General features: G+C 53.4%; 99 protein-coding genes (1 of these 99 cut by a window edge). 64 read left to right on the forward strand and 35 right to left on the reverse strand.

Features of this window, described 5'->3' with window-relative positions:
* The 7 genes from CUZ56_RS10000 to CUZ56_RS10030 form a co-directional block, all read right to left on the reverse strand.
* Nucleotides 1-126, reverse strand: the beginning of a protein-coding gene (locus CUZ56_RS10000) for a carbohydrate kinase family protein (RefSeq protein ID WP_126980247.1). Its footprint begins 792 nt before the window's first position; 126 of the gene's 918 nt are visible here — the first part of the coding sequence; it begins with the start codon at nt 124-126; the stop codon falls past the left edge of the window.
* Between the two features lie 367 nt (nt 127-493).
* Nucleotides 494-2,230 (reverse strand): zinc-ribbon and DUF3426 domain-containing protein, encoded by a 1,737-nt coding sequence (locus CUZ56_RS10005; protein ID WP_126980248.1) that lies wholly within the window; start codon nt 2,228-2,230, stop codon nt 494-496.
* 30 nt (nt 2,231-2,260) lie between these two features.
* Nucleotides 2,261-3,187 carry a 50S ribosomal protein L11 methyltransferase gene (gene prmA, locus CUZ56_RS10010; RefSeq protein ID WP_126980249.1) on the reverse strand — a complete coding sequence of 309 codons (927 nt, stop codon included), beginning with the start codon at nt 3,185-3,187 and terminating at the stop codon, nt 2,261-2,263.
* Between the two features lie 5 nt (nt 3,188-3,192).
* Complete coding sequence (gene accC, locus CUZ56_RS10015; RefSeq protein WP_126980250.1) at nt 3,193-4,542, reverse strand: acetyl-CoA carboxylase biotin carboxylase subunit; 1,350 nt, start codon at nt 4,540-4,542, stop codon at nt 3,193-3,195.
* Nucleotides 4,543-4,691: 149 nt separating this feature from the next.
* The gene (gene accB / locus CUZ56_RS10020) at nt 4,692-5,156 is read right to left on the reverse strand and encodes an acetyl-CoA carboxylase biotin carboxyl carrier protein (protein ID WP_126980251.1); all 465 of its coding nucleotides are present in this window, start codon (nt 5,154-5,156) and stop codon (nt 4,692-4,694) included.
* An 85-nt stretch (nt 5,157-5,241) separates the two neighbouring features.
* On the reverse strand, nt 5,242-5,706 hold the full coding sequence (aroQ, locus tag CUZ56_RS10025; RefSeq protein ID WP_126980252.1) for a type II 3-dehydroquinate dehydratase: 465 nt from the start codon (nt 5,704-5,706) through the stop codon (nt 5,242-5,244).
* Between the two features lie 167 nt (nt 5,707-5,873).
* Nucleotides 5,874-6,473 (reverse strand): hypothetical protein, encoded by a 600-nt coding sequence (locus CUZ56_RS10030; protein WP_126980253.1) that lies wholly within the window; start codon nt 6,471-6,473, stop codon nt 5,874-5,876.
* Between the two features lie 349 nt (nt 6,474-6,822).
* On the opposite strand from CUZ56_RS10030, the gene rpmF reads away from it, so the two are divergent.
* The 14 genes from rpmF to lepB all read left to right on the forward strand — a co-directional run bounded on the left by rpmF (nt 6,823) and on the right by lepB (nt 21,469).
* On the forward strand, nt 6,823-7,005 hold the full coding sequence (gene rpmF / locus CUZ56_RS10035; RefSeq protein WP_126980254.1) for a 50S ribosomal protein L32: 183 nt from the start codon (nt 6,823-6,825) through the stop codon (nt 7,003-7,005).
* 88 nt (nt 7,006-7,093) lie between these two features.
* Nucleotides 7,094-8,167, forward strand: coding sequence for a phosphate acyltransferase PlsX (plsX, locus tag CUZ56_RS10040; protein WP_126980255.1), 1,074 nt, complete (start codon nt 7,094-7,096; stop codon nt 8,165-8,167).
* Nucleotides 8,164-9,141, forward strand: coding sequence for a beta-ketoacyl-ACP synthase III (locus CUZ56_RS10045; RefSeq protein ID WP_126980256.1), 978 nt, complete (start codon nt 8,164-8,166; stop codon nt 9,139-9,141). Before plsX ends, CUZ56_RS10045 begins: the two co-directional genes overlap by 4 nt.
* 27 nt (nt 9,142-9,168) lie before the next feature.
* Nucleotides 9,169-10,107, forward strand: a complete 939-nt coding sequence (fabD, locus tag CUZ56_RS10050; RefSeq protein ID WP_126980257.1) for an ACP S-malonyltransferase — start codon at nt 9,169-9,171, stop codon at nt 10,105-10,107.
* Complete coding sequence (gene fabG / locus CUZ56_RS10055; protein ID WP_126980258.1) at nt 10,104-10,850, forward strand: 3-oxoacyl-ACP reductase FabG; 747 nt, start codon at nt 10,104-10,106, stop codon at nt 10,848-10,850. Before fabD ends, fabG begins: the two co-directional genes overlap by 4 nt.
* Before the next feature lie 149 nt (nt 10,851-10,999).
* Nucleotides 11,000-11,239, forward strand: coding sequence for an acyl carrier protein (gene acpP / locus CUZ56_RS10060; RefSeq protein WP_126980259.1), 240 nt, complete (start codon nt 11,000-11,002; stop codon nt 11,237-11,239).
* A gap of 6 nt (nt 11,240-11,245) precedes the next feature.
* Nucleotides 11,246-12,505 carry a beta-ketoacyl-ACP synthase II gene (gene fabF, locus CUZ56_RS10065; RefSeq protein WP_126980343.1) on the forward strand — a complete coding sequence of 420 codons (1,260 nt, stop codon included), beginning with the start codon at nt 11,246-11,248 and terminating at the stop codon, nt 12,503-12,505.
* 303 nt (nt 12,506-12,808) lie between these two features.
* On the forward strand, nt 12,809-13,408 hold the full coding sequence (gene rpoE, locus CUZ56_RS10070) for an RNA polymerase sigma factor RpoE (protein ID WP_126980260.1): 600 nt from the start codon (nt 12,809-12,811) through the stop codon (nt 13,406-13,408).
* Between the two features lie 36 nt (nt 13,409-13,444).
* Nucleotides 13,445-14,179: a sigma-E factor negative regulatory protein gene (locus tag CUZ56_RS10075; protein WP_126980261.1), complete on the forward strand. Its 735-nt coding sequence runs from the start codon at nt 13,445-13,447 to the stop codon at nt 14,177-14,179.
* A 35-nt stretch (nt 14,180-14,214) separates the two neighbouring features.
* The gene (locus CUZ56_RS10080; RefSeq protein ID WP_126980262.1) at nt 14,215-15,240 is read left to right on the forward strand and encodes a MucB/RseB C-terminal domain-containing protein; all 1,026 of its coding nucleotides are present in this window, start codon (nt 14,215-14,217) and stop codon (nt 15,238-15,240) included.
* A gap of 66 nt (nt 15,241-15,306) precedes the next feature.
* Nucleotides 15,307-16,818: a DegQ family serine endoprotease gene (locus CUZ56_RS10085; protein ID WP_126980263.1), complete on the forward strand. Its 1,512-nt coding sequence runs from the start codon at nt 15,307-15,309 to the stop codon at nt 16,816-16,818.
* Nucleotides 16,819-17,041: 223 nt separating this feature from the next.
* Nucleotides 17,042-18,376: a Do family serine endopeptidase gene (locus CUZ56_RS10090; protein WP_126980264.1), complete on the forward strand. Its 1,335-nt coding sequence runs from the start codon at nt 17,042-17,044 to the stop codon at nt 18,374-18,376.
* Between the two features lie 271 nt (nt 18,377-18,647).
* Nucleotides 18,648-20,456, forward strand: coding sequence for a translation elongation factor 4 (gene lepA, locus CUZ56_RS10095; protein ID WP_126980344.1), 1,809 nt, complete (start codon nt 18,648-18,650; stop codon nt 20,454-20,456).
* 29 nt (nt 20,457-20,485) lie between these two features.
* A complete protein-coding gene (gene lepB, locus CUZ56_RS10100; protein ID WP_239442369.1) occupies nt 20,486-21,469 on the forward strand; it encodes a signal peptidase I in 984 nt (327 codons plus the stop codon).
* 64 nt (nt 21,470-21,533) lie between these two features.
* Here lepB and CUZ56_RS10105 read toward each other — a convergent pair whose 3' ends face one another.
* Together CUZ56_RS10105 and CUZ56_RS10110 are read right to left on the reverse strand one after the other, a co-directional pair.
* Entirely contained in the window at nt 21,534-22,817 is a 1,284-nt protein-coding gene (locus tag CUZ56_RS10105) for a solute carrier family 23 protein (protein WP_126980265.1), read from the reverse strand.
* A gap of 252 nt (nt 22,818-23,069) precedes the next feature.
* Nucleotides 23,070-24,065: an endonuclease/exonuclease/phosphatase family protein gene (locus CUZ56_RS10110; protein WP_126980266.1), complete on the reverse strand. Its 996-nt coding sequence runs from the start codon at nt 24,063-24,065 to the stop codon at nt 23,070-23,072.
* A 109-nt stretch (nt 24,066-24,174) separates the two neighbouring features.
* Between CUZ56_RS10110 and CUZ56_RS10115 the strand changes: the two genes are divergently transcribed.
* Nucleotides 24,175-25,200: a serine/threonine protein kinase gene (locus CUZ56_RS10115; protein WP_126980267.1), complete on the forward strand. Its 1,026-nt coding sequence runs from the start codon at nt 24,175-24,177 to the stop codon at nt 25,198-25,200.
* Nucleotides 25,201-25,212: 12 nt separating this feature from the next.
* On the opposite strand, the gene CUZ56_RS10120 is transcribed toward CUZ56_RS10115, so the two are convergent.
* Nucleotides 25,213-25,803 (reverse strand): 5-formyltetrahydrofolate cyclo-ligase, encoded by a 591-nt coding sequence (locus tag CUZ56_RS10120; RefSeq protein WP_126980268.1) that lies wholly within the window; start codon nt 25,801-25,803, stop codon nt 25,213-25,215.
* Nucleotides 25,804-25,963: 160 nt separating this feature from the next.
* Here CUZ56_RS10120 and CUZ56_RS16460 point away from each other — a divergent pair, with 160 nt between their 5' ends.
* Together CUZ56_RS16460 and CUZ56_RS10130 are read left to right on the forward strand one after the other, a co-directional pair.
* Nucleotides 25,964-27,943 carry a lytic transglycosylase domain-containing protein gene (locus tag CUZ56_RS16460; RefSeq protein WP_239442372.1) on the forward strand — a complete coding sequence of 660 codons (1,980 nt, stop codon included), beginning with the start codon at nt 25,964-25,966 and terminating at the stop codon, nt 27,941-27,943.
* 50 nt (nt 27,944-27,993) lie between these two features.
* Complete coding sequence (locus CUZ56_RS10130; RefSeq protein ID WP_204250878.1) at nt 27,994-29,283, forward strand: multifunctional CCA tRNA nucleotidyl transferase/2'3'-cyclic phosphodiesterase/2'nucleotidase/phosphatase; 1,290 nt, start codon at nt 27,994-27,996, stop codon at nt 29,281-29,283.
* Between the two features lie 7 nt (nt 29,284-29,290).
* Here the strand turns inward: CUZ56_RS10130 and CUZ56_RS10135 are convergent, their stop codons facing one another.
* Complete coding sequence (locus CUZ56_RS10135; protein ID WP_126980271.1) at nt 29,291-30,400, reverse strand: class I SAM-dependent methyltransferase; 1,110 nt, start codon at nt 30,398-30,400, stop codon at nt 29,291-29,293.
* A gap of 51 nt (nt 30,401-30,451) precedes the next feature.
* Between CUZ56_RS10135 and CUZ56_RS10140 the strand changes: the two genes are divergently transcribed.
* The 4 genes from CUZ56_RS10140 (at nt 30,452) to glmU (ending at nt 34,158) form a co-directional block, all read left to right on the forward strand.
* Nucleotides 30,452-31,222: an SDR family oxidoreductase gene (locus CUZ56_RS10140; protein WP_126980272.1), complete on the forward strand. Its 771-nt coding sequence runs from the start codon at nt 30,452-30,454 to the stop codon at nt 31,220-31,222.
* On the forward strand, nt 31,219-31,599 hold the full coding sequence (locus CUZ56_RS10145) for a dihydroneopterin aldolase (RefSeq protein WP_126980273.1): 381 nt from the start codon (nt 31,219-31,221) through the stop codon (nt 31,597-31,599). The genes CUZ56_RS10140 and CUZ56_RS10145 overlap by 4 nt, the downstream gene beginning before the upstream one ends.
* 53 nt (nt 31,600-31,652) lie before the next feature.
* Nucleotides 31,653-32,651, forward strand: a complete 999-nt coding sequence (gene ttcA, locus CUZ56_RS10150) for a tRNA 2-thiocytidine(32) synthetase TtcA (RefSeq protein ID WP_126980274.1) — start codon at nt 31,653-31,655, stop codon at nt 32,649-32,651.
* A 118-nt stretch (nt 32,652-32,769) separates the two neighbouring features.
* The gene (gene glmU, locus CUZ56_RS10155; RefSeq protein WP_126980275.1) at nt 32,770-34,158 is read left to right on the forward strand and encodes a bifunctional UDP-N-acetylglucosamine diphosphorylase/glucosamine-1-phosphate N-acetyltransferase GlmU; all 1,389 of its coding nucleotides are present in this window, start codon (nt 32,770-32,772) and stop codon (nt 34,156-34,158) included.
* Between the two features lie 19 nt (nt 34,159-34,177).
* On the opposite strand, the gene CUZ56_RS10160 is transcribed toward glmU, so the two are convergent.
* Nucleotides 34,178-36,568 (reverse strand): helix-turn-helix domain-containing protein, encoded by a 2,391-nt coding sequence (locus CUZ56_RS10160; protein WP_126980276.1) that lies wholly within the window; start codon nt 36,566-36,568, stop codon nt 34,178-34,180.
* Nucleotides 36,569-36,811: 243 nt separating this feature from the next.
* Here CUZ56_RS10160 and CUZ56_RS10165 point away from each other — a divergent pair, with 243 nt between their 5' ends.
* Nucleotides 36,812-37,969 carry a M20 aminoacylase family protein gene (locus CUZ56_RS10165; RefSeq protein ID WP_204250880.1) on the forward strand — a complete coding sequence of 386 codons (1,158 nt, stop codon included), beginning with the start codon at nt 36,812-36,814 and terminating at the stop codon, nt 37,967-37,969.
* Between the two features lie 97 nt (nt 37,970-38,066).
* Nucleotides 38,067-39,524 carry an MFS transporter gene (locus tag CUZ56_RS10170; protein ID WP_239442375.1) on the forward strand — a complete coding sequence of 486 codons (1,458 nt, stop codon included), beginning with the start codon at nt 38,067-38,069 and terminating at the stop codon, nt 39,522-39,524.
* A 240-nt stretch (nt 39,525-39,764) separates the two neighbouring features.
* On the opposite strand, the gene CUZ56_RS10175 is transcribed toward CUZ56_RS10170, so the two are convergent.
* Nucleotides 39,765-40,094 carry a hypothetical protein gene (locus CUZ56_RS10175; protein WP_126980278.1) on the reverse strand — a complete coding sequence of 110 codons (330 nt, stop codon included), beginning with the start codon at nt 40,092-40,094 and terminating at the stop codon, nt 39,765-39,767.
* Nucleotides 40,095-40,310: 216 nt separating this feature from the next.
* Nucleotides 40,311-40,778 (reverse strand): hypothetical protein, encoded by a 468-nt coding sequence (locus CUZ56_RS10180; protein WP_126980279.1) that lies wholly within the window; start codon nt 40,776-40,778, stop codon nt 40,311-40,313.
* A gap of 217 nt (nt 40,779-40,995) precedes the next feature.
* On the opposite strand from CUZ56_RS10180, the gene CUZ56_RS10185 reads away from it, so the two are divergent.
* Entirely contained in the window at nt 40,996-41,475 is a 480-nt protein-coding gene (locus tag CUZ56_RS10185; RefSeq protein WP_126980280.1) for a DUF6530 family protein, read from the forward strand.
* A 49-nt stretch (nt 41,476-41,524) separates the two neighbouring features.
* On the opposite strand, the gene CUZ56_RS10190 is transcribed toward CUZ56_RS10185, so the two are convergent.
* On the reverse strand, nt 41,525-42,355 hold the full coding sequence (locus CUZ56_RS10190) for an inositol monophosphatase family protein (protein ID WP_126980281.1): 831 nt from the start codon (nt 42,353-42,355) through the stop codon (nt 41,525-41,527).
* Between the two features lie 389 nt (nt 42,356-42,744).
* Here CUZ56_RS10190 and CUZ56_RS10195 point away from each other — a divergent pair, with 389 nt between their 5' ends.
* The gene (locus CUZ56_RS10195) at nt 42,745-43,491 is read left to right on the forward strand and encodes an RNA methyltransferase (RefSeq protein ID WP_126980282.1); all 747 of its coding nucleotides are present in this window, start codon (nt 42,745-42,747) and stop codon (nt 43,489-43,491) included.
* Between the two features lie 44 nt (nt 43,492-43,535).
* Entirely contained in the window at nt 43,536-44,294 is a 759-nt protein-coding gene (cysE, locus tag CUZ56_RS10200; protein WP_126980283.1) for a serine O-acetyltransferase, read from the forward strand.
* A 100-nt stretch (nt 44,295-44,394) separates the two neighbouring features.
* Here cysE and CUZ56_RS10205 read toward each other — a convergent pair whose 3' ends face one another.
* On the reverse strand, nt 44,395-44,616 hold the full coding sequence (locus CUZ56_RS10205) for a YdcH family protein (RefSeq protein ID WP_126980284.1): 222 nt from the start codon (nt 44,614-44,616) through the stop codon (nt 44,395-44,397).
* Between the two features lie 246 nt (nt 44,617-44,862).
* Here CUZ56_RS10205 and CUZ56_RS10210 point away from each other — a divergent pair, with 246 nt between their 5' ends.
* From CUZ56_RS10210 to frdD, 5 genes are all read left to right on the forward strand, one after another.
* Nucleotides 44,863-45,588, forward strand: coding sequence for a S24 family peptidase (locus CUZ56_RS10210; RefSeq protein ID WP_126980285.1), 726 nt, complete (start codon nt 44,863-44,865; stop codon nt 45,586-45,588).
* 376 nt (nt 45,589-45,964) lie between these two features.
* The gene (gene frdA, locus CUZ56_RS10215) at nt 45,965-47,728 is read left to right on the forward strand and encodes a fumarate reductase (quinol) flavoprotein subunit (RefSeq protein ID WP_126980286.1); all 1,764 of its coding nucleotides are present in this window, start codon (nt 45,965-45,967) and stop codon (nt 47,726-47,728) included.
* Entirely contained in the window at nt 47,725-48,546 is an 822-nt protein-coding gene (locus CUZ56_RS10220) for a succinate dehydrogenase/fumarate reductase iron-sulfur subunit (protein WP_126980287.1), read from the forward strand. The genes frdA and CUZ56_RS10220 overlap by 4 nt, the downstream gene beginning before the upstream one ends.
* A 3-nt stretch (nt 48,547-48,549) precedes the next feature.
* Nucleotides 48,550-48,942 (forward strand): hypothetical protein, encoded by a 393-nt coding sequence (locus tag CUZ56_RS10225; RefSeq protein WP_126980288.1) that lies wholly within the window; start codon nt 48,550-48,552, stop codon nt 48,940-48,942.
* A gap of 25 nt (nt 48,943-48,967) precedes the next feature.
* Nucleotides 48,968-49,354 carry a fumarate reductase subunit FrdD gene (gene frdD / locus CUZ56_RS10230; RefSeq protein ID WP_126980289.1) on the forward strand — a complete coding sequence of 129 codons (387 nt, stop codon included), beginning with the start codon at nt 48,968-48,970 and terminating at the stop codon, nt 49,352-49,354.
* A 76-nt stretch (nt 49,355-49,430) separates the two neighbouring features.
* On the opposite strand, the gene CUZ56_RS10235 is transcribed toward frdD, so the two are convergent.
* The 3 genes from CUZ56_RS10235 to CUZ56_RS10245 form a co-directional block, all read right to left on the reverse strand.
* The gene (locus CUZ56_RS10235) at nt 49,431-50,213 is read right to left on the reverse strand and encodes an ABC transporter permease (RefSeq protein WP_126980290.1); all 783 of its coding nucleotides are present in this window, start codon (nt 50,211-50,213) and stop codon (nt 49,431-49,433) included.
* Between the two features lie 74 nt (nt 50,214-50,287).
* Nucleotides 50,288-51,094 (reverse strand): ABC transporter ATP-binding protein, encoded by an 807-nt coding sequence (locus CUZ56_RS10240; protein WP_126980291.1) that lies wholly within the window; start codon nt 51,092-51,094, stop codon nt 50,288-50,290.
* 99 nt (nt 51,095-51,193) lie between these two features.
* Nucleotides 51,194-52,267 carry an ABC transporter substrate-binding protein gene (locus tag CUZ56_RS10245; RefSeq protein WP_126980292.1) on the reverse strand — a complete coding sequence of 358 codons (1,074 nt, stop codon included), beginning with the start codon at nt 52,265-52,267 and terminating at the stop codon, nt 51,194-51,196.
* Between the two features lie 363 nt (nt 52,268-52,630).
* Here CUZ56_RS10245 and CUZ56_RS10250 point away from each other — a divergent pair, with 363 nt between their 5' ends.
* Nucleotides 52,631-53,068 carry a hypothetical protein gene (locus CUZ56_RS10250; protein WP_126980293.1) on the forward strand — a complete coding sequence of 146 codons (438 nt, stop codon included), beginning with the start codon at nt 52,631-52,633 and terminating at the stop codon, nt 53,066-53,068.
* A gap of 48 nt (nt 53,069-53,116) precedes the next feature.
* Here the strand turns inward: CUZ56_RS10250 and ruvA are convergent, their stop codons facing one another.
* A complete protein-coding gene (ruvA, locus tag CUZ56_RS10255) occupies nt 53,117-53,692 on the reverse strand; it encodes a Holliday junction branch migration protein RuvA (RefSeq protein ID WP_126980347.1) in 576 nt (191 codons plus the stop codon).
* Between the two features lie 112 nt (nt 53,693-53,804).
* Between ruvA and CUZ56_RS10260 the strand changes: the two genes are divergently transcribed.
* The 16 genes from CUZ56_RS10260 (at nt 53,805) to CUZ56_RS10335 (ending at nt 68,707) form a co-directional block, all read left to right on the forward strand.
* The gene (locus CUZ56_RS10260) at nt 53,805-54,839 is read left to right on the forward strand and encodes a PhoH family protein (RefSeq protein WP_126980294.1); all 1,035 of its coding nucleotides are present in this window, start codon (nt 53,805-53,807) and stop codon (nt 54,837-54,839) included.
* Nucleotides 54,832-55,347: an rRNA maturation RNase YbeY gene (gene ybeY, locus CUZ56_RS10265; protein ID WP_126980295.1), complete on the forward strand. Its 516-nt coding sequence runs from the start codon at nt 54,832-54,834 to the stop codon at nt 55,345-55,347. The genes CUZ56_RS10260 and ybeY overlap by 8 nt, the downstream gene beginning before the upstream one ends.
* Nucleotides 55,348-55,426: 79 nt before the next feature.
* A complete protein-coding gene (locus CUZ56_RS10270) occupies nt 55,427-56,362 on the forward strand; it encodes an HlyC/CorC family transporter (RefSeq protein WP_126980296.1) in 936 nt (311 codons plus the stop codon).
* 24 nt (nt 56,363-56,386) lie between these two features.
* Nucleotides 56,387-57,952, forward strand: coding sequence for an apolipoprotein N-acyltransferase (gene lnt, locus CUZ56_RS10275; protein WP_239442378.1), 1,566 nt, complete (start codon nt 56,387-56,389; stop codon nt 57,950-57,952).
* Nucleotides 57,953-57,985: 33 nt separating this feature from the next.
* The gene (gene glyQ / locus CUZ56_RS10280; RefSeq protein ID WP_126980349.1) at nt 57,986-58,918 is read left to right on the forward strand and encodes a glycine--tRNA ligase subunit alpha; all 933 of its coding nucleotides are present in this window, start codon (nt 57,986-57,988) and stop codon (nt 58,916-58,918) included.
* A 17-nt stretch (nt 58,919-58,935) separates the two neighbouring features.
* On the forward strand, nt 58,936-61,059 hold the full coding sequence (glyS, locus tag CUZ56_RS10285) for a glycine--tRNA ligase subunit beta (protein ID WP_126980297.1): 2,124 nt from the start codon (nt 58,936-58,938) through the stop codon (nt 61,057-61,059).
* A 17-nt stretch (nt 61,060-61,076) separates the two neighbouring features.
* Nucleotides 61,077-61,724 (forward strand): D-glycero-beta-D-manno-heptose 1,7-bisphosphate 7-phosphatase, encoded by a 648-nt coding sequence (gmhB, locus tag CUZ56_RS10290; RefSeq protein ID WP_239442381.1) that lies wholly within the window; start codon nt 61,077-61,079, stop codon nt 61,722-61,724.
* A gap of 1 nt (nt 61,725) precedes the next feature.
* The gene (locus tag CUZ56_RS10295) at nt 61,726-62,505 is read left to right on the forward strand and encodes a lysophospholipid acyltransferase family protein (RefSeq protein ID WP_126980298.1); all 780 of its coding nucleotides are present in this window, start codon (nt 61,726-61,728) and stop codon (nt 62,503-62,505) included.
* Nucleotides 62,506-62,513: 8 nt separating this feature from the next.
* Nucleotides 62,514-63,395: a M48 family metallopeptidase gene (locus CUZ56_RS10300; protein ID WP_126980299.1), complete on the forward strand. Its 882-nt coding sequence runs from the start codon at nt 62,514-62,516 to the stop codon at nt 63,393-63,395.
* Nucleotides 63,396-63,609: 214 nt separating this feature from the next.
* Nucleotides 63,610-63,987 (forward strand): DUF4845 domain-containing protein, encoded by a 378-nt coding sequence (locus tag CUZ56_RS10305; protein WP_162615319.1) that lies wholly within the window; start codon nt 63,610-63,612, stop codon nt 63,985-63,987.
* Nucleotides 63,988-64,036: 49 nt separating this feature from the next.
* Nucleotides 64,037-64,753 (forward strand): ribonuclease III, encoded by a 717-nt coding sequence (rnc, locus tag CUZ56_RS10310; RefSeq protein WP_126980301.1) that lies wholly within the window; start codon nt 64,037-64,039, stop codon nt 64,751-64,753.
* A gap of 30 nt (nt 64,754-64,783) precedes the next feature.
* A complete protein-coding gene (era, locus tag CUZ56_RS10315; protein WP_126980302.1) occupies nt 64,784-65,713 on the forward strand; it encodes a GTPase Era in 930 nt (309 codons plus the stop codon).
* A 3-nt stretch (nt 65,714-65,716) separates the two neighbouring features.
* The gene (recO, locus tag CUZ56_RS10320) at nt 65,717-66,517 is read left to right on the forward strand and encodes a DNA repair protein RecO (protein WP_126980303.1); all 801 of its coding nucleotides are present in this window, start codon (nt 65,717-65,719) and stop codon (nt 66,515-66,517) included.
* 246 nt (nt 66,518-66,763) lie between these two features.
* On the forward strand, nt 66,764-67,159 hold the full coding sequence (acpS, locus tag CUZ56_RS10325) for a holo-ACP synthase (RefSeq protein WP_126980304.1): 396 nt from the start codon (nt 66,764-66,766) through the stop codon (nt 67,157-67,159).
* 51 nt (nt 67,160-67,210) lie between these two features.
* Nucleotides 67,211-68,350, forward strand: a complete 1,140-nt coding sequence (gene nagZ / locus CUZ56_RS10330; protein WP_126980305.1) for a beta-N-acetylhexosaminidase — start codon at nt 67,211-67,213, stop codon at nt 68,348-68,350.
* A gap of 75 nt (nt 68,351-68,425) precedes the next feature.
* Nucleotides 68,426-68,707: a hypothetical protein gene (locus tag CUZ56_RS10335; protein WP_126980306.1), complete on the forward strand. Its 282-nt coding sequence runs from the start codon at nt 68,426-68,428 to the stop codon at nt 68,705-68,707.
* A 45-nt stretch (nt 68,708-68,752) separates the two neighbouring features.
* Here CUZ56_RS10335 and CUZ56_RS16275 read toward each other — a convergent pair whose 3' ends face one another.
* Complete coding sequence (locus CUZ56_RS16275; protein ID WP_275427139.1) at nt 68,753-68,884, reverse strand: hypothetical protein; 132 nt, start codon at nt 68,882-68,884, stop codon at nt 68,753-68,755.
* Nucleotides 68,885-68,909: 25 nt separating this feature from the next.
* Complete coding sequence (gene mutS / locus CUZ56_RS10340) at nt 68,910-71,579, reverse strand: DNA mismatch repair protein MutS (protein WP_126980307.1); 2,670 nt, start codon at nt 71,577-71,579, stop codon at nt 68,910-68,912.
* Between the two features lie 195 nt (nt 71,580-71,774).
* On the opposite strand from mutS, the gene CUZ56_RS10345 reads away from it, so the two are divergent.
* A complete protein-coding gene (locus CUZ56_RS10345) occupies nt 71,775-72,149 on the forward strand; it encodes a hypothetical protein (protein ID WP_126980308.1) in 375 nt (124 codons plus the stop codon).
* Nucleotides 72,150-72,184: 35 nt separating this feature from the next.
* On the opposite strand, the gene CUZ56_RS10350 is transcribed toward CUZ56_RS10345, so the two are convergent.
* From CUZ56_RS10350 to purE, 3 genes are read right to left on the reverse strand one after another with little or no spacing between them, the layout of a single operon-like run.
* A complete protein-coding gene (locus CUZ56_RS10350; protein ID WP_126980309.1) occupies nt 72,185-73,213 on the reverse strand; it encodes an L-threonylcarbamoyladenylate synthase in 1,029 nt (342 codons plus the stop codon).
* A 53-nt stretch (nt 73,214-73,266) separates the two neighbouring features.
* Nucleotides 73,267-74,445 (reverse strand): 5-(carboxyamino)imidazole ribonucleotide synthase, encoded by a 1,179-nt coding sequence (locus CUZ56_RS10355; protein WP_126980310.1) that lies wholly within the window; start codon nt 74,443-74,445, stop codon nt 73,267-73,269.
* Nucleotides 74,446-74,466: 21 nt separating this feature from the next.
* Complete coding sequence (purE, locus tag CUZ56_RS10360; RefSeq protein ID WP_126980351.1) at nt 74,467-74,961, reverse strand: 5-(carboxyamino)imidazole ribonucleotide mutase; 495 nt, start codon at nt 74,959-74,961, stop codon at nt 74,467-74,469.
* Nucleotides 74,962-75,145: 184 nt separating this feature from the next.
* Here purE and trxA point away from each other — a divergent pair, with 184 nt between their 5' ends.
* The 5 genes from trxA (at nt 75,146) to CUZ56_RS10385 (ending at nt 80,425) form a co-directional block, all read left to right on the forward strand.
* Complete coding sequence (gene trxA, locus CUZ56_RS10365) at nt 75,146-76,093, forward strand: thioredoxin (RefSeq protein ID WP_126980311.1); 948 nt, start codon at nt 75,146-75,148, stop codon at nt 76,091-76,093.
* Nucleotides 76,094-76,237: 144 nt separating this feature from the next.
* Nucleotides 76,238-77,773, forward strand: a complete 1,536-nt coding sequence (gene cls, locus CUZ56_RS10370) for a cardiolipin synthase (protein WP_126980312.1) — start codon at nt 76,238-76,240, stop codon at nt 77,771-77,773.
* Between the two features lie 134 nt (nt 77,774-77,907).
* The gene (locus tag CUZ56_RS10375) at nt 77,908-78,579 is read left to right on the forward strand and encodes a carbonic anhydrase (RefSeq protein ID WP_126980313.1); all 672 of its coding nucleotides are present in this window, start codon (nt 77,908-77,910) and stop codon (nt 78,577-78,579) included.
* Nucleotides 78,580-78,720: 141 nt separating this feature from the next.
* A complete protein-coding gene (gene hisC, locus CUZ56_RS10380) occupies nt 78,721-79,812 on the forward strand; it encodes a histidinol-phosphate transaminase (protein ID WP_126980314.1) in 1,092 nt (363 codons plus the stop codon).
* A 190-nt stretch (nt 79,813-80,002) separates the two neighbouring features.
* Nucleotides 80,003-80,425, forward strand: coding sequence for a universal stress protein (locus CUZ56_RS10385; protein WP_126980315.1), 423 nt, complete (start codon nt 80,003-80,005; stop codon nt 80,423-80,425).
* A gap of 56 nt (nt 80,426-80,481) precedes the next feature.
* Here the strand turns inward: CUZ56_RS10385 and CUZ56_RS10390 are convergent, their stop codons facing one another.
* The gene (locus CUZ56_RS10390; protein WP_126980316.1) at nt 80,482-81,489 is read right to left on the reverse strand and encodes a fumarylacetoacetate hydrolase family protein; all 1,008 of its coding nucleotides are present in this window, start codon (nt 81,487-81,489) and stop codon (nt 80,482-80,484) included.
* Between the two features lie 125 nt (nt 81,490-81,614).
* Here CUZ56_RS10390 and CUZ56_RS10395 point away from each other — a divergent pair, with 125 nt between their 5' ends.
* The 3 genes from CUZ56_RS10395 to kdsA all read left to right on the forward strand — a co-directional run bounded on the left by CUZ56_RS10395 (nt 81,615) and on the right by kdsA (nt 83,755).
* On the forward strand, nt 81,615-82,400 hold the full coding sequence (locus CUZ56_RS10395) for a DUF3108 domain-containing protein (RefSeq protein ID WP_162615320.1): 786 nt from the start codon (nt 81,615-81,617) through the stop codon (nt 82,398-82,400).
* Nucleotides 82,401-82,502: 102 nt separating this feature from the next.
* The gene (locus CUZ56_RS10400; protein WP_162615321.1) at nt 82,503-82,766 is read left to right on the forward strand and encodes a BTH_I0359 family protein; all 264 of its coding nucleotides are present in this window, start codon (nt 82,503-82,505) and stop codon (nt 82,764-82,766) included.
* A 143-nt stretch (nt 82,767-82,909) separates the two neighbouring features.
* A complete protein-coding gene (gene kdsA, locus CUZ56_RS10405; RefSeq protein ID WP_126980319.1) occupies nt 82,910-83,755 on the forward strand; it encodes a 3-deoxy-8-phosphooctulonate synthase in 846 nt (281 codons plus the stop codon).
* 122 nt (nt 83,756-83,877) lie between these two features.
* Here kdsA and CUZ56_RS10410 read toward each other — a convergent pair whose 3' ends face one another.
* Complete coding sequence (locus CUZ56_RS10410; RefSeq protein WP_126980320.1) at nt 83,878-84,351, reverse strand: outer membrane lipoprotein; 474 nt, start codon at nt 84,349-84,351, stop codon at nt 83,878-83,880.
* Between the two features lie 210 nt (nt 84,352-84,561).
* Here CUZ56_RS10410 and CUZ56_RS10415 point away from each other — a divergent pair, with 210 nt between their 5' ends.
* The gene (locus CUZ56_RS10415; RefSeq protein ID WP_239442383.1) at nt 84,562-85,965 is read left to right on the forward strand and encodes an MFS transporter; all 1,404 of its coding nucleotides are present in this window, start codon (nt 84,562-84,564) and stop codon (nt 85,963-85,965) included.
* 31 nt (nt 85,966-85,996) lie between these two features.
* Here CUZ56_RS10415 and CUZ56_RS10420 read toward each other — a convergent pair whose 3' ends face one another.
* A complete protein-coding gene (locus CUZ56_RS10420; RefSeq protein ID WP_126980321.1) occupies nt 85,997-87,217 on the reverse strand; it encodes an MFS transporter in 1,221 nt (406 codons plus the stop codon).
* A gap of 311 nt (nt 87,218-87,528) precedes the next feature.
* Between CUZ56_RS10420 and CUZ56_RS10425 the strand changes: the two genes are divergently transcribed.
* Nucleotides 87,529-88,170: an MBL fold metallo-hydrolase gene (locus CUZ56_RS10425; protein WP_126980322.1), complete on the forward strand. Its 642-nt coding sequence runs from the start codon at nt 87,529-87,531 to the stop codon at nt 88,168-88,170.
* Nucleotides 88,171-88,197: 27 nt separating this feature from the next.
* Here the strand turns inward: CUZ56_RS10425 and CUZ56_RS10430 are convergent, their stop codons facing one another.
* Complete coding sequence (locus tag CUZ56_RS10430) at nt 88,198-88,533, reverse strand: barstar family protein (protein WP_126980323.1); 336 nt, start codon at nt 88,531-88,533, stop codon at nt 88,198-88,200.
* 102 nt (nt 88,534-88,635) lie between these two features.
* On the reverse strand, nt 88,636-89,478 hold the full coding sequence (locus CUZ56_RS10435; RefSeq protein WP_126980324.1) for a M48 family metalloprotease: 843 nt from the start codon (nt 89,476-89,478) through the stop codon (nt 88,636-88,638).
* A gap of 151 nt (nt 89,479-89,629) precedes the next feature.
* On the opposite strand from CUZ56_RS10435, the gene CUZ56_RS10440 reads away from it, so the two are divergent.
* A complete protein-coding gene (locus tag CUZ56_RS10440; RefSeq protein ID WP_126980325.1) occupies nt 89,630-90,220 on the forward strand; it encodes a YiiX/YebB-like N1pC/P60 family cysteine hydrolase in 591 nt (196 codons plus the stop codon).
* Between the two features lie 139 nt (nt 90,221-90,359).
* Nucleotides 90,360-91,793 carry an AmpG family muropeptide MFS transporter gene (locus tag CUZ56_RS10445; RefSeq protein ID WP_239442386.1) on the forward strand — a complete coding sequence of 478 codons (1,434 nt, stop codon included), beginning with the start codon at nt 90,360-90,362 and terminating at the stop codon, nt 91,791-91,793.
* Nucleotides 91,794-91,799: 6 nt separating this feature from the next.
* Here CUZ56_RS10445 and CUZ56_RS10450 read toward each other — a convergent pair whose 3' ends face one another.
* From CUZ56_RS10450 to CUZ56_RS10460, 3 genes are read right to left on the reverse strand one after another with little or no spacing between them, the layout of a single operon-like run.
* Nucleotides 91,800-92,537 (reverse strand): SPOR domain-containing protein, encoded by a 738-nt coding sequence (locus CUZ56_RS10450; protein ID WP_126980326.1) that lies wholly within the window; start codon nt 92,535-92,537, stop codon nt 91,800-91,802.
* Complete coding sequence (locus CUZ56_RS10455) at nt 92,531-93,322, reverse strand: biotin--[acetyl-CoA-carboxylase] ligase (protein ID WP_126980327.1); 792 nt, start codon at nt 93,320-93,322, stop codon at nt 92,531-92,533. Before CUZ56_RS10455 ends, CUZ56_RS10450 begins: the two co-directional genes overlap by 7 nt.
* Before the next feature lie 17 nt (nt 93,323-93,339).
* Nucleotides 93,340-93,768: an SET domain-containing protein gene (locus CUZ56_RS10460; protein ID WP_239442398.1), complete on the reverse strand. Its 429-nt coding sequence runs from the start codon at nt 93,766-93,768 to the stop codon at nt 93,340-93,342.
* Between the two features lie 327 nt (nt 93,769-94,095).
* Between CUZ56_RS10460 and CUZ56_RS10465 the strand changes: the two genes are divergently transcribed.
* Nucleotides 94,096-96,756 carry a DNA topoisomerase III gene (locus CUZ56_RS10465; RefSeq protein ID WP_126980328.1) on the forward strand — a complete coding sequence of 887 codons (2,661 nt, stop codon included), beginning with the start codon at nt 94,096-94,098 and terminating at the stop codon, nt 96,754-96,756.
* A gap of 141 nt (nt 96,757-96,897) precedes the next feature.
* Here CUZ56_RS10465 and cycA read toward each other — a convergent pair whose 3' ends face one another.
* Together cycA and CUZ56_RS10475 are read right to left on the reverse strand one after the other, a co-directional pair.
* On the reverse strand, nt 96,898-98,316 hold the full coding sequence (gene cycA / locus CUZ56_RS10470) for a D-serine/D-alanine/glycine transporter (RefSeq protein ID WP_126980329.1): 1,419 nt from the start codon (nt 98,314-98,316) through the stop codon (nt 96,898-96,900).
* A gap of 155 nt (nt 98,317-98,471) precedes the next feature.
* Complete coding sequence (locus CUZ56_RS10475) at nt 98,472-98,975, reverse strand: MarR family winged helix-turn-helix transcriptional regulator (protein WP_126980330.1); 504 nt, start codon at nt 98,973-98,975, stop codon at nt 98,472-98,474.
* Nucleotides 98,976-99,166: 191 nt separating this feature from the next.
* Between CUZ56_RS10475 and recA the strand changes: the two genes are divergently transcribed.
* On the forward strand, nt 99,167-100,243 hold the full coding sequence (gene recA, locus CUZ56_RS10480) for a recombinase RecA (RefSeq protein ID WP_126980331.1): 1,077 nt from the start codon (nt 99,167-99,169) through the stop codon (nt 100,241-100,243).
* Between the two features lie 52 nt (nt 100,244-100,295).
* Entirely contained in the window at nt 100,296-100,823 is a 528-nt protein-coding gene (locus tag CUZ56_RS10485; protein WP_126980332.1) for a regulatory protein RecX, read from the forward strand.
* Nucleotides 100,824-101,042 lie beyond the last annotated feature (219 nt).

Consider the following 101,042-nt stretch of genomic DNA (forward strand, 5'->3'; position numbering starts at 1 on the left):
TAGGGTATCCATTTGTAAAGAGGTATTGAAAAGAGTTGGCTGATCAGAAAGAAGGGTGTCGGCAAAGCGCCCCCCATAGTGGGTGATGGTGTCAAATGCCAGTGAGCCGCAAATCAAGGCAGACATATAAGGGCGTGTTAATACAAAATATAGGAAATGCGCAGTTCATTAGGCATAGATGGATGCGCGAAGCAACCAAGATCAATAGTGGTGCTATTGATTGCAGGGTGCGACAAAGTATATACTATGCCTGATGGCTGCCCGAAGGGAAAGACGCTCAGGCAGCGCCCAGCGGTGTTAGCCCTCGTTTGTGTAGATGTACTACACTGTGCTCGGTCTGCCTTGCTGGTCATCTGCCTGAACATGCTTTCGCACTCCTATAGATTGTGTTAACACGCCCTGAGTCCTTCAGTTGACCGGTCTGAATGCATACCCTTGTCACAAAAGTGCCGTGCGGAACCTATTTTTAATAGGCCTGTAAGAGGGGGACGCGTTAGGGATAAAACAAGGCAGTGTTAAAGCCGCGGATATCAAGCGCATTAACCACCAAAGTCTGGTCGATAAAAATCTCTTCCTGAGGCTGTAAAAATGGTTGGGTGATGCCGAGCTCGTCTGGTGAGAGGGTTTTGCGAATAACGGTTTGCCCGATGCTGTCTGTAAGTGTCAGTTCAACCCAGGGTGGTGCTATCGGTTCAGCACTTGCGTTTCTCAGTGTCATGACCAACTGAAAACGGTTATCTCCAATGATCTGAAATCCGGAGTGATCAATCGAAACACCTTGAATGTTGCGTGGGTAACTGACGCTGCAGTGCAGTGGTTCGCAAAGGGATTCCAGTGCCGGGCGCAATGACGGGGCCTGGGCCGCCAGCGTATCCCGAAAAGCCAAGCAGATTTGAAGAACCAATGTGACCAGCAGGCAACAAAAGACCATTGTGGAAAAAATGCGCACAATGGGACGCTGCCAGAAGGTGTTTCTGTGCGCGGTTTTGATGAAAGAGAACTGCGGCTCGGCTTCATCTGCTGCGGATGGCAGGCCGATTTCAGGGAGCGGCTCCTCTTCCGGCAGTTCAGAGTGCAGAATTTCGATATAAGAGTCAGATATCGAGTAGCTCGAGGGCAGCTTGGAGTCGGTATGATCTAAAGTGCTGGAAGTAGAGAGCTCAAAAACCGAGGAGGGGTTAAATATATCCCTGGGTTGAGTGGGCTCGTCGTCATCCGTGGCTGGAGGCGGTGCAGAAAAGTCATCATCGTCACCCAAAGTGATGGACATGATCGGCGACGATGTAGCGGCCTGAGGCGTGGTTGTGTTTTCTGCTGCGACATCTGGCTCGGCCTCTGGTTGAAACGCTGTTTTTAAACCCGAAAAATGGGTTGTTGCCTGTGCGTTTTCCGCTGGGTTTTTTAAAGGGAAAAGCTGTTTTTTGCGTGCTTCCACCGTTTCGAGTGTGGGGGCATCCGAAAAAATGGGGGTAGCCGTAGCGCTTTGGCTGGCACGTTCAATAAAAGAACCGGGTATTTGTTGAGGGACAGAAGCTTCTGTTGCCGGCTGGTCAGTTGCCGGGGATAAGGTATCTGCAGAAGGGGTCTGCTCCTGGGTTAAAGGGTCAGCTGTGCCGGCATGCTGTTCTGCCGATATGGGCGCAGGTGCGGCATTTGACTCAATCTGCGATTTGAACCAGGGCGTCAGATTGTCTGTTTTTTCCGGCTGAGAAGGTGAAAACAGTTTTTTGGGAAATGTGCTCTCAGGTGGAACAGGGTCTGTGGTATGGATCGAAGGTAAAACAGATTCCTGCCAGCCAATGTGAAATTCTGATAGCAGCGAGTCCTGAAAGGATGGGGTTGTAGGTTCCTCTTCCGGGACAGTATTTACCGCAGAGGTCTCAGGCGTTGCCGCAGTATCTGCCGGTAAAGGTTCTATAGCGGGAGATTCTAGTGCCGCATCATCAATCACTTCAATGTGAAAGTCAGAGGGGGGCTCAGAATCGGGCTCCCATGCAGGACTTTCAGCACTGGCCTGTTCTTGAGGGAGGTTGTCATTCTGTGCGGCATCAGGCTGCGTGGTGTCTGGCTGGGGATGCAGCGTTTCCTCAGGCGTTTCGTATTGTGTTTCGTACGCGTCAAAAATATGCGCGCAATGCCCGCACCGGACCCAGCCATCTGAAATTTTCAGTTGATCAGGGACGATGCGAAATGAAGTACCACACTCAGGACAACGAGCAGCCAGAACCATAGTGACGTATTGTTTTGCCAAAAGGGCTTTTTAAAGCGGGCGAGAGCCAGGGATTTTGTGCGCAGTCATCAAAATCCAGCCATCACACGCATTATTGACTTCTAGTGTAACCCATGGCGAATAGGCTTGTTGAAGTTCTTCTGCTTGCCTCTCCAGAATACCGGCCAGGACAAGATGGCCAGACATTGCCACATGGTTGCACAGTAACGGAGCCAGCAGTTTGAGCGGCGTGGCCAGTATATTGGCCAGCACAACGTCATAAAGGCCATGAGCCGTATGAGGCAACCCGGCATGAATCTGCTGCTGTACTTTGTTTGCCTGGGCATTCAGGTTGGTAGATTCGACAGCGGCATTATCTATATCCACCGCATCTATGGTTTGTGCGCCATACAAAGCAGCGGCAATTGCCAAAATACCAGAGCCGCAGCCATAATCCAAAATGCGTTTTCCTTGCACCAGCGGGGCATGGGTGGCAATCCAATGCATGCACATGCGGGTGGTCGGGTGTGTTCCGGTGCCAAACGCCATGCCCGGGTCAAGCTCAATGACATGCTTGGCCTGTGCCGGCGCTTCATGCCAACTGGGCACAACCCAGAATTCTGGCGTGATTTCCACCGGGGTAAACTGTGACTGGGTCAAACGCACCCAGTCCTGGTCGTCTACCGCGGAAATGGTCTGTACCTGAATGTGCTGGCCCCAATCCTGTGCCAGCAAAATGGTAGCCGCTTCAATGCAGGCGCTTTCTTCAGGAAACAGGGCCGTGATGACAGAGCGTTGCCAGCCGGCAGCCTGCGGCTCCGGCTCGCCCGGTTCGCCAAAAAGCGGTTGCTCAGTGTCGCTGCCTGCATCAGCATCCTGCACAGAAACAGAGAGCGCTTCCAGTTCCATCAGCGCGTCGCTGACCAGATCAACATGGTCAATGCGCACCAGTAAAGCAAGTTCGTAAAGCGATTGCATGGGGTTTATCTGGCTCTGGAGGCCAGCCACTCTTCCAGGTAGTGGATGCTGGTGCCTCCCTCATTGAACCTGGCATCTACCATCAGTTCCCGATGCAGGGGGATGTTGGTTGAAATGCCTTCGACCAGTGTTTCCAGCAGGGCTGTGCGCATGCGTGCAATAGCCTGTTCGCGGGTGTCTCCATATGTAATCAGTTTGCCGATCATGGAGTCATAGGTTGGCGGGACAAAATAGTTGGAGTAAATATGAGAGTCCACGCGTACGCCTGGCCCGCCAGGAGAATGCCACATGGTGATACGTCCCGGAGATGGGATAAATTTATACGGGTCTTCGGCGTTGATGCGGCATTCGATCGCATGGCCTTTGACCTGCGCGTCGCGCTGGGCATATTGCAGTTTTTCACCGGCAGCAATCAGAATCTGCTCGCGCACAATATCAATACCGGTCACCATTTCGGTCACGGTATGCTCGACCTGCACCCGGGTGTTCATTTCAATGAAGTAGAACTCTCCGTTTTCGTACAGAAATTCAAATGTGCCAGCCCCCCGGTAGCCGATTTTTTTACAGGCAGTTACGCATTTGGCGCCGATTTTTTCAATCGCCCGCCGTGGAATCCCTGGTGCGGGTGCTTCTTCAATGATTTTTTGGTTGCGGCGCTGCATGGAGCAGTCCCGCTCGCCCAGGAATATGGCGTTTTTGTATTCATCGGCCAGAATTTGAATTTCAATATGGCGTGGTTCCTGCAGGAATTTTTCCATATAGACCCCGGGGTTGCCAAAGGCTACCTGGGCTTCGCTGCGGGTCATTTGCACGGCATTGATCAATGCGGCTTCCGTGTGTACCACGCGCATGCCGCGTCCGCCGCCACCGCCGGTGGCTTTGATGATGACCGGGTAGCCAATTTCACGTGCCAGCCGGACAATTTCTTTGGGGTCCTCAGGCAGCAGGCCATCAGAACCGGGAACGGTTGGCACGCCGGCTTTGATCATGGCCTGTTTGGCAGAAACTTTATCCCCCATGATGCGGATGGCTTCGGGCGTTGGGCCGATAAAAGTGAAGCCGCTTTGTTCCACGCGTTCTGCAAAGTCTGCATTTTCGGCCAGAAAGCCGTAGCCGGGGTGAATGGCCTGGGCATCTGTGACTTCGGCCGCAGAAATCAGGGCGGGCATATTCAAATAGCTTTGGCTGGAAGCTGCGGGCCCGATACAGACCGCTTCGTCTGCTAATTTGATGTATTTGGCGTCTTTATCAATATCAGAATACACCATGACGGCTGTAATACCCAGCTCGCGACAGGCGCGCTGAATTCGTAAGGCAATTTCGCCCCGATTTGCCACAAGAATTTTTTTAAACATAAACTGGCTCCGCAAAATGATGTGCTTGGCCGTTAACAGTGTGTAATGTCACAAATTGAAAAGCAACACGACAGCAGGCATCTGGGAAAGTGCCAGTGAGTCTGTTGCGCTTGTAAGCATGACACGGTCAAAAGCGTTAGAGAATGTAATTATTCAATGACAAACAGAGGCTGGCCATATTCAACGGCCTGACCGTTTTCGACCAGAATCTGCGTGATAACGCCAGATTTGTCTGCATCAATTTCGTTGAGGATTTTCATTGCTTCAATGATGCACAGCGTATCGCCTTCCTGTACGCTTTGTCCAACCTTGATAAAAGGATCTGCACCAGGAGATGGGGCACGGTAATAGGTGCCAACCATGGGGGATTTGATGACATCGCCCGCGATTTCATTACTTGCACTGTCTGTAGCGGCGGTATCGGCAATGGCCGGAGAATTGATCACGGGTGCTGGGGCGGGCATCATGGCGGCCGGTGCTGCAACATAATTGGCTAAAGGAACCGGACTGGCTTTGACAATGCGAACTTTGCCTTCATTCTCTGTAATTTCGAGTTCTGATACGTTGGATTCTGATACCAAGTCGATCAGGGTTTTGAGTTTACGTAAATCCATGATGAATACTCCAAGCGATTTAGGCTGACAGTTCCTTTGAGTAAAGTGTGATTTCTGCCAGCTTTAAAAAATTTTGAGCTGATTATCAGCTTATTACTGACTTATTGCTGCTAATTGAGTGTAAATGGCGAGTTGCATACTCCAATGCTGCTTCATAACCTAATCCGCCCATGCCACATATGACAGCCAAAGCCAGATCGGAAAAATAAGAAAAATGACGGAATTTTTCCCGCCGATGAATGTTGGATAGATGTACTTCGATGAATGGCAGTGCCACCCCGGCAAGCGCATCACGCAAGGCGACGCTGGTATGTGTATAAGCGGCCGGATTGATGATAATGAGTTCTGTTCCGTCTGTACGAGCCTGATGGATGCGCTCAATCAGTGCGCCCTCGTGATTGCTCTGAAACAGTTGCAGCGAAACATGCTTAGATGTGGCTAATTGTTGTAAATTGTTGTTAATTTGCTCTAACGTTGTTGCGCCATACACTTCAGGTTCGCGCAACCCAAGTAAATTGAGGTTGGGGCCATGAATAACCAGGATATGCATGATTTAATCCAAAAGCGTAAAGATAGATAAATAATTACAACAGATAAAGGGCTGTAAAGTGATAGAAAAAGATTTTCCTACAATTTTACAGGAACACCAAGCTGGATGTGCGCGGGGACCGTTTTGAGGGGGAGGGACGGCAAAGCGGGGCGGAAAGCCTTTAAATTTTAATCAACCAATAGCAGTTGGCGAACGGCTTCCAGATTCCCCCGGGGCGCGCGCCCCTTGCTGTCTGGCGTAAGCGCGCCGCGAATATGGTCAAAGTCATAGACTGCCATGTGAATATTGACGCGTTGCTGCCATTCAGGCACGGTTTCCCATGTAGTGAGTGCAGGAATTGTGTGTCCGCCAGGGCCAGATGCATCGCCTGTGAGGTACTTCTTGTTTTGGTTGATCAGAAAGATTTCGGCCATTTTGGAGTCATCGCAAAACAGTTGCAGGTAAATATCCGAGTGGCGCGTCGCAGTGCCATGCCATACGGCCCCGCTCAGGAAAGGAGTAAATTCCTGCATCAATTGCATCCAACGGGCGGCAATTTCGCGCAATGTTCTTAATTCTTGTGGTTGTGTGTCCGCGCAGAAGATGTCGATGTACTCGATAACGGCTTCTTCCAGGAAGTCGTTGCTGGGCAGTGCCGTGCGAGCCGGCAGTCCCAGTTGTTTAATGGCCTGCTGTTTGGCGGGCCCGTATTCGAAGCCGTCTTCAACAATCAGGCGCGCTGCGCATGCAAGTATTTCCTGTTGTACGGGTGTAGGTGCTGATGACATGAGGGGATTGTAGTGAGACAATGCGGGTTAAAAGAGGCTGTCGGGCCGGGGCAACAAGAAAATGCAGACGTGCGGGCAGTTTTCTTATATAATGAAAAGTTTCGCGTTCTGCTGGTTGCAATGACATGTCAATGTATAAAAAGCCTGAACGCAAAAATGAACGCTTAAAACAGTATAAGCATAAGTAAATTGCTGCAAAATAGTAAAGGCTATTTGTCAGCTTCTTATGCCATTCGGTTTTAAAAGATGGGGCGGCGGGTATTGGTGCTGTGGCATCAGTGCCTGACAAGCTTCCTGATTTGTGGTTATTGAATTTGATTTATTTGAGATTAGAGGCTTAGGAGTCATTATGGCTGTCCAGCAAAACAAAAAGTCACCGTCCAAGCGTGGTATGCACCGCTCGCACGATCATTTGTCTGTGCCCCCAACGGCAGTTGAACCTACCACGGGTGAGGTGCATTTGCGCCACCATATCAGCCCGAACGGGTTCTATCGTGGGCGTAAAGTGGTGAAAACCAAAAACGAAGAGTAATCAGGTTGTATATGAGCGCTGAATGTTTTTTGCGTGCTTGGTTCTCAAGCCGCGAATCTGGCATTAGCGCTTTTTAAGTTAAAAATCAATGATTCGCCTTGCTATTGATTGCATGGGTGGTGATGTCGGGCCGGATGTAACGCTTGCGGCTAGCGAAAGCTTTTTACGTGCTCACCCGCAGGCAGAGTTGCTGTTGGTCGGACTGGAAGAGGTTGTCAGCCCTGCTGCAATGCGGATGCCGCGTGCCACAGCAGTTGTCGCCTCTGAAGTGGTTAGCATGGATGATTCGGTAGAGATCGCGCTGCGTAAAAAGCGTGACTCTTCGATGCGTGTGGCGATTACCCAGGTACGCCCCGATCCGCAAACAAAAGTTGCAGCGGCGGATGCATGTGTTTCAGCAGGAAATACCGGGGCATTGATGGCGGTGTCCCGCTATGTGCTGAAAACCCTGCCAGGTATTGATCGCCCGGCAATTGCCACGACGCTGCCGCATTCCCAGGGCGGGTTTACGACCATGCTGGACCTGGGGGCCAATGTCGACTGCCTGCCTGAGCATATTCTGCAGTTTGCTCTAATGGGCTCGGCCCTGGTTGGCGGCCTGTTTGGCAAGGATAATCCAACCGTTGGTTTGCTTAATATTGGTGAAGAGCTGATTAAGGGCAGTGAAACGGTTAAGCATGCCGGAGAGTTGTTGCGCCAGTGTGCTGAACAGGGCGGAATTAACTTTTACGGTAATGTTGAGGGCAATGACATTTTTAAAGGCACTACAGATGTGGTTGTCTGTGATGGTTTTGTCGGCAATGTGGCTTTAAAAACCATTGAAGGCCTGGCGTCGATGCTTGCCGGTGTTGTCAAGCAGGAGTTTACCCGGGGCCTGTATAGCAAAATGGCTGCGCTGGTGGCGCTGCCGGTTTTGAATTCATTTAAAAAACGCGTGGATCCGAGGACATATAACGGTGCTTCTCTGTTAGGTTTGCGGGGGCTGGTGTTCAAAAGCCATGGCTCTGCAGATGCGTATGCTTTCGAGCAGGCAATGCATCGTGCTTACAGCGCTGTGAGCAATGGTCTGCTGGACCGTGTGCGTCAGCGCATTGATGCTGGGGCCCACTTTCTGTCAACTTCAACTGCTTCAGAAGCAGTTGTTCCGATCACAAAGACATGAGCTTGTATACACGGATTGTTGGGACTGGGAGCTGTTTGCCTGCACGTCGGGTAAGTAATGATGAGTTGGCGCAGGAGCTGGCTACCCGCGGGATAGAAACTTCAGACGAATGGATTGTTGAACGTACCGGCATTCGTGCCCGTCGTTTTGCCGAGGCAGGTGTTCTTTCCAGCGACTTGGGGGTGCAGGCAGCACAGGCTGCGCTGGATGCCGCGGGCAAAAAGAAGAGCGATATTGACCTGATCATCGTCGCCACTTCAACACCTGACATGGTGTTCCCGTCTACAGCGACAGTCATTCAGAAAAAACTCGGAATGCAGGGGTGTGCCGCATTTGACATGCAGGCGGTGTGTTCAGGATTTATTTATGCCATGGTGGTGGCTGATGCGATGATTCGCTCAGGGGGCTACCGTTGCGCTTTGCTGATTGGTGCCGAGGTGTTTTCCAGGCTGCTGGATTTCAATGACCGTGCCACCTGTGTGTTGTTTGGTGATGGTGCCGGTGCCGTGGTGCTTGAAGCCAGCGATGAGCCGGGGATTCTGGCTTCGGATTTGCATGCTGACGGCCAATATAAAGATATCTTGTATACTGAGGCCCATGTAGGAAGCGGCGCTCTTCAGGGCGACCCTTTTCTGCATATGAATGGGCAGGCGGTATTTAAACTGGCTGTCCATGTGCTGCATGATACTGCACAAGCGGTGCTGAAAAAGGCAGGCAGGCAGGGGAGCGATGTGGACTGGCTGATTCCCCATCAGGCCAATTTGCGCATCATGCAAAGTACGGCTAAACGGTTGGGTATTGCGCCAGACCGGTTGTTTGTTACGGTGGATGAACATGGCAATACATCAGCCGCATCTATTCCGTTGGCGCTCGATGCCGCGGTTCGTGGTGGTAAAATCCGGCGCGGAGACACGGTCATGCTTGAAGGCGTGGGTGGCGGCTTTACCTGGGGTGCGGTACTGCTTGATTATTAGAATGACAACAGTTGACCATTTAACAAGATGAAACCATTTGCATTTGTTTTCCCTGGGCAGGGCTCCCAGTCTGTCGGTATGTTGGACGCCTGGGGTGATCACCCTGTCGTGCGTGAATCGCTGGCACAGGCCAATGAGGCTTTGGGTGAAGACATTGGTGCCTTGATTCAAAACGGCCCGAAAGAAGCGCTGGCTTTAACCACCAATACGCAGCCCGCCATGCTGGTGGCCGGAGTGATTGCTTATCGGGTCTGGATGGCTGAAACGGGTGCAGCACCGCAGGTGGTTGCCGGGCATTCTCTGGGAGAATACAGCGCATTGGTAGCCGCAGGGGTTTTGCGGTTTGAGGATGCCGTTGCGCTGGTGCGTTTTCGGGCCCAGGCGATGCAGGAGGCCGTGCCGGTCGGTGTCGGCGCCATGGCTGCTGTACTGGGCCTGGCGGCACCGGAAGTGGTCAAGGTTTGTGCGCAGATCGCGCAGGAAAGCCAGGAAGTTGTTGAAGCCGTGAATTTTAACGATGCCAGCCAGACGGTGATTGCCGGCAGCAAGGCTGGCGTTGAAAAAGCCTGTGAGGCGATGAAGGCCACAGGTGCGAAAAGAGCCATGCTGCTGCCTGTTTCTGCGCCTTTCCATTCGAGCCTGATGAAGCCGGCGGCCGAAAAGCTGAAGGCTAAAATGGACACGGTGCAGTTTGCTGCGCCTCAGATTCCCGTTATCAACAATGTGGATGTTGCGGTTGTAAGCGATCCGCAGGCGATTCGCGACGCGCTGTACCGGCAGGCTTTTGGCCCGGTGCGCTGGGTTGAGGATATGATGGCGGTCAAGCAGTGGGGTATTACACAGGTTGTTGAGTGCGGCCCTGGTAAGGTTTTGCTTGGAATGCTCAAACGCATTGACGCGGAATTGGTTGGAAACGCCGTGTTTGATCCGGCAACACTTTCACAGACTCAGGAGGCATTGGCATGAGCAATACAAGTACGCCTATTGTGGCTTTGGTTACCGGGGCAACACGTGGTATTGGCGCTGCTATTGCCGCCACACTGGCTGCAGCAGGGATGCGCGTGTATGCAACAGCCACTTCCAGTGAGGGTGCGAGCAAGATTACCCAGGCGTTGTCGGGGTTTCCTGGCTGCAAGGGCTGTGTGCTGGATGTCACAGACAGTGCGGCTTCTGAGGCATTGGTGGATGAGATTGTCAAAACCGAAGGCGGCTTGCATGTGCTGGTCAACAATGCGGGCATTACCCGCGATACGTTGGCCATGCGCATGAAGGATGCCGACTGGGATGCTGTGTTGGATACCAATCTGAAAGCGGTTTTCCGACTCTCCAGGTCAGCTATTCGGCCGATGATGAAGCAGCGCTATGGGCGCATTATCAGCATTACATCGGTGGTAGGCGCTTCTGGCAATGTCGGTCAGGCCAACTATGCAGCAGCCAAAGCCGGCGTGGCCGGAATGTCCAGGGCGCTGGCACGTGAATTGGGTAGCCGTGGTGTTACCGTGAACTGTGTGGCACCTGGTTTCATTGCAACCGATATGACTGCAAGCCTGCCCGAAGATGTGCAAAATACGCTTTTGTCTCAGATTCCGCTGGGGCGGTTGGGGCAGGCACAGGAAGTTGCCGAAGCTGTGGCATTTTTAGCTTCCAGCAAGGCCGGTTATATTACTGGAGTGGAGTTGCATGTCAATGGTGGCATGTACATGAGTTGATTGTCAGAATTTGTTTTAATAACAAGCCTGATATTTAAGGTTTATTGAAAAGTTGACCGCAAGGCCCGTCCGGTCATGAAGATTTGCAGCATGAAATTGCAAGTCACCGTAAAATTGACGGGTGTATGTTACTTAACCCTGGAGGGGTCATGAGCGATATTGAAGCACGTGTCAAGAAAATTGTTGCTGAACAACTCGGCGTAGAAGAATCTCAAGTTACCAACGAAAAGTCTTTCGTGGCAGACCTGGGAGCTGATTCGCTTGACACCGTTGAACTGGTGATGGCATTGGAAGATGAGTTCGGTATTGAAATTCCGGACGAAGACGCTGAAAAGATCACCACCGTCCAACAAGCCATTGATTACGCGAACTCACACAAGAAAGACTAAATGGACATGTCACGTCGTCCCGATCGCCGACGGGTGGTCGTGACCGGACTTGGCGCTGTGACTCCCATTGGCAATACGGTCAGTACTGCCTGGGATAATCTGGTTGCCGGAGTATCTGGGATCGATAACATCACGCGGTTTGATGCCAGCGATATGGCTTGCCGGTTCGCCGGCGAAGTCAAAGGATTTAATGTTGAAGAATATATCCCGGTCAAAGAGGCCCGGCATATGGATATATTCATTCACTATGGCATGGCCGCATCTATTCAGGCGGTTCAGGATGCCGGCCTTCCCGTAGGGGATGCATTGAGTGAAGAGCAAGCTTCCCGGATTGGTTGCATGATCAGTTCGGGCATTGGCGGTTTGCCCGTGATCGAGTATGCGCACGAAGAGTATCGCACACGCGGTGCTCGGCGTATTTCGCCATTCTTTGTGCCATCTTGCCTGATTAACATGATTTCAGGTCATTTATCCATTCGTTATGGATTCAAAGGACCGAATCTGTCAGTGGTCACTGCCTGCACAACAGGGCTGCACAGCATTGGGCTGGCGGCACGGTTGATCCAGACCGGAGATGCTGACGTCATGGTTGCTGGTGGTGCAGAATCCTGCGTTTCGCCTTTGGGTGTTGGCGGGTTTGCGGCAGCCAGAGCCCTTTCTACCCGCAATGATGACCCTAAAACAGCATCGCGCCCCTGGGATAAGGACCGGGATGGCTTTGTGCTGGGTGAAGGTGCCGGTGTGATGGTGCTTGAAGACTACGAGCATGCTAAAAAACGGGGCGCTCGTATTTATGCGGAAGTCGCCGGATTTGGCATGAGCGGTGATGCTTATCACGTTACAGCTCCCAACATTGATGGTCCTAAAAATTCGATGCTGGCTGCGTTGCGTGATGCCGGCGTCAATGCGGATGAGGTGGATTATCTGAATGCGCACGGCACGTCAACGCCTCTTGGCGATTTGAACGAAAGCAATGCCATTAAAGCCGCATTGGGCGACGCTGCGAAAAAAGTCGTGGTCAGCTCAAGCAAATCCATGACCGGGCATCTGCTGGGTGGTGCCGGAGGGCTGGAATCGGTATTTACCATTCTGGCGCTGCATCATGGCATTGTGCCGCCCACAATCAACATATTTAACCAGGATCCGGAGTGCGATCTGGATTATTGTGCCAATACAGCACGTCAAATGCCGGTTAAAGTGGCTTTGAAAAATAATTTCGGGTTTGGTGGAACAAACGGATCTGTTGTATTCGCCCGCCTGACCTGATTGGCATGAAGATGCTTTTACAATCTGGCTGGGAAAACTTTTCTATATAAGAAGAGCTTCCCGCCAGATTTTTGTATTTATGGCATGAGTCGCCAGAAATCTGGCAGAAATTTACAGACGCTCAGACAGCATATTCTGTATGTTTTCGCTCTGATGACGTCATGAAGCTATGATCTTGCGACAAAATGAATTAAGATGAGAAAAGGCCTTTTATATATTCTGCGTTTTGAGATGGAGTTATTTGCATGACCTCTAGGTATGCAAAAAATACCTGCAGCCTCTGTTTTGAGGAGGTGCTTGGGTATGCATAATGATTCCGATGCTCAGCTAGTCGAGCGGGTCAAACGCGGCGATCAGAAAGCCTTTGAGTTGCTGTTTTTGAAATATCAACGCAAGATAGAGCGACTTGTGGCACATATCGTGCGAGATACGAGCCAGATACCGGATATTGTGCAGGAAACTTTTATCCGTGCATACCGTGCGTTACCCAATTTCCGGGGCGAGGCACAGTTTTATACCTGGTTGTACCGGATAGCGGTCAATACGGCTAAAAAAGCGCTGTTAGACCTTAAACGGCAACCGATATCGAGCGATGCATTCGGTGGGGGTGAAGAAAATGAAACTTATACGCCCGAAGATGGACTAATAGATACGGCAACACCCGATGCAGCTTTGGCTGCCAAACAGATTGGTCAGACAGTCAACAGTGCAGTGGAGGCGCTGCCGGAAGAATTGCGACAGGCTATCACCCTCAGGGAAATTGAAGGGTTAAGTTACGAAGAGATCGCTGAAGTGATGGATTGCCCCATTGGGACGGTACGGTCGAGGATTTTCAGAGCACGTGAAGCCATTGCACAGAAGTTGCGGCCTCAACTGGGAATCCGTGGGGACCGACGGTGGTAAGGTTTGAGAGATAAGAATACGCTTGGAGTGTCAGAGATGAATGCCAAAATCAAACTCAATCAAAATGCCCCTGGTATTCAGGAGCAGTGGTCGCTGCTGGCTGATGGCGTCCTGACCGAGTCAGAGCTTGATACCCTGCTTGCTCAATGGAAAGAAGATGAAAGTTTGGCTGAAGACTGGCACGTTTACCATGTGATCGGAGATGTACTGCGCTCGTCCGATTTGGCGCAGGCATATGTGACGCTTTCATCTGAAACCTATATGGCAGAATTCCGGCAGCGTTTACAGCAAGAGCCTGTGCTGATGGCACCGGCACCGCTGTCTCAAACCAAAACAGTGCAAAAAACGGTATCACGTCTTCATTGGCCGCATTGGACCGGCTGGCTGGCCGCTTCTGGGTTTGTGGTGATGGCTGTGGTGGCTGTTGTTTATACCTCAGTGGATGATGTCGTCGCTCCAGGAGCGCAGACGATAATTGCCCTGCCTGCAAACGGTGCAACAGATGCGAATGTTATTCCTGTTGCAGCCAATGTGGAGGTCGCTTCTGCTGCGACAAATCCAGCCGCAGCTTCTGAATCTGCTGACGTGGGCACCATGGCTGCAGAGCCCGATATTCGCTTGGTTGCAACGCCGCAGGGAGATATGTGGCGTGATCAGCGACTGGAACCTTATATTTCGGCGCACCAGCAATTTGGTAGCAATTCCGTACTGATGCCAAGTAACGGCTATATGCGCAGTTCGGCTGTTACCAATAATGCCGCCCCGAATTAGTGTTGTAACGGTAAGACGGAAAATAGGCCATATCGATGAAGGGTAGACAAAATGCCGCGGCCCTGTGGAGCCTGTGGTTTACAGGGCTTTGCATCAGTTTAGCGTCTGTGTGTGTCCAGGCTGATCAGCAGCAAAGCGACCCGCAGAGCAGCAATGACAATACCATGCACTGGTTGCAGCGGATTGAACAAGCTGCACAGCAGCGCGATTTCAGCGGAACCTATGTTGTCGTTCAGCCCGACCGGTTATATGCTTTGCATACCGTGCATGCCAATGTGGATGGCAAGCAGTATGACCTAGTGACCAAACTGGATGGGCAAGAGCGCCAGATATTCAAGGACGGAAGCGCGCTTTATGCCGTTTTCCCGCAGACCAAGCAAATTATTCTGGAACGCCAGTCGGTGATTCAAATGTTCCCCGGAATCCTGAAAACGCATTATGCGCAACTGGGGCATTTTTATAAGATCAACGAACTGGCTCAAGAGCGGACTATTGGTCGTATGGCCAGCGTGCTGCAGATGATGCCACAGGATGAGTGGCGCTTTGGCTACAAGATCTGGGTTGATCAGGCTACCGGATTGCTGCTGCGCATACAGGTGCTGGATGCACAGGGCAAAGTGCTGGAGCGCGTTGCTTTTACCGATATTTCATTCGAGTTGAGCGAACTTCAGAAGAAGGAACTTTCTTCCTATATCGAGACCCTTAAGGGACAGGCTTACCAACTCCATGAGTTGCACTACACGGATACGACGCCACAGGCAGAGGGCTGGGAACTGCAACAGCAAATTCCCGGGTTTGAGCCTATCAGCTGTGTGTTGCGGCCGTTGCCGGATTCAGACCAGCAACTGATTCAGTGGGTGTTTTCTGATGGACTGGTTTCTGTTTCAATTTTCATAGAGCCTATGGACGAGCATGCGCAGCGCGAAGCACGTGACTACAGCTATGGGGCGACTCACAGCGTGTCATTTCGGCGTGGGCAGTGGTGGGTGACTTTGGTCGGCGAAGTTCCGGCAGGGACTTTGGCACTATTTGAGCAAAGCCTTGAGCATACGCCCGGCTAAAAAGAAGCCCTGCCCGGCATGCGATGTGCCCGGAACATAGGCAAAAAAATTTGTAAAGGTGAAAAAATGCAGCAAATAAAATTGTGGGTTGCAGCTATGGCAACAGCCTCTTTTTTTATAGGGGCAGGTGTGAGCAATGCGCAGACTTCTCCGAGCGAGTCTGCTTTTCCGGTGCCCTCTGCAACGCCATCGTCTCTGCTGGTGCAGGGGTTGCCTGATTTCAGCGCGTTGGTGGAGTCTGCCGGGCCTTCTGTGGTGAATATCCGCACCATGGCACGGCTTAGAGCCGGCAGCCCTGGCCCAGGCAACATGACGCCTGAGATGCAGGAGTTTTTTGAATTTTTCTTCAACAGTCCAATGCCCGGCCCATCTCCCCGTTCTTCCCGTCCAGGGCAGGAGGGAGATGACTATGTTCTGCGGCCCAGCGGAGTAGGCTCAGGGTTTATCATTTCGGCAGATGGCTACATCATGACCAACGCACACGTGGTGAGCGGGGCCGATGAAATTATTGTGACGCTGTCTAATCGGCGCGAATACCGTGCAACAGTCGTTGGTGCAGATAAGCGTACTGATGTTGCCGTGGTCAAAATTGATGGTGTGAATCAGTTACCGGTTGTGCGTGTTGGTAACCCGGACATGCTGAAAGTCGGTGAGTGGGTGGTTGCGATCGGTTCACCATTCGGGCTGGAAAATACGGTGACAGCAGGTATCGTCAGCGCCAAGCAACGGGATACGGGGGAGTACGTCAATTTTATTCAAACAGACGTGGCCATTAACCCGGGTAATTCTGGCGGGCCGTTGATCAATCTGCGCGGAGAAGTGGTTGGCATCAACAGCCAGATTTACAGCCGCTCTGGTGGATTCATGGGTATTTCATTCTCGATCCCGATTGATGAGGCCATGTATGTGGCACAGCAATTGCGCGGGCATGGTTATGTAGAGCGCGGTCGGATCGGCGTGCAGATCACGCCGACCAGCAGTGAGGTTACGCAGGCAATCGGACTGGGCGAAGACGCGTACGGCGCGCTCGTGAATATTGTTTCTGAAGCAAGCCCGGCAGAAAAGGCTGGTATTCAGGCGGGCGACATTATCACGGAAGTTAATGGTCAGCGGGTTGAGCGCTTTAGCGATTTGCCCCGGATGATTGGTAATTTGAAGCCTGGGGAACAAGCTCAGTTGAAAGTGTTCCGCAGGGGTGAATGGAAAACCATGACGGTAATTGTGGAGGCAATCCCTGCAGAAACAGCGACGAGCCGTACACAGCAGACACCTGCCCGTCCGGCGCCTGCTGCGACCAGTGTGAATAAGCTGGGTATCAGTGTGACTGATTTGTCTGATGTGCATAAACGTGAACTGCAACTGAAATCCGGTGTGGTGGTTCGTTCAGTGAACCCGGCAGCAGCACGCGCCGGCTTGCGTGAAGGTGATGTCATTTTGGCTATTGGAAAAACAGATATCCGTGATGTGAAGCATTTCAATGACATGGTTGAAAAGCTGGATGCCAGCCAGAATGCAGTGCTGCTGGTGCGCCGTGGCAATGGTGTGCAGTATGTACTGATTCGTCCTTCCGGCAGATAACTTCTGAACAGATGGATTTGCGCTGCCCGGTACTTGGCAGACGCGGCAAGGTAAAAACGCACCCCAAAGGGTGCGTTTTTTGTGGGTGGAAGGGCGTTAAAGGCCAAAATAATGCAGTCAGTGTGCAATGTTCAACAAATGGTGTTGTCATAAGAATTGACAAAGCAGCTTGGCTTCCTCTATTCTCATGACATTCATGCAATCATTATGGGCAAATACAAGCATGGGATGGCAAAAACACTTTTTTAGGCTGGCGGCACTACTGATTTTTGCAATGCTGGTGGGCGGGGTGTCTCAGGCGCAATCATTTCGTGTGCTGCCGGACTTCACGTCTTTGGTGGAGCAGGTCGGACCGTCGGTTGTGAATATTCAGACGTATACCCGCTCACGGAGCGGCAATACGCTGAAATCCGATGGCGTGGGGTCGGGGTTCATTATTTCTGCAGATGGCTACATCATGACCAATGCACATGTGGTCAGGGGCTCTGATGAGGTGATGGTTACCTTGCATGACCTGCACGAATACCGGGCCAAGGTGATTGGCTCTGACAAACGCAGCGATGTGGCAGTGGTCAAAATAGAAGCGCGTGACGATTTGCAGGCCGTGCGCATTGGTGACCCTTCTGATCTGAAAGTGGGGGAGTGGGTGCTGGCAATCGGCTCGCCGTTTGGTTTTGAAAATACGGTAACAGCCGGAATTGTCAGTGCCAAGCAGCGCGATACGGGTGAATACATCAATTTCATTCAAAGTGATGTGGCCATTAACCCAGGCAATTCCGGTGGGCCGCTGATTAACATGCGTGGAGAAGTGGTTGGCATCAACAGCCAGATTTACAGTCGCTCGGGCGGATTTATGGGGATTTCTTTTTCAATCCCCATTGATGAAGCCATGTCGGTGGCTATGCCGCTGCGTGACAAAGGAATGGTTGAACGCGGGCGTATTGGTGTAGATACAACGCCGGTTACCAGCAATGTGGCCCGTGCCATCGGCCTGGGAGAAAAGGGGTATGGCGCATTTGTGAGCAACCTGTTTCCCAACAGCCAGGCAGACCTGGCAGGGGTGCAGGCCGGTGATATCATCACACAGGTCAATGGGCAGACGGTTAACCGCGCGAGCGATCTGCCGCGAATGGTGGGGCATCTGGCACCGGGCAGCCAGGCCGAAATTCAGGTATATCGGCGGGGGGAGTGGAAAACCTTATCCGTCACCATCGAGTCGGTTCCCTTCTCCTCTACCACCCGGTCTGTGCAATCGGCAGCAGAGCCGACCTCAGAAGGTGCGCCGCGTTTGAGAATCAGTGTGGCCAATTTAAGTGCAGAAAGAAAGCAGGAGCTGCAGCTTGACCAGGGCGTGAGCGTGCGTTCCATGAATGCAGTGGCGGCACGTGCCGGTATCCGCCGGGGAGATGTTGTACTGGCGGTTGGCAATACGCAAATCCGCAATTCGCAACAGTTTGACCGGATCATGCGCGGGCTGAACACGCATGCTGATACTCCCATACTGGTACGCCGGGCAGATGAGGTTTTGTATGTGCTGGTCCAGGCACAGCCTGAGTGATAAAGCTGCCCGGCGGGCTGAGCGGTAATGCCTTGCTGTACCGTTATGGCGTGTGATCAGTTACAATAGACGCCGAGTTTGTGTAAGCTGACCCAAGGTAAAGGCGTGTCTGGAACCGGCGCGCCTTTTCTCGTATGGCGGGCTTAAAAGTCTTTCCCTGTAAGATAGGCGGTTTGCAGGTACGTTTGTAGCAGTTTGTTTACACATCAAAGCAGATTTTTTGAGACAAGGTAAGGGGCCATCAGAGGCTGTCGGGCGATTCAAAGGTATGATGGATCACATCAGGAATTTTTCAATCATTGCGCACATTGACCATGGGAAGTCGACACTGGCTGACCGGATCATTCAGCTTTGTGGCGGGCTGGCAGCCCGTGAAATGGAGGCCCAGGTGCTGGACTCCATGGACATCGAGCGTGAGCGGGGCATCACCATCAAGGCACAAACCGCCGCGCTGACGTACAAAGCACGCAACGGTCAGGTCTATAACCTGAACCTGATTGATACGCCCGGACATGTGGACTTCAGTTATGAGGTCAGCCGTTCGCTGTCTGCCTGTGAAGGCGCGTTGCTGGTGGTGGATGCCAGCCAGGGGGTGGAGGCGCAAACGGTGGCCAACTGTTATACCGCGCTGGACCTGAATGTGGAAGTGGTGCCGGTACTCAATAAAATGGACTTGCCGCAGGCAGACCCTGAACAGGCCAAGGCCGAAATTGAAGATGTGATCGGTATTGACGCCAGTGATGCTATCCCGTGTTCGGCGAAAACCGGCGAAGGTGTCGAAGATATTCTGGAAGCCGTCATTGCACGCATGCCTGCTCCGCGCGGGCAGGTCGAGGCACCGTTACGGGCCATGATCATTGACTCCTGGTTCGATAACTATGTGGGCGTGGTGATGCTGGTACGCGTGGTGGACGGCTGCCTCAAGCGTGGGGAGCGGATCCGGCTGATGGCAACCGGTGCGGTCTACCCGGCAGAGCAACTGGGCGTGTTTACCCCCAAATCAGAGTCGCGCGATGCACTCAATACCGGCGAAGTGGGTTTTATCATTGCCGGTATCAAAGAGCTGGCGGCAGCCAAAGTGGGCGACACGGTTACGCACGAGAAAAAACTGCCCAATAACCTGGGGTCGGCAGAAAAGCCGCTGCCCGGTTTTAAGGAAATTCAGCCCCAGGTGTTTGCCGGGTTGTATCCAAGTGAAGCCAGCGAATACGACCAGTTGCGTGACGCGCTGGAAAAGCTCAAGCTTAACGATGCAGCACTGCGTTTTGAACCTGAAGTCAGCCAGGCACTCGGGTTTGGTTTTCGTTGCGGGTTTCTTGGCTTGCTGCACATGGAAATTGTGCAGGAGCGGCTGGAGCGCGAGTTTGATCAGGATCTGATTACGACTGCGCCCTCGGTGGTATACCAGGTGGAGCTGAACAATGGGGAGTCCATTGAGGTGGAAAACCCGTCCAAAATGCCGCCGCAGGACAAAATTGCACAGATTCTGGAGCCGATCATGGTTGTGCACCTGTACATGCCGCAGGAGTATGTCGGAGCTGTGATGACGCTGGCGAATCAAAAGCGCGGTATCCAGATCAACATGGCGTACCATGGCCGCCAGGTCATGCTGACGTATGAACTGCCGTTGGCAGAAATTGTGCTGGATTTCTTTGACCGCTTGAAATCCGTCAGTCGGGGTTATGCATCCATGGACTACGAGTTCAAGGAGTACCGTGCCTCCGATGTGGTGAAAGTGGATATCCTGCTCAATGGCGACCGGGTGGATGCACTGTCGGTCATTGTGCACCGTTCGCAGGCGCAGTCACGCGGGCGTGCCGTGGCGGCCAAAATGCGCGAAGTCATCAGCCGCCAGATGTATGATGTGGCGATTCAGGCAGCCATTGGCGGGCAGATCATCGCCCGCGAAACGGTAAAGGCATTGCGCAAGAATGTGCTGGCTAAATGTTATGGCGGTGATATTTCCCGTAAGCGTAAACTGCTGGAAAAGCAGAAGGCCGGCAAAAAGCGCATGAAGCAGATTGGTTCGGTTCAGGTGCCGCAGGAAGCGTTTCTTGCAATACTGAAAGTAGATGATTGACGAATTGAGTAAAAGGTAAATAGCAGAGCATGAAACTTTCTAACGTAATGAGCGCAATCACAGCCGTGTTGTACGTCATCCTGCTGGGCTATGGTGTTGCGTGGTACATGGGCAAGGTGCAGGGGGATTTCTCCTTATTGCTGCTGATCCTGACGCTGGTGACATTTGCCTACTGGCTGTTTGAGAAAATCTACCTGAGACCACAGCGTGTCAAACAGGCCTTGGCTGCAGAAGAGCAGATCCGTCAGCAGCATGCCGGGCAGCCCGAAGAACTGTTGCAACCCAAAATTGAAAAAGCGCAGTCTTCGCTGATCCGCGAGCCGTGGTGGATTGAATGGACTGCGGGGTTCTTCTGGGTGATTCTGATTGTGTTTGCATTGCGCTCATTTGTGGTTGAGCCTTTCCGCATCCCATCAGGCTCGATGATGCCAACGTTGCAAGCGGGTGATTTTATTCTGGTGAATAAATACGAATATGGTATCCGTTTGCCGGTCGCCAATACCAAAATCATCAGTATGGGTGAGCCGCAGCGCGGCGATGTCATTGTGTTTCGTTATCCGCCGGATGAAAACATTGCTTTCATCAAACGCATTGTGGGGTTGCCGGGAGACGAGGTGGTCTACCAGAATAAACGCCTGACCATTAACGGGCAGGAGATGCCGTCAGTGTTTATGCAGGATACCTATGATCGTGATTCCAGAGGGGATACCTATCCGGTGCAGCAATACCAGGAGCGACTGGGGCCTGTTGTGCACCAGATATTCATCAACCCGGGGCGTCCGGCAGGGTTTTATGGCTCCCCCACCTTCCCGCTGGCGGAAAATTGCCGCTACAGCGTGCAAGGGGTGATATGCAAGGTGCCTTACGGGCAGTATTTTGTCATGGGCGATAACCGCGATAACTCTGAAGACTCCCGCTATTGGGGCTTTGTGCCGCAGGAAAATATCATCGGCAAAGCCTTTTTCATCTGGATGAACCCCGGGCAGTTGAGCCGGATCGGCAGTTTCCAGTAAACAACCCTGTTTATTTTTAAGCGCATCCCCCTGGAACCGGTTGTTTCAGGAGGATGTTTTTATGTCAGTCCGTTTTGCGGTTGAGCAGCGCATTGAGCAAAATGGCGCCGAATGTTGCAGTGCCAATGCCGTTGAGTGTCATGCTGCCAATCTGGACGGTATAGTCGCCGGTGCCCAGAATCAGCACAATGGCGGCAATCATCAGATTGGAATTTTTAGAAAAATCCACCTTGTTTTCTACCCAGATTTTGGCGCCAGCCACAGCAATCAGGCCAAATACAACAATGGAAACGCCGCCCATCACAGAAACCGGAATGGTCTGAATCAGCGCGCCGAATTTGGGTGAAAATCCCAAAATGATTGCCAGCAGCGCAGCGATGACAAAAATAATGGTGGAATAGATTTTGGTGGCAGCCATAACGCCGATGTTTTCCGCGTATGTCGTTACGCCTGTGCCGCCGACGCTGCCGCTGACCATGGTGGCAATGCCATCGCCAATGAACGCGCGCCCCATATAAGGGTTCAAGTCTTTGCCGGTCATTGCGGAAACGGCTTTGATATGGCCGAGGTTTTCTGCAACCAGAATCACCACTACCGGCACAATCAGCAGCATGGCATTCATTTCAAATTTGGGGGCATGGAAGTTGGGCAGTCCAATCCATGAGGCGGCAGCCACGCCGGCAAAATTGATGGGCTGTCCCAGCCCCAGGACATTGGCAAGAATCAGATAGATGATATAGGAAATGATCAGCCCGGCCAGAATCAGCAGGCGCTGCAACATGCCACGCGAGAAAACCGCAACACATGCGACACAGACAAAAGTGATGGCCTGTACCCAGACGTCAAATTGGGTCGGTGCCATGTTTTTAATCGGTACCAGCGCCAGATTCAGGCCGATGATGGCAACAATCGAACCGGTGACAATGGGCGGCATGAAACGTTCAATCCAGCCGGCGCCAATGGCATGCACAACAACACCAATCAGAACATAGATCAGGCCGCAGGCAATGATGCCGCCTAATGCGATGCCAATGTTCGGATTGGGCCCGCTGCCGGAGTAAGCCGTTACGGCACCCACAACGCCAATGAAAGCAAAGCTGGAGCCGACATAGCTTGGCACCCGGCCACCGACAATCAGAAAGAAAATCAGGGTACCGACACCGCTCATCAGAATGGCGACATTGGTGTCAAACCCCATCAGTAACGGGCCAAGCACGGTGGAGCCGAACATGGCCACCACGTGTTGCAACCCCAGGGCAAAAGTGGGGCCCCAGGGTAAACGTTCATCCGGGGCTACGACGCCCCCTGTTGTATTAATGCGCCAGGTAGGCAGCCAGGACGAGCTCATAGTGACGGTTCCCAGTAAAAAGTAAGGAGGAGTGCGATGGAAGGCGGTGCAACTGCCGGGCTGGCAGGAGCGTGCCAGAGGGCAAATTTGCTGTTGTCTGGGGGGCAGTATAAGTCTTCATGCGTAAAATCCGCCAGCAACGGCCGGGTTGAAGACAGGGACGCTCAGAAATTACGCTGGTCAAAAGCGCGGTAAGGCATTATGATCTGATCTTGGCGATGTGTTTTTGCAAGCAACAGCGGGTATTTAACGCTAATTGTTGTTATCAGTCGGCCTGCAGCGGGTCTGTATGTCTGGGAGGCGCTGTTTCATCTGTGCATGGGCTGTTGATGCTGGGAGTGCGTACCTTAGCCAGATGGCACGGTGATCTGAGCCCTGCCATGAGAAAGTTCCGGTTTCACGAACTGCCTGTAAATTGCGCACCAGAATATGATCAATCGATAAAAACCCCGGCCGCCAGGTTGGGCGCCCCCTTGGGCTGCTGAGTTGAAGCTGTGCTTTCCGGGTGAAATCTCTGAATAAAGGTGAAAACGGGGTGATGTTCATATCTCCCAGCACAATCACGTCTTCTTTTTCCTGGGCGATCTGCTGAGCCAGATACTGCAGCATTTCATCACGCTCCGATGCCAGTTGATGGCCCAGTGGTGGTGGCGGATGAATGCCATAAATGACCAGCCCACTAGGTAACTCAGCGCGGATATAGGGGAAGGTGTTGTTCCCTTCTTGATACAACACGTCGCATTGTTCAAGCGGAACGCGTGAATACAAGGCGATTCCGAACGGTGAGTCGATATACTGGCCGCAGTGCTGGGTATTTTCTTCCAATGTTTTCAGATAATTCTGCCATTCGGTTGAAACTTCGGTTAAAAATATGACATCTGCCGGTAACTTTTCTATCCAGGCGCTTTCCTGCTGTTGCTGTGTATTGGAGAAAAGCAGGTTGTAACTGACGATCTGTAACGTGGATTCAGCAGGATTTGCGGAATCGTTTACAGAAGGCAGCGGGGTTATGGTCCAGAGTGTAGTGCCGATGGCACATACCCCGAACATCAGGCGCTGCCATGTGCGGGTGGCGGCCAGGCATCCCAGTAAAAAACACACAGCATAATAGGGTACAAAATGGCTGAATAACTCTAGAAACCAGTGCCATTGCCCCATTTGTCCTAACGCCAGGCCAATGAATGCAAGCCATGCAAGAACGGTAATGCGTTTGCGGAAAAAGGATGATAAACGGGCGGAGGTGCTCATGGTGATGGTGGGGACTGCTCTCTGTATCCAAGGGGTATGGAATTATAATTCAGTGCCGAGACCGCTATTCGTTCACAATGTGTCTCAAGCTGTTGATGTGTGTAACGATATGATGCTGCAACCTTATGATCAATTAACCCCCGCAGTCATTGCAGATGCGCTGTCTTCTGTCGGGCTGGAAACAGATGGGCGCATGATGCCTTTGGGCAGTTATGAAAACCGGGTGTATCAGGTCTATCTGGAAGATTGTGTTGCAAACAGCTCTTATAACAACCTGCAGGTTGTTGTTAAGTTTTATCGCCCCGGGCGTTGGAGTCGGGATCAGATTGCCGAAGAGCACCGTTTTGCACTGGAGCTGGCGCAGGCTGAAATTCCGGTGGTTGCTCCTGAAATCATTGGCGGATCAACCATCCATGAATACCAGGGGTTTCTGTTTGCCATCTATCAGCGAATGGGTGGACGACCGCCCGAGCTGGACGATCCGCTGGTGCTCGAGTGGATTGGGCGTTTTCTGGGGCGGATTCACCTGATTGGCCGGCGTGAAGGCTTTCGCGTCAGGCCCCAATTGAATATCCAGACGTTTGGATATGAGGTGCGAGACTGGCTGGTTGCGCACGCAGTGCTGCCGCTGGAGGTGCGGGCCAACTGGTTGGCGTGTTGCGATGAAGCGTTGCAATGTATCGAGCAGATTTGGGCTACTGTGCCTGATTTGTCATTATTGCGCTTGCATGGAGACTGCCACCCTGGGAATATATTGTGGCGGCCTGAGCATAATGACGACCCTGGCGGCCCTCATTTTGTGGACCTGGATGATGCCCGTATGGGGCCTGCAGTGCAGGATATATGGATGCTGTTATCAGGCGAGCCGCAGGAGCGTGGGCAGCAACTGGCCTGCATCATGGCGGGTTACGAGGACTTTTGCACTTTTGACTGGCGCGAGCTGGCGTTGGTGGAGCCCCTGCGAACGCTACGCATGATCCATTACAGTGTCTGGCTGGCAAAGCGTTGGGATGATCCGGCGTTTCCCCTGGCATTTCCGTGGTTTGGTACAGCCGGTTATTGGGAAGAGCAGATACGGTCTTTGCAAACGCAGACTGCCCAGATGCGTGATGTTTTGGATGACCAGGCTAGGTAAGATCTGCTTAAGTTACCTATCGTCTGGCCAAGATACGCCATTTTCTGTCAAAATCGTCGAAAGTGGGATATCATATTCCTGCGGAACCAGGTCTGGCAGGTAGCTCATGCTGTAGGCCAGGCCAACCGTATCGGGTTGTGGTTTGAGCGTAGCCAGTGTGCGGTCATAAAACCCCCCGCCATAACCCAGGCGAACACCACCAGGCCCATAGCCTACGCATGGAATCAGCAGCAGGGTCGGGAAAATCTGTTCGGTATCTTTGGGCTTGGGGATGCCATAGGCATCTTCTTCCATCGGGCAGCCTGGGTACCAGGCGTGAAAAGTCAGTTGTTTGGTGAGTTTGTCCACAACGGGCAGGCCGATGCGGCGTTGCTGGTTTTCTGGTGCAGCTTCCTGCCAGCGGTATAAAGAGGGCAGAGGATCAAATTCGCCATGAATCGGCCAGTACGCCCCGATGATATGATCTGTGCGGTGTATCAGCCAGATGCGTAATACGCTTTGCAGCATGGCGGCTTTTTCCAGGCGGTCCGGCATGGCCAGGCGCTGGGCGCGTAGCAACTGCCGAAGCTCTTTTCTCTCAGAGGTTGTATGGTTTGCGTTCATTGTGGTTAAATTGGAAGCTTGGAACTGTTCGACACTCACAAGGTCTTAACGGTTGACATCATATCTCTCACACTGCATGTAGAAACCCATCATCATAATGACTCAACGCTCAAAATACATTTCCCAGTGGTTATTTTGCATCATTTTTGCTGCTTTATCTTTGAGCGGATCGTTGGCGGTTGCTCAAAGCGGCGGCAATGCAGACCCTCGCGATGCATTGGTGTTGCAGGCGGCAGATGCGTATAAAAAGAACGATATTCAGAAACTGCAGACAATTTTGCCTCAGGTGGCAGGGCACCCCATGGAACCCTGGGTGGATTACTGGTCTATCCGTTCACGGCTGGGGCAGGCCTCACCGGAAGAAATCATGGCTTTTTTCCAGCGCTGGCCAGGCTCTTATGTTGAAGACCGGTTGCGCAATGACTGGTTGCTGCAGTTAGGCAAGCGGCAGCAGTGGGATCTGTTTTCTCAACAGTACCCCATGTTCAGAATGCGGGATGACTCGCAGGTCTTGTGTTACGCGCTGTTGATTGACCACCGCAATGGACATAACGCGGTATCGCAGGCGCGGGAAGAGTTCATTCAGATCCGCCCGGCGTATGTGTCGGAAGATGGCTGCAACATGATGGCCTCGGTACTTTACCGTGCCGGGAAAATGCCGGCATCGGATATCTGGATCAAGGCGCGCCGGCTGGTTGAAGTCAACCGTGTCGCATCAACGCAGAAAACCGTGGCTTTGCTGAGCACAGAATTTGACAATGCGATCAAGGTTCTGATGGACAAACCGGACCAGTGGCTGCACAGCCAGAAAGGCAGCGACGCTTCAAAGGTGGTTGCCGGGCCGATGCAAAGTGAACTGGTGACGCTGGCGCTGATTCGCTGGGCGGCAAAAGACCCCAATGCCGCAGTTGCCGCGTTACGCAATGACTGGAAAGACGCACTGAATGCAGACCAGTCCGGCTGGGTTTATGCTGTGGCTGGCAGGGTGCTGGCGCAACGGCTCGATTCGAAGGCGCTTGATTACTATAAACAGGCCAGCGGAGCCAAAGGCTTGAGTGATGATGTACTGAACTGGCATGCCCGGGCGCAACTGCGGGCGGCGGCCAGCAGCAGAGACACACAGGGCTGGAAGCGCCTGGTGACGCTGATTGATTCCATGCCGGAAAATCTGCGTACCGATGCCACCTGGGTGTACTGGAAAGCGATTGGACTCAGACACCTGGCGGGGCAACATGCCGGGCATGAAAACCATCAACAGGCCAATGCCATGCTGGAATCGATTGCTGGCTATGACGGGTTTTATGAGCAACTGGCTACCGAAGAACTCGGGCGCAAAATCATGCTGCCGGCACAACCGCAATCGCCAACAGAGCAGGAAATGAATGCGGCGATTGAAACGCCCGGACTCATGCGTGCGCTGTATGCCATTCGCATGGGGCTGCGCAGCGAAGGGCTGCGCGAATGGAACTGGAACCTGATTGGCAAGAACGACCGCCAGTTACAGGCGGCTGCACAACTGGCGTGTGACCAGCATGTCTGGGACCGTTGTGTGAATACCAGCGAGCGGGCCAAGGGGCTGTTCAATGTGTCGCAGCGCTTCCCCATGCCGTACAAAGACCTGGTGATGCCGCGTACCAATGAAATCGGGCTGGATCCGTCTTATGTTTTCGGTTTGATGCGCCAGGAGTCACGTTTCATTGCAGATATTCAATCCAGCGCCGGTGCCAGCGGGTTAATGCAGTTGATGCCGGCCACCGCCAGGTGGACCGCCAAAGAAATTGGCATGACAGATTTCAAACCTGCACTGGTGACCGACCCCAAGGTGAACATCACGTTAGGAACGGCTTATCTGAAACTGTCTGTCGATGAGTTTGATGGCTCGGAACTGCTGGCCGCCGCCGGTTACAACGCTGGCCCCAACCGGCCACGCCGCTGGCGCAATGGGCCGGCACTGGATGGCGCAGTATGGGCTGAAAACGTACCGTTTAATGAAACGCGGGCTTACGTGAAAACCGTGCTTTCCGCAGCGGTGGTGTACCAGATGGTGCTGACCGGGCAGCCGCAGTCTTTGCGGGATAGGCTGGGGCAGGTGAAGCCGCATGATCCTTCGGTGCCGGACAAAACGCCTGATCTGCCTTGAGCCGGCGTGAAAGCGCAGATAGATAAAGGAAGCAGACCGTGAAAACCTACATGGTCGGTGGGGCTGTACGCGATATGTTGCTGGGGTGGCCCGTGCAGGACAGGGACTGGGTTGTGGTTGGTGCCACACCGCAGGAGCTGATCGGGGCGGGCTATACGCCGGTAGGCAAGGACTTTCCGGTATTTCTGCACCCCCAAACACATGAAGAGGTGGCGCTGGCGCGTACCGAGCGTAAGACCGCGCCGGGATATCACGGGTTCAGCTTTCATGCCGACCCGACTGTGACGCTGGAGGAGGATCTGGCGCGGCGCGACCTGACGATCAATGCCATTGCGCAGGATGAGCAGGGCCATCTGATTGATCCTTATGGCGGACAAAAGGATTTGCATGACAAGGTGCTGCGCCATGTGACGCAGGCATTTGCCGAAGACCCCGTGCGCATTTTGCGGGTGGCGCGTTTTGCTGCACGTTATGTGGATTTCACCGTTGCGCCCGAAACCATGCAACTGATGCGTGCAATGGTCGCTGCTGGAGAGGTGGATGCTTTGGTGGCTGAGCGCGTGTGGCAGGAACTCTCGCGTGGCCTGATGGAGCAAATGCCATCACGCATGATCCATGTGCTGCATGAGTGCGGCGCACTTGCCAGAATTCTGCCTGAAATTGACCAGCGTTTTGGTGCCTGGCAATTGATTTTGAGCGCGTTGCAGCCTTCTGCCACCGCACAGGATGCTGCTGCCCATGCCGATGGTGAAATACGGTATGACCGCCGCCATGGCTGGGCCGAGCAGGGGCGGCATACCCTGCGTGCGCTGGATGTGTCGGCGCAGCAGGGTACACCGCTGCCGGTCCGGTTTGCCTGTCTGGTTTATGATGCCGCGCTGACGGACGCGTTGCGGCTGGAGGCCCAACTGGAGCCGGACCGTGACCTGCTGCACGGCCTGAAGGGGCTATGCGAGCGTTTGCGTGTTCCGGTGGAATGTCGCGAGTTGGCGCAACTGGCGCAGCAATTTGTTGCGCAGATACATGGCGCTGCACATTTTGACGCCGGGGCTGTGATGCGCTTGTTTAAGCACACAGATGCGTTTCGCCAGCCCGATCGTTTTCGAAGCCTGCTGGATGTGGCACAAGTGGATGCCGCAGCATACCCTGAATGGCTGGGCATTTGCTATCCGCAGCGGCAATGGCTTGGCCATGCTTTGGATGCCGCGCTGGCTGTAGATACCAAAGGCACTGCCCGGCAGGCCATGGCTTCGGGTGCCCAGGGACTTGCGGTGGGAGAGGCCGTTGATGCCGCCAGACTGGCGTGCATTGAAAAAAACTGGCAGCCGCTGGCGCAGTAAGTAAACGCTACAGCGTATGCGTCCGGTCGCCGTTGGCAAAGCCCAGCGGGTCCAGATCGCAGTTTTTGCCCAGCGCAATCACTTTAAAGATTTCTCCCATTTCATGCTCGCCTATCAGTTTGAAAGCAGCGCTGCGTGCGGCAAGCGACGCATGGCTCTGGTCCTGCGGCAGCAAATCCAGCATGCCGCAATTGAGCAGAAAATGGGCCTGCGTGGTGTAGCCCAGCACATCCATGCCGCTTTCCTGTGCTGCCAGCGCAATACCGGTAAAGTTGACATGGGCCGTGATGTCTTTCAGCCCCACGTCGACAAGCGGATCGGTGTCGGCCTTGTGCAGGCGGTGGCACATCAGGGTGCCCATGCTGCGCTGCGGGTGATAAAACTCGTGCTCTGGAAAGCCGTAATCAATGAAAAAGGCGGCACCGCATTCCATGCGATCTGCCAGTGTTCTGATAAATCCTTCAGCCTGCAGCGGCAGTTCTGTCAGGTAGTCTGCATGGCCCTCAATCGTAACTGGCGGGTGCAGCGAGGTGGGGCGATCGTCCCAGCAGAACTGCTGGCCGGTGGCGTCAAGCGACACGCCACGCTCGTGCCACTGGCCCTGCAGGCGGTGAATCAGCTTGACCGGCATGGCGTCCAGAACTTCATTGCCAACGACAACGCCGCTGAATTTTTCAGGCAACTGGTCTATCCAATGCACTTTGTGCGCATGTTCAGGAACATGGCGCTGAATCGTCAGTCGTTGCTGTTCGCGCAAAGTGGCGGAAAGATCCACAATAATATAGCGTTCCAATGTATCGCCCAGTGCCGTTAAAATATGGCTTGCGAGGGCGCCGGAGCCGGCGCCGAATTCCCAGATGGTACGCGTGCGTGTAGCTTGCAGTGCCTGCTGCAGTTGTGCCGCCAGTGCTTTGCCAAAATAAGGGGAAAGCACGGGGGCGGTGATGTAGTCACTGCCGGAAGAGGGCAATGCGCCAAACTGCTGTGATGAATTGCTGTAGTAGCCAAGCTCGGGCGTATACAGTGCGGCGGCCATGAAAAGGTCAAACGCCAGCCAGTTCTCGTGGCGGTGAATACTTTGGGTAATGACCTCGTGCAGGCGCGCGTTTTCGCTCATGGATACACTCTTGAATTTTAACAAGCCACATTGTAGAGAAAGACGATAGAAATGTCTGTTGTTCTGGTTACCGGAGCTGCACGCCGTCTGGGGCGGGACGTGTCTTTGGCGCTGGCGCGTGCAGGGTGGGACGTGGCGGTGCATTGTCACCATTCTGTGGCACAGGGTGCGGAGCTGGTCAGCGAGTTACAGGCGCTGGGGGTGCGTGCTGCGGTGTTCAAGGCGGATTTGTCCGATGAGCGCGCATGCAGGGAATTGCTGCCGCAAGTGGCTGACGCCTTGGGGCCGGTGCATGCGGTTGTGAACAATGCTTCGCAGTTTGTCTATGACGATGCGGCCAGTTTCAGTTATGAAATGTTGCTTGCGCATATAAAAACCAATACGGCACCGGCCATTGTGCTGGCGCAGGCGTTATATGAAATGCGGGTCAAAGAAGGTTCTTCATCGGCAATGCCGTCGCAGGGTGTGGTGGTGAATCTGCTGGACCAGAAGCTGTGGAACCTGAACCCTGATTATCTGAGCTACACTTTGTCTAAAGCAGCACTGCGGGCAGCAACGGAAATGCTGGCACAGGCGCTGGCGCCGGTGGTTCGTGTTGTTGGTGTGGCTCCGGGGCTGACGTTGCCCAGCACGGAGATGACCGATGAGGAGTTTGCAAAACTGCATCAGCTCTCGCCCTTGCAGCAGTCTTCCACGGCGCAGGATGTGGTGCAGGCCGTGTGTTTTGCAATCAGCAACCGGGCGCTGACCGGAACAACCTTGCTGGTGGACGGGGGGCAGCACCTGATGCCCCAGCCACGTGATTTCAGCCGGATGACATGATGAATACAGTATTGACACATGGTTACCAGACGTTGAGCCTGAAGGGGTTGCGGTTTTCTGCCAATCTGGGGATTTTGCCGCAGGAAATGGACCACTCCCAGCCGATTGAAGTGGATGCCGAGTTGAACCTGGGGCGGCAGCCATTGGCGCCCAGTGATGATGCCATTTACAGTGTGCTGGATTATCGCAAGGTTAGGGCGGCCATCATTGAAACCTGTACCCAGGGGCATATCAACCTGCTGGAAAGCCTGATCGGCAAAGTGGCTTACCGGTTGATGGCGTTGCCCGGTGTGCTGGGCGTGCGTGTGCGCATTGCCAAGCTGGAAATTTTTGATGATTGCGAAGTGGCGATCCGGGTGGAAACCGGACAGTGGTAAGTGATAGTTAGCCCGGGTGGCTGATCCGACGGAATTTGAAGGTGCTGGATGTAATGAGCTCTACCGAAAATGATTCTTCTGCTGAAACGGCGCACCGGCTGGTGATGACACAGAAAGCGCGCAAAACTGAGTTTGAAAATAACAAACTGGGCAAAAGACTGTGCCGTAAAGTAACGCAGGCGATATCAGATTACAACATGATTGAGCCGGGCGATAAGGTGATGGTCTGCCTTTCTGGAGGGAAAGACAGCTTTTCGTTGCTGGATATTCTGTTGCGGTTGCAGCGCCGGGCACCGTTTGATTTTGAAATTGTGGCAGTGAACCTGGACCAGAAACAGCCGGGATTCCCGGCCCATGTGCTGCCGCAATACCTGACCCAACTTGGGGTACCGTTTCACATTGAAGACCAGGACACGTATTCGATTGTCAAACGTGTTGTGCCTGAAGGCAAAACCATGTGCAGCCTGTGCTCGCGTTTGCGCCGCGGGGTGCTGTACCGGGTGGCCGGAGAATTGGGCGCTACCAAGATTGCATTGGGGCATCACCGCGATGACATGTTGCAAACACTGTTGCTCAATATGTTTTTCGCGGCCAAGCTCAAAGGCATGCCGCCCAAGCTGGTGAGTGATGACGGTAAACACATTGTGATACGGCCTTTGGCGTATGTGGACGAGAAGTCGCTGGAGCGCTGGGCCCAAGTGCAGCAGTTCCCCATTATTCCGTGCTCGTTGTGCGGTTCGCAGGAAAACCTGCAGCGCCAGCAGATGAAGCAGATGCTGCAGGAGTGGGATAAAAAATTCCCGGGCCGGATTTACAACATGTTCAATGCGCTATCGCATGTGGTGCCGTCACACCTGATGGACCGCACGCTGTATCCGTTTGAAAACCTCAAGGCCACAGGAGTGGCCGACCCGGAGGGTGATACGGCGTTTGACCAGGAGTCTTTCCCCGGTCCGGGTGAAAACGATAACGCAGCCGATACAGGGGCGGAACTGCCTGCCGAGCAACATATTGCCGTGCATCAAATTCAGCGTGCCAAAGCCTCATCGTGACAAGGCCGTGGCTGTAGTAAACGGGTAAAATGATTCGCCAGAATATTTGACCAAGTTGTGGCGGGTACATAATTGGATCAAACTGGCCCAAAAGCGTACGCACGATCAAAGGAAAAACATGCTGGATTGTAATGTGGTCATCATGGCGGCGGGGCGCGGCACCCGCATGAAATCCGATAAACCCAAGGTATTGCATACCGTGGGCGGGATGTCGATGCTGCAACGGGTCGTGAATACGGCCGGGCTGGTGGAGCCCCGGAATATTGTGGTGGTTGTTGGTTGCGGCAGCGAGCTGGTGCAACAGTCGGTGCAGGGGAATAGCCTGCATTTTGTTTTGCAGGAGCCGCAACTGGGCACCGGGCATGCGGTACAGCAGGCATTGCCATTATTGCCCGACAGTGGTGTCACGCTGATTCTCAATGGCGATGTGCCGCTGGTGGCGGCTGATGATCTAGCTGGTCTGGTGCGAGAGTGCGCCGGCAAAAGCCTGGTGCTGCTGACAGTGGAGCTGGACGACCCGACCGGATATGGCCGCATTGTCCGCTCGGATGATGACAAGGTCGTTGGCATTGTTGAGCAAAAAGATGCTACGGCGGCACAGCAGCAGATCAAAGAAATCAATACCGGTGTGATGGCCGTACCGACACAGCATCTGAAACGCTGGCTGGTCAATCTGAAAAATGACAATGCGCAGAAAGAATATTATCTGACCGATATTGTGGCAATGGCGGTATCCGAAGAGGTTCGTGTGGACACCAGGAAGGTAGAAGACCCTGCGACGGTGGCCGGCGTGAATTCTCCGCAGCAACTGGCGGCCCTGGAGCGGGCTTTTCAAAAACGTGTTGCCGAAGACCTCATGTCTCAGGGCGTGCGGCTGGCTGATCCGGCGCGGTTGGATGTTCGGGGGGAATTGCATTGCGGACGGGATGTTGAAATTGATGTGGGGTGTGTTTTTTCTGGCAAGGTTAGGCTCGGCAACAACGTGCGTATAGGCGCCCATTGCGTGATCAGCAATGCGGTGCTTGCCGATGACGTGGAGATTCATCCTTTTACCCATATTGACGGCGGCAAGCAGGGCGTTGAAGTTGGCGCAGGCTCTCTGGTAGGGCCTTATGCGCGGCTGCGCCCGGGTGCAACGCTGGGTGAACAGGTGCATGTGGGGAACTTTGTCGAGGTGAAAAATAGCACACTGGCGCATGGTGCCAAGGCCAACCACCTGACCTATCTGGGGGACGCCACTGTAGGCGAGCAGGTGAATGTAGGTGCCGGGACGATTACCGCCAATTACGATGGCGTTAATAAATACCGCACCACCATTGGCGCGTACTCCCGTATCGGCAGTAACACGGTGCTGGTGGCACCTGTGGAGATTGGTGAGCGCAGTACGATTGCCGCTGGTAGTGCCATTACCCAGAATGCACCGGCAGATACGCTGACGCTGGCGCGGGCCCGGCAGATTTCAGTGCCCGGCTGGAAGCGGCCGGAAAAACCGGTTTCTAAAAAGTAAGCGCAGTTCTGGAAAACCGTTACACCTGGGCTGACACAGCGCGCAGCTCATAAAAGTGCAGCGCATTGATATCCATATCGGCCAGCATGATCCATTCGTCCTGCGGTAAAAACTCGTCATACACATTCAGGTGTGGAATGGTTTTGCGGTCGATGTAATCAATCATTTCAGTGCTTCTGCCGTATTTGGTCTGAAACAACTGGTACAGCCGGTATAAAGCGCCGTGCTGCTGGTCAAAGATGTACTGCTTGATCTGGTAATGCCCTGGTGAAATACCCTGAAGCAGAATTTTTTTCTTTTTCTTGAAGTTGCCAATCAGGTTTTCCTGCAGCGAAAGCGATGGGTTGAACACTGCCGTGTTGGTCAGAATCAACTGGTAGCCGAATTGCGTTTTGGTCACAATGTAATCGGTTCCATGCGCAATGACTTTGCCCTGCATCTGACGCAGAAATTTCAGAACATAAAAAACCGGGCGTTTCAGATTAAAAATGTAAAACAGGGCAATGCCGCTGACATCAATGCGCTGCGGCAATGTTTCCTGCAGGATTTCTGTGTTCAGTGATAAGGCAACGCTGCTGACCTCTGCGGGTAAATCCAGCAGCGTGTTGAAAATGAGTGCCGCCCGGAAAAAGCTGCCGTTGGTATGCCGTGTTTGCCCGGTCAGTGTGTTCCAGCGCATTAAAACCAGTGGCACATGAATATTGTGGGCGCGCAGGCATTCGGTGACAAATGCGGTTTTTTCTTTGATATGGCTGGCGCCGTTGCGGGCTTCCCTATTGGTGTTTAGGGTGTCAAAACCGATTTCCTGCCCGGGGCTGGCCTCATAGCCTATGAAATCGGTATTTTTGATCCAGCGGGTTTGGAAAATGGGAGGCACTGCGTTGTCATTGTCTTTTTCAAATGAATAAAAAACGCCAATCTGCGCTTCGGGCAAGCATGATTTAATTGCCTCGCGCACTTGCAGGTAAATGGTTTCAAATGTCTGCCGGGTGCTGTCAGAACAGTCTTCCGAATAATAGACAAACCGCCAGTTGCTCATATAAGCCTTGCCATACAAATTGATGCAGTAATGCAGGAATTTGGTGGTTTTTTCAATATACGAGCCGGGGTCTTTGGAGACGCTGTCATGATAGATCCGGACAAACAGTGAAATGTCGTGCTGTTTCAGAAATGAGATAACGATATCGGTATTGTTGTATGGAGAGTAAGTAACAGCCGGCTCATCGGTTTGAAATTCGGGCAGAATGGTGTTGCCCGAGATCAGGTGCGAAGCATCAATATAGTCAATCTGGGCTTCCTGTTTAACCATCAGAACCTGCTGCTGCACATGCTCTTTTAAAAGCTCGTTCAATTCTCCAATGGTGATGATGTATTTCAGTGCAGAGGGCTGCCTGGTTTTGGGGTGGTTGTGCAGATGAATGCGCAAATCCTCTACCGCAGAATATTCTTCCTGTATGGGCGTCACGGATGTTGTGTTGTTGATGGTGTTGCTGAGCGTGGAGATGACTTCTACCGCGTCGGCTGGCTGTGTCACGGCAGTGATGCTGGGCGTTTCTGTATGCAGCGTGTGCTTTTTGGGTGCGATTTGTTTTTGCGGGCTTTCTTTGTAATCTTTGCGGTACTGGCTGGGGGTTTTGCCATTGTGTTCTTTGAACAAGGTGATGAATTGCCTGGTGCTGGAAAAGCCGTGTTCCTGGGCAATCTGGTAAATCGGTTTGGCGCTGTTGATCAGGTCATAAGTGGCATGTTCAAAACGCAGTTGTTTGAGGTACTGGATGTAATTGGTGCCGACCTCTTTTTTGAACAGACGGGATAAGTAAGAGAATGAAACGTGCTCTTTCTTGGCAATTTTTTGCAGTGAAATGCTCTGGTTGTAGTTTTCTTCCAGGAAGGCAATTGCATGTTCAATACGCTTGCTGTAGGTGGCATTTTTTTTGGGGATGGATGCCTTTTCTTTAAAGTAGGTGGCCAGAATCAACAGCACTTCAGATAACGAGTGGTTGATTTCCAGCAGCGCCAGTTCATCGTTGCCTTTCAGATAAGAGATGAACATTTTGGCCAGCAGTACGCGGATGTTGTCAATATAAATGCTTTTGTAGCTGGTGTTCTGCTGGGGTGAGAGCGTGTACTGGTAGTAGAAGTACGATTTGTAATACTTTGCAAAAAAGTGGTTGGAGACCTCCAGCATGATGACAATGTTGTGCGCCTCGCCCCGTATTTCATAAGCGGTGTTTTTGTTGACGCACAGGACATCGTTTTCCGCTAAGTGCAGGCGGCTGTCTTCACTGACAAATTCCACATTTCCCTTGATGACATACACCAGTGTGATGCCGCTATAGCCGGTGTGCTGGAAGTGGCTGATTTCACGCGCGTACAGATCGTATTCCGATAGTTTGCTGGCAGTGGGCATGGCGACTTTCTGTATGGGTAAAGGTATAAAAACTACATCTCATTATTTGCTAATTTAGATTTAACTTAATGATAGGTATCAAAAAGTAGTCATTTATTGCATAAAACATGATCTGTTTTTGCCTTTCTGCGATTTTTATAATTTTTTAAACGCTGTAAAGAAAGGTGAAAAATGAACGAAGTTATTGATGTGATCAGGCAGGCCAAGAGTGAATCTACCGACATTCGCCCGGTAGACAAAATAATGAATGTCATCAGGCAGACAGAAAGTGAATTCACTGAAATCAGGCAAAAAATACATGCCAACCCGGAGCTGGGGTTTGAAGAAACAAGTACCAGCGAACTGGTTGCGCACAAACTGAAATCGTGGGGATATGAGGTTCACCGGGGACTGGCCAAAACCGGCGTGGTTGGCACGCTCAAGGTCGGCGAAGGCAGCAAACGGCTGGGGATTCGTGCCGATATGGATGCGTTGCCGATTGTGGAAAAAAGCGGTAAATCGTGGAGCAGTTGTGTTGAAGGAAAGTTTCACGGTTGCGGTCATGACGGCCACACCACCATGTTGTTGTGTGCAGCCAAATACCTGGCTCAGACACGGCAGTTCAGCGGCACGCTGAATCTGATTTTTCAGCCGGCAGAAGAGTTGTTGTATGGCGGGAAAGTGATGCTCGATGATGGTTTGTTTGAGCAGTTCCCGTGTGATGCTATTTTTGCCATGCATAACATGCCGGGCCTGAAAGAGGGGGAGTTCTACTTCAAGCAAGGGGCGTTCATGGCCTCTTCCGACACCATCCATATCGAGATTTCAGGGGTAGGGGCTCACGGTGCCATGCCTGAAAAAGGTGTTGATGCCACATTGGTGGCTTGCCATATCGGTGTGGCACTGCAAAGCATTGTTTCACGCAACGTGTCTCCGTTTGAACAGGCGGTTGTCACCGTGGGATGCATTCAGTCCGGTGAGGCACCCAATGTGGTCAATGGCTCGGCGCTGCTCAAACTCAGCGTCCGTGCTCTGAACAAAGATGTGCGCCAGATGATGCTCAAGCGCATTTCTGAAATTGCAACGGCTCAGGCTCAAAGTTTTGGTGCTACCGCAGTGATTAACCATATCAATGGCAGCCCTGTACTGATCAATGACCAAAAGGCCACGGAGTTTGCGGTGCAGGTTGCGCATGATCTGGTTGGCAAAGACAAAGTGCATGCCAATGCACAGCCGTTGATGGGCAGTGAGGATTTTGCTTTCATGCTGGAGGCCAATCCCAACGGGAGTTACATGCTGCTGGGCAATGGTGATACCCCAGGGTACTGCAACGTGCATAACCCGGGCTATGACTTCAATGATCGGATCATTGTGAGCGGTGCTTCCTACTGGGCCGCATTGACCGAGGCTTATCTGAAGTAACAGATCTTCACGTAGACAAACTGCAATGGTCCCAGTGGTTTTGTTGAAGGCCTGGTTCGGTTGCAGTCTTTTTCTCAGAATATGAAAAGGAAATTGTATGTCAGACAATAACAGCGGACTTATTGCTGCGGTCCCGATGCAAGCAGCGCATGTCCCATCGAGTGTGCGGGCTGTAGAAAAACCTGGAGATAAGTTTATTTTTGGGATCGTTCTGGGGGTGCTGACTTTCTGGCTGTTTGCCCAGTCCATGGTCAATGTGGCGCCCGATGTTCAGCGCAGCATTGGCATACCGATGGAATCGCTGAACCTGGCGATCAGCCTGACGGCGCTGTTTTCGGGGTGTTTCATTGTGGTTGCCGGCGGACTGGCTGACCGGTTTGGCCGCATGCGGTTTACGTATATTGGATTTGTCCTCAGTATCATTGGCAGCCTTTTCCTGATTTTTGCCAACGGTACCGGTATGCTGATTGCCGGGCGTATTATTCAGGGCTTGTCTGGTGCCTGTATCATGCCGGCGACACTGGCACTGGTGAAAACCTATTACGATGGTGCCGAGCGTCAGCGTGCATTAAGTTTCTGGTCCATCGGTTCCTGGGGTGGCTCCGGTGTGTGCTCACTGGCTGGTGGCGCGATTGCCACTTACATGGGCTGGCAGTGGATTTTCATTTTCTCCATTGTGTGTGCCGTCTTGGGTATGCTGCTGATCCGGGGCGTGCCTGAAAGCAAGGTTGAAACCACCACCAAAGGTATTAAGTTTGACAGCATGGGGCTGGTGTTTTTTGTCGTTGCCTTGATCAGTTTGAACCTGGTGATTACCAAGGGTTCCAGCTGGGGCTGGACCAGTATGGTGACGTTAGGTCTGGCTGCGCTGTGTGCTGTGACAACAGTGATTTTCTTCATTGTTGAGTTTGGCAAAAAGACTGCTGCGTTCATCGACTTTTCATTGTTCAAAAACATGCCTTACAGCGGCGCGGCTTTTTCCAACTTCATGCTGAATGCTGTAGCCGGTACGCTGCTGGTTGCCAATACCTACATTCAGGAAGGACGTGGATTCACGCCGTTTCAGACAGGTATGCTGTCCATTGGTTATTTGATTGCTGTGCTGGGCATGATTCGTGTCGGCGAAAAAGTGCTGCAAAAAATCGGCGCTAAAAAGCCGATGATTTTGGGTACGGTTGTAACCGGTGTGGGCGTGGCGTTGATGGCGCTGACGTTCCTGCCTGATACGCTGTATGTCGGTGCGGTTTTAATCGGATTCATCCTGTTTGGCCTGGGGCTGGGATTTTATGCCACGCCCTCGACAGATACGGCTATCTCCAATGCTCCGTCAGATCGGGTTGGAACGGCATCGGGCATTTATAAAATGGCCAGCTCACTGGGCGGTGCGTTTGGTGTGGCAATTTCCGCATCTGTTTACGCGGCGCTGAAAGTGGCTGGTGCTTCGGTGGCCACAGCGGCAACGGCCGGTTTGCTGGTCAATGTCGGGTTCTGTGTTCTTTCTGCGCTGGCGATTATCCTGATGGTTCCGGCCAATGCGGGAAAAACACCTAAATAAGCAGTGACAACCTGTACTGTGTTCCCCCTGTTTTCCGTTACGAAACTGCTCTTTGAATGATATGCACGGAAAACGGGGGAACAAGTCTTATCTATTTTGGGGTAAGTCTTAAGCCTTGCCGGAAATGATGAGACGGTTGATGGTTTGCATGGGTTTATATGGCCGATAAAAAATCCAGTTCCGGGAGGAACTGGATACAAACCAAGAGAGGCTATTTGATCTGAACTGGCGAGGCGTTGCTTAAAACATGACCCAGACCAGCGCACCCACAGCGATGGCATTCAGAATAATGAAAGACAGCCAGCCGCGTTTGAGGTGTTTGCCGCCATGCTTCATGAATGACAGCGCGGTGATACCGCAGGAGAGCGGCAGCCAGGCCATGGCAACCAGCATGTCATGGGAAGAAACCTCACGATAACCTGTTGCATTGGCAAGCCATGCCAGCCAGAGCGGGCAGGTGACGTATGCGAAAAAGATGGTCAGTTGAACACCGCGAATCACGACCCAGGCCAGGGCGTTGCCAAAGCCGCCTTGTGTTTTGGCTGAAGGCTGGAATGCGTTGCTGTTCATGATGAACTCCTTGTTAATTGTTTTTACACCATGCAGTTATCTGGGTGCATGGAAGTCATCATACAGAGAATAGACGGAGTTCAAGGTATTTTTTTGACGGGTATTGCAAAGTAATACTTGATGGTGCATTTAATGATGCTGTCGCAGTGAATAAATACAACATCAAGTATTTGTACATGGCATGTTTAACCTACGTGCAGTGCAAACAGCCCTTTTTTATTGCACGACATAATTTTTTTCGCTGATGACTTTACGCCATGCTTCCTGCGCTGCCTTGAGGTCAGCAGGGGATGCCGGCAGATGGATGTAGCCGGGCCAGTCAAGCAGGTCGCCGCCTTCGTTAACCTCTTCGTGGTAGACCAGCAAAGTAATGGTCTGATAGCACAAAACACCTAAAGGCACGGCTTCATGGTTCAGGGTGGATTGTGTCGGGGTGGCATTGTCCATGCAACTGACAAGCTGGGGCAGCAGCGTTTCCAGGTCGTATGCCTGTGCAATTTCATCAAGCCCCGACGGGTTGGTGTAAGCGTACATTTTTTCCTGGCTGTTCCACACATAATGGCCTGATAAAGCGGCCAACTGCGTCTGTAGAGGCGACATATTTGCGTTGATCTGACACGCTGCCAGACTCAGCAGCAACACGCCTCCTGCAAGGATGCCGAAAAACATGCTTTTGATGCGCATAGGGCCGAAACCTCCAAAAATGGTTGGGTCAAAATAACGGTTGCCTTGCAGTATACCTTTTGCCGGAATTGCAGCCGGTATTCTGGGAGATGGCTGTTTCTTTGTTTATCGCCGTACATCTGGGTGTGATGTAAATGATTCTTCCTGGGCTTTACATGTTCTCTGAATTTACATACACTAAACTAGTAATTTACTAAATTAGTAATTGAGAATTGACATGAAAATACCAACAACACTCAAGCACAAGCCGGTTATCGTTGCGCAAAATTATGAGAATGTGGATGGCAGATATGCCTACCATTCTGATGCCAAAGGGCTGTCTTTAGGACTGGCGCAATGGAATGACCGCGGAAAGGTGGATATTTCGGCCAAAGTCTGGCGCTACACGGGCGAAAAGTGGTCTCGCCAGTCTGAAGAACTGCCTTTGCACCGTGTCATAGACCTGGCGATTCTGATTTGCCGGGCCAGCGCGTACGTCAGAGAGGCGTATCGGCAGCCGAAACCTTACGATGAGGCCAACCCGGTCATTGACCGCATTGGCCTGCAGGGAGACGCCATGACCGTGGAAGCGTGTACCGATAATCCGATGCTGGCAGAGGATTTTCAGTTATTTTCACAGGCGTTAAGCAATGACGGCGAATTGCTGGGAGAGCGGTTTAAGGTGTTGGCCGATCTGCTCAAGGAAATGGGGTATTAGAGCCCAATAAAAAGGCCTCTGTAAGAGGCCTTTGGTATGCAGAAGTGCTTTAAGCTTTGTCTTCCGGTTTGGCGTATTTGGAGTATTTGCGCAACATGGTGACCATCTGCCCGTAAATTTTGGGGTTGCCAGCCAGAAGCTCACGCTGCTCCAGAAAGTTTTCGGCATCTCCGGTGAGGTTGCCCACCAGGCCTCCGGCTTCGGTAATCAATAAGGAACCGGCAGCAATATCCCATGGATTCAGGCCGATTTCAAAAAAGCCGTCCGTATAACCGGCAGCCATGTAGGCCAGGTCAAGCGCGGCCGACCCGGGGCGGCGCAGGCCGGCACAGGAGGTCATCAGGTCGGTAAACATTTTCAGGTAGGTCTGGTAGTCATCGCCTGAGCGGAACGGGAAGCCGGTGGAAATGAGCGCGTTGGAAATGTGTTTGCGTTGCGAAACCCGCATGCGTTTTTCGTTCAGATAAGCACCCCGCCCACGAGATGCATAAAACAGATCATTGCGGGTCGGGTCATAAATGACGGCCTGCTGGATGATGTTTTTATAAGCCAGTGCAATGGAGACGCAGTAAACGGGAAAGCCGTGAATGAAATTGGTGGTGCCATCCAGCGGATCGATGATCCAGACAAAATCGGATTGTTGCGCGCCATGTTCATGGCCGGATTCTTCGGCCCAGATGCCATGTTCAGGGTAAGCGGTCAGCAGTGTGCTGATAATGGCTTCTTCTGCCGCCTGGTCAACTTCCGTGACAAAGTCGTTTGACTGTTTGACGGTGACTTTCACCGCATCCAGGTCAAGCGATGCGCGGTTGATGATAGCGCCAGCGGCGCGGGCAGCCTTGACGGCCACATTAAGCATGGGATGCAGGGATGTTGACATGAAAAATTGAAGAGCCTAATAGTCAGTAATACGGAAACAGTAGAAACGGATTTTATCCTGCCTGCCTGGTTGGCGTTGGGGCCGCAATGTAATCCACGGTTTCTTTATATTAAAACAAATCTGGTCCAAGTGCTTTTTGCTACATTTCGCTGGATTGTCAAAGCCATGTGGAAGCGGCATTGCCTGGTTTGGGTCTATGCGTGTCAAGAGAACAAGTATCCGTTGCAGCGATGCTTTTGTCTGCGGTTCTATGTGCCATGGTGCCGGGATATAATCAGGGCACCTGTCCGGGTGCATGCCATGATTTCTTTGAAATAGATAGCACACCGGTTTTTGCAAAACGGTATAAAACGGAAGGCCGGGCAGGCCGTTTGAAGTATTTCCAAGTCATGAATCAGCAAGTCAGTCAAGAGCGTTTTGTTTTAATTGAGCCCAGCCATGCCGGCAATGTGGGGGCTGTGGCGCGCGCCATGAAGGTGATGGGTTTTTCGGATCTGGTGCTGGTGCGTCCGCGCGATGCCAAAGTGCTGGGACGGCAGGAAACGATTGCACGTGCCAGCGGGGCTTTGGATATTTTAAAAAATGCGCGTGTCGTCGAACATGTGGCACAAGCGCTTGACGGTATGACGTATGTCTGCGCTACCGCGATGACCCCGCGCGATTTTGGCCCCCCGGTGCAGTCACCGCGGGCTGTATTGCCTGAGCTGGCCCAGTCAGCGCATACGGTGGCGTTTCTGTTCGGGTGTGAGCGTTACGGCATGTCCAATGAAGATGTGTACCGCAGCCACATGGTGTTGAGTATTCCGACCAACCCGGATTATGGCTCGCTGAATCTGGCGGCCGCAGTGCAACTGGTCGCCTATGAATGGCGGCAGGTTCTGGGTGGTTTTGCTGTGCAGTCGCGCACGGTTGATCCGCATATAGCATCGGCGCAAACAGTGCAGGGCGTGTTGCAGCATTGGGAAGAGGCGCTGGTGTCGATTGGTTTTTTGGACCCGGCAGCGCCTAAAAAGCTGATGCCCCGACTGAACCAGATGCTCAACCGTACCGGGCTCAGGGAGGAAGAAGCGCATATTCTGCGCGGCATTGCCAGAGCCATACTACAGTCGCAGGTACACAATTGCAGCGACAATTAGCAACAGGCGGCAAGGATTAGCCATTACAACGAAAAGAGTCACTCATGTTTGCACGGCTTAGAGAAGATATCAATTGCATTTTGGAGCGTGATCCGGCTGCGCGCAGCCGATGGGAGGTGCTGACCTGCTATCCGGGGCTGCATGCAGTGATGATGCACCGCTGGGCCAACGCCTGCTGGCGGCATAATTTCAAATGGCTTGGACGCTTTATTTCACAGATGGCGCGCTGGCTGACCGGCATTGAAATTCACCCGGCGGCGCAACTGGGGCGGCGTGTTTTTATCGATCATGGCATGGGGGTTGTGATCGGTGAGACGGCTGAAGTCGGCGATGACTGCACGATTTATCAGGGTGTAACGCTGGGCGGCACCACATTGTTTCGCGGTACCAAGCGGCACCCGACGCTGGGCAAGGGGGTGATTGTGGGGGCCAATGCCATGGTGCTTGGCGGGTTCACGGTGGGAGATGGTGCCAAAATCGGTTCTGCTGCGGTGGTGGTGCGCGAGGTTCCGTCCGGGGCCACGGCTGTGGGCAACCCGGCCAGAATCATTACCCAGGAAGACGAAAAAGCGCCCAAGCAGCCGCAACAGACAGAAGAGTTCAAGGCCTATGCTGTCACGCAGGAAAAAGACCCGATCGCCGAGGCCACCGATGCTTTGGTCGGCGGGATGACAAGCCATGCGCAGCAGATTGAATTATTGTGGCAGGTGCTTGAGTGCATTGCGCGCGAGCACGATATTGAGATTCCGCAGCAGGCGCATCAAAACAAGTTTGATGCTGCACCGCTGGAAAAACTGAAATAATGCAAGTATCAAACGCCTTATGCTTTGCCGGTCGTGATGGCAAAGCATAAGCGGTCAATGGTGAGTTTTGAGTCAGTCCAATAGATGTTAACCGCCCGGTTCAGGCGGATGCGCTGTGTTTTTTGAGAATGGTCAGCATTTCATCTTTCAGGCGCAGCTTTTCTTTTTTCAGGGTCTCTACTCTCACGGAAGTATCAACTTCACGGCCAGCTTCCATATTGGAAATCTTGTGGTCGAGTTCGTTGTGTTTTTCAAACAATCTTTCGAAATAGCGGTCTGTGTTTTTAAGTTTGGATATCAGGTCACGGTACTCTGGAAACATAGCGGCTCCTTGTGCAGAATATTGAAAGAAGGCGAATGGATGCGGGAAATAGTCTTGTAGAAGACCGCAGCCATCATGAATGACCTTAATTCAATTGTAGCCGACGAGCAGGCCGCATGGGGTATTCTCAATACCATGGGGTATGAATAAATCTGGCGCTGAATTGACAGATGAAAACGCTGTGTTTTATTCTTCGGTTCAGGCAGGCATGTATGCCGCAACAATTTCTGATGGGGAGAGAGGCTCATGGAAGAATACACCAATGAACAGCAACTGCTCAACCGCATCAGAGCGGAGCTGTGTGATGGCAGTATCTCGGTGCTTGCCAGGCGGATCGGCAAAGACGTGTCTTATGTCAGCAGGTTGCTGTATCCGGTGGATAAAAAGGGACGTAAAGGTGTTGGGCTGGAAATCATGAAGGCCTGCAATAAAGCGTTTGATTTGCCACTGGGCTTTTGGGAGCAGTCTGCTGCGGAAGTGGTGTTTCAGGCGCATGCAGATGCTGCTGGCTCCATGGTTCAGATTCCCGCGATTGACAGTGTGCTGATCAGGCAGTTTCAGCCAGATTCGGTGCCGGGCATGACACTGTTGCTGGAGGGGCAGCCGGGCGTGATCAAAAGCTGGCAGGTCAGCCAGTCGTGGCTGCAACAAAATGTAAGGGGTGCTCATCCTCAGAAGCTGTGCCTTTTGACGGGTTTTGGCATGGCCATGCACCCTTTATTCCATCCGGGAGACCCTTTATTGGTTGACCAGGGTGTCACGGCGGTTGAAAAGGAGGGGGTCTATTTTTTCCATGTTGACGGGCAGGGCTACATCCGACTGTTGCAGCGTATTCCCAAGCCGGGCGGAGGATATTTTCTGCGGGCCAAGGCTAAAAACCCCGATTATGATGCCTTCGATCTGGATGAGCAAACTATGAGTTTCCAGATTCTGGGCCGGGTGTTGATGGTCTGGCGCGGTGAAGCGCTGTAGCCATGCGTTGTGAGGGGAAAATGAGGCGGTGTTTTGACCCGTGTGAGCTTTCAAGAGTTGCGCTCAGGGGTAATTTTTGGCGAAGAGATTTGAGTCTGCTATGATAGGTTCAGCCATGAAAAGCGTGTCAGGCGATTCATGTGAATGATAGTTTTACCTGTGGGGTTTGCACAGACATTCAAATGATAATTATTTTCATCTCGTGCTAGTTGAATCCTCCTGTTGTTCAGGCAGGGCGGATTGCCTTTGTTTGTGATTATCGTCAAACTTGTCTGTTAGAGATATGCTCAAATAGGTCTGAGAATAAAGAGGACAGGGTAAAACAAAAATATCAACTTGCTTGCATATACGATGAATATGCTGGAGAAAGGCCATTATGCAGACTTATAACGCAGATGTTGCCATTGTGGGAGCCGGAGGTGGTGGGTTGCGTGCCGCCATAGAGATTGCCAGGACGCTCCCCGATCTGAAAGTTGCTCTCATTTCCAAAGTCTATCCGATGCGCAGCCACACTGTGGCAGCCGAGGGTGGTGCTGCGGCAGTGGTGCGTGACGATGACTCACTGGAATACCATTTTAATGACACTGTTTCCGGCGGCGACTGGCTGTGCGAGCAGGATGTGGTTGATTATTTTGTGCAGAATTCAGCCACTGAAATGGTTCAGCTGGAGCACTGGGGCTGCCCCTGGAGCCGTCAGCCCGATGGGCATGTGAACGTGCGCCGCTTTGGCGGCATGAAAATTCCCCGCACCTGGTTTGCGGCCGATAAGAGCGGCTTCCATATTCTGCATACGCTGTTCCAGACCTCAATGCAGTTTCCCAGCATCCACCGTTTTGACGAACATTTTGTCATGGACTTGATGGTGGAAGATGGCAAGGTAAACGGCGTGTTGTGTTTTGACATGAAAAATGGTGAACCTAGGCTGATCAGTGCGCCTGCAGTGGTGCTGGCGACCGGTGGTGCTGGGCGCTGTTACCGTTTCAACACCAACGGTGGTATTGTCACAGGCGATGGCATGGCCATTGCCTACCGGCATGGCGTGCCGTTGCGCGATATGGAGTTTGTCCAGTATCACCCGACAGGTTTGCTTGGTTCCGGTATTCTGATGACGGAAGGCTGCCGCGGTGAGGGCGGTATTCTGGTTAATAAAGATGGTTACCGCTACCTGCAGGACTACGGTATGGGCCCGGAAACACCGGTTGGCCAACCTAAAAACAAATACATGGAATTGGGGCCGCGCGACAAGGTGTCGCAGGCTTTCTGGCATGAGCAGAAAAAAGGCCGCGTCATTGAAACCCCGCTGGGGGATGCGGTTTATCTGGACATGCGGCACCTGGGTGAAAAACACCTGCATGAACGTCTGCCGCTGATTTGTGAGCTGGCCGAGCAGTTTGCCGGGGTGGACCCGGTGAAAGATCCGGTGCCGGTGCGCCCGGTGGTGCATTACACCATGGGTGGTATTGAAACCGATGGTGTGACGGCAACGCGCATGCCGGGGCTGTTTGCTGTAGGCGAATGCGCTTCTGTGGGTCTGCACGGTGCTAACCGCTTGGGTTCTAACTCACTGGCGGAAATTGTGGTGTTTGGTAAGGTGGCCGGAGAGCAGGCCGCCAAATACGCACAAGCGCACGCAGGGGTGGATGCACAGCAACTGCTGAGCCAGGCACAGAAACGGTTTGGCGAATTTACCAGCCTGCTGGATGGCAAGGGAACAGAAAACCCGGCCGCGATTCGCGATGAAATGGGCGACACGATGGAAGAAGGCGTGGGGATCTACCGCGACGCTCAAGGGATTCAGAAAACCATTGACAAGCTGGCAGAACTGAAAGAGCGCTATCGCCATGTGCGAGTCAATGACAAGTCGCAGGTGTTCAATACCGACTGGCTCTCAACAATTGAGCTGGGTTATACACTGGATGTCGCGCAGACCATGGCTTATTCAGCGCTGAACCGCAAAGAGTCGCGTGGCTCGCACCAGCGTCTGGATGCGACAGAGCGTGATGACGTCAATTTCCTGCAACACACATTGGCTTTTTACCAGCAAGGCACTGTACCCAAGATCGATTACAGTCCGGTGAAGATTACCAAGTCGCAACCTGCCAAACGCGTTTATGGTGCAGAAGGTGAGGAAACGAAATGAGTGATGTCAAAAATACAACACACGATGCCGCATCTGAAAAGACGATCCAGATAGAGGTTTTGCGTTACCGTCCGGATGTTGACCCGGTTCCGTGGACACAGGTGTTTGATGTGCCCTGGAAGAATGAAACCTCCATTCTGGAAGCGCTGCAATACATCAAGGATCACCTGGATTCCTCACTGACTTTCCGCTGGTCATGCCGCATGGCTGTGTGCGGATCGTGCGGGGTGGTTGTCAATGGTGAGCCGAAACTGGCCTGTTCCACGTTCATTCGTGACTACCCGGAAGGCACAAAAAAACTGAGGGTTGATCCGCTGGATAATTTCGATGTTGAAAAAGATCTGGTGGTCAATATTGATCCTTTCCTGCAAAAGCTGGAGTCGATCAAGCCTTACATCATCCGTAAAACGGGCGCGGAAATAGCAGTGGGCGAAGACGGCAAGCCGCAGGAGTACATGCAGACGCCGGCACAACTGGCCAAGTTCAAAGAGCTGACCATGTGCATCAACTGCATGTTGTGCTACTCGGCCTGTCCGCAGGTGGCGATGAACGTGGAATTTTTAGGCCCGGCCACGATTGCGCTGGCGACACGCTATAACTACGACTCGCGTGATGAAGGTGAGGCAGAGCGTAAGCCGGTGCTGTATCAGGAAAATGGTGTGTGGCCCTGTACATTCGTTGGATACTGCTCTGAAGTGTGTCCCAAGCATGTGGATCCGGGTGGCAGTATTCAGCAGAATAAGTCGCGCGGCCTGATGTACTGGGCGGGCAATCTGTTGTCTGGCGGCAGTAAAGCCGCAGAGAAGAAGGAGGGATAAGCCATGAGTCGAAAACCTTTTAAACGGGAAATGCCCAATGACTGGTTTACCAAAAACTCCTACTACCGCCGTTACATGGTGCGTGAGTTCAGTTGTGTGCTGATCGGGCTGTATGTCATCAATCTGATGGCGGGCATTGTGGCGCTGGCCTCATCTCCCATACATTGGGGGCTCTGGGTGGCTTCACAATACAACCCGGTGATGATCCTGGTGGCTATCGCATCTCTGGTTGCCGGTATCTGGCATACAGTGACCTGGTTCCAGACCATGCCCAAGGTGATCAAGATTTTGCAGGGTGACCATTTCATGCCGGCAAAAACCATCATTACCGGGTGTTACATCCTGCTGGCAGCGGTGTCATTGGCATTGCTGCTGCTGGTTGCTATTTTTGCCTGATGGATGACAAGAGGAGATAAATCAAATGGCCTCAATGAACGAACACTCACAACCTGTCGCGGCATCCACAGGTCAAAAACGCACCTATAAGCCAATTTTCTGGAGCCTGTTTGCTGCCGGGGGGATGATTGCCGCGCTTGTCATCCCTGTGCTGGTGGTTATTTTCAGCATCTGGTTGCCACTGCATCCGGAAAAAGCGATGGGGTTCTACCAATCGTTTGGCTGGGTTGCCCAGAACAAGTTCTTTTTGCTGATTACGGCTGGCGTACTGTTTTTGATGCTGTGGCATTGCGCACACCGTTTTTATTACTGCCTGCATGATATCAAGGTGTCTCTGGGCTTTAGAGGCAAATGCGTGTTGTACGGGGTTCCCGTGCTGGCATTTTTATTGACGATGATTCTGGGCTGGTAACTGCCTGTGGCATGAGTATAAAAACCGGCGTTGCGTATGCGATGCCGGTTTTTTCATTCAAAGAGATACAGGCTCTTTAATGGTGGTGTTCGTGTGGGTCTTCCCAGAACACAACTTTTTTGCGCAGGCAGGAAATCAGCGCATAAGCCAAAATGCCCATAACTCCCAGCGCAATCAGTACCCCAAACATATCAGCAATTTTTGCCTGGGCTTCATACTGAAGAATTCTTAAACCCAGGCCTGCACTGGCCCCGACAAATTCGGCCACCAGCGCACCGGTCAAGGACATGATGATACCCAGCCGCAATCCGGTGAAAAAGTGCGGCATGGCATTGGGGATGGAGAGTTTGAGCAGGATCTGCATACGGGAAGCACCAAATGCGCGCAGCATTTGCAGTTGCTCGGCGTTGGTGGACTGTAACCCGGCAATCACATTGATCATGATGGGAAAGCACGAGATGGTGACGGCCAGCGCGATTTTGGGCGCCATGCCGTAACCAAACCAGTACAGGTAAATAGGCGCCAGTGCAATGCTGGGGATGGTTTGGAACGCGACAATATAGGGCAGCAGGCTTAACTCGAGCGTATAAAACTGCGAAATGAGCACGCCCAGTGTCACAGCGATCACAATGCTCAGCAGAAAGCCCCAGAATGTTTCCTGCAGCGTGACCCACACATCCCGCCAAAACGAGGGGGTTTGCAGCATCGCCAGCAGTTTTTCCCCAATGTCACTGGGGGCCGGCAGCGTATAAGCCGGGGTGTCGGTGACGCGTACAAAAATCTGCCAGGCGGCTGTCACCAGGATAAATACCAGAACAACCAAAACGGCCTGTGTTATTCTGTTTTTACGTGGGATCATGTGAAATCTGTTTCCGTCTGGCTCAATATCAATTTACAGCTTTAAAGCTGCCAATAAACTCATGATGAAAGCTGTCAGCAGCCTCTGGGTTGATTGTAATCAAAATATTGCCGGATATAGGCTAATACCTGGCCTGCATAGTTATTGTTCATGTCTGAGAGCTGGCGCGGGCGCGGCAGATCGTCAATCGAAACAATTTCTGCAATACGCCCGGGTCGCGGACTCAGGATGACAATACGGTCGGCCAGAAAAACGGCCTCTGAAATGGAGTGCGTAACAAAAATGATGGTTTTTTTGCTTTGCATCCAGATGCGCTGCAGCTCCACGTTTAAAAACTCGCGGGTCATGGCATCCAGCGCGCCAAACGGCTCGTCCATCAATAATACATCCGGGTCACAGACCAAAGCGCGGCAGATGCCGGCACGCTGCTTCATGCCGCCGGAAAGCTCTTTGGGGTATTTATGCTCGAAGCCTTTCAGTCCGGCGATTTCGATCAACTCTAAAGCCCGTTGCTGATAGGCTGTTGTGTCAGATACACGCAGCAGCTCCACCGGCAACATGACATTTTCCAGCGTGGTGCGCCAGGGTAACAAAGTGGGTTCCTGAAAGACAACCCCGACGGCCGGGGACGGTTGGGTGACCGGCTGGCCATGAATCAGCACCTGCCCTTCGGTAATGGGAACCAGCGCCGCTAGAATTTTCAGTAAAGTGGTTTTGCCGCAACCGGATGGCCCGATCAGTGCGACAAATTCCCCCTGGTGAATGGTCAGGCTGACATCCTCCAACGCCACAGTGGTACCGGTCTTTTTAGACTGGTACGCTTTTGTCAGGTGACTGATCTGAATAAAAGGGCTGACGGGCTGGTGTGCCGCAATGTCCATGAATAAACCTCAATGTCTACCATGGGTCATTGTAGTGATTTATCCATAACCTGTTAATACGCCAAACGGATGTATTGCGTTCCCGAAAATTGGGCAATATTACCGCTTTTCAGTGATATCGCTGATATCCAGCGGATAAATCTGCGGCATCAGTGAGCCATCCCATACCTGTGCCGGTGTCAGTTGGGTTTCGATCTGCCCGGTCTGGTAGGCAAATTTCAGCAGGGCATCCCAGCGCTCGTTGCTGATGTTGAGCCATTGCCCCCAGGTTGCGGGGTCTGCATTGTCTTTGGGAATAGAGTCGCCTAGCGCAATGCGCATGGCTTCCAGTGTGTTCCGTGCATCCTGGCTGCGGGGGTCGCTGCTGCCGGCTAGCTGGGGATATTCGGCAAAGCTGAGTGCCAACGCGCTTTCCGGGTAGAGTTGTGTATAAATAATGCCTTTATAGGCAGCACGCACGAACCTCACCAGGTCTTGCGGGCGTTCCTGCAGCATTTTGGTGCTGGTGACCATGGTGACGCTGAACAGTTTTTCCATTTCCGCCGGGCGTGGCAGCAGCGTCAGGGTAACGCCGTTTTGGCGCATGACGGTAAAGGAGTCGGAATAACTGTCTACCGCATCAACCTCATTGTTGCGCAAAGCGGCGGCAGCTCTGGCGCCTGCGCCAACGGCAACGATGGTCACGTCATCTTCGCTTAAACCAGCCAGGTGCAAATTGGCTTTCAGGTCGGCATAAGAGGCGGAAGCCAGGCTGATGACGCCAATGCGCCGGCCCTTGAGGTCTGCAATGGTTTTAATGGCAGACCCTTGCGGAACACCAATGAAATAAGGCCATTGCACGGTAATGCCGGCAAATGCCTTGACCGGAATGCCGCGCTCTACCGCAGAGGCAATGGTGGTGGACGATGCGTAGGCAATATCCGCGCTGCCGTTGGCTACCGCCTGTAAGGCAGCGGTGGAGCCGCTGGTGGTGATAATGGCAACGGAGATGTCTTCTTCTTTGAAATAACCAAGTTGTTTAGGAACGGCAATGGTGAAGGTTTCTTCTGCCGGTGTGATGGTATTGCGTGCCAGTGCAATTGTCAGGTTGTTTTGCGCATGTGCCACTGTCGCCAGAAAAATTCCCAGGCAAGCGGCAATTTTTTGAAAAACGGAGAGACGCGATATTTTCATGGAAATTCCTTATGATGGGACATACCAACAACGTGGCGCAAATGTAAAGTATAAAGGGGAATGGTTTTGTTGATGATGGCGTCAGGTTGCGTTGCAGTGATTTCTTCGGGCTGTTTTTGTTTGAAATCGCAAAAGCGCAGAAAGTGCTACAGGCGAAACGGATTCATCACGGGTAAGAATATGCCTGATTCTGAAAGATGGGATTGAAAGGCTAAAAATTGCCATTCTGCCATCCGGCTTTTGATGCCTTTAAAATAGCTTGCAGTGATACCATATCCACTCCGTCGCGGATAACCGGGCAACAGGTTGCCGGCGGCGGTATCTCCCAAGGGCGCGTGTTTGTATTGTGATGAAAGTTTAAAAATGAAATTTCCAATCCGTATCCGGCAAGAAGAAAATGAATTGATTCTGGATGCAGTGCCAGCGTTTGCGATTGTATTGAATTACCGGGTACTGGATACGGTGCGGGGGCAGTCGGTGGAAGAGGTTGAGCAGAAAACGAAAAAGCTGCTTTCCGATACGTTGCACCGGTTTATTCTGGCTGATGAATATGTGGGCCTGCCCCGCATGTTGAGTATTTATCAGAAAAGCGAGTTGCAGGTTGCCGAGCATAACAAAATCTGGACGACCGTGGATATTGAGGTGGATGACCTGGCGCTGCCGGTTGAGCAGACCAGTGTCACATTGCCCGCAGATCTGGTCAAAAAATTACAGGCCATGGCCAGCACCATTGACAGCTCTGTGGACATGATGCTGACCGTGCTGCTGGCGCATACACGCGCTGAGTATAAAAAAGACTGAAACCGTTCTTGCCAGCCGTGGTTAATTGCTGGCAGGTATGTTTCAGGTTTATTTGGATAATGCCCGCAGTGCCTGCTTGATGCCTTCGGCAACGCCAATGTCGGCCGGCAGATGCTTGAACGCTGCACGGGCCTCTTTGTCGTTATAGCCCAGAGCCAGCAGCGCCTGCACAATGTCAGACTGGGTTTCGCTTTGAACTGTGCTGTCGGCTACCCCCAGATCTTCACCGAATTTGCCTTTAAGCTCCAGCAACAGGCGCTCGGCGGTTTTTTTGCCGATGCCGGGGACTTTGACAAGGCGGCCGACTTCCTGTGTGGAAACGGCATGGGCCAGGTCGCTCACAGAAAGACCGGAGAGGATGGAGAGTGCTGTGCGCGGGCCGACGCCAGATATCTTGACCAGTTGTCTAAAGGCGTCGCGTTCTGTCGCGGTGCCAAAGCCAAACAGGATCTGGGCATCTTCACGAACGATGAAATGCGTCAGTAGCGTGACTTTGTCACCTGCTGCCGGCAGGTTGTAGAAAGTGCTCATCGGCACGTCCACCAGGTAGCCGACACCGCCCACATCAACCAGAATCTGCGGCGGATTTTTTTCCGCCAAAATACCACTTAAACGTCCAATCATGATGTCAATATAATGTTTCAATGGGTGCATGTTAGCAGGATGGATCGATTCCATGTGACAATCCTGGTGAATGCCGATATGAACAGATGTCCATACAGAAACCGGAGTCAGCGTGATCATTAAACACCAATTTCATGGCGCCAGTAATACACAACTGGCCAATTTATGCGGCCCGCTGGATGCACACCTGCAACTGATTGCTTCTACGCTGAATGTCAAAATCAGCCGTCGCCAGGATGTGTTCCGGGTGGAGGGGGCCAAAGTAGCTGCAGCGCGTGCGGTGGAAGTGCTGCAGGCATTGTATGAAGTTGCACGCCACACCATTGCGCAGGAGGTGGTGCAACTGACACTGGCAGGAGACGGGCATGCTGAAAAAACAGCTAAAAAAGCAAGGGCTGCAAAACCGTCAGATCCAGACCTTCTGGGTGCTGAAGCCATGCTGCCGGATGATGAAATGGGTGTGGCACTGCATACACGCCGCTCTGACCTGCGCGCGCGCACGACCAATCAGGCGCACTATCTGTATAACATTCTGCACCATGACCTGACGTTTGGCATTGGCCCTGCCGGCACTGGGAAAACGTTTCTGGCGGTGGCCTGCGCAGTGGATGCTTTGGAGCGCTCGCAGGTGCAGCGCGTGATTCTGACGCGGCCGGCCGTGGAGGCTGGCGAGCGGCTGGGTTTTTTGCCGGGTGACCTGACGCAGAAAGTGGATCCGTATTTGCGGCCTTTGTATGACGCGCTGTATGACCTGATGGGGTTTGACCGCGTGGGTAAGGCGTTTGAGCGTGGCGCCATTGAAATTGCGCCGCTGGCGTTCATGCGTGGGCGTACGCTGAACCATGCCTTCATTATTCTGGACGAGGCTCAAAACACCACCGTGGAACAGATGAAAATGTTTCTGACCCGCATCGGGTTTGGCAGCCGTGCCGTGGTCACGGGAGATATCAGCCAGATTGATTTGCCTAAAGGCGTTACCAGCGGACTGGTGGACGCGGTGAAGGTGTTGCATGACGTCAATGGTATTGCTTCAACGCGCTTTACCAGTGTGGACGTGGTGCGCCATCCTCTGGTGGCGCGCATTGTGGAGGCTTACGATGCCGACCGTGAGAAAAAAGACCGGGCGTACGGGAAAAAGCATGAGTAGAAAGCTTTCTGGAGTCAAACATGGTCAGGCGGTGGTCAGGAAAGTGGATCCCCGGCCTGTTCTGCCGCAGGTGTTTTTGTCCTTGCAGTTTGCTGATGCGACACACCGGGGATTGTTGCCCCGGCACAAAGTGATGCGCTGGTTGCGCCATGCGCTGGATGCCAGCCGGGCAGAACAGGGCGAGTTCAGTGTGCGTATTGTGGGCGAGCCGGAAGGGCGGGAGCTGAACCATACCTACAGGCAGAAGGATTATGCGACCAATGTGCTGACGTTTGATTATGTTCATGCACCTGTGGTACAGGCGGATCTGGTGATTTGTGCCCCGGTGGTGGCGCGCGAGGCCCATGAGCAGGGCAAAGACATACAGGCGCATTATGCACACCTGCTGGTACATGGCGCTTTGCATGCACAGGGCTGGGACCATGAGCAGCCGGATGAAGCACAGCAGATGGAGCAGCGGGAGATTGCCATACTGGCGCGCCTGGGGTTTGCCAACCCCTATGAATGAGCCGACTGCTTGGCATTTTCATGCACGGTTTGGCATTTTCCGGTATGCTAAAGGCTTCATTAACTTCCTCGCGTAAGCGATGTCTGACCCACAACCTAGCAGGCCGCGAGGCCAAAATGATCGAAATCCCCGTGCAGAGAATGAATCCTCAGAGAATAAGCGCGGGCTGTTCGGGCGTATCGCCGATTTTATTTCCCATGCACCAGAAAACCGTGATGAGCTGCGTGAAGTCATTGTTGAAGCCAACAAGGATGGCATCATTGATGATGAAACGCTGGTGATGATTGACGGTGCCGTCAGGCTGGCCGATATGACCGCCGCTGATGTCATGGTGCCGTCTTCCCGGATGGAGATGCTGGATATCAATACGCCGGTGGATGTATTGATCAACGCCATTATCGAAAGCGGACACTCCCGTTTTCCGGTATTTGACTGCAACAGTGAGGATGATGACGAAAACCGTCAGAATATTATTGGCGTATTGCTGGCCAAAGATCTGCTTAAACTCAGCCGGGCCCCGGAAATTAACCTGCGCATGCTGTTGCGCTCGCCCTTTTTTGTGCCGGAGAGCCGTTCTCTGAACCAGATGCTGTCGGATTTTCGGACCCATCATCAGCACATGGCGATGGTGGTGGACGAGTTTGGCCGTGTCTCAGGGGTGCTGACCATTGAGGACGTGCTGGAAGAAATTGTTGGCGAGATCGAAGATGAGTTTTATGTGCCTGATGATGAGGGCGACATTTATACGCTGACGGATGGCAGTTTCCGGGTAGCCGGAGATACGTCGTTAGAGCGTATCAATGAAGCGTTCAACCAGCACTTTGCTTCTGATGATGTGGAAACCATCGGCGGCTATATCTCGCATGAGCTCAGCCATGTGCCACGCCGGGGTGAAACCTGTGTGTTTGGCGGCCTGCAGTTCACCGTATTGCATACGCGTTCTGGTGTGGTGCGCTGGTTCCGGGTATCTCCGATTGATCCGGCGTCATCGGCGGAAGCGATTGAGTCGGTTTAATTGCAGCACCATGAGGGGGAGCGTGTGAACAGACCCGGCCCCCAGTGGCTTTACCGCTATTTGCGTCTTTCCCGGTTCCCGGTGCTGCAGGCACTGCTTGCCGGGGTTCTGCACGCCTGGGCGTTGTCGCACCAGGGCAGTGTGAATGGCTGGCTGCAGGTGCTGGCGCTGGTCTGGCTGGCCGGCCTGGTTGCCCAGTCACCGCGTGTAATGAAGGCCGCGCTGATCGGCTGGTTGTTTGCATTGGCATGGCTGGTTGGCAGCGTCTGGTGGCTGTATATCAGCATGCACCAGTATGGCGGCATGCCATCGGTGCTGGCGGCTTTGGCGGTGTTGTTGTTGTGTGCCGGCCTGGCGTTGATTTATGCACTGGCGATGGCGCTGGTGCGTAAAGTGTCTCGTCCGGCAACGGTATCGATTGTGGGATTTTCTGCCGCCTGGTTGCTTGCAGAGCTGATGCGCGGCTGGATTTTTACCGGCTTTCCCTGGGCGTCATCCGGTTACGCGCAGGTTGACAATGCGGTATTGAATGCGTATGCCCCATGGCTGGGGGTGTATGGCATTGGTGCTGTTGCGGCGCTGCTGGCAGCAAGTGTGGCAACCATTTTTTTTGCCTCAAAGGATACATGGCGCCAGTTGGCGGTTGCGTGGGTAGCCATTGTGGTGGTGTTGGGGCTGCACTGGCCGTTACGGCATGACTTTACTGACCCTGCCGGCACCATCAAAGTGGCATTGTTACAGGGCAATGTGCCGCAGAACCTGAAGTTTGAGCAGGAGACAATGCTCAATGCGCTGCACTGGTATCTCAATGAACTGTTGCAGGCGCAGGAACAGGGGGTTGATCTGGTGGTGGCACCTGAAACGGCGATTCCGACGTTTCCTTCATATTTGCCGCGTGGCCTGTGGGAGGGATTGAGAGCGGAGTTTGCCGCAGGGGATACGGCAGCATTGATCGGGATTCCGCTGCGGACCGATGCAACAGGCGTGACCAATTCGATGATCGGGCTGGCACCGGGGCAGGCGTTATACCAGTACGATAAACACCATCTGGTGCCGTTTGGGGAGTTTATTCCCTGGGGTTTTCGCTGGTTTGTCGATATGATGAATATTCCTTTAGGGGATATGGACCGCGGGGCCGTGGATGCCACATCGTTATGGTGGCGCGGCCAGCGCATTGCACCTAATATCTGTTACGAAGATTTGTTTGGCGAAGAGCTGGCCCGGCGGTTTGCGGTGCCGGGGCAGGAGCCGACGATCATGGCCAATGCCAGCAACATTGCCTGGTTTGGTGATACAGTGGCGTTGCCACAGCATTTGCAGATTGCACGCATGCGCTCGCTGGAGTTTCAGCGCCCGATGATCCGCGCAACCAATACGGGTGTGACGGCCATTATTGACGATCAAGGGCGGGTGCAGGGCATGCTGGCACCTTTCACGCAAGGTGTGCTGGTGGGTGATGTGCAGGGACGGCAGGGGCTGACATTTTATGTGTCCTGGGTCAGTGCTTGGGGGTTGTTGCCGTTATGGCTGTATGGGCTGGTGATGATCTCCTTTTTGTTGCTGCGCACGCGCACTCGCGTATCGAATTAAAATACTATTTTTCAATTAAAGATAAGAATGACCATGCTGACCTTTCAGCAATTGATATTGCGCCTACAAACTTATTGGGATGCACAAGGATGCGCCTTGCTTCAACCGTATGATATGGAGGTGGGGGCCGGCACCAGCCATACAGCGACTTTTCTGCGCTCGATCGGCCCGGAGCCATGGAAGGCCGCTTATGTGCAGCCAAGCCGCCGCCCTAAAGATGGACGTTATGGCGAAAATCCGAACCGGTTGCAGCACTATTACCAGTTTCAGGTGGTGTTGAAACCAGCGCCGGCAAACATTCTGGATTTATATCTGGGCTCGTTGCAGGCCGTGGGGTTTGACCTCAAGCGCAATGATATCCGTTTTGTTGAGGATGACTGGGAGAATCCAACACTGGGGGCCTGGGGCTTGGGCTGGGAAGTGTGGCTCAATGGCATGGAAGTGACGCAGTTCACCTACTTTCAACAAGTGGGCGGCATTGACTGCAAACCGATCACCGGTGAAATTACGTATGGGCTGGAGCGCCTGGCCATGTATCTGCAAGGTGTGGACAATGTGTATGACCTGGTCTGGACACAACAGGCAGATGGCACGCGTTTGACATATGGCGATGTGTATCATCAGAATGAAGTGGAGCAGTCGACTTATAATTTTGAACACAGTGATGCGGCATTTTTATTTGAAGCATTTTCCGCCCATGAAAAAAGTGCTCAACACCTGATGAGCGAACAACTGGCATTGCCTGCGTATGAGCAGGTACTGAAAGCAGCACACACATTTAATCTGCTGGATGCGCGCGGGGCCATTTCGGTCACAGAGCGTGCGGCTTACATTGGCCGTATCCGCAATCTGGCGCGCAGCGTGGCGCAAAGTTATCTCGATAGCCGCGAGCGCCTGGGTTTTCCGATGGCAAGCCGGGCTGTTGCGCAAGAGGTGATGGCAAGTCTGCAAAAGAAAACCGCATGAGTGTCAAAGGCTGCAGAATGAAAAAACAGAATTTACTGGTCGAATTATTTGTTGAAGAGCTGCCCCCCAAGGCGCTGCGGACGTTGGGCGAAGCATTTTCCAATGTATTGTCGCAAGAGCTGAAAGTGCAAGGGCTGGCCGCAGATGATGCAGAGGTCACACCTTTTGCTTCGCCGCGCCGCTTGGCAGCACATATCACGCAGGTGGTGTCACAGGCACCAGATCAAAGAGTTTCACGCAAACTGATGCCGGTATCGGTGGGGCTGGATGCACAGGGGCAGGCAACGCCTGCGCTGCTCAAAAAGCTTGCCAGTTTGGGGGCTGATGCTTCTGCTGTTGCTGGGCTTAAACGGGAACAGGATGGGAAAAATGAAGTGCTGTTTTATGACAGCACGGTTACCGGTGCAACGTTGCAGGCAGGTTTGCAGCGTGCGTTGGATACGGCAGTAGCCAAGTTACCCATTCCGAAAGTGATGAGTTACCAGTTGGCAGACGGCTGGAGCACGGTGCATTTTGTGCGCCCGGTTCATGCGATGATTGCCTTGCATGGCACAGAAATTGTTCCGGTGCAGGCGTTTGGCCTGACCGCAGGACGCATAACACATGGGCACCGTTTTGAGGCACAGGCAGATCCGATCGAGATTCAGAATGCCGACAGTTATGCCGAGCAACTTAAAAATGAAGGGGCTGTGCTTGCCTGCTTTACCGAACGGCGGCTGTGGATTCAGACGCAGTTGGAACAGGCTGCGCAGGCCGTTGGCGGAGGGGTGAAGCCGATTGCAGATACCGCGTTGCTTGATGAGGTGACGGCTTTGGTCGAGCGCCCGAATGTGCTGGTGTGTGCGTTTGAATCGGCATTTCTGGAAGTGCCGCAAGAATGCCTGATTTTAACAATGAAGGCAAATCAGAAATATTTTCCGCTGCTCGATGCGGATGACAAATTGACGAACCAGTTTCTGGTGGTCAGCAATATCCGCCCGGATGATGCCAGTGCTGTGATTGGCGGCAATGAGCGGGTGGTGCGCCCGCGTCTGGCGGATGCCAAATTCTTTTACGATCAGGATCGTAAAAAGCCATTGGAAGCGCGCGAAAAGAATTACGCCAGCGTGGTGTACCACAATAAGCTTGGCTCTTTGGCAGACCGCGTGAGCCGTATCCGTCAGATTGCGCAGGCCATTGCCGGCAAGCTGGGGGATGATGCGCTGCGTATGCAGGCCGATCTGGCAGCGCGTTTGGCAAAGGCCGATCTGTTAACGGATATGGTTGGCGAGTTTCCCGAATTGCAGGGGATTATGGGGCGTTATTACGCTTTGAACGATGGGTTGCCGGTAGAGGTGGCGCAGGCCATTGAAGACCACTACAAACCTCGCTTTGCCGGAGACGAGTTGCCGCGTAACCCGGTTGGGGTGATTGTGGCTTTGGCCGACAAGCTGGAAACACTGGTAGGTATGTTTGGCATCGGCAATGTGCCTACTGGTGATAAAGATCCTTTTGCGCTTCGCCGCCATGCACTGGGGGTGATCCGCATGCTGGCCGATAAACAACTGCCGCTGCAACTGGACTGGCTGCTGGAAATGGCTGCAACAGCGTTTATGGGCGCGGCAGGTGTGGATGCACAGTTTAAAGACCCGTCTCAAGCGGTGGCGGACTTTATCTATGAACGGTTTTCCGGTGCGTTGCGTGACCAGGGGTACCGGGCGCAGGAGATTGATGCTGTTTTGGTCTTGCGGCCGCAGCGTCTGGATGATGTATTAAACCGCCTCGAAGCGGTGCGTGCTTTTGCCGCTTTGCCACAAGCGCCAGCTTTGGCTGCTGCCAACAAGCGTGTGGGGAATATTCTGAAAAAGACAGCCGAGCCAGTTGCAGCGCAGGTGGATGTGGCTTTGCTCCGCGAGCCGGCGGAAGTTGCGCTGGAGAGTGCTTTGCGGAGTGCTCAGCAAGCTTCAGACCTGGCCTACACGCAGGGGGATTACACAACTTCTCTTAAAGAGCTGGCTGTATTGAAAGTACCGGTGGATGCGTTTTTTGATCAGGTCATGGTGAATGCAGAAGACCAGGCGTTGCGTCGCAACCGTTTGGGTCTGCTGGCATTGATGCATCAGGTGATGAACCGTGTTGCAGATTTGTCGCAACTGGCCTGACGAGCGGTAAAGGGTAAATGATGCCGATATCATCTACATCACCCAAGCTGGTGATTCTGGATCGTGATGGAACCATCAACGAGGACAGCGATCACTTTGTGAAATCTCCCGATGAGTGGATTCCTCTGCCAGGGGCATTGCAGGCGATTGCCCGGCTGAGCCAGATGGGCTGGCAGGTGGTGGTGGCGACCAATCAATCCGGGCTGGGTCGGGGGCTGTTTGATATCGTGGCATTGAATGCCATGCATGAAAAAATGAAACAGTTACTGGCGGTTGAGGGCGGACGTATTGAGGCGGTGTTTTTTTGCCCTCATGTAGCATCAGACATGTGCCATTGTCGTAAACCGCTCCCGGGGTTGTTTGAACAGATTGGCGAGCGTTTCCGGGCGGATTTGCGCGATGTGCCTGCCGTGGGCGATTCGCTGCGTGATTTGCAGGCAGCGGCAGCAGCAGGTGCACAGCCGCATCTGGTACGCACGGGGAAAGGGCAGCAGACAGCGCTGCGCGATGATCTGCCTTCCGGAACGGTCATTCATGAGGATCTGTCACACTTTGTGGACTACTGGCTTCAACAGCAGGCCCAGTTGAATGACGGGACAGATCTGCCCGAAGAAAAGCTGGGGCAGGATGCTTTGGCTGCCAGCCGGGACCAGAGGGGCGTGTGATATGGCTTTGATTGCTTCAGTATTACACATGATCCTGATGGCATTGACCATTATTCCCGTCAGCATTGTGATGGCGGTCGGTCGGCTCTTTTTGCCGGAAAAAGTGATTTACCATATTGGTGCAACGTGGTGCCAGTTCAGTATTTATACATTACGCTGGTTGTGCGGGGTCAAGTGGCGCGTGACAGGGCTGGAAAACCTTCCCGCAGATCCGAATGCGCGCATTGTGCTGTTATGCAAACACCAGTCGGCATGGGAAACGCTGGCAATGAATTGGGTGCTGCAGCATGACATTGTGTTTGTGTTTAAAAAAGAGCTGCTTCAAATTCCTTTTTTTGGTTGGGCCATAGGCAGCGTGGATATGATTTACATTGACCGCCAGGCGCGTACCCAGGCGATGCAGAAAGTGGTCAGTGAGGGCAGGCGCCTGATTGACAAGGGGCGCTGGGTTATCATGTTTCCCGAAGGTACCAGAATACCGCGTGGACAGACCGGCAGTTATAAGTCTGGAGGCGCCAGGGTGGCGGTAGCGACACAGGCCGATATCATTCCGATTGCGGTGACATCTGCCAAGTGCTGGCCCAAAGGGGCGTTTGTCAAAAAACCTGGCACCATTGATGTGGTGATTGGCCCGGTTATTCCAAGCGCTGGACGGGACCACCATGAATTGACGCATGAAGTGCAGACATGGATTGAAAATCAGATGCGGCATATTGACCCGCAGGCTTACACGGCAGAACAGGTTGCGCAGCAGCCGGTTGCCCAGTCGGAAACGGAGTGAAGTTACCTGTGCACGACGAAAATTTGTTTCAGCTATCGTTATTTGATCAGGATGAGCATGGCGCTCCTCCACAGGAGTCTCACCAGCTCCAGAGTTTAGCCAAGCAGGCCATGCCTTTTGTCAAAGAGTTAAGCTCTGTCGGAGGGATGCCTATTTATCTGAACCCGAGGGCCAACCGCCATATTTATCTGGACCAGTGCTGTATTGCCTATGAGTTGCAATACAAACGCCGGCGGAATATGGCATTGCATGTCAGCGCCGAGGGCGTGAGCGTCAGTGTGCCTCGGTGGGTCGGACAACAGGAAATTGAGCAGTTCTTGAAGGAAAAATCCCGCTGGCTGTTGCGCAAGCTGAAAGAGCAGCAGGACCGGCACCATCGCGAAGATGCTTTGCGGATCCGATGGGAAGACGGTGGAGAGTTGACATACCTTGGGCAAAAAACAGTATTGCGGTTACAGCCGGAAAGTCAGGACATATGCCTGAAAGATGAGGGGCTGGGCCGTGTATTGTGTGTGGGTGGCGGGGATTATCATTCTGACCCGACCAAATTACGAGAGACCGTGCAGCAATGGATGAAGCAGCAAGCCATGCAACTGTTTGAAAAACGTTGCGCCTATTATGCAGACATCATGAAGGTATGTCCGCAGCAGATTCGTTTAACGTCTGCAGCAACGCGCTGGGGCAGTGCCACAACGCAAGGTGTGATCCGGCTGCACTGGCGGTTGATCGAAATGCCGCCGGAGCTTATTGATTATGTTGTTGTGCACGAGCTGGCTCATTTGCATGAGATGAACCACAGTCTGCGGTTTTGGAATTGGGTGGCGCAGGTGTTGCCGGACTACAAGGAGCAGCGCAAACTGCTGAAAAACCGGGTCATGCTGACATGGTGACAGTCAAAAACGCTTGACTGGGTACGTGCTGCCGCTGTTTAATAATTTGGGGATTCTGTGTGAAAAATGACGTTTAGAGGCGTCAATTGGCGAATAATTTTGCGTATTGTGTGTACGAAACGATAAAATGGCTCTGTTTTCAATCACTTAAATAGATTTGAATGTTATGGTGATTGAGTGGGCAAAACAAATTGAATGCGTGGGAGAGGGACGGATGAAAAGTCAACTGCAGTTACGTCAACGTGGCATGACCATGATGGGAATGCTGATTACGGTCATTATTCTTGGGATTCTGGCTGTGGCAGCCATACGGGTGATTCCTGTTCTGACGGAATACCAGACGGTTTCCAAGGTGGCCCGGTTTGCTGCAAATAGCAGTACTGAAGCCGAAGTGCGCAGCCGGTTTGATACGCAGATCCGTATGGAAGGGGTGACTTCGCCGCCGATCACGGGCAATGATCTGAAAATTACCAATGCAGGCACTAACCGTACAACGGTGTCTTTCAGCTATGACAAAGTCATTCCGATTGTGGGATCGTACTCATACACCATCCATTTTTCCGATTCTCAGACAGCCGGCACCCAACGCTAGCGGGCTGAGTGGTTTGCTGTGAGACTTCTGCGCGGATAACATTGCATCGATGGATACTTTACAGCAAAGGCTTGAATATCGTTTCAGCCATATCAAATTGTTGGAACAGGCGCTGACGCATCGGAGCTATAGCTCGGCGCATAATGAACGGCTGGAGTTTTTGGGAGATTCGGTACTGAATCTCTCTATTGCAACGCGCCTGTATCAGTTTCTTCCAGATGCCAGCGAGGGGGATTTATCGCGCATCCGGGCGCATCTGGTTCGTGAGACCACGCTGCACCAACTGGCCTTATACCTGGGATTGAACCATGCATTAAAGCTGGGCGAGGGTGAATTGCGCAGCGGTGGTGCTGAACGCCCTTCTATTCTGGCCGACGCACTGGAAGCAGTGATCGGAGCCATTTACCTTGATGGCGGTTTTGCAGCAGCAGATGCGTTTGTGCAAACACTTTTTCAGCCCGAGTTTGAAGGACAGTCGGTGACTTCGGCAGACTGGGGTAAAGACGCCAAAACAGCTTTGCAGGAATGGTTGCAGGGCCGCCATATGAGTCTGCCGGTGTATACGGTCAGTGCCACCCATGGTGCTTTGCATAACCAGACTTTTGAAGTGCAATGCAGTGTGGTCAAGTTGGATATGGTGGCTCATGGCCAGGGCACTTCACGCCGCAGCGCTGAGCAGGAGGCGGCACAGAATATGTTACAGTTGCTTAGACAAAAATACAAAGAAAAAGGCCGCACAGGCAAGCATGATAAGCCTGCGAAGTGACATCGACTGAACATAAAAGGCAATGGACGCATGAAAGAATCATCTTCTCTGAAGGCTTTACCTGCCGGCTCGCAGCGGTGCGGGTTGGTGGCAATTATCGGGCGCCCCAATGTGGGCAAGTCCACGTTGCTGAATGCGCTGGTCGGGCAGAAGGTCAGCATCACTTCTAAAAAGGCGCAGACAACCCGGCACCGCATCATGGGTGTGAGAACGCTGGAAAATGCGCAGTTTGTTTTCATGGATACGCCGGGCTTTCAGACACAGCATGCTGCTGCACTGAATCGCTCGCTGAACAAGACCGTCCAGGGGGCCTTGGCCGATGTGGACCTGGTTCTGTTTGTGGTGGAGGCTGGGCGCTTTGATCTGAATGACGCGAAAGTGTTGAACCTGATCCCCCAGGAAACGCCGGTGATTCTGGTTGCCAACAAGCTTGACCGCGTGCACCGGCGCAGTGAGCTGGCACCATGGCTCAAAAGCATGCAGGAGCGTTATCCTTTTGCCGAGTTTGTACCGTTGTCGGCCCGCTCTCCCAAGGATGTACAGAAGCTGTTGCATATTTGTGTTTCTTACTTGCCGGAACAGGACTGGTGGTATGACGAGCAGATGCTTACAGACCGCAGTGAGCGCTTTTTAGCCACTGAAATTGTGCGCGAAAAGCTGTTCCGCCTCACGGGGGATGAATTGCCTTATACCTCTGCGGTGATTCTGGACCAGTTTCAGGAGGAAGAGCAGGACGGAAAACGTTATATCCGTATCAGCACTTCCATTGTGGTAGACCGTGAAGCACACAAAGGTATGATCATTGGCGCTGGCGGCGAGCGGCTGAAGCGGATCGGCACAGATGCCCGGCGTGATTTGGAACAGTTGCTCGATGCCCGCGTTTTTCTGGAGCTGTGGGTGAAAGTGCGCTCCGGCTGGGCCGATGATGAAGCCCGGATCCGTGCGTTCGGTTACGAGTGACGGATGGCTGTACGCAGATCTTCGCATACGGCCGGACAGGGCGTTCACGGCGAGCCGGCCTATGTTTTGCACCGTTATGAGTGGAGCGAATCCAGCCTGATTCTCGAGCTATTTACCCGTAACTTGGGGCGTGTGGCGGTTGCGGCAAAAGGGGTACGCAAGCCCGCATCGGCTTTCCGTTCTGTCCTGTTGCCCTTTCAGCCTTTGTTGGTGAGTCTGGGGCCGCAAGCACAGATTCGCACGCTCCGAGGGGCAGAATGGGCCGGAGGCTATGCAATGCCCACCGGAGAGCCGTTGCTGGTCGGCTATTATGTCAACGAACTGCTGATGCGGTTATTGGCGCGTGAAGATGTGCAGCCTCTGGTGTTTGATGCCTATGCGCAAACACTGGCATTCATTGCAAAGCATTCAGGCGAAAAAGTCGCAGAACCCATGCTGCGGGTATTTGAGCTGATTTTGCTGCGTGCCCTTGGTGTTTTGCCTGCGTTAAATCATGAGGCCCTCTCTATGAGGGCTTTGCAGCCAGGCGGCTACTATATGCTGGATCCTGAAAACGGATTGATGCTGCAAAATACGTCAACACCTCCCTCGCTTTCCCGCGCAAGAGCGTTACCGGCCCAACAGTGGGAACAGATACAACAGGCGCTGGATACGGATGAAGAGGTTTTAAATACATTGCCGCTGGCGGTTGAAGCCGTTGCGGTTGAGCTGAAACCGGCATTGCGTGTTTTGCTGAACCACCATGCAGGCGTGGCATCTTTGCAGACCCGTAAGCTGATGCTCTCGTTACAAAAACGGGCCTGATCTTGTTACGCTCAAAAAATATCAAAAGCAGTGCCTTGCGTCGTTCAGACGGTTTTTTGCTGGTCATTGTGTATTTTTAGAGACATTTTTTCACAGACCTAAACCTCATTTTATTACATGTAACAAATATTTGAAATATTGATTCAAAATAAATAATATAAAAGTTTTGGTCAGAGGGCCTGCAATTGCCTGTATAGTATAAAGTTTGTATATGGGCGTTGATGGGTGAGGGAGTCCGGCAATATCATGATTTATGGCATTGGCACTGATTTGTGCGAAATTGCACGTGTGGAGCAGGCCATAGCACGCCATGGAGACCGCTTTGCCGAGCGTTTGCTGGGGCCGTCGGAGTTGGCAGTCTACCGGCAGCGTTCACAGAAACTGCCTGTGCACGGTATCAGATACCTGGCAACCCGGTTTGCAGCCAAAGAAGCTTTTTCAAAGGCAATCGGGCTGGGTATTCATATGCCTATGACGTGGCGGCGCTGTGAAATATTGAAAAAACCTTCCGGCCAACCTTATATCAAATTACATGATGAGTTGGATGAATGGTTTGGGCAGCAGCATTTAAAAGCACATGTCAGCGTGACCGATGAGGCAGCGTATGTCATGGCTTTTGTTGTGGTTGAGACTATAGAGTGATAAAGTGCCACCTAATTTGGGACAGCAAACAGTGCGATTGAAAGTCATTCCATGAAGCAAAATAGAAAAGCTCTATTACAGCAGGAGATTGCAGGTACGCCGGAATTGACGTGCGCGCCGGTAGTGTTGGACATTGCGGGCACTTCTTTGAGCGAAGATGATCGCCGGCGGCTTGAACATCCTTTGACCGGGGGCGTGATTTTGTTTGCCCGTAACTGGCAGAGCAGGACGCAACTGTGCGATCTGACCAGTGATATCAAGTCAATCCGACCAGACGTTTTGATTGCTGTCGACCATGAGGGCGGGCGCGTGCAGCGGTTCCGTTCAGACGGGTTTACCATTATTCCTGCCATGCGTGCACTGGGGCAGTTATGGGTCAATGACGACCTGAAACAGCCTGGCAAAGGACCACTGGCGGCCATGGAATCAGCCACCGCCTGTGGCTATGTGCTGGCGGCTGAGTTGCGCGCATGCGGGGTGGATTTCAGTTTTACGCCGGTGCTGGATTTGGACTGGGGCAAAAGCGAAGTGGTCGGTAACAGGTCATTCTCACACGACCCCCGGGTAGTCAGTTTGCTGGCCCGCTCTGTCATGCAGGGCCTCAAAATTGCCGGCATGAGTAATTGCGGCAAGCATTTCCCGGGGCATGGATTTGTCCAGGCAGACTCTCATACGGCGGTTCCTGTGGATGAGCGCTCATTGCAGCAGATATTGAAATACGATGTGCTGCCTTATCAGACGCTGGGCATTGCGCTGGATGCCGTGATGCCTGCCCATGTGGTTTACTCGCAGGTGGATTCGCTGCCGGCAGGGTATTCGTCGCGCTGGCTGCAGGATATTTTGCGTGGTGAGCTGGAGTTTAACGGCTGTATTTTCAGTGATGACCTGAGTATGGAAGGGGGTCGCTACGTCAACGGTAAGCTGCTTGACTATACGCAGGCGGCTGTACTGGCATTGCAGGCCGGCTGTGACATGGTGCTGCTGTGCAATCAGTCTGTCAACAATGCGAAAGCATTGGATGGTCTGCTGGACGGACTTTGGGCTGCGCAGCAGAAGGAGGAGTGGACGCCCCGACTGATCAGTGAATACCGCAGACGCGTTTTGCTGCCGCAACAGCCTGCCCCGACCTGGGAGTTTCTGATGGATGAGCCGCGTTACCTGCAGGCACAAGAGGCGATGGCTGACCTTTAAGGTCAGGGAAAATCCTGGGTTTGATCTGTCAGCGGTTATGATGACCGTTGATCAAACGAACATAAAGGATTTTCCATGTTTAAAAAAGCTGTCTTGTTCGCTGCAATTGTGCCGGTTTTAGTGTTGGCAGGTTGTTCTAACAGCGAGTATGAACAGGCGCGCAAAGATTTTATGGACGGCTGTACACTACAGGGCGGTGCAAATGAAAAAATTTGCGCCTGCTCTTTCGACAAGGCTGCAGAAGGCTTCTCAAAATCTGAGATTGTTGAATTGAATCAGGGTACGAATTCAGCCAATGCACAGAAATTTGCCACGGCTATATTTGCCGCAATGAAGTCTTGCATGGCAGGCTCCTGATCGTTTCAGTTTTTTCAGCGGGAAGCTTCGCGAATATTAACTGGCTCAACAAGCGGTTTCCTGCTCATACTGCTTCACCAGCGCTGCAAATTTCTGCACATATTGGATCAGATTCAAATAATTATCTGCTTTGATATTGCTCGCGTAGTAATAATCCAGAACCTTGTCAGTCGTCATGGCTGTATGCTCTTAAAGTATTCAGTCATTTGAGCGCCTGCTTGAGTTCGTACAGAATATCCAGTGCCTCTTTAGGCGACAATGTGTCAGGGTTGACTTCTGCCAGCTTGTTTTCCACGGTGCTGCGCGGTGCGGGAAACGCTTCTGCTGCCGGCGCTGGCGTATGGAACAGATCAACCTGTGCCACCTGTTCCTGCTGGTGTGCTTCAAGTGCTTTGAGCGTGTGCTGTGCCTGCCGTATAACGGCTGCCGGTACGCCGGCCAGCCGGGCCACCTGCACGCCATAGCTGCGACTGGCCGGGCCTGGCTGCACTTCGTGCAGGAATGCAATGCCGTTGTTGGATTCGACCGCACTGACGTGCACATTCAGCGCCAGTGGGTGGCTGGCCGGAAATTCGGTCAGTTCAAAATGATGGGTGGCAAACAGCGTGAAGGATTTGTTTTTGTCATGCAGGTGTGCGGCAATGGCACCTGCCAGCGCCAGGCCATCAAAGGTGGAGGTGCCTCTTCCGATTTCGTCCATCAGCACCAGCGAGTACTCGGTAGCGGCATGCAGAATGGCGGCGGCTTCGGTCATTTCAAGCATGAAGGTGGACTGTGCATTGGCCAGGTCGTCCGCCGCGCCAATGCGGGTATGAATGGCGTCAATCGGCCCCAGGGTGCAGGCCTGGGCCGGAACGTAAGAGCCAACGGCTGCCAGCAGCACAATCAGCGCCACCTGCCGCATGAAAGTGGATTTACCGCCCATGTTCGGGCCGGTTACGATCAGCATGCGGTGTTTGGTGTCCAGCCTGCAGTCGTTGGCGATAAAGCTGTGCGAACCGGTTTCCATCAGCCTGGCTTCAACCACCGGGTGTCGTCCCCCTGTAATTTCCAGACAGGGTTCTTTGACAAAACGCGGGCAGTTCCAGTGCAGTGTCTGGGCGCGCTCAGCCAGTGAAGCCAGTACATCCAGCGTTGCCAGTGCGGTAGCCAGCCGAGTTAATTCGGGAACATAAATTTGCAGGTCTTCCAGTAACTGCTCGTACAGCATTTTTTCGCGCGCCAGTGCACGCTCTTTGGCAGACAGCGCTTTGTCTTCAAATGCTTTCAGTTCGGGGGTGATGAACCGTTCGGCATTTTTCATGGTCTGGCGGCGCTGGTAGTTATCGGGTACTCGATCCAACTGGCCGGCAGTAACTTCGATGAAGTAGCCGTGCACACGGTTGAACTGTACGCGCAGGTTGTTAATGCCGGTGCGTTCGCGTTCACGTGTTTCCATTTCAATGAGAAATGTGCTGCTGTCGTTACCAATGGTGCGTAATTCGTCCAGCTCGCTGTCAAAACCTTCGGCGATGACGCCACCGTCACGCAGAATGGCCGCCGGTTCAGGCAGAATGGCTGCATCCAGCGCCTGGGCAATATCCGGCGTGGGGGTGAGGTGGGCACACAATGAGGCCAGCAGCGTACCTGGCTCATCGGTATCCAGTGTGCTTTGTGACGGTATTTCCTGCGGCACGATAGCGCGCAAAGCGGGTAATGCGGCCAGACTTTCACGCAGTGCAGCCAGCTCCCGCGGGCGGGCCTGGCGTAAGGCCAGGCGTGCGGTAATGCGTTCCACATCGCTGATGCTGCGCAGCCCTTGGCGGATTGCCGCGTGTGCATCAGGGTGCGCCAAGAGTGTGGCAATGGCCTGTTGCCTGCGCGTGGCATGGTGGCGCTTGCGCTCAGGCGCCAGCAGCCAGCGTTTCAGTGTGCGGCTGCCCATGGAGGTCTGGCAGGTGTCGATCAGAGAAAACAGTGTGGGGGCTTCTTCTCCGCGCAGTGTCTGTACCAGTTCAAGATTGCGGCAGGTGGCCGGGGGCAGCTCAATCGTATCATCCTGCCGCTCCACCTTCAGGTCATTCAGGTGTGAGAGTACCCGGCCCTGGGTGTGCTCGGCGTAGGTGAGCAAAGCGGCTGCGGCGGCATGGCAGGCAGGTAACTGTTGCGCCCCCCAGGCTTCCAGTGAGGCAACTTGCAGGTGTTCGCACAGGGTGCGTTGCCCCAGTGCGGCGTCAAATTGCCATGCCGGTCGCGGCGTGACGGCAATGTGCACCAGATCGGCCGCCTGCAGCGCATGTTGTACCTGCTCGCGCTGCCGTTCGCTGAGCTCCTGTGAGATGACAACTTCAGCCGGGTTGATGCGTGTGAGCCATGCCGGCAGTTCATCCAGCGGGCTTTCAGCCAGTGTGATCTGCCCGCGCGTCATGCTCAGCCATGCCAGCCCAAGTGGTTGTCCGCGGCCGGGCATGTGCAGTGTCAGCAGCAGGTTTTCCTGTTTGTCTGAGCTCAACTCACTTTCGGTGAGTGTGCCGGGCGTGACCACACGAACCACTTTGCGCTCCATCGGGCCTTTGGTCTCGCCCGGTGTGCCGATCTGCTCGCAGATTGCGACCGATTCCCCCAGCCGGATCAGCCGGGCCAGGTAGTTTTCCATGGCATGCACGGGTACACCGGCCATCGGGATGGGTTCCCCGGCGGACTGTCCGCGTTTGGTCAGCGTCAGGTCGAGCAGGCGGGCCGCGCGCTCTGCATCCTGGTAAAACATTTCATAAAAATCGCCCATACGGTAAAACACCAGCGTGGTCGGGAACTGCATTTTGGCCCGCAGATACTGCTGCATCATGGGTGTATGGCTGGCAAGCTGGTCTTCGGTAAGGGCAGAGAAATTCATGGTGTCAGTAGATATGGCGGCAAGATGAAAAGTGTTATTTTAGAACCTGCGTTCATTGTAAATGATGTGCGAGGCGTATCCCGGAAAAGTCCTTAAGGTATCTTGTGCAGATACTTTGAATGTATTTAGAGGTGGGGGCAGACTGGACAGGTAGCATGTAGTTATCTGGCAAAACAACAAAAACAAGGTAACAACATGGCGTCTTCAAACCGGAAACTGCGTAGAAAACAGACTTATAAGAGCGGGGTTAGTCTTTGGAATGTGTTAAAAAGAATGTCCACAATTCTTTTTGACAATCCCGTCATCAAACTGATATGGCCGTTTTTCCTGCTGGCCTACGTCACATTGCCGTTCTGGTGTAAACCATTGCAAGACTCTTTTGATGAGAGGCTTGCTCTCGCCTTTATCTCTTTATTTTATGTTCCAACTGCATTCATGATCGCGCTGATATCTGTTGTTGTATGGATTTTTGACAAGTTGTCCGCCAGTATCATGATGTTTTTAGCCTGTAACGGCATGGTTATTCTTATTCCGATTATGGGGTGGCTGGAAAGGTATTTAGGCGGATAGGCGTGCGTGGCGGCATCAGTGAAAAAGCCTTGTCATCAGCTTGACGCAGCCCTTTGCAGGCGGTCACGCACGCCTATCCATTCGGGCCCATCGGGTGGTGTTTCCACCCACAGCAGGCTGACGCCCTGGGCGTCGAAGTCGTGCAGCGCGGAAAATAATTCATGCGCCGCGTCTTTGGCGTTGCCGGGCATCTGGCGTAAGATAATGTGAGACGCTTTTTTGACTTTAGGCAGGTGCTGCGCATAGATGCCGATGCGGGCGTTATTGGCAGGCGATGCAGCAGCTAGCATGCCAGCGGCGATCTTCAGGTCTTCCGCGGCCATCAAGCGGACTTTGGCTTTGGGCGCATAGTGTGCACTCAGCGTACCGGGGGCTTTGGGGTCATCCACATGAACGTCGGCATGGATGAGCAGGGGAACGCCTGCCGTGGCCTCCAGCTCTGCCGGCGTGTAGATACCGGGGCGCAATAATACAGGCTTGCTGCGGGAGCAATCAACGATGGTGGATTCAATGCCGACGTCACTGGCACCGCCATCCAGTATCAGCGCAATGGGGCTGGGGCTGAGGTCAGCAAAAGCGTCCTGAACGTGCTGCGCAGTGGTGGGGCTGGTACGGCCAAAGCGGTTGGCGCTGGGGGCGGCAATGCCATGCCCGCCCAGCGTTTCAAATGCTTTGAGCAGTGCCTGTGCCACCGGGTGTGAGGGGCAGCGCAGGCCAATGGTTTTCTGATGGCCGGCAGCAGCATCAGCGATGCTCGGTTTTCGTTGCAGTATCAGTGTCAGCGGCCCGGGCCAGTAGGCTTCAATGAGTTTCAGTGCAAATTCCGGCAGTTCCTGTGCATAGTGTTTTGCGGCTTCAAGCTGGCTGATGTGCACAATGAGCGGGTGGTCTGCCGGGCGGCCTTTGGCCGTGAAAATGGCGTGGCAGGCTGTATCCTGATCCGCGTCAGCCCCCAGGCCGTAGACGGTTTCAGTTGGAATGGCAACCAGCTTGCCTTGTTTGAGTGCCTGTGCGGCCTGCTCAATGGCTTGAGGGTCTGTACCGGGCAGAATGCGAGAGGTCATACAAAAATCCATGCATGGTTCAAAGAAAGCTTATCTTTTGATGGTGCTTTCATTTACCATGGCGCAATTCCGAGAATACGGGCGGCCTCCAGCGCTGCTTCCTGGGCAGCGTTGAGCCGGGTCGCGGTGATGGTCAGATGCCCCATTTTGCGTCCCGGGCGGGCCTCGGCTTTTCCGTAGAGGTGAAGGTGTGCTCCGGGAATGGCTAAAATTCTGTCCCATGCCGGGCAGCGTTGCTCACCTTTTGAGGTCAGCCACAAGTCTCCGAGCAGGTTGAGCATGACAGCGCTGGAATGCTGTTTGGGGTCGACCAGCGGCAGGCCTGCCAATGTGCGGACCTGCGCTTCAAACTGGGAGCAGTAGCAGCCGTCAATGGTCCAGTGGCCCGAGTTGTGCGGGCGCGGCGCCATTTCGTTGGCAACCAGCACGTTGTTTTCGAGTACAAAAAATTCCACACACAGCACACCGACGAATTCCATGGTCTGTGCCAGTTTTTTGGCGGCATCAAACGCTTCTTTTTGCAAGGAAAGTGGCAACCAGTTTTGGTCCCACGAGACTTCTGTCACGGCCAGTATGCCCTGGCGGTGTAGATTGCGCTGAACCGGAAAATGGATGCTTTTTCCGTCGTGTCCGCGGGCGACCATGACGGAAATTTCGTACGCCAGCGGCATCTTTTTTTCCAGTACGCAGGAGATCTGGTTCATCTGCTGCCAGGCCGTGGCAAGTTCGGCCGCGTTTTCGACAACTGCTTGGCCTTTACCGTCATATCCCTGGGTTGTGGTTTTTAAGATGCCGGGAAATAGCCGGTTATCAATATCGGCCAGATCCTCTGCCTTGTTGATGATGGCGTGCGGAGCACACAGAACCCCGCTTTTGCGGAAATAGGCTTTTTCTGTGGCGCGGTTCTGGCAGATGGCTACGGCCTGCGCTCCAGGAGCAACGGAAATGTGCTGAGACAGGGTTTCAAGCGCCTGCGCCGGAACGTTTTCAAATTCGGTAGTAACCGCTGCGCAGATTTTCGCCAGTTGCTGCAAACCGGCCGGGTCGGTATAGGCGGTGCGGATATGGTGGTGTGAAATGCCGCCCGCAGGGCTGTCAGCGGTTTCGTCCAGCACGGCTGTGCGGTAACCCATGCTTTGTGCCGCATGGACAAACATGCGGCCAAGCTGGCCGCCTCCCATGACGCCAAGGGTGGCATCTGGTTCTATGAAATGGGGCCGAGGCTTTTTCATTTTGGATTCTTTGCTTTGGTATTATTCGAGGGGAGGCAAAGTCATGGCGCGTGCGGCTTCGGTCTGCCGGCTGCGGAAGGCTTCAAGTTGTTGTTTTAATTGGGGCTGGTCTGTCGCCAGCATGGCAACGGCAAACAGGGCGGCATTTGCGGCGCCTGCTTCACCAATGGCAAAAGTCGCTACAGGGATGCCTTTGGGCATTTGCACAATGGAGTGCAGAGAATCCACACCTCGCAGGTATTTGCTGGCAACTGGAACACCCAGCACGGGGACGGTGGTTTTGGCTGCCAGCATGCCGGGCAGGTGGGCTGCGCCGCCGGCCCCGGCAATAATGGCTTTCAGGCCGCGGCTGGTGGCATCTTCAGCATAGGTGAACATGTCGTCGGGCATGCGGTGCGCCGAAACAACCCGGGTTTCGTAGGCAATGCCAAAATCGCTGAGAATACGGGCCGCATGGCTCATGGTTTCCCAGTCGCTGTTGGAGCCCATGACTATGCCGATTTGGGGAGGAGGGATTTTGGTCATCATGATGTTGAGTATGTACGAAAAACGGAGCGTAGGGTTTGAATTTTAACGAACTGCCCCCATTTGTTGCCAGTCAAGGTTGTTTTTTTGCCTCTGGTAAACGACAGAATGCAAATATCATCTATCATTCGGTGAAATTAATCACACAGTGGCATTGCCGGAAATATGAAGAATCATGATTGATGTGACAATAGAAAATTTTGAGGCGGAAGTGATTGCCGCCTCTATGACGACACCTGTTTTGGTGGATTTCTGGGCACCATGGTGTGGGCCTTGCAAGTCTTTAGGGCCGATTCTGGAGAAAGTGGAGGCAGAGTATGCCGGGCGCTTCAAACTGGTCAAGATTGATACCGATGCACAGCCGCAACTGGCGCAGGCGTTTGGCATTCGCAGTATTCCGACGGTGATTCTGCTTGTCGGCGGGCAGCCGGTGGATGGTTTTGCCGGGGCGCTTCCCGAAGGGCAGGTCAAGGCTTTTCTGGATAAACATGTGCCCAGCGAAGAGGATATGCAGATACAAGCCAATGCGCAGGAGGCTGCCGAGCTGGCTGAATCAGGGGATATGGAAGCCGCGCTGGAGCGTTTCCAGGAAGCGCTGGCAGTCAACCCGGCAGACGATGAGATGCGCTGCAAGTATGTGGAGCTGTTGCTGCAACTGGGGAAAACGGAGCAGGCGCGCCAGGCATGGGAGCCGTTGGCTCCTTTGGTGACGGCCGGTGGAACGCTGGCAGCACGGCCGATGGCGCTGGATGTATGGCTGAAGGCGCAGGAAGCGGATGCGGTGGCTCCTGCATTTGAGCAGTTGCAGGCTGCTATTGCTGCCAATAAAAGGGATTTTGACGCCCGTTTGGCCTTGGCACAACGCTGGCTTGTACAGGGTGAAAGGGTCAAAGCACTGGACGAGTTGCTTGAAATCATCATGCGGGATAAGAACTGGAATGATGGCGCGGCCCGCAAAGTTTATGTGGGGATTCTGGAACTGATGGCGCCGCAGCAGGTTTCGCCCGCTACGCCTGCTGCCAAGCAGGGGGCAATTGCGTTGGAGCGGCAGGAGCAGCAACTGGATCCCCAGCAAAAGCTGGTTGCCGATTATCGCCGCCGGCTGAGCATGGCGCTGAATTGAACAGCAATACGAGACCTGGAAAATGAAACGGCGGCTTTTAGGCCGCTGTTTTGTTTTGGGGGGTGGCACTGAGGGCGCTGTTGCAGTGGTTTTTGCGGTTTGATGCTATATTGCATGCTGTATGGGTCAAGTCTACGAATCATCATGAGCGAAGTGCTTAAAGTTGTGTTGGCAACCGGATGGGGCGTCTATTTACTGGTGCTGGCAATCTGGATTATTCTGGAGAAGCGTTCTCCGCAGGCGACCATCGGCTGGCTTTTGGCTCTGGGCGGGTTACCCGTGGTTGGGCTGCTGATTTATTATTTTGTCGGGCCCCGCAAACTGAAGCGGCACCGTGTCATGCGTGGTATGAGGCGCCAGGTTCTGAGCAGTTACCGCAGCTACTGGAAAGAGCAACTGAAAGTGGCGCAGCAGTTTTATCCGCAGGCAAAGTGTCTGGATGTTTCGCAATTGCCGCAGGAGGGAGAGTCGTATGCTGCGCTGATCAGGCAGTTGGATGATCTGCATTTGCCCCACATGCTCAGCCAGCAGGCAAGACAGCTTTCGAGCATGGTGTTTGACAGTACCGGGCTGCCGATTTCAATGGCCAGCCATTATCAGTTGCTGGAAGATGGCGGGCAGACCATCGATGCCATTTGTGAAGCAATCCGGGCGGCGCGCCATACCGTGCATCTGGAATATTACATCTATGAACCTGATGAAACAGGAACCATGCTGCGGGATCTGCTGACGGAGAAAGCGCGTGCAGGTGTCAAGGTGCGGCTGCTGGTGGACTGGCTGGGGTCCCGCAAAATCACCCGCAAATATATGGCAGCGTTTATTGAAGCCGGCGGAGAACTGGCTTTTTTTCACCAGGGCGCATTGCGCTGGATTCGCTCTGTCGTGAACATGCGTACGCACCGCAAAATTGTGGTGTGTGATGGTGCTGTGGGGTTTACCGGTGGTGTGAATGTGACCGATGAGGAAGACCTGCGACGCAACAGCAATGCCTACCATGACCTGCATTTGAAGTTTGAAGGCCCGGCGGTTTATTGGCTGGAACAGGTTTTTCTGGAGGACTGGCACTATACGACGGGGGAAGTGCCGCAGGATATTCCTGCGCCGGTTCCTTTGGAGGATGTGCCGCAGGGCAAGGGGATGCAGGTGCAGGTGATTGCCAGCGGGCCTGATACACCACAAGCACCGATCTGGCGTGCTAAGTTGATGGCGATTAATGCGGCCAGACACAGGGTATGGCTGGTAACACCTTATTTTGTGCCAGATGAGCCGGCGTTGTTTGCGTTGTCATCGGCGGCATTGCGCGGGCTGGATGTACGCCTGATGGTGCCGAAAATGAGCGACAGCCTGGTTGTGACGCTGGCGGCACGTTCCTGGTATGGCGAACTGATGGCCGCCGGCGTGCGCATTTGGGAGTATGGCCCCCGGATGCTGCACAGCAAAACGCTGCTGGTGGATTGCGAGTACAGTTTTATCGGGACCGATAATTTTGATAACCGCAGTTTTCGCCTGAATTTTGAGGTGGCGGTGCTCAGCTATGAGCATACCGCAGCGCAGGCGCTGGAGCAGCAGTTTATGCGCGATATGCTCTCAGCCAGGGAGTTGCATGCTTCCGACCTGAAAGTACCGTTTTGGCAGCAGTTGCCTGAGGATATTGCCAGGCTGGGCGCCCCTTTGTTGTAAAGCCGGGCGGGCGTTTAAAAACGCGAAAAAAGAATCCGGATTTGTGCAAGTGCGGGTTCAAAATATCCTTGAAGTCTGCGTGCATAAAAAATAATCAGGTGGCAGAATCAGGCCTGAAAGGGCATCATGGCGGCATGAATAGTTCTGATAATATTGATACATTGTTTGAGTTGAACCGGCAGTGGGCAACCTCGGTTGAAGAAGTCAGGCCCGGTTTTTTTTCCCGCTTGCTAACGCAGCAAAACCCCCAGTATTTATGGATCGGCTGTTCTGACAGCCGGGTTCCCGCCAATGAAATTGTCGGGCTGGAGTCTGGGGAACTGTTTGTGCACCGTAACATTGCCAATGTGGTGGTGCATTCCGATCTGAATTGCCTTTCGGTCATGCAGTTTGCTTTGGAGCAGTTGCATGTCAAACACATCATGGTGGTTGGGCATTACCGTTGCAGTGGCGTGCATGCCGCTTTGCATGGCATCCGGATCGGGGTTTCGGACAACTGGCTGCGCCATGTGCAGGATGTGCGTGACCGCCATTGGGATTTGCTCAAGATGATTGAAGATCCGGTGCAGCAGCACAATGCCTTGTGCGAGCTGAATGTGCTGGAACAGGCTGTGCACGTGTGTGAATCGACTGTGGTGCAGGATGCATGGACGCGCGAACAGGCATTGACTGTGCATGGCTGGGTATATGCGCTGCATAACGGCCTGATTCAGGATTTGCGGTTTGCCGTTTCTAATCCGCAACAGATGCAGTCTTCCTATGATGACGTGCTGGCACTGTTGCGCAAGCGATACGTTAAAGCCTGAATTGTGCACCCTGCTTGTGTTTCGGTCTGATCGGCTGATCAGATGACATGGCCATGGTAAATGTTGTGCGAAATCATCGACTATTTTCAATTGTGTGTTGATCAGGCATGATGTTAGCTTTGGCTATTGTGAGTTAAGAGTATGTCGAGCAAGTTCTGGAGTGATACGGTTAAGGTGCTTAATCCTTATGTGCCTGGGGAGCAGCCTCAGGGGGAACAGGTGATTAAGCTCAACACCAACGAGAATCCGTATCCTCCTTCACCTTTGGTGCAGCAGGCGCTGTTAAAGGCTATTGGCCCGGATGGGGCTGCGTTGCGCCTGTATCCCAATGCAGAATCTACCGGGGTCAGGGCCGAGCTGGCACGCTACCACCAGGTGTTGCCGGAGCAGGTGTTTTTGGGGAATGGTTCCGATGAGGTGCTGGGGCATATTTTTCAGGGGCTGCTTAAACACAAGGACCCGGTACTGTTCCCGGATGTGACATACAGCTTCTACACGGTATATTGCGGTCTGTTCGGAATTGAGTATGAAAAGATTCCGGTGACAGAGGATTATGAAGTCCATGTGGATGATTTTCTGCGTCCTGAGCGTCGTGCCAATGGCGGGATTGTGATTGTCAATCCGAATGCGCCTACAGGCATTGCTTTGCCTGTCAGTGAAATTACACGGCTGGTTGAGGGCAATCCGCAGTCCGTGGTGGTGGTGGACGAGGCCTACATTGATTATGGTGGCGAATCGGTTATTCCTCTGGTGCAAAAATATCCCAATTTGCTGGTGGTGCGTACATTCTCCAAATCACGTGCCCTGGCCGGGTTGCGCATTGGTTATGCAGTAGGTGACCGTATGCTGATAGAGGCGCTGGAGCGGGTGAAAAACAGTTTTAACTCGTACCCGGTGGATTGTCTGGCACAGGTGGCCGCGCTGGCTTCGATACAGGACAATGATTATTTTGAACAGCGTAAAAATGCGGTAATTGCCAGTCGGGACCAGTTGCGCCGCGATTTACAGCAACTGGGGTTCGTGGTGTTGCCCTCGGCAACCAATTTTATTTTTGCTTCACATCCCAAAGTTCAGGCGTCTGCGCTGGCGGCTGAATTGAAGCAGCGCAAAATTCTGGTCAGGCACTTTAAAGCACCTCGTATTGATCAATTTTTACGCATTTCGATTGGTACGCAGCAGGAGTGCGATGCTTTGGTGGCTGCATGCCGTGATATTGTGAAGTTCAGTGCCTGATTTTTCGGCTGACTTTGGAGGTTTTCCACGCCCTTGTGTCTGGCAGGGTTGCCATTGCCTGCCGTTATTCGCCCGGTAGTTATTTTTTAATTATGGAGTTGCCTGTCATCAGTTGCATTTCGAGAGACTTGCGGCATAATCAGAATAAAGAAAATAATCAAAAGACCTCACATAAAAAAGGAGCACAAACATGAAAATTTTATTACCTGTGGATGGAAGCCCGTTCACTCAGAAAATGCTGGAGTATGTGGTCTCCGCTACCGCTCCTTTCAACAAAGAGCATGAATTTGTGGTGATGACAGTCGTGACGCCACTGCTGCCACAGGCTGCAGGTATGTTGGGCAAAGAGGCAGTGGATGATTATTACCGCGAAACGGCGGACAAAGTGTTGCAGCCGGCCCTTAAAGTGCTTCAGGACAAGGGCTACAAACACAGTGGTGGTTTTAAGATTGGGTATGTCAGTGAGGCTTTGCCTGAGGAGGCTACTGAAGGCGGCTACGGCCTGGTGGTGATGGGCTCACACGGCCATGGCGCACTGGGCAACCTGGTTTTGGGTTCGGTGGCTAATGCCATGCTGTCAAAAACCAAAATTCCGGTGCTGCTGATTCGCTGACACTTGGCGGTTTCTGTTCATTAAAGCCTTTGCTGTTCATGCAAAGGCTTTTTTGTTTAAAGAGGGATGGTTTTGTGGTCCGTGGTGCCAGCCGGGGGCGGCAGGTCCGCTGAGATGGCGGCTGGTTGCTGTGCGGCTTTCAATGAGATGGTGCCAAAGAGCGGCAGACCATCCTTGCCTTTGATCTCAACGCGCAGCGTATCCCCAGGCTGCAGATAGGGGGTAGATGCCTGTTGATGGTCGAGCTGCTCCCAGTGGCGTTTGAGTGCAATGGATGTATAACCTTTGGCTTTATCACTGTGCAGAACCGGTCCGGTACACAGAATTGTGCCTGCGGCAATGCGGTGCGCCTGACTGGCACAGGACAGCAGCTCACCGAATGAGAATGCGAGCGCATCATCTGTCGGGCAACGGGCGATAACCTGGTTATTGAGGAATATGTCCAGGCGCAGGTGTGTTTTCCCCTGATGCCAGTTGTCTTGCAGTTCATCCGGCGTAATGACCACGGGGCTGAATACCGTCATGGGCTGGTTCTGAAAGCCGGCATTTTCTGCCAGATGCAGTGATGCGGATGCACTGTTTGTCACGATATGGGTGGCCAGCATCAACAGGCGCACACTCTCGGCGGCAGCTTCTGTGTGGGTGTTGCATGGAATGTCGTCGGTAATGCATGCCAGGCCGGCGCCAAAATCAGCATCGCGCTGCAACACATGGTTTGGGATGATGGTGTTTTGTGCAACAAAGCTGTTGCTGCTGGCCGCGATGATTTGGGGGCGGGCCTGTTCATCCAGAACACGTGCGTACAGATTGCCAAATAGATAATCTGTCGGGCGCGGCAGCGGAGCCATGCACCGGGCAAGGTCAAAGTCAAAAGCGTGGGGTGCCTTGCCATGGTTGAGCTGCTGGTAGAGTTGCTCCAGTTGTGGGGCGACAAAGTTCCAGTCGTCCAGCAACTGCTGCATGCGTGTAGCGATGCTGCTGGCATAATGCGCCTGACTGAGGTTTTGTGAAACGACCACAAGCTGCCCGTCGCGTGAACCATCCTGATAGGTTGCAAGTTTCATACAAAAATAGGGTTAAGCTGAAAAAACGGTTGAACGTGTATTATGTCTCTGAAGTCAAACAAGTGTGTACATCTGTCTACAATGGTGATGCACTGCCAGATGACATGGCGCCAGGGGGAGCAAAAATGCCACATAACGGATTGTACAAAAAGGGGGGAACCCGTCGTGATTTCCTGTTAGGAGGGCTGTGCCTGCCGCTGCTGGGAGGTGCCTGCCCGGTATGGGCGCAACAGAGTGGTGCACCGCACTGGATGCCGTTGTCCAGAGCGGTTCTGGACTATGAGATGGATGGTTACTGGAATCGCCCGGTATCGGGTGAAGGGCGTATTGACTGGAAATATGACCGGGCCAGCACGCTGTATGAGCTGGATTTGACCATTTCAGCCATGATGATGACGTTTTTATACGCAAGCCGTGGCACGGTTGACCCTGCCCAGGGGTTGATTCCTGTGAGCTACCGTGAAAAGCGCATTGGGCGTGACCGCACGGTGATGATTGACCATGCGGCCAGGGAGGTGCGGTTTAGCTGGAAGCCCCGGGAGGTGAAAGACATGCCTGACGGGATTCAGGATGTGACCAGCGTGGTGATGCAAATGACTTTTCTGATGGCCAATGATCTGCAAAAAGCACAGGTCGGGCACAGGTTTAAATTCCCGGTAGCCCGGATGGGAGAGGTCAAGTTTTGGGACTTTGAGGTGATGGGGCATCCGGTGGTGGAAACCCGGCTTGGGCGTTATACAACATGGCAGGTCAGGCGTATTCCGCCGGATAACGTGGTGGACAACGATGTCAAAGTCGAGTTCTGGCTGGCACCGGAGTTGTTTTATCTGCCGCTGAAAATGCTGTTTAACAAGAAGGATGAGGTGCAGTTGTGGGTTTCCTTGCAAAAGATCAGACAGGTGGCCGCCTGATTGCCGAGAATGGCGCCGGAAACAGGTCTTGATGATGGGGGCTTGAAAAATATGAAATTTCCCGCATTTAATGCTAAGGACATGAATCAAAGGAGCGGTTCAATGATGCAGTTGCTTTATAACTCTGAGAATTTCAGTGTCATTGCCGTGGCATTAACTGAGCAGAACCAGCCGCAGGAGGTGCAGCGGGGCGGCTATGAAATTGTCAATAAACTGACTGGCAAGGGAATTTATCTGGAAGGCGATCTGGCCAGAAAGTTTCAGCGGGAGGTACAACAGATTGCAGAGCAGTCTGATGAGCAGGGTGATCTGGAAGACTACCTGCAAAATTATGACGAATTGATGCACCGTGTGGTGCAAAATTAACCTCTGCCTGCCATTTATATCAGCATTGCCTGTGTAGGGCAGTGCTTTCGACTGTTTTTTAGGTGATAGCAGGTATCTGTGCCTAAATCTTCTAAAATAAAGCGTTTTCAAACAACCCCGATAGTGGCGCAAGGTATTCCAGCATGAACGTTCAGATCACACCCGATATTCAGGTAGGCAATGCATTGCCTTTTGTGCTTTTTGGCGGCATCAATGTGCTGGAGGATCTGGATTCAACTTTGCGGGCAGCACAGCACTATGTGAATGTGACCGGCAAATTGAAAATTCCTTATGTGTTCAAGGCGTCATTCGATAAAGCCAACCGTTCGTCTTTGCATTCATACCGGGGCGTTGGCCTGCAGGAAGGCTTGCGGATTTTTGAACGGGTGAAGGCTGAATTCGGTGTGCCGGTGATCACGGATGTGCATGAAGTGGCACAGGCCAGCCAGGTGGCCGAAGTGGTTGATATTTTGCAGGTGCCGGCATTTCTGGCCCGGCAGACCGATCTGGTGCAGGCGATTGCCGAGACCGGACGGATTGTGAATGTGAAAAAACCACAGTTCATGAGTCCGCCACAGATCAAATACATTGTCGAGAAATGTCGTGAGGCTGGTAATGAGCAGGTGATTTTATGCGAGCGCGGCAGTTGTTTTGGCTATGACAACCTGGTGGTGGATATGCTGGGGTTTCGCCAGATGATGGAGGTTTCCTCCGATTGTCCGGTGATTTTTGATGTGACACACAGCCTGCAATACCGCGACCCGCAAGGGGCGGCTTCCGGTGGCCGCCGCAGGCAGGTTCTGGAACTGGCGCGGGCAGCGATGGCGGTCGGTTTGGCCGGCTTGTTTCTGGAAGCGCATGAAGACCCGGACCATGCGCGTTGTGACGGCCCGAGTGCGCTGCCTTTGGCCATGCTGGAGCCTTTTTTGGCGCAGGTTAAAGCGGTGGACGATATGGTGAAAGCGTTGCCCAAGCTGGATATTCGCTAAGCCATGTGTGCAGCTTTTGTTGATGCTGTATGTGCTGGTGAGCAGCGCTGACAGGGGATGCAGCGAAAAACGGGGCCGACAGGCCCCGTTTGCTTTGGTGTTGTTTTAAGTGTGATCAAAGATCAGTGCGATACGCGTGCTGCCCCCCGGTCGGTGGTCAGAATTCTGACGCGGTCACCAACCTGGAATGTTTCTCCGCTGCTGGGCTCCTGCACAACAGCGCGGGTCGTGCCGCTGTCTTCACGAACGGTAATTTCCAGTGCCTGGGTGCGTGTGACGCGTTCTTCCGCTGTGCTGCCAAGCAGGCCGCCGCCCAGTGCGCCAAGAACACCGCCTAAAATGGCCCAGCGGCCGTGCCCGCCATCAATCGTGCTGCCGGCCACACCGCCGATCACGGCGCCGCCGATTTTGCCCACACCGGAGTCAGTGCCTTCAACCGTGACGGTTCTGATGTCGGTAATGACGCCGGTGCGCACGGTCTGCGACCTGCGGGCCTCATCCCGCGAGTAAACATCGCCTGTCAGCGAGGAAGCGCACCCGGCTAAAACCAGGCACACCGTTACAATGGTGGTGGTTAACATGGATAGAATACGCATTTGAAGTCCTTTCTTGTATTTGATTTCATGGCCAAGCATAGCCTACCAGCCCGGAACCTGTTGCCGGATTACAGCAAGGGGCATGCATTCATTTTAAGGCGAACTTTGCACAGGTGTTCAGCCAAGTATATAACGGTTATTTTCCGGTGGGAACATGCGGCGGCATGACAGGCCTGGAAGTATCCACTGTTGTCAGCAGGGTGGAATGAATTGGACGGGGCAATTGACTATACGGAAAAAGCGGTAGCGGAAGGTTCGGCGCAGCCTGCTGTGCCTGATGGCCTGCCTGCACCACAACGGCACTGGGCGGTATTGGGCATCATGATGGGGTTGATGCTGTCGGTGATGGAGTCCACCATGGTGAATGTGGCTCTGCCGACGATTGCCCGTGAGCTCAATGTATCTGGCGCGGCTTCGGTGTGGATTGTTAATGCATACAATCTTTCGATTCTGGCCTTTCTGTTGCCGTGCGCTGCCTGGGGTGAGCGTATCGGCTTGCAGCGTGTCTTCCGTCTGGGCATGGCGGTTTTCATGTGTGCATCGCTGGGTTGCATGCTGTCGGACACATTGGTTCAGTTGTGCGTGTTCAAGGTTATTCAGGGCGTCGGGGCGGCTGCGATGATGAGCATGATGGGAGGGCTGACACGCTTCACCTACCCCTCGCATCTGTTTGGGCGGGGGATCGGCATCAATGCCATGACCGTGGCGGTTTCTTCCATGCTGGGGCCGCTGGTGTGTTCCCTGATTTTGTCGATTGCCAACTGGCACTGGCTGTTTTTCCTGAACATTCCGCTGTGCGCGTTTGCGCTGTATGTGACACGCCTCCTGCCGCAGACACCACGTAAGCATAAGCCTTTTGATTATGTCAGCGCCGTATTGTGTGCGTTTACGCTGTGCCTGTTTGTGTTTTCGGTGGATCATATTTACTCCCATTCGTTGCGTTCGGTTGCAGGTATGGTGGTCGCACTGGTGTGCGGTTATATTCTGGTGCGGCGTGTGCGTCACGAAGATCAGCCGCTGGTGCCGCTGGATTTGTTTCGCATCGAGCCTTTTGCCTTTGCGGTGATGGCGTCTGCTTTTTCGTTTGCCGGTTATATGGTGGCACTGGTGGCGCTGCCGTTCCATTTGCAGCTGTTTTTCGGGCTGACGCAGTTGCAGGCCGGGTATCTGCTGGGGGTGTGGCCGATTGGCTCTGGAATGATGGCGCTGGTTGCCGCGCGGCTGGCTGAGCGTTATTCGGCCTCTGTGCTGGCGGGAATTGGTGCTTCGGTCATGGGGTTTGCTATGCTTGGGCTGGCGTGTGTGCCGGCCTATACGCCGGTGCCTGTTCTGGCGGTATTCATCACGCTGGTTGGCGTAGGTTTTGGATTTTTTCAGATGCCTAACAACAAGGCCATGCTGTCTTCAGCGCCAAGGGAGCGCAGCGGCGCGGCCGGTGGTGTGCAGGCCACCACCCGCGTGTTCAGCCAAAGCATGGGTGCAGCGCTGGTGGCTTTTGCGCTGGCTTTGCCGGTGTTGCAGACCACAACGATTGCATTGCTGTGTGGTTGCGCATGCACACTGGCTGCGGTGGCGGTGAATGTCATCCGCTTTCGAGTGCAGCGCGCACCATAGTTTGTGCTGTCAGCCAGTGTGCGCGAGCGTTTTATTTGATGGATCTGACGAGCCTGGCGCAGCGCCATGCCACCCAGAGCCCGGCCAGGCAACAGGCGCACATGATGACCCAGGTCCATTGCCAACTGCCATGGTTGGCGTCTGCCAGCGCGCCGACCATCGGCGGGAGCAGAAACTGGCCACTCGATGAGATCTGCTGCATCCAGCCGACCGTGGTGGAAATGGTGTTGCGGTCAGGGGCCAGTTCAATGGCCAGCGAAAACAGGGTGCCTGGAATCAGCCCGCCCAGCGCTGAAAATACGATGACGGCAACAAACCGCAGCCAGGCCAGCCCGCTGAAGTGCAGGTTCAGCGTGGCAAAAGCAAACACCGAGCAAATGCCCATGGTGATGAAACCGATGGCCAGCAGTTTGGGGGCAGATCTGCCGCGGGCCAGCAGGTGCCCGGCCCAGACATTGCCGATGATATTGGCTGCGGCCACCGTGGCGGTCATGACGCCAACCAGTCCTGCAGGAATACCGGCCTGCGCATAAATGGAAGGCAGGAAACCGACCACAGCCAGCCATTGGCCCGAATACATGCCAAACGCGATAGCGATTAACCATGGGCCGGGGGATTTCAGTGTCAGGGCCAACCGTGTCTGGAGTCCGTTGAACAGTGTCCGGATATGGGGGGTAGTATTAGGGGTAGATGTTTTTGCCGCTGGGGCAGGCAGAAAACGATAAGCGCCACCAGCCATGAGCAGCGTCAGCAGGCCGAGTAAAAACCACCACGGGCGCCAGTTCAGCCAATTGATAACGATGGCCCCGGCCAGCAATGAAATCGCAGTGCCAAATGGCATATAGGCACCCCATAGGCCCAGCATTCTGGACAGTTCCCCTGGTGTTGTGAGCTGGCGTAACATGGCGGGGGCCGGCATTACAACCAGCAGAAAACCAGCACCTTCCAGGCCGCGCAGCAACAGCAGTGTTGTGGCGCTGTCAGCGAATGTGCCCGACAGGCTGGTCAGGGCCAGTAGCCCCAGCCCGGCGACCATGCTGCGCTTAAGCCCCCAGCCTTCAACCATGGAACCAATCAGCAGCCCCAGCAACATGCCTGCGAGCTGCACGATAGACAGTAAAAGGCCTGCCTGCATGTCCGTCAGCCCGAATTCGAGCCGCAGGACAGGCAATGCCGGGCCAATTTTGGCAATGTGCAAAGCAGAGCAAACGCCTGCCAGAAGCACAACATAGGCGCAAGTAATGGGTTTCATGAAAATGACGCAGGTATTGTCAAACACCTGTGAATTGACCGCAGACGGCTGGCAGTGCCTGCCATGATGCGTGTCATTGAAGAATATTGAAACACAACGAAGTACAGTGATTGTGCATCAAGCCGGATAGAGGCTGCTTGGCACAGCGGGATTGTCGTATAGGTGCAGATGCTATCTGGAACTGGCAAGCTGTCAGGCAGGCAACTCAGGTATCATATGCTAAAAATTCTGCATGAAAAAGGCAGGGGCCTGGTTGCTGTGTCTGGCATGGTGCCCCTATGGAGATGTGCAGAGAAGGAGATAAACGTTTCATGTTGAAGTACCACATTGTCCCGGTAACCCCTTTTGTTCAGAACTGCTCGATTGTCTGGTGCGATCAGACCCAGGCAGGCGCGGTTATTGATCCGGGTGGTGAATTGCCCAAGATTGAAGCTGCTGCACAGGAGCTTGGTGTGCGGCTGGAGCAGATCTGGATCACGCATGGGCATGTGGATCATGCTGCTGGTGCGGCCAAGATGTCGCGGGAACTGGATATTCCGATTTACGGCCCACAGGAAGAAGACCTGTTCTGGATTGAGAAGCTGAAAGACCGGGCCATCAGCATGCCTGCTTTCAGAGAGGCCGAGCCGTTTATTCCGGCGCGCTGGCTGCATGACCTGGATCAGGTGCATATTGGCCAGGAAACGCTGGAGGTCAGGCATTGCCCGGGGCATACGCCGGGGCATGTGGTGTTTCATGCCAAAGAGATTCGGCGGGCCTTTGTCGGTGATGTTCTGTTTGCCGGATCTATTGGCCGTACGGATTTTCCGCGCGGCAATTATGATCAGCTCATCAGCAGTATCGTCGAGCGCCTGTGGCCGATGGGAGATGACACCGTGTTCATTCCGGGGCATGGCCCGGAGAGCTCTTTTGGGCAGGAGCGCCAGACCAACCCGTTTGTCGGCGGGACCTGAGCGCCGCGCAACAAAACGCGGCCGGAATTATTCTGTCAGCAGTAAATAAATTAACGGGGCCTGCTCCATTTCGCCCGCGCGGCTGTTGACCGCAGCGACAATGGTGCATAGCCATTGCCTGATGGTGTTGCTGGCTTCTCCCATGTGAATGGCTCTTAAAAGAATGGATTCATCTTCTGCCAGATGTGCCCGTGTCATGCCTTGTTCAGGAAAGCGCAGTCCGGAGAGGATGTCAATGCATGAATCGGGATTTTTCCCGCTGTAACCTTCAGCGTATTCAAAAGCCAGCGCGAAAGCATCCAGCAAATCATTGAGCGTTTGCAGGGCTTGCAGGTCAAGCGTGACGAGTCTGAGTTGTGCCATTTTGATGTGACCGGTTTGAAAAATTGAACACCATCATAAAAACAGGCAGGTGACTGGCAACACCAGCCATCCTGCCTGCAGACGTTTCAGCGTGATGCTGGATTAACGTCTTCCGCCTTGGCGACGGGCTTCTTCATACAGAGGCATGACGTTCGGCAGGTTGAGCTTGAGGTCAGTGATGCGCTGGCTGTTCTGAGGATGGGTTCTCAGGAATGTAGGCGTATCGTTGCTGCCACCGGCACGGTCCATTTTCTCCCACAGGGAGATAGCGGCTTGCGGGTTGTAGCCGGCACGGGCGGCAATTTCCTGTCCGATGCGGTCGGCTTCGCTTTCATCGGAGCGGCTGAACTGCAGTGACATCAGTTGTGTGCCCAGGTTGACCAGATAATCCGATGCCACATTGCCATCAACACCGGCAGCGCTGGCGCCAAGAGACAGACCGGTGTTGGTCAGTGCGGTTTTGTTGATTTGGGTGAGCGAGTGTTCGCGCAGGGCGTGCACCATTTCGTGGCCCATCACAATGGCGATTTCGTCATCGGTCAGTTTCAGGGAGTCAATCAGGCCGGTGTAGAAAGCGATTTTGCCACCAGGCATACAGAATGCATTCAACTCTTTGCTGCGGATCAGGCTGACCTGCCAGTTCCAGCTTTCAGCTTTCGGGTTGAAGCTGTAGGTATAGGGAATCAGTCGCTGTGCAATAGTTTGCAGGCGCTTGTTTTGTGCGTTGTTGGCAGGAACCAGTGCATTTTGCTTTTTGGCTTCTGTCAAAAGCTGTTGGTACTGGAGGTCTGCAGCCTGTTCAAGCTCATCAGCGGTGACAGCACCGGGAACGACGGCGCTCATTAAAGCAGAACCGCAACCAGCCAGGCCCAGGGCCAGCAAGGGGACTGTGATCAGCCATTTTTTGCATTGAAGCAGGCTTTTTTGGACAACGGACTGTTCCATAGTCGAATTCTCCTTGTAAAATCAAATAATGAGGGCTATTGTAATTTAGAATGTGTGAAGCACAAGGATTACTTGAAGGTGTTACATGCGTACCCGATAAAGGCATATCAATAATGTCGGTGATGGGTGTTTGGTCAACGAGGAGCGCGGAGTGAAGAGGTCTTACAAGCGGTGGCTGATCGGTATTGTGATTGTGGCGTGTGCGTTGTGGGCCGGAAGCTGCGCGACACGGATGATTGCCGACTCATCGCAGACACTGGTTTCCGAGCAGATTCTGGAGGATGTGACCCGGCTGGCCCGGCATGGCGACTGGTTTGTCACCCGAGGGGTGCATCATACGGATAATTTTGTTGCGACTGTGACCAATGCGCCTTTGTCTCATGCCGCGATTTACGATGCGGAGCGCGGAGAGGTGATTGAGGCCGAAGGGGTTGGTATACATACAACACCGTTGGCGGAGTTTTTGGCCAAGTCGCAGCGGGTGCTGATTATCCGCCCGATGTGGGCTTCCGATAAAAACAGTGCTGAAGCGGTGGTACGCGCCAGGGAGTGGGTCGGCAAGGGGTATAACTTTACCGGTCTGGTCGGGTTGAATATGCCCGACAGGTATTACTGCACCCAGTTGGTGGTTGCCGCATACAAACCCGCCTGGGAGGGCCGGCCAGACAACCCGGTACCACCGGTGATTCAACCTGCCCAGATGTACCACTGGGGCAAAATCATATACGACAGCGGGCCGTAGGCTAAACATATCAGTTTGATTGTTACAAGTTGTGCGCTTGGCAGACCGGCGCAATTGAGGTGCTGGCTGCCATGGTGTTTCTATTGAATTTAAAATGTATGAATTTTGAGCGATCCTGCAACGGACCAAGGATGTTATTTTGAGTGAGCAGCAAACAAAAGGATGGTGGCAGGTCTGGTCCGTGTATCTGCGCCCGGAAGCCTTACGGATGCTGTTTCTGGGGTTTTCGGCCGGTTTGCCGCTGCTGCTGGTGCTGGGGACGCTGACGCTGCGTTTATCGGAAGCCGGGGTGTCTCGTGCAAGCATTGGATACTTGAGCTGGGTGGCGCTGGCTTATGGGTTTAAATGGGTCTGGTCGCCTTTTGTGGATAGACTCCCCATCCCATTACTGACCTCGTGGCTGGGGCGGCGGCGCAGTTGGCTGCTGCTGGCGCAGGCAGGAATCATCGCGGGCCTGGTGGGCATGGCGCTGACCGATGTGCAGCAGGGGCTTGGGACATTGGTTGGTTTTGCGTTGCTGGTGGCGTTTTCATCGGCAACGCAGGATATTGCACTGGATGCCTACCGGATTGAGTCGGCTGAAAAAAAGGTGCAGGCGGCCCTTTCTGCCACCTATCAGGCCGGATACCGTCTGGCAATGATCTGGTCGGGGGCCGGTGCATTGTGGATTGCAGCCCGTGTGCAGCAGGGCACCGCGGGGTATGACGCCTATGCATGGCAGGTGTCTTATCTGGTGATGGCCGCTTCGGTGCTGGTGGGTGTGCTGACGGTATTGCTGTCGCCGGAAAAAGTGCGGGTAGCGCCAACGCCATTACCACAGGATGTGCTGGGGCACCGGCTCTCCATGTTGGAGCGACTGGCGCTTTGGGTCATGTCGGTGGTGGTTGCGCCATTTGCCGATTTTCTGCACCGCTACCGCTGGCAGGCGGTTATTATTCTGGCGCTGATTGCCGTGTACCGCATTTCGGATATTGTCATGGGCGTGATGAGCAACCCGTTTTATAACGAGATGGGTTATACCAAAGAGCAGATTGCGGCGGTCAGCAAAGTGTTTGGTCTGATCATGACGCTGGTGGGTACCTTTATTGGTGGCGTCATGGTGATGCGTGCAGGGGTGTTTCGGATTTTAATGCTGGGCGCAGCGCTCAGCGCGGCCACCAACTTGCTGTTTGCATGGCTGGCGTGGCATGGGGATGGCTTGCAGGTGCTGGATATCAACCTGACCCTGTGGGGCTTGCATCTGGCGGTGGAAGGCAAGGTGGTTGCGCTGGTGGCGGTGATTTCAATGGATAACCTGAGCGGCGGGATTGCATCGGCGGCGTTTATCGGCTACCTGTCCAGCCTGACCAGCATTCAGTTTTCGGCCACGCAATATGCGTTGTTTTCATCGTTGATGATGCTGATTCCGAAATTCATTGGCGGCTTCTCGGGGGTGTTTGTCGATCGCTTTCAGTACCCGACATTTTTTGTCTGCACGGCACTGCTGGGCCTGCCGGTGCTGGCATTGGTCTGGCTGGCAAGCCGGGTACACGAGCAAAGCAAACCGGTGCTGGTTCAGAAAGCGCCGGATTGACGCGTTTTAAGGGTGGGGTGTTTCACACAGCCTGAATGCCGGAGCAGTTGCCTGAGCGGCCAGTTGATCCAGTTGTGTGCGCTGTTCCGGTGTGGCCTGCGCAATGCGCAGCAACTGCCCGATCGGGTTAAGCGTCCAGGGCACAATGCGGGCTTCGGTGACGTTTTTCTCGAGGATGGTGGACATCAAGCGGTCAGCATTGCTTCTTTCCCTGAATAGTCCCAGCGTCAGCCCTGGCTGATACTGGGGGCGGTTGCGGATGATTTCAGAGACGACTCCCAGTCCGGCCAGCTCTGCTTTTTTATTCTGTGCTTCGTCTTCAGATTCAAACGGGCCGATATACACTGCCCACGAGCTGGGCTCAGTCTGTACACTCATTTCCCACATTTCATCAGGCAGGGCGGTGCTGACCAGTTGTTGCAACTGGCTGGATTGTGTGCCGCTCAACGGACCGGTTTCAATGCAGACCAGGTCGGTACGTGGTGGTGTTACAGTTGCAGGAGCCGGTGCAGGTACAGCAGATGCCGTTTGTGTGGTGGCTGCAGGTGCTGAGGCCGGAAACGCGATGTTGCTGGCATTGGCCGCAGAGGAGGGGGCCGTGCGCAGTGCTTCGGGGCGAACCTGGTTGGTGATGCGTTGCGGCTCACGGTTTTCCATGCCGGGTTTTTCACCAAACCAGCCCTGTGTCCAGCCGTAAAAGGCGATATTGATAACCAGAACCACCAGAATCAGAAATCTCAACATGGACGTACGCTTACCTCGCCGCTGCTGATGGTTTTGAGACCGTCAGCCGTTTTTATCAACAAATTGCCATGGAGATCAATACCGGCCCCCGTGCCCTGTATACCGTTTGATGTATACAGCCGGTTTCCTGCCAGCAGGTCTTTTTGTGCAAAGCTCTGCTGCCATGGGGCCAGTCCATGGGTGTTGAAATTGTACACGGCTTGTGCCACATGAGGCGCAACACATGCCAGCGCAGAAGGGGCATCCCAGCGCGGATCAAGCTGCTTCAGATATCCGGGCGGAGTATGGTATGTGCTTTGTTGTGGCGGCGGGTTGATGTTGATGCCTATGCCAATAACGGCATAACGTTGCCTGCCGTACAGAATGGTTTCTACGAGGATGCCAACCAGCTTGTGCCACAGGTTCTGCCCGGTGTTCGGGTCGGGTTGCGCATACCAGATATCGTTTGGCCATTTGATTTTGAGCTTTTGACCGATCGTATCCAATGCGGTGATCACCGCACAGCCCAGCACCAGAGACAGGCCGTGCTGCTCCGGATTGAGAGGGGCGGCTAATGAAAACATCAGCGTATCACCTGCCTGGGAGGCCCATGCCTTGCCCATGCGGCCACGGCCGGCGGTCTGGGTTTCTGCTACCAGCATGACCGGTGCAGTCTGCCCACTGCGGATGCGCTGCAGCAACTGGGTATTGGTGGAGTCGGTCTGGCTGACAATGTCAATGGTGAAGTCAGGCCAGACAGGCTGAATCTGCTCCCATATGCTTTCTGCGGGCCAGTTGAATTTCATGGAGTGGTGCAAATGGATCAGTTGGTTTTGGAGCGCCTTTTAGGGGCCAGTAAAGTGCCGCGGCATTTCGGGCTGCCACACAGGCAGGCGTACTCGGCTTTGACTTTTTGTGTGTAACGTATATCCAGCACAAGGCCGTAATCATAGGTAATTTCTTCCCCGGGCTCAATAGGCCGCAGCGCATGAATGAAGATGCGCCCGTTTTCTTCGTGGGTTTCGCAATTCGGGGTGCAGGCATGGTTGATCCAGCGTGCAGAGTTGCCGCGAACGCCGCCGTCGATGACTTTACCGTCTTCACGCTGGAAGAAAAAAGTATGGTTAGGGTGCAACGGGTCATGCGGGTGGCGATTTTCAGCTTCCCGTGCACTGATGATTTCTCCCTTATACTCTATGACGCGTTCCCCCCGGGCAATTGGCCGGGTTGCAAAAACGCCCTTGCCATGCACTTTGGAATTTTGTACCCGAAGGCGTTGCCTGGGGGCCGGTGCCGGTTGTGCACCGTGCGGTTTTGAGGCTTCGGCCTGAGGGGCGGGGGGAATACACTTGCCTTTTGCAGAGTTTTTAACAGGGGGTTTGTCCACGATATAAGAAACCTGTAAATTGAATATATGCACATGCGTGCGCGTGTGCGTATGCGCGCGAGAGGAAAACTACAGTGTACCGTGTAAACCCGATACTGGGGCTGTAGTGGACGGATTGGTTATTTGGGGGTGCCTTCAGGTCAGGTGGATGAATGGCTAAACGCATTTCCAATACGCAGGAATTTTTTTGACATGAGTGAAAAAACATTGGTCATTGCTGAAAAACCTTCGGTGGCGCAGGATATTGTGCGCGCACTGACATCGGTAGCAGGCAAGTTTGACAAAAAAGATGATTATTATGAAGGCGAGCAGTATGTTGTGACTTCGGCCGTGGGGCATCTGGTCGAAATCAAGGCGCCTGAGGCATATGAGGTTAAGCGCGGCAAATGGAGTTTTGCCAATTTGCCGGTCATTCCGCCTGAGTTTGCACTGGAGCCGGTGGCTAAAAGCAAAACCCGGCTGAATGCCATTGTCAAACTGATCAAACGAAAAGACATTAGCCGGCTGATCAATGCGTGTGACGCGGGGCGGGAAGGGGAGTTGATTTTCCGCCTGATCGTGCAGTACGCCAAAGCAAAGCAACCGGTGCAAAGGTTGTGGCTGCAAAGTATGACGCCGCAGGCTATTCGGGATGGTTTTGAGCACCTTCGCAACGATGCGCAGATGCAGCCTTTGGCAGCGGCGGCACGCAGCCGTTCGGAGGCCGACTGGCTGGTCGGCATCAATGGCACGCGCGCCATGACCGCATTCAACTCCCGCGACGGCGGGTTCTTTTTAACCACCGTTGGGCGGGTGCAGACGCCAACCCTGGCGGTTGTGGTTGAGCGGGAAGAGAAAATCAGGCAGTTTGTCGCACGCGATTATTGGGAAGTACATGCCGTGTTTGGTGCCCAGGCGGGTGCTTATGCGGGCAAATGGTTTGACCCGGCGTGGAAAAAAGGTACTGATGAACATGCCAAGGCCGATCGCTTGTGGGAAAAATCGAAGGCACAGGCCATTGCGGCGGCGGTGCAGGGACGGCAGGGTACGGTCACAGAGGAAAGCAAACCTGCTTCCAAATCAAGCCCGCTACTGTTTGACCTGACGTCGTTGCAGCGGGAGGCGAACAGCAAGTTTGGTTTTTCGGCTAAAACAACATTGTCGTTGGCACAGGCCTTGTATGAAAAACATAAGGCGCTGACTTACCCCCGAACGGATTCGCGGGCGCTGCCGGAGGATTATCTGGGCGTTGTCAAGAAAACGCTGCAGGTGCTTGCAGAAAGCCACCAGTCCCATTTATCGCCGTTTGCACAGGAGGCATTGGCGAAAAGTTATGTCAAACCAAGCAAACGGGTGTTTGACAACAGCAAAGTGTCAGATCACTTTGCCATTATCCCCACCCAGCAGATGCCAGGCGCGCTCTCCGAAGCCGAACGCAAGCTGTATGACCTGGTGGTGAGGCGGTTCATGGCGGTGTTTTTCCCACCGGCAGAATATCTGATCACGACACGTATCACGCAGGTGCTGGAGCACCGTTTCAAATCTGAAGGCAAGGTGCTGGTGCGCCCGGGCTGGCTGGCGATTTATGGCAAGGATGCCGATGTGGATGACGACAAAGGCGACGGCAACGGGAAATCGCTGGTGCCGGTGCAGCCCAATGAGCAGGTCCAGACGGAAGAAGTGGAAGTGAAAGACCTGCAGACCCGTCCACCAGCACGTTTTTCTGAAGCGACGTTGCTGGGTGCCATGGAAGGGGCTGGTAAAACGGTCGATGATGAGGAGTTGCGCGCAGCCATGCAGGAAAAAGGGCTTGGAACTCCGGCGACCCGGGCGGCGATTATCGAAGGGCTGCTGAATGAAAAATACCTGCTGCGCGAAGGGCGTGAGCTCATTCCTACTGCCAAGGCGTTTCAGTTGCTGACACTGTTGCGCGGCCTGGGGGTGGATGAGCTTTCCAAGCCGGAGTTGACCGGTGAATGGGAGCACAAGCTCGCGCAGATGGAAAAGGGGCAGTTAAGCCGCGAAGCGTTCATGAGCGAAATTGCCAAGATGACGCAGCACATTGTGCAAAAGGCCAAAGAATATGACCGGGACAGTGTGCCGGGCAATTATGCCACCTTGAAAACACCATGCCCGAATTGCGGCGGGGTTGTCAAAGAAAATTACCGTCGTTTTACCTGTACGGGTGCGGACGGCAATTCAGAAGGATGCGGATTTTCCATCAGCAAAATTCCGGGTGGACGCAGTTTTGAGCTGGATGAGGTCGAGCAGCTTTTGCGTGACAAGCATATCGGCCCGTTGCAGGGGTTCCGCTCCAAAGCCGGTTGGCCTTTTGCCGCCGAACTGAAACTGGTCAGAGACAATGAGATCAATAACTGGAAGCTGGAATTTGACTTTGGCAACGATGATAAGAATGCCAATGGCGAATCTGCCGAGCTGGCCGATTTCAGCGGTATCCATTCATTAGGCGCATGCCCGAAATGCAGCGGCGGGGTTTATCCGTGGGGCAGCAATTATGTCTGTGAAAATGCGGTCTCCACCGTCAAGCAGCCGAAACCGACATGCGATTTCAAGACCGGGCAGATCATTTTGCAGCAGCCGATAGCGCCGGAGCAGGTGACCAAATTGCTGGCAACCGGCAAAACGGATTTGCTGGAAGGGTTTGTCTCTAATAAAACGCGGCGTAAATTCAAGGCATATCTGGCATGGGACGCGAAAGCCGGCAAAGTGGGGTTTGAGTTTGAGCCGCGCGCAGGTGGCAAAGCCGGCGCTAAAACCGCAGCACGAAAAACAACGGTGAAAAAGGATGAAAAAACAGCCGTTGCTGCCAAAAAGCCGGCAACCAAACGGGCCGCTAAAAAGAGTGCGTCATAGGCGATCAGCCTAGGCTGTAGGCGGGTGTTTTGATTGCTGCCAACCGGCCATGGGGTTTGTTTTTGACGAAGGCATTTCATTTTTGCCGGTGAACATACAAAAACAGCGCATTTCGCGCTGTTTTTTTTGTCAGGGCATCCGCTATGGCCGATGCTGAATGGCGTGTGTGATTTTCCTTTTAATCCGGTAATACCCGACGCCAAGCACAATGAACCAGATGGGGGTGACCAGCAGGGCCTGGCGGGTATCGGCTTCCAGCATTAAAAGCACAATGACAAAAGCAAAAAATGCCAGGCTGACCCATGTCATCAGAATGCCTCCTGGCATTTTAAATAAAGATGCCGCGTGTTTTTCCGGCCGCTGGCGGCGGAATACCAGATAAGAAATCAGGATGATCGACCAGACAAACATGAACAAGGTGGCCGATACAGTCGTGACAACGGTAAAGGCCGCCATGATGTTGGGCATGATGAAAATCAGTGTGGCACCACACAAGAGGCAAATGCACGAGAACAGCAGGCCGGCTGCCGGGACAGCGTGGGCCGACAGGCGGCTGAATGCTTTGGGGGCAACGCCGGATGTTGCCAGGCTGTAGAGCATGCGGCTGGTTGAGTAGACACCACTGTTGGCTGACGAGGCGGCCGATGTCATGACAACAAAATTGATGACGCCGGCAGCAGCAGGCAGGCCAATGAGCGTGAACATTTCAACGAACGGGCTTTTATCTGCAATGATGCTGGACCATGGTGTCACGGCCATGATGGCTAGCAGCGCAAATATGTAAAAGAAAATGATGCGAAATGGAATCGAGTTGATGGCCCGTGGTAGTGTGGTTTCCGGGTCTTTGGTTTCGGCGGCGGTGGTACCGACCAGTTCAATGCCCACAAATGCGAAAACGGCAATCTGGAAGCCGGCAAAGAACCCCATGACGCCTTTTGGAAACATGCCACCATGGGCCCAGATATTGGATACGGCAGCCTGTGTGCCTGACGGCGATGTGAATGCTGTTGCAACCAGAAAGATCCCCACCAGAATCAATGCACAGATGGTGATGATTTTGATCATGGAGAACCAGAATTCAGTTTCGCCAAACAGCTTGACGGACAACAGGTTCAGGCACAACAGCAACAGAATGGTCAGTATGGCCGGAATCCAGCCGGCAAGGTCTGGCCACCAGAACTGTGCATAACCGGCAATGGCAATCACGTCAGCAGTGCCGGTGACAATCCAGCAGAACCAGTATGTCCAGCCGGTGAAATAACCGGCCCAGGGGCCAAGCAGGTCAGAGGCAAAGTCGGTAAATGACCGATAGTGCAGGTTGGACAGCAGCAACTCACCCATGGCCCGCATGACAAAAAACAGGACAAATCCGATGATCATGTAGACAAAAATGATGGAGGGGCCTGCCAGGCTGATGGTTTTGCCTGACCCCATGAAAAGCCCGGTACCGATGGCGCCGCTGATCGCAATCAGCTGGATGTGCCTGTTGCTCAGGTTTCTTTTAAGTTTGTTGGCAGGAATGCTTTCACTGTGAAAATTATTGTCGTTATGTGCTGGCATGGCCGTGTCTCTAAGAAAATGTAAGCAGCTATTCTATGCCTGCGTCTGATCCTGATGGCTTTTTATCGTGATTGGTAAGGTATGTCAGGCTGAAACATACGCAACGGTCTCGATATATGGGACTTAGTTGGCGTTAAACCAGACTGCTGCATTGGCTACACTGCCTGTTCAAACCCGCTGGCGTAAGCCTCCAGTCCAATCTGAATGACGGTGGCGATTTCAGTGCCGACCTCTTCTTTGAATTCGGCTTCTGCTTGCGTGACCGCACGGGTGAACGCTTGCAACCACAGCAAGCCACTTTCGGTGTATTGAATCATTCTGGCCCTGCGGTCCCGCGCGTCCATGGTGCGTATCACAATACCCCACGCCTCGCACTGATCTACCAGATCATTCATCGCCTGTTTGCTCATATGCGCCTGCTGTGCCAGCTCGCTCAGCCGGGCGCCTTCGGGTGGCAGGTGGCGTGTAATGTGGATGTGGGCAGCGCTGACCTGTCCGCGAGCCGCCAGATTCGACAGCGCCAGGGGCACGTCAACATCTCGCGCCATCAGCGAGATCACCCGCTGGTCAAAGCGTTGTAGGGCATACCCAAGCAGACGGCCCAAATGGGGCTGCTGCCAATAAGGTGTATGCAAGGCGGATGTGTGGGCAATTGGCATGAAAATCATCCTGATTGTTGAACGCTGGATTCATTAAACATCAAAATAGTTTCTTTGTAAATAGTCATGTAAACTGACTAAAAAACTGATTTACTTTAAAGTATAAGCTGTTAAACTACTGTTCAAGCATACAGTTAATGCAAATTGAATCACAAGGTAACTATTTAGCGAAAGAAAAGGAGCAGGACAACATGGCAACTTCAGCAAAAAGCGATAAGGCCGCCGTCAGCACAGAAAAAGCCAAGGCACTGCAAGCTGCCCTGGCCCAAATTGAAAAACAGTTTGGCAAGGGATCCATCATGCGCATGGGCGATGGAGAAGTTGTCTCCGACATCCAGGTGGTTTCTACCGGCTCGCTGGGGCTCGATATTGCGCTGGGCGTTGGTGGGTTGCCACGCGGGCGTGTGATCGAGATTTATGGCCCGGAATCCTCCGGGAAAACGACATTGACGTTGCAGGTGATTGCCGAAATGCAGAAAGTGAACGGCACCTGCGCATTCATTGATGCAGAGCATGCGCTGGATGTGCAATATGCACAGAAACTCGGCGTGAATGTACAGGATCTGCTGCTTTCCCAGCCTGATACGGGTGAGCAGGCGCTGGAAATTGTGGATTCGCTGGTGCGCTCCGGTTCGGTGGACCTCGTGGTTATTGACTCGGTAGCCGCCTTGACGCCCCGTGCAGAAATTGAAGGCGATATGGGAGACCAGATGCCAGGGCTGCAGGCACGTCTGATGAGCCAGGCCTTGCGTAAACTGACGGCCTCCATCAAAAAAACCAACTGCATGGTGATCTTCATTAACCAGATCCGCATGAAAATTGGTGTCATGTTCGGCTCGCCAGAAACCACGACAGGTGGGAATGCCCTGAAGTTCTATTCGTCGGTACGCATGGATATTCGCCGTATTGGTTCCATCAAAAAAGGCGATGAAGTTGTCGGCAGTGAAACCCGTGTCAAAGTGGTCAAAAACAAAGTGGCACCTCCCTTCAAGATGGCCGAGTTTGACATCATGTATGGCAAAGGCATCAGCCGTGAAGGCGAAATACTGGATATGGGCGTGACTGCCAACATCGTTGATAAATCGGGTGCATGGTATGCCTACAATGGTGAAAAAATCGGACAAGGGCGTGATAATGCACGCGATTTTCTGAGAGAAAATCCGGTTCTGGCACAGGAAATAGAAGGCAAAATCCGCACATCACTCAATATCCCGTTACTCAATGAAGACGGCGAAATTGATCCGGCAGAAATGAGCGAAGCGGAATAATGATGAATACGAAGCGGCAATCACTTGCCGCTTTTGCAATACAGCCACCGACATGAAAACGCAGCCTTCTTCAATCAAAGCCAAAGCACTGCGGCTGTTGGCGCAACGAGACTATTCATATGCGGAGTTGAACGCAAAGTTGCAGAAATGGTTGCAGACTAAAAACCAGCAAATGCAGGAAGATGACGCCGCGACAGTAGAAAGCTTATCTTCTGAGCAGATGCAGGAAATCGCAGATATCCTCAATGAATTTCAGCAGCGGGGATGGGTCAGTGATCAGCGTGTTGTAGAAGCAGTGATTTACCAGAAAGCGCCCCGGCTGGGGCAGGCGCGGTTACGTCAGGAGCTGAAAGCCAAAGGACTTGATGAATCTGTGGTGCAAGAAGCTTTGTCAGAATTAAAAGAAAGCGAATTTGAGCGTGCCTGTGCGGTGTGGCAACGCAAATTCAGCAACTTTCCTTCCGATGCAAACAGTTACCAAAAGCAGGCACGTTTTTTGACCTATCGTGGCTTTTCCTCTGAGGTGACCCGCAAAGTTTTGGCTGGCGGCTGGAATAACATCATGGAATCTGGCACTTAGAATGCCGGAAGTCAGGGCTTTAAGGGCACCAATAACCCGCGTGTTTTTGTTGTGCCCTGCCTGCCGGGATGCGTCGCATTTTGACAACTGCGACAAGCATTTCAATTTAAGTGAACGACTCACTTGACAAAGTTAAATAAGTGGTGCTATAGTTCATGTCTTCGCTGAATTACAGCGCAGCTGCAAAGCATGATGAGAGGAAGGCTCCCTGATGAAAAG

It is taken from the genome of Saezia sanguinis, from assembly GCF_003991585.1.
Taxonomy (GTDB): Bacteria; Pseudomonadota; Gammaproteobacteria; order Burkholderiales; family Burkholderiaceae_C; genus Saezia; species Saezia sanguinis.

What these genes read in the sequence shown, in the direction of transcription:
- CUZ56_RS10180 (WP_126980279.1), bottom strand. Translation starts at nt 40,778, where the DNA reads ATGCGCATCAAAAGCATGTTTTTCGGCATCCTTGCAGGAGGCGTGTTG.
- CUZ56_RS10485 (WP_126980332.1), top strand. Translation starts at nt 100,296, where the DNA reads ATGAAAACGCAGCCTTCTTCAATCAAAGCCAAAGCACTGCGGCTGTTG.
- acpP (WP_126980259.1), top strand. Translation starts at nt 11,000, where the DNA reads ATGAGCGATATTGAAGCACGTGTCAAGAAAATTGTTGCTGAACAACTC.
- nagZ (WP_126980305.1), top strand. Translation starts at nt 67,211, where the DNA reads ATGAAGCAAAATAGAAAAGCTCTATTACAGCAGGAGATTGCAGGTACG.
- CUZ56_RS10355 (WP_126980310.1), bottom strand. Translation starts at nt 74,445, where the DNA reads ATGAAAAAGCCTCGGCCCCATTTCATAGAACCAGATGCCACCCTTGGC.
- CUZ56_RS10045 (WP_126980256.1), top strand. Translation starts at nt 8,164, where the DNA reads ATGAGCTTGTATACACGGATTGTTGGGACTGGGAGCTGTTTGCCTGCA.
- CUZ56_RS10110 (WP_126980266.1), bottom strand. Translation starts at nt 24,065, where the DNA reads ATGAGCACCTCCGCCCGTTTATCATCCTTTTTCCGCAAACGCATTACC.
- CUZ56_RS10345 (WP_126980308.1), top strand. Translation starts at nt 71,775, where the DNA reads ATGGCGTCTTCAAACCGGAAACTGCGTAGAAAACAGACTTATAAGAGC.
- CUZ56_RS10455 (WP_126980327.1), bottom strand. Translation starts at nt 93,322, where the DNA reads ATGAAATTCAACTGGCCCGCAGAAAGCATATGGGAGCAGATTCAGCCT.
- CUZ56_RS10305 (WP_162615319.1), top strand. Translation starts at nt 63,610, where the DNA reads ATGAAAAGTCAACTGCAGTTACGTCAACGTGGCATGACCATGATGGGA.
- CUZ56_RS10245 (WP_126980292.1), bottom strand. Translation starts at nt 52,267, where the DNA reads ATGAAAATATCGCGTCTCTCCGTTTTTCAAAAAATTGCCGCTTGCCTG.
- plsX (WP_126980255.1), top strand. Translation starts at nt 7,094, where the DNA reads ATGATTCGCCTTGCTATTGATTGCATGGGTGGTGATGTCGGGCCGGAT.
- CUZ56_RS10220 (WP_126980287.1), top strand. Translation starts at nt 47,725, where the DNA reads ATGAGTGATGTCAAAAATACAACACACGATGCCGCATCTGAAAAGACG.
- CUZ56_RS10450 (WP_126980326.1), bottom strand. Translation starts at nt 92,537, where the DNA reads ATGTTGAGATTTCTGATTCTGGTGGTTCTGGTTATCAATATCGCCTTT.
- rpmF (WP_126980254.1), top strand. Translation starts at nt 6,823, where the DNA reads ATGGCTGTCCAGCAAAACAAAAAGTCACCGTCCAAGCGTGGTATGCAC.
- CUZ56_RS10170 (WP_239442375.1), top strand. Translation starts at nt 38,067, where the DNA reads ATGTCAGACAATAACAGCGGACTTATTGCTGCGGTCCCGATGCAAGCA.
- rnc (WP_126980301.1), top strand. Translation starts at nt 64,037, where the DNA reads ATGGATACTTTACAGCAAAGGCTTGAATATCGTTTCAGCCATATCAAA.
- recO (WP_126980303.1), top strand. Translation starts at nt 65,717, where the DNA reads ATGGCTGTACGCAGATCTTCGCATACGGCCGGACAGGGCGTTCACGGC.
- glmU (WP_126980275.1), top strand. Translation starts at nt 32,770, where the DNA reads ATGCTGGATTGTAATGTGGTCATCATGGCGGCGGGGCGCGGCACCCGC.
- accC (WP_126980250.1), bottom strand. Translation starts at nt 4,542, where the DNA reads ATGTTTAAAAAAATTCTTGTGGCAAATCGGGGCGAAATTGCCTTACGA.
- CUZ56_RS10165 (WP_204250880.1), top strand. Translation starts at nt 36,812, where the DNA reads ATGAATGTCATCAGGCAGACAGAAAGTGAATTCACTGAAATCAGGCAA.
- CUZ56_RS10420 (WP_126980321.1), bottom strand. Translation starts at nt 87,217, where the DNA reads ATGAAACCCATTACTTGCGCCTATGTTGTGCTTCTGGCAGGCGTTTGC.
- CUZ56_RS10390 (WP_126980316.1), bottom strand. Translation starts at nt 81,489, where the DNA reads ATGAAACTTGCAACCTATCAGGATGGTTCACGCGACGGGCAGCTTGTG.
- CUZ56_RS10135 (WP_126980271.1), bottom strand. Translation starts at nt 30,400, where the DNA reads ATGAGCGAAAACGCGCGCCTGCACGAGGTCATTACCCAAAGTATTCAC.
- CUZ56_RS16275 (WP_275427139.1), bottom strand. Translation starts at nt 68,884, where the DNA reads ATGACGACTGACAAGGTTCTGGATTATTACTACGCGAGCAATATCAAA.
- cls (WP_126980312.1), top strand. Translation starts at nt 76,238, where the DNA reads ATGAGCGAAGTGCTTAAAGTTGTGTTGGCAACCGGATGGGGCGTCTAT.
- glyS (WP_126980297.1), top strand. Translation starts at nt 58,936, where the DNA reads ATGAAAAAACAGAATTTACTGGTCGAATTATTTGTTGAAGAGCTGCCC.
- CUZ56_RS10030 (WP_126980253.1), bottom strand. Translation starts at nt 6,473, where the DNA reads ATGTCATCAGCACCTACACCCGTACAACAGGAAATACTTGCATGCGCA.
- CUZ56_RS10085 (WP_126980263.1), top strand. Translation starts at nt 15,307, where the DNA reads ATGCAGCAAATAAAATTGTGGGTTGCAGCTATGGCAACAGCCTCTTTT.
- CUZ56_RS10090 (WP_126980264.1), top strand. Translation starts at nt 17,042, where the DNA reads ATGGGATGGCAAAAACACTTTTTTAGGCTGGCGGCACTACTGATTTTT.
- cysE (WP_126980283.1), top strand. Translation starts at nt 43,536, where the DNA reads ATGTTTGCACGGCTTAGAGAAGATATCAATTGCATTTTGGAGCGTGAT.
- CUZ56_RS10395 (WP_162615320.1), top strand. Translation starts at nt 81,615, where the DNA reads ATGCCACATAACGGATTGTACAAAAAGGGGGGAACCCGTCGTGATTTC.
- CUZ56_RS10105 (WP_126980265.1), bottom strand. Translation starts at nt 22,817, where the DNA reads ATGAGCTCGTCCTGGCTGCCTACCTGGCGCATTAATACAACAGGGGGC.
- CUZ56_RS10250 (WP_126980293.1), top strand. Translation starts at nt 52,631, where the DNA reads ATGAAATTTCCAATCCGTATCCGGCAAGAAGAAAATGAATTGATTCTG.
- CUZ56_RS10130 (WP_204250878.1), top strand. Translation starts at nt 27,994, where the DNA reads ATGGTCGGTGGGGCTGTACGCGATATGTTGCTGGGGTGGCCCGTGCAG.
- hisC (WP_126980314.1), top strand. Translation starts at nt 78,721, where the DNA reads ATGTCGAGCAAGTTCTGGAGTGATACGGTTAAGGTGCTTAATCCTTAT.
- glyQ (WP_126980349.1), top strand. Translation starts at nt 57,986, where the DNA reads ATGCTGACCTTTCAGCAATTGATATTGCGCCTACAAACTTATTGGGAT.
- kdsA (WP_126980319.1), top strand. Translation starts at nt 82,910, where the DNA reads ATGAACGTTCAGATCACACCCGATATTCAGGTAGGCAATGCATTGCCT.
- trxA (WP_126980311.1), top strand. Translation starts at nt 75,146, where the DNA reads ATGATTGATGTGACAATAGAAAATTTTGAGGCGGAAGTGATTGCCGCC.
- ybeY (WP_126980295.1), top strand. Translation starts at nt 54,832, where the DNA reads ATGAGTAGAAAGCTTTCTGGAGTCAAACATGGTCAGGCGGTGGTCAGG.
- CUZ56_RS10350 (WP_126980309.1), bottom strand. Translation starts at nt 73,213, where the DNA reads ATGACCTCTCGCATTCTGCCCGGTACAGACCCTCAAGCCATTGAGCAG.
- CUZ56_RS10140 (WP_126980272.1), top strand. Translation starts at nt 30,452, where the DNA reads ATGTCTGTTGTTCTGGTTACCGGAGCTGCACGCCGTCTGGGGCGGGAC.
- lepA (WP_126980344.1), top strand. Translation starts at nt 18,648, where the DNA reads ATGGATCACATCAGGAATTTTTCAATCATTGCGCACATTGACCATGGG.
- CUZ56_RS10145 (WP_126980273.1), top strand. Translation starts at nt 31,219, where the DNA reads ATGATGAATACAGTATTGACACATGGTTACCAGACGTTGAGCCTGAAG.
- CUZ56_RS10410 (WP_126980320.1), bottom strand. Translation starts at nt 84,351, where the DNA reads ATGCGTATTCTATCCATGTTAACCACCACCATTGTAACGGTGTGCCTG.
- CUZ56_RS10400 (WP_162615321.1), top strand. Translation starts at nt 82,503, where the DNA reads ATGATGCAGTTGCTTTATAACTCTGAGAATTTCAGTGTCATTGCCGTG.
- CUZ56_RS10295 (WP_126980298.1), top strand. Translation starts at nt 61,726, where the DNA reads ATGGCTTTGATTGCTTCAGTATTACACATGATCCTGATGGCATTGACC.
- mutS (WP_126980307.1), bottom strand. Translation starts at nt 71,579, where the DNA reads ATGAATTTCTCTGCCCTTACCGAAGACCAGCTTGCCAGCCATACACCC.
- frdD (WP_126980289.1), top strand. Translation starts at nt 48,968, where the DNA reads ATGGCCTCAATGAACGAACACTCACAACCTGTCGCGGCATCCACAGGT.
- frdA (WP_126980286.1), top strand. Translation starts at nt 45,965, where the DNA reads ATGCAGACTTATAACGCAGATGTTGCCATTGTGGGAGCCGGAGGTGGT.
- CUZ56_RS10075 (WP_126980261.1), top strand. Translation starts at nt 13,445, where the DNA reads ATGAATGCCAAAATCAAACTCAATCAAAATGCCCCTGGTATTCAGGAG.
- CUZ56_RS10385 (WP_126980315.1), top strand. Translation starts at nt 80,003, where the DNA reads ATGAAAATTTTATTACCTGTGGATGGAAGCCCGTTCACTCAGAAAATG.
- gmhB (WP_239442381.1), top strand. Translation starts at nt 61,077, where the DNA reads ATGATGCCGATATCATCTACATCACCCAAGCTGGTGATTCTGGATCGT.
- CUZ56_RS10235 (WP_126980290.1), bottom strand. Translation starts at nt 50,213, where the DNA reads ATGATCCCACGTAAAAACAGAATAACACAGGCCGTTTTGGTTGTTCTG.
- CUZ56_RS10195 (WP_126980282.1), top strand. Translation starts at nt 42,745, where the DNA reads ATGAATCAGCAAGTCAGTCAAGAGCGTTTTGTTTTAATTGAGCCCAGC.
- era (WP_126980302.1), top strand. Translation starts at nt 64,784, where the DNA reads ATGAAAGAATCATCTTCTCTGAAGGCTTTACCTGCCGGCTCGCAGCGG.
- fabG (WP_126980258.1), top strand. Translation starts at nt 10,104, where the DNA reads ATGAGCAATACAAGTACGCCTATTGTGGCTTTGGTTACCGGGGCAACA.
- fabF (WP_126980343.1), top strand. Translation starts at nt 11,246, where the DNA reads ATGTCACGTCGTCCCGATCGCCGACGGGTGGTCGTGACCGGACTTGGC.
- CUZ56_RS10185 (WP_126980280.1), top strand. Translation starts at nt 40,996, where the DNA reads ATGAAAATACCAACAACACTCAAGCACAAGCCGGTTATCGTTGCGCAA.
- CUZ56_RS10175 (WP_126980278.1), bottom strand. Translation starts at nt 40,094, where the DNA reads ATGAACAGCAACGCATTCCAGCCTTCAGCCAAAACACAAGGCGGCTTT.
- CUZ56_RS10115 (WP_126980267.1), top strand. Translation starts at nt 24,175, where the DNA reads ATGATGCTGCAACCTTATGATCAATTAACCCCCGCAGTCATTGCAGAT.
- CUZ56_RS10210 (WP_126980285.1), top strand. Translation starts at nt 44,863, where the DNA reads ATGGAAGAATACACCAATGAACAGCAACTGCTCAACCGCATCAGAGCG.
- CUZ56_RS10080 (WP_126980262.1), top strand. Translation starts at nt 14,215, where the DNA reads ATGAAGGGTAGACAAAATGCCGCGGCCCTGTGGAGCCTGTGGTTTACA.
- accB (WP_126980251.1), bottom strand. Translation starts at nt 5,156, where the DNA reads ATGGATTTACGTAAACTCAAAACCCTGATCGACTTGGTATCAGAATCC.
- prmA (WP_126980249.1), bottom strand. Translation starts at nt 3,187, where the DNA reads ATGCAATCGCTTTACGAACTTGCTTTACTGGTGCGCATTGACCATGTT.
- CUZ56_RS10190 (WP_126980281.1), bottom strand. Translation starts at nt 42,355, where the DNA reads ATGTCAACATCCCTGCATCCCATGCTTAATGTGGCCGTCAAGGCTGCC.
- CUZ56_RS10475 (WP_126980330.1), bottom strand. Translation starts at nt 98,975, where the DNA reads ATGCCAATTGCCCACACATCCGCCTTGCATACACCTTATTGGCAGCAG.
- recA (WP_126980331.1), top strand. Translation starts at nt 99,167, where the DNA reads ATGGCAACTTCAGCAAAAAGCGATAAGGCCGCCGTCAGCACAGAAAAA.
- CUZ56_RS10435 (WP_126980324.1), bottom strand. Translation starts at nt 89,478, where the DNA reads ATGGAACAGTCCGTTGTCCAAAAAAGCCTGCTTCAATGCAAAAAATGG.
- acpS (WP_126980304.1), top strand. Translation starts at nt 66,764, where the DNA reads ATGATTTATGGCATTGGCACTGATTTGTGCGAAATTGCACGTGTGGAG.
- ruvA (WP_126980347.1), bottom strand. Translation starts at nt 53,692, where the DNA reads ATGATTGGACGTTTAAGTGGTATTTTGGCGGAAAAAAATCCGCCGCAG.
- CUZ56_RS10005 (WP_126980248.1), bottom strand. Translation starts at nt 2,230, where the DNA reads ATGGTTCTGGCTGCTCGTTGTCCTGAGTGTGGTACTTCATTTCGCATC.
- ttcA (WP_126980274.1), top strand. Translation starts at nt 31,653, where the DNA reads ATGAGCTCTACCGAAAATGATTCTTCTGCTGAAACGGCGCACCGGCTG.
- CUZ56_RS10120 (WP_126980268.1), bottom strand. Translation starts at nt 25,803, where the DNA reads ATGAACGCAAACCATACAACCTCTGAGAGAAAAGAGCTTCGGCAGTTG.
- fabD (WP_126980257.1), top strand. Translation starts at nt 9,169, where the DNA reads ATGAAACCATTTGCATTTGTTTTCCCTGGGCAGGGCTCCCAGTCTGTC.
- cycA (WP_126980329.1), bottom strand. Translation starts at nt 98,316, where the DNA reads ATGCCAGCACATAACGACAATAATTTTCACAGTGAAAGCATTCCTGCC.
- CUZ56_RS10225 (WP_126980288.1), top strand. Translation starts at nt 48,550, where the DNA reads ATGAGTCGAAAACCTTTTAAACGGGAAATGCCCAATGACTGGTTTACC.
- CUZ56_RS10465 (WP_126980328.1), top strand. Translation starts at nt 94,096, where the DNA reads ATGAGTGAAAAAACATTGGTCATTGCTGAAAAACCTTCGGTGGCGCAG.
- CUZ56_RS10240 (WP_126980291.1), bottom strand. Translation starts at nt 51,094, where the DNA reads ATGGACATTGCGGCACACCAGCCCGTCAGCCCTTTTATTCAGATCAGT.
- CUZ56_RS10430 (WP_126980323.1), bottom strand. Translation starts at nt 88,533, where the DNA reads ATGGCACAACTCAGACTCGTCACGCTTGACCTGCAAGCCCTGCAAACG.
- lepB (WP_239442369.1), top strand. Translation starts at nt 20,486, where the DNA reads ATGAAACTTTCTAACGTAATGAGCGCAATCACAGCCGTGTTGTACGTC.
- aroQ (WP_126980252.1), bottom strand. Translation starts at nt 5,706, where the DNA reads ATGCATATCCTGGTTATTCATGGCCCCAACCTCAATTTACTTGGGTTG.
- CUZ56_RS10335 (WP_126980306.1), top strand. Translation starts at nt 68,426, where the DNA reads ATGTTTAAAAAAGCTGTCTTGTTCGCTGCAATTGTGCCGGTTTTAGTG.
- CUZ56_RS10160 (WP_126980276.1), bottom strand. Translation starts at nt 36,568, where the DNA reads ATGCCCACTGCCAGCAAACTATCGGAATACGATCTGTACGCGCGTGAA.
- CUZ56_RS10270 (WP_126980296.1), top strand. Translation starts at nt 55,427, where the DNA reads ATGTCTGACCCACAACCTAGCAGGCCGCGAGGCCAAAATGATCGAAAT.
- CUZ56_RS10425 (WP_126980322.1), top strand. Translation starts at nt 87,529, where the DNA reads ATGTTGAAGTACCACATTGTCCCGGTAACCCCTTTTGTTCAGAACTGC.
- CUZ56_RS10375 (WP_126980313.1), top strand. Translation starts at nt 77,908, where the DNA reads ATGAATAGTTCTGATAATATTGATACATTGTTTGAGTTGAACCGGCAG.
- CUZ56_RS10205 (WP_126980284.1), bottom strand. Translation starts at nt 44,616, where the DNA reads ATGTTTCCAGAGTACCGTGACCTGATATCCAAACTTAAAAACACAGAC.
- rpoE (WP_126980260.1), top strand. Translation starts at nt 12,809, where the DNA reads ATGCATAATGATTCCGATGCTCAGCTAGTCGAGCGGGTCAAACGCGGC.